Below are 115,343 nucleotides of genomic sequence, written 5' to 3'. Positions count from 1 at the left end.
TGATCTATTTTAATTTCGATAAATTTATTAAATACAAAAACACGCTTTTTATTATCGCTATAGCAACAGTGTGGATTGATTTATTTACAGATATTCAGCTTTTTTCTCCGATGATGATCGGGGTTATCGTTCTGTACATCGCGTATTCTTTTAAATTTTTAAATAATTTCGGAAAGTACGGCGATTTTACCTACGGAATTTATATCTTCCACTTCCCGATCATCAGAACTTTTACCACATTGGGATTGTTTAAAGATTATAATCCTTATGTGATGGCTTTTGTATGTATGATGGTTGTTATTGCTGTTGGGGTAAGCTCATGGCATTTTTACGAGAAAAAATTTTTATAAAAACACAAGATGAAAGATTTAGTTTCAATAATTACTCCCTCCTACAATTCGGCGGAATTTATAGAGGAAACCATACAGTCTGTACTCAATCAGACGTATGAAAACTGGGAATGGCTGATCTCGGACGACCGTTCTAAAGATGACACCGTTGATCTGATCCGAAAGTACAATGATCCCAGAATAAAATTACACGTTCTTGAAAAAAACGGCGGCGCAGGAAATGCACGAAATAAAAGCCTCGAAAGAGCGGAAGGACGCTATATCGCATTTCTGGATTCCGATGATTTCTGGTATCCCGAATATCTTGAGGAGATGATCGGGTTTATGGATAAAAACAATGCAGAATTGGTATACTGCAATTATTCCAGATGTGATGAACATACGATGGAACCGATTTTAAAAGATTTTGAAGCCGACAAAATCGTTACCTTTTCCAACCTGCTTAAAACCTGCAGACTGGCTCCGGTTTCTACCATGTACGACACGAAAAGAGTGGGTAAATTTTTCTTTCCTGTAAAAAGCAAACGCGAAGATCATGTAATGTGGCTGAATCTTCTGAAAAAAATCCCGAAAGGCTATCCGCTGAATAAAACACTCGCTAAATACAGGATGCGCGAAAACAGCGTTTCCAGAAAGAAGAAAAACATCATCAGAGATCAATATCTGGTGTATAAAGATTTCATGGGATTTTCTGTTACAAAGTCTTTATATTATACGGCAAACTGGGCATTCAACGGATTTTTAAAATATTCGAAAATTTTTAATTAAATTTATTGAATGGAATATTCAAAAGAGTTCAAGGCTGCCCTGAGCAATTTTTCTTCTGTAGAAAAAGACCGCCTGATTTTCAGATTATTAAAAAAAGACAAACTTTTATCTAAAAAACTATACTTCGAACTTATTGATCCTGAAACTACAGATAACAAAAGGGATGCAATGGAAGAAATTGTTTCTGAAAAAGTTTTACTGGCATCAAAATACATCAGCAATCAGAAATATTTCCTTGGAATTATCCGAAAAATAAGTGCCGAAATTACGGAACATGTAAAAATAACAACCGATAAGTTTGGGGAAGTTTCTCTTAATTTATTGTTGATTAATAAGATTTTAGAATATAACGAAGATCTGAGCCGCCAGAGATTTGATAATGTTTACAAATTATATCTCTACATCATTAATAAAGTGGTGAAAGCCTTACTTTTAACAAAAAAACTGGATGTAGATTACTGGATGGAAATTGATGAGCATCTGGATAATTTAAAAGATAAAATTCTTGAGAATACATATTTATCCAAACTTTTCATTAACAACGGGATTGATTTTAACTGGCTGACAAGCGATAAGATTCCGGAAAATTTTGACCAGATCATCAAAGACATTAAAAATCAGGGATTTTTACGATAAAATTTTCTGTAGAATCAGTTCTGTAGAATCAGGCTTTTCAGAGACAAATTTTTCAGCATTTTCAGACATTGTCTGAAGGGAATCTTCATTATTAATTAAAAACAGAACAAAATCTGCAGCCAGACCTGCATTTTCAAAAGATCTTCCGCCATCGGCTGAAATGAGACCGTCTGCTTCAGGATTTTTCCTGTAATGATTACCAAAAATTACAGGAACACCGAAAGTTGCCGCCTCCAGAATATTGTGAAGTCCCGCATCATGAAAACCTCCGCCCACGACTGCAATATCCGCGTAAGAATAGAGCTTTGAAAGCAGACCAATGCTGTCGATAATTAAAATATTCGAGTTAAAATTTTCTCCAGAATTAATCTCACTGTATAAAATGGCTTCCGGAAAAAGCTGTTTCAAATGGGAAACTCTCTTCAGATCATGCGGAGCAATAATCAGTTTTGCGTAAGGACTTCCCTGCGAAACTTCCAGCGCAATCTTTTCTTCCGCCTGCCACGAACTTCCGAAAACCACGGTTTTATCTTCGCCAATAAAATCTTTAATAAAAGCGACGTGATTGTTACGATGCCGAAGTTGTTTTACACGGTCAAATCTTGTATCTCCTGTTACAGAAGATTTCGTTAACCCTATGCTTTTAGCCAAAGCAAAAGACATTTGCGTCTGATGAAAAAACCAATCAATATTTCCCTGAAGCTGCTTTACAAACCATTTTCCATACGATGTAAAAAATGATTGGCGATCATAGAACAAAGCTGAAATCACGTACGTTTTTGCTCCTTTATTTTTCAGTTCAGAAAGAAGGTTATACCAGTAATCATACTTCACCGTAAAAAATAGTTGAACATCAAACTGGTCTGTAAATTCTTTTACAGCAGATTTCTTATCAAAAGGAAGATAACAGATCACATCCGCAATAGGTTTCTTTTTCACCACGTTTTCATAACCGGATGGAGAAAAGAAAGTGACTAAAATTTTATGATCCGCAAACCTTTCTTTCAGTTGCTCCAGAACAGGCAGTCCCTGCTCATATTCTCCAAGACTTGAAGCGTGCATCCAGATCACTTTATCGGATTTTTTAAAGCCTGACTTAACCTTTTCTAAAGATTCTTTTCTGCCTTCAACACCTTTTTTAGTTTTGTCATTAAATAAAGAAAAAACCTTCATTCCGAAGATGAGCAGATGGATAAATATGTTGTAAAAGAAAGACATTATTACAAGCTTTTGCTTAAACCTCTAAAAAATTGAATCCCTCCAAAAATTACCGCTCCGTAAGCAATAATCCCTCCATTTCCGTTACTAAGCGAAACAATGGTAACGATTAATCCTCCGGCAAACCAAAGACCGCCGTATAAAACATCATTCTTCGCCTGTTTTTGCTCTTGTTGTTCAATCTGTGCTATTCTCAGTCTCCTTAACTGTTCAAGATATAACTTTTCGTCATCCGTCTTTTCAGGAACCTTTGTATTTTCAGAAACATATTCAGCATAATCTTTCGTTCCATTGGTTTCAAAAAATTCCTTTTCTATTTCTTCATAAGGCTTTCCTGCATTTCGTGAAAAGTCTGAAATAAGAGATTCTATTTGCTCATTAACAGGAACATTTCTTTTTTTCAGTTCCGCCAAAGACAAAATAAAAGTCTTCTGATCATAATTTTTCCAATTGACCAAAACTTCGGACAGACCCATATTTTTCGTCTGTGTAATCTCTAATAGAGTTTTATTCATGAGTTATTTAATGTTTATTCTATCATTATCAGTCGAAGGACTGGAAATAACTAAAAATTCCAGATCTTAATTCGATTCATTAGCAATATAATGTTTAGATTGTGGTGTGATGGTAATGCTTTCGCCACTTTTTATGGATAACTTTTTACCATCAATAAAGAAGACAGCTCTGCCTTTTAAAATGTAAAAAAACTGCTCTGCGAAATGATGAAAATGCAGCTTTTCTGAAGTTCCGGAAGGCATAATTTCCTGTTTTACGAATAAATGGACATCGTTTTTCAGAATCCAGCTATCACAGCTATCTCCCCAGATATAATGCTCGGAATTATTTTTAGATTTTATCATTTGAAAATATCTACAAAAACGAACAAAATAATTAAACTTCCAATCACCGAAAAGATTGCCGAAGACATCGGAACTCTTGGTTTTACGTTTTCATCAACAGAATACCGGAACATATAATCCTGACTGTTTAAAAATAGCAATGTGATCACCATGAACAGCCATCTGATAAAAATTTCCATGATCATGAACTGGGCATCCTGATTTTCTTCAGTAATTTTAACAGGATAATTGGCAGATTCCGGATCTCTCACGATAAAAGCAAATAAGAAGTAAAGTCCGGTTAAAACGAAAGGCATTAGAAAGGCATATTTCTTACTCCCGAAATTATCTGCTTTTCCGTCAAAATCGAAATGAATGGGTATAATCTGAGGCAGTGATTTATAATGTTTTACCGTAAACCACCACAAAAAAATAAGCAGTCCGAAATTAAAAATATCAAAAACCGTGAAGAGAATATTTTCCATTTCAGACAGATTTTTAAATTAAAGTAAACTTTTTATTACTCTCAGTTTATGAGTATGTTTGTTCATTTCTTTATTGAAAATCCCTGTAGAATCCAGGGTATCGATTCTTACTTTTCCGGAAGCATGAATAATTCTCTGGTTATCCAGCATAATCCCGACGTGGATAATCTTTCCCTCCGGATTTTCGAAAAATGCCAGATCTCCCGGCTGACTTTCTTCAACAAAGCTTAATGACTCCCCTGCTTCAACCTGCTGCGAAGCGTCTCTCGGTAATTTTATATCGTGAACCTTGTAAACCAATTGCGTAAAACCGGAACAGTCTACGGCAAAGAAGCTTTTGCCACCCCACAAATACGGAACGTTCAGAAATTCTTTTGCCGTTAAAGCAATACTTTCGCGCACGTCGTGGCTTCTTCTCGATGCTACCGCAGGAAATTCCACTTCCGAACCCATGGAAAGAAGCGTTTTGCCGTCGTTCATTAAAACAGAAGAGAAATCTTCAGTCACAACGGTTACTTTTCTTTTAGCCAGATATTCGTCTGTTACAGGTTTCAGCTGTTTCGTATCCATCCATCCTTCATAGCCGTCATAATGCATTTTTATTCTGGTCCAGTTTTTATTCACTTCCAGAATATCTGCACTTTCCCCAAACAATATTTCCGTAACAATTTCTGCTCTGTCCGAACCTTCTGCACGAACGGGAGCTACTGTAACAACACAAATTCCTTTATCCATTTATTTTTTCAATTAAAAGGTTAAGACTTAGTTCAGGTTGAGAAAATACGCTGTAAAATCTTCACCTTCACTCAACCTCAAATTACTTTCTGCGTAAAAAGTTCAGCCCGTCACGCAAAGGTAAAATAAGATTTTCAAAATCATCATCTTTTGCAATCAAATCATTCAGTTCCTTAATGACCTGCGTAGATTTCTGTTTCGGATTTTCTTCCAGAACTTTTCCGTACCAGAGAACATTATCAAACATCACCACCGATCCCGATTTTGTTCTTGGCTTTATTAATCTGAAATATTCTGCATAGTTTTCTTTATCAGCATCAATAAAAACCAGATCAAAAACCTCATCGGTTTCTCTTAAAAATTCTTTTGCATCCTGAAGCTTAAAATGAATCTGAGAAGCATACTCGCTTTCCGCGAAATACTTTTTTGGAAGGTACGCTAAATCTTCATTCACATCCAAAGTAGTAATTTTTCCGTCTTTCGCCATTCCCGTTGCCAGACAAAGCGTTGCATAGCCGGTAAAAGTCCCTATTTCCAGAATATTTTCAGGGCGCATCATCTGCGAAATAATGGTTAACAGCCTTCCCTGCTGATAACCGGAAATCATGTGTGGCTGTGTGGTTTTCTGATATGTTTCCCTTCTCAGTTTTCTCAGAATTTCAGGTTCCGATGAAGCGTGTGTTTCCAGATACCTGTCCATTTCAGGAAGTTTTTCTTCAAAAAAGCTCATGCTGCAAATTTTAGTTCCGTCAAATTTACTTAAATATAACAAAAAAGCAGGAACAATCCTGAAGATTCTGAAGACATGGGAAAATCCCCATGGCAATTACCGTAAAAATACGGATGGTCTCATCTCGGAATAAGCATAACTTTGCATTGAAGGGTAAAAACACACGGTATAATGCTTGCAGGGAAAAAACAAATTAACCAGAGAAATCAGAAGACTACAGTGCCTAAAAGCACTGTGGATTCTTTTTCTAAAAAAACTAAACCGGAAATATCCAATTCATTTTTTCAAAAAATTATTTCTTTGCTGAAAAAAGAAGAACTAATTTGATTTATCTCAAAAAAACAAATCCCGAATTGCTTCGGGATTTGTTTTTATAACTGAATGTTGATCTTAAATTATTTCTTAGGAGCAATATCCATAAGTTTCATAAATTCATCAAGCTTAGGCATAATGATGATCTCTGTTCTTCTGTTTTCCGCTCTTCCCGAAACACTCATGTTAGTCGCTTTAGGATTGTATTCGGAACGTCCACCAGCAGTAATTCTTGCAGGATCTACTCCAAACTGAGTCTGAAGAACTTTAGCAACTGCAGTTCCTCTTAAAGCAGAAAGATCCCAGTTGTCTTTTGGTAAATTCGGAGAGCTTAAAGGTGCGTTATCTGTATTTCCTTCGATAAGGACAGAATATTTATCGTAATCGTTGATTACTTTAGCTACTTTTCCTAACACTTCCTGAGCGGCAGGTAAAACGTTGTAATCTCCTGTTTTGTACAACATTTTGTCTGAAAGTGATATCATTACCACCCCTTTCAGAACTTTTACCTGAACATCGCTGTCTGCTACGTTATCCAATGATCTTTTCAGCTTGTTGGATAATGCCAAATTTAAACTGTCGTTTTTTGCATTGCTTGAGATCAGCTGTTTGATATAAGAGTTTGACGCATTGATTTCTCCAACCAGCTTGTCGATATTCGCAGAGCTTTTCCCTGAGTTCGAAAGACACGCATCTAATGAAGATTTCAAAGCATCATGCTGACTTTTCAATAAATTATTTTCACTTGCCAAAGCTGAATTCTGAGACTTCAGTTCCTGAATTTCTCTCTGTCTTTCACCTACGTTTTCAATACATTGCTTGTAATTTGAGCTTAACGCATCATACTGCTTTTTGCTGATACAAGATGTCATTCCCAACACCATTGCAGATACTGCTAAAATTTTAAAAATTTTCATAAATAATCATTTTTAGACGAACCAAAGGTAACGAAATTCATTTTAATTATATGAATTATCTTTGCATAAAAGAAATTCCGGAGATCCATGCTGAACCTAGACCACTTTAAAAATCAGCTCAAAAATATTGTTGATTCCCCCGAAAACCGAAGCTATCTTCTTGCGGTGAGCGGCGGCGCAGATTCTATGGTTTTAGCACACTGTTTTAAGGACTTAGGCGTTCGTTTTCAGGTTGCCCACATCAATTATAAACTTCGGGGAAAAGACTCGGATCTTGACCAGAAAACGGTGGAAGATTTTTGTAAGAAAAACGACATTAAATTTCATTTATACAAAGTTTCAGAAAAAGATCAGAAGCCGGAACATTCTATTCAGCTTTGGGCAAGAGAACTGAGGTATCAATTTTTCAGAAAGGTTCAGAAAGAAGAGAATCTGGAATTTCTGGTCACAGCGCATCATCTGAACGATCAACTGGAAACTTTCATCATCAATCTTTCAAAAGCAGCCGGAATTAATGGTCTTAGCGGAATTCCGGCAAACGACAATCATATTTTAAGACCTCTTTTAAATTTTACAAAAGGAGAAATCTACGAATTCGCAGAAAAAAATAATATTGAATACCGTGAAGATCTGTCTAATAAGAAAAGAGATTATTTAAGAAATAAAATCCGAAACGAAATTGTGCCGGAGCTTTTGGAAACGAATGATCATTTTCTGGAAAATTTCAGAAAAAGTATTTCTTATTTAAATCAGACCAAAGATTTTGTTCAGCAACAGATTCAGGACATCGAAAACAGGATTTCGGTTTTTAACAAAGAATATAAAGTTTTATCTAAAAACAAGCTGAATGAAGAAAGTGATTTTGTAAAGTTTGAGATTTTAAAAAAATATGGCTTCAATCAGGAAGAAGAAATTTCGAAAATTTTTAAAGCTGAAAACGGAAGCTCTTTTTTTTCAAAAGATAATCGGCTAATCATCAATTATGACGAACTGGTTATAAGCAAAAAAATGGAAAACGGAGAATGGAAACCTGCAGAGCAAAGTAATGATGAAATTCTTCTGATGGAAAATTTTGATTTTTCTGAAAACCAAATTACCTTTAATCTCGAAAATATAATTGAAATTGAGCAAATCAATAAAAGTTTTGAGTGGGAATTTGATGCTCAGAAAATTCGTTTCCCACTGCGTTTAAGAAAACAGAAAGACGGTGATGAATTTTTTCCCGCGGGATTCTCAGGAAAAAAGAAAGTTTCTAAGTTTTTTAGGGATGAAAAAATATCTATTTTAGCAAGGCAAAAAATCTGGCTTCTTACCGATCGCGAAGATTCCGTACTCGGAATTATTCCTTTCCGGCAGGACAGAAGTTTCATGGCAACCAAAGACACAAAAAAAACACTGAAGATACGATGAATAAAAGAAAAACAAATGCTTTAGCCATCGAAGATTTCCAAGAAGACAACAATGTTGCTTTTGGCGTTCTTTATCAAAAATATTTCGTTTATACCCGGAAATTTGTTTTGGGAAATAAAGGAAATATGGAAGATGCTGAAGATGTTTTTCAGGATGCTTTGATTATTCTGTACGAAAAACTGTACGATGACGATTTCAAAGCGTACACTTGTCTTGCCAATTACGTTACCGGAATTTCTAAAAATCTGTGGCTGAAAAAACTCCGCAACCGAAACTTTTTTGTGGAAATGCATGAAAGCTACTATTTTGAAAACAAGGAAGAGATCAACCAGGCAATAGAAAATGAAAGGAATTATTATGATAAACTTAATGATTACATCAATAAAATTTCTTCGCATTGCCAAAACCTCATCCACGATATTTTTATGAAGAATAAAAATATGGAAGAAATACAGGAAAAATACAAGTATTCTACCAAGCATAATGCGCAAAATCAAAAGCATAAATGTGTGGAACAAATTCGAAAAATAAAAAAAGACGATAATTTTTAAACTGATTATCAATACCTTAAATAAAATAATTAAAAAATCACCTTTTCGCCGGGTGATTTTTTCTGCTTTTGGGAACTTCATAGTAAATACTTTATCTTATGTTCACCAAAATAATTTATACGTTCTTTTTCTTAGTTGCCATTTCGTTCAATGCACAAAGCAAAACCGGAATTCAATTTCAGACTAAAAATTTAGAAGAAGCCAAAAAATTGGCACAACAGGAAAACAAACTCATCTTCATCGATCTGTACACCACTTGGTGTGGTCCCTGTAAACTGATGAAAAAGAATACGTTCCCGAATCCTGAACTGGGAGAATTTTTCAATAAAAATTTCATCAGCCTTTATATTGATGCCGAAAAAGAAGGAACAGAACTTGCCAAAAAATTCAAAATCGTTAATTATCCTTCCTTTCTTTTCTTAGACCAGAACGGCGAATTGGTGCAGTACGAATATGGATATTACAACGCTGCACAATTTTTAAATATCGGAAAGTCGGTTACAGAGAAAAGAAATTCAGACAAAAAAACGCCGACAATCAGCAAAGTGAAGGGCAAAATGGCGGGTGAAACGATTCCCAACTTTACAGCAAAAGATCAGTTTGAAAAAACATTTTCTCTGTCTCAGGAAAAAAAGAAAACCGTGGTGGTTTTCATTCGTGGACAATGGTGTCCGTATTGTAATAAATATGTTGAAAGCCTACAAAATCTTGCTCCCGAATTACAGTCGAAAAACACAAGATTGGTCATTATTTCTCCCGAAAAGCCTGAGTTTATCGCAAAAACTATCAGCAAAACCAAAACCGCATATTCCGTTTTGTATGATGAAAACTACAGAATAGCAGAACTTTTTGATGTTCTGTACACACCCGAGAAAAAAACGCTCGATTTCTACGAAAACCGATTGGGAGACGATTTTAAGAAAAGCCGTTCCGATGATTCCGGAAGACTGCCCGTTTCTGCGACCTATATTTTAGATGAAAATCAAAAAATCATCTGGAGACATTTCAATCCCGATTACAAAGAAAGAGCTTCGATGGAGGATATTGTAAAACAGCTTTAATTTTTTTATGGCAGCAATTTCCGCCTTCCGCTCCCAATCTTTTTGCCAAAGCATTTCCAGCAGCAAAAAGGATTTCCGCTCAAGTCGGGCTGCAAATCGTCAACAAAAACAAACAATAAAAATAAAAACATTTGATATGAAAAATACAATCACGCTCATTCTCGTATTTCTGCTTCCTTTTTTTGCATTTTCACAAAAAGCAGAACACAGAAATTTAAACAACAAATTAGCAATTCAGGGATATGATCCTGTTTCTTACATCGAACAAAACAAAGCCGTAAAAGGTAAAAAAGAATTTGCAGTCAACGTAAACGGAGCTATTTACTACACTTCAACTGCCAAAAACAAAGAACTTCTGCAAAAGAATCCTTCCAAATACGAACCTATTTATGGCGGTTGGTGTGCATTTGCAATGGGAGATTATGGTGAGAAAGTGGAGATTAACCCAACTACCTTCAAAGTTATTGATGGCAAAACCTATCTCTTCTATAATAAGCTATTCAATAATACACTCAATTCCTGGAATAAAAACGAAGACAAACTTAAAAAACAAGCTGATCTCAACTGGAAAAAATTAACTACAAAATAAGACTATGAAAACATTTATTACATTACTATTATCATCCCTGTTTTTAGTTTCCTGCATCAGAGAAAATACTTCTACGGAAGACTTGATGGAAATGGCTCCTGAAAATTCGGTCTTAAAATATTCCGGAGATTTTATGCAGGGACCTTACGGAAATAACGTTAACGGAAAAGCGGAAATCTATGAAAAAAACGGAGTCTTCACATTGGTTTTAAATGAAAACTTCACCATCAGCAACGGTCCGGATCTTTACGTGTATGTAAGCAAAGAACAGCAGCCTTCGCAATTTGTTTCTTTAGGTAAGCTGAAATCTGTGAACGGCGGACAAACCTATACTTTTACGGGTTCAGTAAACTTCGATGAGTACAAATACGCAGTCGTTCATTGTCAACAATACAATCATCTGTTTTCTTACGCTTTACTGGAGAAAAAATAACATTACAAATATGAAATCGCCATTAACGAATTTGGAAGCAAACACAGATGAAGATGTAGCGATAACATATGACCTTTAAAAACAATAAAATATACATATGAAAAACTACATCAATTGGGCATTACGATTAATTCCCGCTCTAATTTTACTGCAGACTTTATTCTTCAAATTTACGGCTCATCCGGATTCTGTCGCCATTTTTTCTAAGCTTCACGCAGAACCTTTCGGAAGGATTTTTTCAGGAGTATTGGAACTCATCACGGCAGTTTTAATTCTGAATCCGAAAACGACTTTTTGGGGAGCAGTTCTGGGACTTGTAACGATGATTGGAGCAATTGCCTCACACATTTTCATCCTAGGAATCGATACCAATAATGATGGCGGAAAATTGTTTTACCTTGCACTTACCGTTTTTGTTTTCTGTGTGATTCTTTTAATTAAATTTAAAAAAGGAAAGTATGAATAAAGACCAATCGGTTTATACGATCTTACACGAGATCCTTACCGAACAACAGAATTTACTGAGAAAAGTTTCGGTAAAAATGTACACTCAGAGTATTCCTTCTCTGGACGGTTCTACCATTGGCGGTCACACAAGACATATTATTGAGTTTCTGGAAATTTTACGGAACTCTTACCATACGAATCAGATTAATTATGACGAAAGACAGAGAAATCCGGAACTGGAACAGAATCCTGAAAAAGCGATAGAAATTATTTCTGAAATACTTTTCAGCATTAATTTGCCCAACAAAAATTTGACAATGCATCAAACCGTGGGAACTATTTCTTTAGAAATTCCGACCAATTTCTTTCGGGAACTTTTGTACAATATTGAGCATTGCATTCATCATCAGGCGTTGATAAAAGTGGCTTTTAACGAAATTAAAATGAGCCATCTTCTCAACAAAAATTTCGGCATTGCCCCTTCAACAATTCAATACAGAGAAACCCAAAATTTAAACTAAATGTGTACTGTAACGTATTTTCCGCTTAAAAATAAAATTGTTCTGACTTCCAACCGGGACGAGAAACCGAATCGTTCTGCACAGGAAATTCATCGTGAAAAAGGTATTTTTTATCCGAAAGATGCCACCAAAAACGGAACGTGGTTTGCGGTTTCAGAAAATGGAAATGTCCTTATTTTATTAAACGGTGCTTTTGAAAATCATCCGGTAAAAACAAATTACCGGAAAAGCCGTGGACTGATTGTTTTGGATCTGATAGCGGAAGAAGATATTTTCAAGTCAATAGAATTAATTGATTTGGAAAACATTGAACCTTTTACACTGGTGATTTTTCAGGAAAAACAATTGGCGGAATTTCGCTGGGACGGAACTGAAAAACATTTTAAAAGATTAGACGCTCATCTTCCGTACATCTGGTCTTCCGCAACTTTGTACGATGCAAAAGCACAGGAAAAAAGAAGAGAAATTTTCAAAGAATTTCTGCAAACCAAGCCGATTTTCGAAGAAGATATTTTAGATTTCCACCATCAGAAAACCGATGATCTGGAAAACGGAATTACCATCAAAAGACAAAATACGATACAAACCATCAGTACGACACAGCTCGTTATTTCCGATGAAATGACACTGAAACATTACAACCGACTGAACCCAGATTCTAAACCCAAAAAAATTTCCCTCAAAAATGAAACTCAAACATCGCATTCATAAAATTGCACACTGGGAATACTGGTCTACTTTTTCCATTTACCTGCCGCTTTTTCCGGTTTGGCTGTACTGTGCATATAAAGCAAGAACGCTTTTGTTCTTCCACGGTGCGAATCCTTCTATAAAATACGGAGGAATGGCAATGGAAAGTAAAAAAGAAATCTACGATCTGATTCCCGAAAACTGGATCCCGAAAACGGTTTTTGCGTCTTCAGAAATTTCATTTAACGAAATTTTATCTGAATTAAAATCACAAACCATCAATTTCCCCGTTATTGTAAAACCCAATATCGGATTGAAAGGTTTGGGCGTTGTTCAGGTGGAAAATGTAAACGAACTGAAAGATTATCAAAAAAATAATGACTGTGATTTTTTAATTCAGGAAAAAATAAATTATCAGCATGAAGTCGGGATTTTTTACCACCGTTTTCCGGACGAAAAAAAAGGAAAGATCACAGGAATGGTGAAAAAAGAATTTCTTTCCGTAAAAGGAGATGGCAGAAAAACGTTAAGAGAACTGGTAATGGAAAATCCCAGAAGTGCGTTCCAGATGAAAGCTATAGAACAGAAAATGGGAAGCGAAATGCAGAAAACAGTTCCTGAAAACGAAGAAATAATTCTGATCCCGTTCGGAAGCCATACGAGAGGTGCAAAATTTATTGATATTTCCTCTGAAGTTACAGAAAAATTAGAACAAAAAATAGATGAAATCTGTACCAAAGTGAATGGTTTTTACTTCGGAAGACTGGATGTGATGTTTGAAAATCTGGAACTTCTAAAAGAGGGAAAGAATTTAAAAATCATCGAAATAAACGGTGCTAAAAGCGAACCAACGCATATGTACGATCCGAAACACTCCTTATTTTTTGCATGGAAAGAAATTGCAAAACACTGGAACATCATGGCAGAAATCAGCAGAAAAAACCACGAAACCGGATTTCCTTATCTGGATATCAAAGAGGGATTTTCTGCGCTGAAAAACAATCTTGCCATAGAAAAAAGGCTGAGGAAGATTTCTTCGGTTGATTAATCTGCAAAAAACAGTTACTTTTGTAGTAAAGTATTTACATAAAATTACAATATGAAATTCTCTTCGATTTATAAAATTCCGTTGCTGCTTTTCTTTTTTATTACGCTTGCAGTTTCGGGGCAAATCAAAAATCCTGTAAAATTTAAATTTACCATCAACGAATTGGGCGACAACCAATACGAAGCCGTCCTGAATGCCACGATGGAAAGCGGTTGGCATATTTACTCCAAAGACATTCCGGAAGATACGGGAATTCCTACTGATTATAAAGTTTCAGGAAAAAACATCGAACTGATCGGGAAATTTACCGAAGTGGGTAAAAAGCATGAAGAATTTTCTGAGGCTTTCGGCGGAAAAATTATTTTCTACTCCAATACCGCAGGTTTCAAGCAGAAATTTAAGCTGAAAGACGGAACAAAACCAGGAGATGTTGTTGCTGAAATTACGTATCAGACCTGTGACGACAGAGTCTGTCTTGCTCCCAATACGCTGGAATTCAACAAACAGGTTACGCCAAAAGGTGCGGCTGAAGAAGTAAAAACCGATGAAAAAACAACGGCAAAAGATTCTTTGCAGCCAGTTGTGGATACATTGGGTAATGTTGTTCAACCTGCTGTTCCAACTGCAGAAACCAAAAAACTTGATCCTAAAAATTTAAAAATAGAATCCATTAATTTCCAGAAACCATTAACGGACTGCGGAACAGGATCATCAAAAATCAGCGAAAACTACTGGACGTATCTTTTGTTAGGATTTATCGGAGGTTTAATTGCCTTGTTAACGCCCTGCGTTTTCCCGATGATTCCTTTAACGGTTTCGTTCTTTACCAAAGGAAATAAAAATCCAGCAAAAGGAAAAAGAGATGCTTTGATCTATGGATTTTTCATTCTTTTGATCTTTGTTTTATTAAGTGTTCCTTTCCATTTAATTGATGGAATTGCAGGAAATATCTTCAACGAAATTTCAACTAATGTCTGGCTGAATATTGCGTTCTTCATCATTTTTATTTTCTTCGCGGGAAGTTTCTTCGGCTATTATGATATTACTTTGCCAAGTTCTATTGCCAATAAATCTTCAAAAGCGGAAGAAGCGGGTGGAATTATCGGAATTTTCTTTATGGCTTTGACTTTAGTTATCGTTTCTTTCTCGTGTACTGGTCCTATTTTGGGAAGTTTATTGGGAAGCGCGATTACTGGTTCCGCAAATGTTCCGATGCTGCTAACTTTTGCTTTGGCAGGATTCGGATTGGCTTGGGCAATCGTTTTCGGTTTGCTGGCTTTATTTCCGCAGGCGCTGCAAAGTCTTCCGAAATCCGGAGGCTGGATGAATACGGTGAAAGTTGTTTTAGGATTCGTGGAACTGGCTCTTGCTTTAAAATTCTTATCCAAAGCAGATCTGGTTTCTAAAACATTCTTCATTAAAAGAGAACTTTTCATCGGAATCTGGATCGTTGTAGCCATTGGTTTAGCCATTTATTTGTTTGGATTAATCAAATTCCCGCATGACGACAAGAAACCGAAAATTTCTGTTACCAGAAAAATTTTATCGTTTTTAGGAATTGGTTTTGTGGTGTATCTCGTTCAGGGATTAATTCCTTCTGACAGACCAAAACTGCAATTATTAAGCGGAATTTTACCTCCGTTAAATGTAAGTTATTTCCATGACGAAAAAGACGGAATTCTGGGAATGCATCCTGAACACGATTTCTTTACCGCTATTGAATTAGCAAAAAAAGAAGACAAACCGATCTTAATTGATTTCACGGGGTACGGATGTGAAAACTGCCGAAAAATGGAAGAATTTGTGTGGAGCGAACCGGATATTTTACCGATCCTTCAAAACGATGTAGTTCTGGCTTCTCTTTATGTGGATGATAAAGAAGAACTTCCAGAAGATCAGAAAACAAAGATTGATCTTGGTGACGGACAGGTGAAAAAAGTAAAAACAATCGGTGACCGATGGAGTCTTTTCCAGCAAGTGAATTTCAATAATAATTCTCAGCCGCATTATGTTTTATTAACGCCGGACGGAAAAGTAATCAACACGCCGGTTTCAGGATATATGGAGAAAGAAAAATTCAAAAAATTCCTTGAATGTGGTGTAAATTACTACAAACAGAATAAATAATTTTAATTTAAAATACACAAAGCCTTATCAATTTTTTGGTAAGGCTTTTTTTATGAATTGATTTTAAACGCTATACACGCAAAGTTTATTGATATATGTTGAAAATATTTTCTGTTCGCAAAGGCACTTCGTTCAGCAAATGATAGCAGAAACTTTTGCTTAATAAATTCTTAGGCTTTAGAAACCGTTATTTTTTTAATATATTGATTTTAAAAGATTTAAATAAAAACACACAGTAAAAATGTTAAATTAATACCATTTTTAAAATTTAGGTATAAACTTTGTATTGATTCCAAAACAAAAATAGAGATACAACACCCTTTATTGAAAATTGTTTAACATTTTAAAAACTATTAATTATGGCTGAAGTTATTGCACAAGAGAAGCAGGGAGGAAGCAAACAAAGAAAAAAACTGATCCGAGTTGACATGACTCCAATGGTAGACTTGGGATTTTTACTCATCACCTTTTTTATGTTTACCACGAATTTTACAAAACCTAATGTAATGGATTTAGGACTGCCTGCGAAAGATCCACATCCAGACCCAACGCACAAACCCGTAATAAAACCTTTAAATCAGGTTACCTTTATTTTAGGAAAAGACAATAGAGTATTTTATCATCAAAGCTTTAAAGAAGGATTAAATACAAGTAATTTGAAAGAAACAAATTTCAGTGGAATTAATATCACTAAAATCATTTCGGAAGCCTACAATAACGCTCCCAATAAGGAAAATTTCACTATTATTGTGGAACCTACAGACGACGCAAACTATAAAAACTTTGTAGATGTTTTGGACAACATCGCTATTTCGAAAAAAGAACGATACGGAGTCACCGACATTAAACCTTGGGAAAAGAAAGTTTACGAAGAATTAACCAAATAAAATAAGAAGGGCATTTTTAAAATGCTCTTTTTTATTTATAAATTTCTTTTAAAAATGATTAAAAAAGTAATATTCATAATTCTCTGCTCTACCGTATTTTTAAATGCTCAAATAAAAGATACTGTAGAACATCATAATCTTTCTTTACACTTTAATAAACACAATGATCTTTATAAAGTTATAAACACACAGAACAATAAAGAGTTTAATGGTTGGGGATGGTACGAAAATGAAGAATCTTATAAAATATTTAATTATTATTTCCATAACAGATTAGTGTACCGCGACATTCGGGATCTTAATAATAAAATTATCCGCAGAGAATATCCTTTAAAAAATCAAAACAAATTGACAGTACATGAATTCTATGAAAACAATACGAGCCTGATTAAAAAGAAATATTCCATTAGTTTTATTTTTAATGATGAAGATATGCTTGAAAAGAAAAATGGAGAATATTGTGAATATTATAAGAATGGAAAAATAAAAACAAAAGGTCAATACAAAAATGATAAAAAGACAGGTAAATGGACTTCTTTTGATGAAAATGGAAAAATGCTTTAATTAGTCAATACACTGAATCGATTTTAAACTTAGTCTTGTATTTTTTATTTACTTTTGAGTATAATTTATTCATTAATGAAAAACTTTTTAACCGCAGTTGTTTTAGCCGCTTTTGCTGTTTCATGCTCCAAAAAGGAAGCAACCTCTACTTCCGATAAGACTGACAGTACAAAAATCATCGATTCGATTAACGCGGCGAGAACAAAAATCAACGACAGCATAAAATCTAAAAATCATTTTAAAGATTTCAGCGGATCTCATAAATTCACCCATAATTCAATTAAAAATTCGGGTTCTGTAAATTTCAAAAAAATTGATGGTGAAAGAGACCATTACGACGTTTCAGGAAATATCAGCTCCGGAAAAAACACCGTCGAAATAAAAGGATTTATGGCGGTTGTTTCAGACAAACACATGAATTTTACAGGAGAAATTACAGAAAGTATCTCAGCAAACGACAACGGAAAACCTTATACCAGAAAAGGAACAAAAACCTTCCTGTCTAAAGACGGCGGAAAAACATACCGACTTCAGGATATGGTTAATGGTTCGGGATTTGTTGAATATATTGACATTCACTTTTAATTACTGAAATATGTTAAACTTCGAGAGAAAAGGAAACGGAAAAGAAACTTTGGTTCTGCTTCACGGCTTTATGGAAAATCTTTCTATTTGGAGCGATATGGAGCCTCATCTTTCCGACAATTTTTCATTGTTAAAAATAGATCTTCCCGGTCATGGACAATCTGAAATCATTGCTGAAGTTCAGACGATGGAACTGATGGCGGAAGAGGTAAAAAAAGTTTTGGATCATGAAAATATAACCAAAATCCACTTACTCGGACATTCGATGGGAGGGTACGTTTCTCTGGCTTTCGCAGAAAAATACCCTGAATACCTGAAAAGTTTAACTTTATTTTTCTCCACATATTTTCCGGATGATGCTGAAAAGAAAGAACAACGCATCAAAAGTTACCGCATCATCAAAGATGCTTTCGCGCATTACGCAAGAGCGGGAGTTCCGAATCTGTTCAATCCCAATGAAAAAGCTATTCTGGAAGGAAAAATAGAAACCGCTCTGGAAGTTGCCCTTTCTACGAATAATCTCGGAGCATTGGCTTCCGTAAAAGGAATGGTGGAACGAACGGACAAAAAGCATATTATGGAAAATCTTGAGACAAAAATTTTGGTTCTTGCCGGAAAGCACGATAATGCAGTGAAAACCGAAACCATGATTAAACACCTTCCCGACCGCACTAACATTAAATCCTACATTCTCGATTGCGGACACAACGGACATTGGGAAAAGCCTAAAATCTGTGCAGAGATCATCAATACAGAGCTTCTTCACAATATGCCGAAACATTTGGTCTTTTAGTATGCTGGATTTTTTCTCTTTCAAAAAAAAGAAACCCGTCATCGGTCTGACTCTTTCAGGCGGAGGAATGCGCGGAATTGCTCACATTGCGGTTTTAAAGGCTTTGGAAGAGTACGATCTGAAACCGGATATTATTTCAGGAACCAGTGCAGGATCTATTGTAGGAGCGTTTTATTCTTTCGGGAAATCTCCGGATGAAATGATGGAAATTGTTAAACAGACTACTTTTTTTTCGAGGTCTTATCTTAAACTCTCCAAAAACGGAATTTTCAGTTCTAAATTTATTCTGAAACTTTTCACCGATCATTTTCCGGAAGATGATTTTAACATTTTAAAAATTCCTCTATATGTTGCCGCCACTGAAATGACGCACGGAATTGTAGATTTTTTCTCGGAAGGTAAACTTTTCATCCCGTTATTGGCTTCTTCGAGCGTTCCTTTTGTTTTGCCTCCGGTGAAAATTGGCGAAAAAATTTATGTAGACGGTGGCGTTTTAGACAATCTTCCGATTGAACCGATTGTAGACAAATGCGATTTTCTGATTGCTTCGCACGTGAATTCTATCAGTTATGACAGCCTTGAACGAATGAGCTTAATGAAAGAATTTGACCGGATTTTACATTTGGCCATCGCAAAATCTGTGTATTCCAAAGCTAAGACCTGTGATATTTTTCTGGATCCGCCGAAAATGACGAAATTCAGTCTTTTCAACAAAAAATTCTTAGATATTATGTTTCAGGAAGTTTATGAATACACTTGTAAAGAACTTGAGGAGAAAGGATATTCGAGGGGTTAGAGTTTAGGGTTTGAGGGTTTTAGAATTTTAGAGTCTTAGAGTTATAGCGTTGAGAGTTTTTAGGATGTGAATGAGTTTTATTGCGAACAGACTGAAGATCTGCGAACGTAGTTCAGAAGCTAAGAAGCCATCTCTTCAAAAGAAGATTTAAATTCTGCGTTGATTATTTTTCAGGAATTTAAAATCAATAAAATCCAGATTATTCACCCGAGTTTATTTCTTTCTGAATGAAAAATATATGCAGCTTTCTCAGCCTAAACCTTAAACTTAACCTCAATCTCAGCCTAAATCAAACTTACAAACTCTCCTCCCCTTCTATTTTCACTTTGAATGTTTCAATGGTTCCCTGCAAAGATTCGTAAGATTTTCCTCCGGCTGCATTGATGTGACCTCCCCCATTGAAATATTTTCTTGAGAATTGATTCACATCCATATCATCCTTACTTCTGAAAGAAATTTTAATAAAATCTTCATATAGATCTTCCATAAAGAATGCTGCCATTTTCACACCTAAAATACTCAGTCCGTAATTAACGAAACCTTCCGTATCGCCTTTCTGGAAGCCATATTCCTTCAGTTCTTCCCTTGTTAAATAAAGAACAGCTACTTTTCCGTCTTTTACCACTTCTATTCTTCCTAAAATCAGGGCTAATAAATGAAGACGGGAAACGGTGTTCGTATCCCATGTATTGGAAGTAATCATTGCAGGATCTGCTCCGTGTTCGATAAGATTGGCAATAATTCTGTGCGTTGTTGCACTTGTAGAACGGAATCTGAAACCTCCTGTATCCGTCATAATCCCGGTATAAAGACATTCTGCGATATCGTTATTCACCAGATTTTCATCATTCATCGCTTCTATGAAATGATACACCATCTGACAGGTAGCAGGAATTACGGTATCGGAATAAACAAAATCAAACTTTTCAGGCTGCTGATGATGATCGATAAGAATCTTTTTCGCTCTGGAATTCGTAAGCCAGTCTCCCAAAATCCCGATTCTGGAAGGCGCATTGAAATCCAGACAGAAAATAACATCTGCTTCATAAATAAGATCAGAAGCTACTTTTCTTTTGTAGTCTGCAATCAGCACTTTTTTTGCTTCCGGCATCCATTTCAGAAACTTCGGAAAATCGTTGGGAACGATAACCTCTGCATGAATTCCTTTTGCTTTCAGATAATGTTTTAAACCAAGGCTGGAACCAATAGCATCGCCATCCGGATTATAATGGGTAAGAATTACAATTTTATGTTCCGGAGTAAGTAATTTGTTGATTTCTAAAAGTTCTGCTGGTGTAAACATCATGATGTTTATTTTTTCTTTAAATTTGAGTTTCCAAAGATAGAGCTTTTAAACAAATCATTGTGCATTATTTTATAATATCGGGAAAGTAGGCATCCCGTCGGCATTTGCAAAGAATGCATGAAAAAACAGTGTAATTTTTTAAAAAAAAGATTTGTAAAGTTTGCAACTTTTAAAAAATTCCATATCTTTGCAACCTGAAAATTAATAGATAATTACGATTTAAACATATAGTAATGAGTAAAAGAACATTCCAGCCATCAGAAAGAAAAAGAAGAAACAAACACGGTTTCAGAGAAAGAATGTCTACGCCAAATGGAAGAAGAGTTTTGGCTGCGAGAAGAGCTAAAGGCAGAAAGAGTTTAACTGTAAGTGCTTCACGCGCTAAGAGATAATCTTTTTATTATCATATACAAATCATGCTTGAAAAGTAGTTTTTCAGGCATTTTTTGTTGTTAAATTTTCCCAAAATTTAGGTTATTTATTCTTCTTTTTCCTATTTTTAAAATCTGAAAAAATTTTAAGAAAAAGTACTTTAAAACTGAATTATGCCACATACAAATATCGCCGGAGACAATATCATCAGCTTACAGCACGCGAAGATTGCCCAAAAAAACTTCACGGTTCTTTCTGATGTGAATCTGAACATCAAAAAAGGAAGATTCTGCTATCTTATCGGGAAAACAGGTTCCGGAAAAAGTTCCCTGCTGAAAACTTTGTACGGGCATATTCCTTTGGCTTCCGGACACGGCGCAGTGGTAGGTTTCGATCTTGCCAAGCTGAGAGCTTCGGACGTTCCGAACCTGAGAAGAAAATTAGGGATTGTTTTTCAGGATTTCCAATTGCTTTCTGACAGAACGGTTGAAAAAAACCTGAAATTCGTACTGGAAGCAACAGGATGGAGCGATAAGACAAAAATGGAAGACCGCATTAACGAAGTTCTTGGCAGCGTAAATATGAAAAGCAAGAAGCACAAAATGCCACACGAACTTTCAGGAGGAGAACAACAGCGTATTGCCATCGCAAGAGCGCTTCTGAATCATCCGGATCTTATTCTTGCGGATGAGCCTACAGGAAACCTTGACCCCGAAACTTCCAATGAAATCATGACTTTATTAAAGCAGGTTGCTCTTGAAAACGGAGCTGCTGTTGTGATGGCAACACACGATTATCATATGATCCAGAATTTTCCGGGTGAAGCGATAAGATGTGAAGATGGAAAAGTTTCCGTGCTTGATACAGCAGAGTTATTTGAGTAAAATTTAACCATTAAGGACATTTAAGAAGTTAAGCTTATTTAAAAAATCGATTAAATTTAAATTATTGATTTCAAAATAAGGATTACTTAATATTCTTAACTCCTTAACAAACAGCTTAATGGTTAAAAATAGGTTTTATTTTCTAAAAACATGAAACTCTTTGGTGAGTTCAAGATATTGGTCCGAGTATTGTCTCGGACTTTTTTCTATGGTAAATTCGAGTTCTTCGTACGATCGCTCGTTTAAAGAAAATTCAAGAATCAGTCTTTTTGTTTTTGAGTTTTCAATCCCTTTAATGTTGATTTTTTTAATTAAAAAAAGCTGATTTTCATTCGCAATCTTAATAAAAGCGTTTCCGGCTTCAACAGGAATAATGACTGAAAGAATTCCCTCTTTTGTTAGCAAAGAAGACGATTTTGAAATGAGCTGTCGGAAATTCAATTCAACGGTCTGCCTTGCGATTTTATCTTTTTCTGAGTCGGAAACTTCAAAGTACGGCGGATTGGAAACAATGAGATCAAATTTTTCTTCGGATTCAAAATATTTAAAGTCCTGATGAATATTTTTTAATCGTGAAGCGAAAGGTGAATTTTCAAAATTAAGTTTGGTGAGATGTGCCGCTTCTTCATTAATATCAATTCCTAAAAATTGTGCATTCTGATTTCTCTGCGACAGCATCATGGAAATCAAACCTGTTCCGGTTCCGACCTCCAACACTTTGGAAGCATTATCAACATCAGCCAAAGCACCCAGCAAAACACCGTCTGTTCCTACGCGAAAGACATTTTTAGACTGCTGAATTTCAAATTGTCTGAATGTAAAAGGTTTCACTATAAATTCGTCGGTAATGTGATGGTAAATGTCGATCCTTTTCCGACTTCGGATTTTACGGTGATTTCTCCTTTATAATCTTCCACCATTTTTCTTACCATGGAAAGACCAAGTCCCATCCCGCTGTTTTTTGAGGTGAAATTAGGCTCAAAAATCCTTTCATAAATATTTTCCGGGATTCCGATTCCGTTGTCCTGAACAGAGATCATTACACGTCTCTGATGTTGTTCCAGATCTACATTGATGATTAATTTTCGCTCTTCACTTTCCGCCTGTCTTGCATTCGTTACAAGATTGGTAATGATTCTGGACAAATAGATTCTGTCCATATTAATCATGATGTTGCTTTTATTGGAATGCATGAAAATACTATCATCATTAAAAACACGGAGAATATCTTCCACCTCAGTGTTCAGATTGATGATTTCATTGTTTTTTTCAGGCAGTTTGGCAAATTCCGAGAATGCAGAAGCTACGGTAGCAATTAAATCGATCTGATCGACCATGGTTTTGCTCATCTGTTTTACTCTTTCTCTGATATTCGGATCTTCGGGATCAAATTTTCTTTCAAAATTCTGGATAGTCAGTTTCATCGGTGTTAAAGAATTTTTTACCTCATGCGCAACCTGTTTTGCCATTTCTCTCCACGCTTCTTCCGAAGCTTTAAAACGAAGCCTCTCCTTCTGATCCTGAATCTGGAGAATCATTCGGTTATATGCTCTCGCCAAAGCATTCAGTTCGTCGTTTTTATAGTAACGGATGGGACGCATTTCGTTTTCAAACAATGTAATGCGGGTAATCATATCCGAGAATTTAGTAATATTTTTTGCCAAACTGTTAGACATCACCCAGCTAAACCATACGCTGAATAAAATCAATAAAACATCTACAAGAACAATATACTTTACATAAACGTTTAAGACATCAAAATAAGCCGCTTCATCATGATAAAGCGGAATGTATACGATCCCTATAGGTTCAAAATCATTATTCCTCAATAATAAATACGAGGAAGTAAGTACTGCATCTTTTTTAGCATCATAGCCTTTGATATCAACTCGTGCTTTTGTGGCTAAAATCTTGTTGATGATGTTAATAGGAACCATTTTTTGTTCAATATGGTTACCTTCCCGATTAGACAAAATGTAATTTCCTTTGAGATCATATATATAGATATCATGATGATTAATATCACCAATCTCATAAATTTTAGTTCCCAGAACTTTCTTCAGATCATCGGTTTTTACACGTACTCTGCTCAGTTCATAATCCAGATAACTCATTACAGTACCTGTCTTGTTCTGCATATCAATCTCACTCTGTTTTTCATAATTTTCTTTCAAAACAAAGTAAGGCACCAGCGAAGAAGCGACAACACTTAAAAGGCAAACCAACAGGAAACCGAAAAAAACCCGGTTCCTTAAGCTATATCCTTTATACACATTAATTGACATCCGCTATTTTTTAATTAACCTAGCAATATACTTACCAATTATATCAAATTCCAGATTAACTTTATCCCCTATTTTCAGATATTTCATATTTGTGAATTCCCATGTATACGGAATGATCGCTACAGAAAACTCCGTATCTTCACTTTTTGCCACGGTTAAACTTATTCCGTTTACTGTAATTGAGCCCTGCGGGACGGTTACAAAACTACCATTATCTTCATACTTCATCGTAATAAAATAACTTCCGTCTTTATTCTCAATATTCACCACTTCTCCGGTTTTATCTACGTGTCCCTGAACAATATGCCCGTCCAGTCTTCCGTCCATTTTCATGCAGCGTTCAAGGTTCACCACGGTTCCTTCCTGCCATTTTCCAAGATTTGTTTTTTCTAAAGTTTCATTGATGGCGGTTACAACATATCGGTCTCCATCGATTTTCACAACCGTAAGACAACATCCGTTATGGGCAAGACTCTGGTCTATTTTCAATTCGTTGGTAAACGGGCATGTTAAGGTAAAATCTATATTGCTTCCGTTTTCTTCGATCTTCTCAATTACTCCAACTGCTTCAATAATTCCTGTGAACATATTATTTTTTGCTAAATTTGTAAAATTATAATGTTCAAAGATAATCAAAATGAGCCCAAAAAACCATAAAGTACGAGTAGGAATTTCAATCGGAGATTTCAACGGCATCGGTCCCGAAATCATCATGAAATCTCTTTCAGACAAAACCATTACGGATTTTTTCACTCCTGTAATTTTTGGTTCGGGAAAATTATTTACCTATCAGAAAAATATTTTTAAGTTAAATTTAAATTTCAACTACATCAACGAAGCTTCACAGGCACATGCAGGAAAACTGAATATGGTAAATCTGGTGAAGGAAAATTCGATGGTAGAACTGGGAACACCTACGGAAGAATCTACCAAAATGGCAATCGATTCTCTGGAAGCGGCTACCGAAGCTTTACTGAAAGGGGAAATCGATGTTTTGGTTACAGCACCCATCAATAAAGATGAAATGGTAAAAATGGGCTTTAAACACGCTGGTCACACAGGATATTTTGAAGAGAAATTCAATAAAAAAGGATTGATGTTTCTGGTAACGGAAGATCTGAAGGTGGCAGTTTCAACGCATCATATTCCGATTGCACAGGTTGCGGAGAATATTTCCAAGGAAAAAATTAAAAAACAGATTAAGGTTTTAAACCAGACTTTAATTGAAGATTTTAATATTACCCGACCGAAAATTGCTGTTCTGGGCTTAAATCCTCACGCTGGAGACGGCGGAGTGATCGGAAAAGAAGAAATTGAAGTTATTGCTCCGGCAATCAAAGAACTTTCCGATAATGGAGTTCTTGCTTTCGGACCTTTTCCGGCAGACAGTTTTTTCCAGCCCGGAAAATATAAAAGTTTCGATGCTGTTTTAGCCATGTATCATGATCAGGGACTGGCTCCGTTCAAAACGCTGGCTTATGAAGAAGGGGTAAATTATACGGCCGGACTTCCGTTCATCAGAACTTCTCCGGATCATGGAACAGCTTATGATATTGCAGGAAAAAATGTTGCTGATGCACAAAGTTTTACGGAAGCTATTTTCACTGCCATTAAAATTTTCAGAAACAGAACGGAATACAATGAGCTGATGAGCAATCGTCTGCAGCCAAGAAAAATTGCAGTAGACAATGGAATAGATGAAGATCTGCCGGAGGAAACTGAAGGATAAATCTTTAATAAAGATTTTAAATTAATTTGTTAGAAATTTTATTTGTTATTATAAAAAAATTGCATATTTTTGCACACTCATTTTATGGACAAGTTAAGAAACTATGACGTAAGCTTTTCCGGGTTAAAAACCGGTAAGCACGAGTTCAGGTTTGAGATAGATAAAGAGTTCTTTCAATTATTTGACACTGAACAGGAATTTACAGATCCTAAAATTACAGTGGATGTTTTATTAGACAAGCATTCTACTTTTTTAGAATTTGAGATCAAGGTAAAGGGAACAGTAGAACTGGTTTGTGATATTTCGAATGAAAATTTCGATCATCCTATCGAAAACCAGATCAAAGTTTTGGTAAAGTTTGGCGAAGAGTATGATGACAGTGAAGAAGATGTAATCACTATTCCGACTTCAGATCATGCATTTAACATCGCACAACTGATTTACGAAAACGTAGCCCTTTCTATTCCGATGAAAAAGATTTCTCCGAATGTAAGTGATGATGATCTTGCCATTCTGGAAAAGTTCAGTCCAAAAGAAAGTCAGGAAGAGGAAGAACATGAAAGCGATCCGAGATGGGACGCACTGAAAAATTTGAAGAATAAAAATTAAATAGTTTAATGATGAGATGATGAATCTCATCGCTCATCAATTAAAAAAGTTATTACAAAATGGCACATCCAAAGAGAAGACAGTCGTCTACAAGAAGAGATAAGAGAAGAACTCACTACAAAGCTGTAGTTCCTCAATTAGCTAAAGATGCAACAACAGGAGAGCTTCACCTATACCACAGAGCTCACTGGCATGAAGGAAAACTTTACTACAGAGGTAAAGTAGTATTGGAAAAAGAAGTAGCATCTACTGAAGAAAACTAAGAGTCGCTTTTCCTCGAAAAACACTCATTTTAATACAAAAACCGCCCAATTTTGATAAAATTTGGCGGTTTTTTGTTGTTTTTTATGTTTTTTTGGTATCTTTGGAACAAAATCAAATATCAATTTTATGGACATTAAAGACATCCAAAATCTTATCAAGTTTGTATCTAAGGCAGAAGTTTCTGAAGTAAAATACAAAACTAAAGATTTCGAAATCACTATTAAAACTCCATTGGCCGGAAGCGAAGTTGCTTATGCTCAACCTGCAGTTTACCACACTGCTCCTCAACAAGTAGCGGCTGCTCCTGCACCGGTTGCAACTCCGGCTGCTGCACCTGCTGCAAGTACAGAAGCTGCATCTGATGACAGCAAATACGTGACCATTAAGTCTCCAATGATCGGAACTTTCTACAGAAAGCCATCTCCGGACAAAGACGTGTTCGTAAATGTTGGTGATGAGGTTTCTAACGGAAAAGTAGTTTGCGTTATCGAGGCAATGAAGTTATTCAACCAGATCGAATCTGAGGTAAGCGGAAAAATCGTTAAAATTTTAGTAGACGATGCAACTCCTGTAGAATACGACCAACCTTTATTCTTAGTAGATCCATCTTAAGGAATTTTAGATTAAAGATTATAAATTTTAGATGAAGCTTTTTCATTTAAAATAATTTAAAATTCAAAATTTATAATTTAAAATTTCGAAGATGTTCAAAAAAATATTAATAGCCAATCGTGGCGAAATTGCAATGCGTATTTTACGTACTTGTAAAGAAATGGGAATCAAGACTGTAGCCGTATATTCAACTGCGGACAAAGACAGTCTTCACGTAAGATTTGCTGATGAAGCGGTTTGTATCGGTCCTGCAATGAGCAAAGATTCCTATCTGAAAATTCCTAACATTATTGCTGCTGCGGAAATTACAAACGCAGACGCTATTCACCCTGGTTACGGTTTCTTATCTGAAAACGCTAACTTCTCCAGAATCTGCCAGAAGAACGGTATTAAATTCATCGGTGCGACTCCTGAACAAATTGAAAAAATGGGAGACAAAGCAAATGCTAAGGCAACCATGAAAGCTGCAGGAGTACCTTGCGTACCGGGTTCAGACGGTTTGATCGAGTCTTATGAAATCGCTGCTAAAACTGCTGAGGAAATTGGTTATCCGGTGATGATCAAAGCAACTGCAGGTGGGGGCGGAAAAGGAATGAGAGCTGTTTGGAAAGCTGAAGACCTTAAAGACCACTGGGAATCTGCAATTCAGGAAGCTGTTGCAGCATTCGGGAACGGAGGAATGTACATGGAAAAACTGATCGAAGAGCCAAGACATATCGAAATTCAGGTTGCAGGAGACCAGTTTGGTAAAGCTTGTCACCTTTCTGAAAGAGACTGTTCAGTTCAGAGAAGAAATCAGAAACTTACGGAAGAAACTCCTTCTCCTTTCATGACGGACGAACTTCGTGAAAAAATGGGAGAAGCTGCTGTAAAAGCTGCAGAATTCATTGGATATGAAGGTGTAGGAACTATCGAATTCCTTGTAGACAAGCACAGAAATTTCTTTTTCATGGAAATGAATACAAGAATTCAGGTAGAGCACCCTATCACTGAACAGGTTATCGATTATGACCTGATCAGAGAACAGATTCTTCTGGCTGCAGGAACTCCGATTTCAGGAATCAATTATTATCCGAAATTGCATTCAATTGAGTGCAGAATTAATGCGGAAGATCCTTACATGGATTTCAGACCTTCTCCGGGGAAAATCACAGGATTAAATATTCCTGGAGGACACGGAGTGAGAGTGGATACACACGTTTATTCAGGATATACAATTCCGTCTAACTACGACTCTATGATTGCAAAACTAATCACAACAGCTCAGACGCGTGAAGAAGCTATTGCAAAAATGAGAAGAGCACTGGAGGAATTTTATATTGAGGGTGTAAAAACAACAATTCCTTTCCACAGACAACTGATGGATAATGAGGATTATCTTTCAGGAAACTATACTACAAAATTCATGGAGGATTTTGTGATGGACAGAAAATATGATAATCACTAAATTGATTATTTAAAATATTTGAACCGCCTCATTTTTGGGGCGGTTTTTTATTAAAATCAAAACAAAAAGATATTTAAACTGTAATTGACAAGTGATTGGAATAATAATTTCCAAAACATTCTGTTCTGTCATTAAATTGTACTTTTCCCACGAAATTTTTCAGTAGAAGATTTCTGTTTATTCATATCAATTATAATGTTTAAATTTGTACAAAACCTAAATTTATGTCAACAGTAGAAACAATAAAAGACTCACAATATTTCATTGATCTTGAAGACCGACACGGAGCCCACAACTACCACCCTCTTCCGGTTGTTTTAGATAAAGGAGAAGGTGTTTTTGTCTGGGATGTGGAAGGAAAGAAATACTACGATTTTCTTTCAGCCTATTCTGCTGTCAACCAAGGTCATTCTCATCCGAAAATTGTAGGAGCATTAGTTGAGCAGGCTCAGAAACTTGCTTTAACGTCAAGAGCTTTTTACAATTCGAAACTGGGAGAATACGAAAAAAAGATCACTACCCTATTTGGTTTTGATAAAGTTTTACCAATGAATTCCGGTGCTGAAGCAGTGGAAACAGCAGTAAAATTAGCAAGAAAATGGAGCTACGAAGTAAAAGGAATTTCTGAAAATGCTGCAAAAATCGTAGTTTGTGAAAATAATTTCCACGGAAGAACCACAACAATTGTCTCGTTCTCCAATGATCCTGATGCGAACCAGAATTACGGTCCGTTTACTCCAGGTTTTATTAAAATTCCTTATAACGACCTTGAAGCTTTAGAAGAAGTTTTGAACAGAGAAGCAGAAAATATTGCTGCATTTTTGGTAGAACCTATTCAGGGTGAAGCCGGAGTATATGTTCCGAATGATGGATTTTTAAAGAATGCTTCTGAATTGTGTAAAAAGCATAATGTTCTTTTTATTGCCGATGAAGTTCAGACAGGAATTGCAAGAACAGGAAGGTTAATCGCCTGTCATCACGAAGATGTACAACCCGATATTCTAATTTTAGGAAAGGCTCTTTCCGGTGGAATGTATCCTGTTTCAGCAGTTTTAGCGGATAATGAGATCATGAATGTGATTAAACCGGGACAGCACGGTTCTACATTCGGAGGAAACCCAATTGCTTGTGCAGTAGCTGTTGCCGCTTTAGATGTTGTTGAAGAAGAAAAGCTTTCTGAAAGAGCGGAAGAACTGGGAAAATTATTCCGTTCTGAAGTTGAAAAAATTATTGAAAAAACAGACCTCATTACAAAGGTTAGAGGAAAAGGTTTGCTGAATGCTATTTTAATTAACGATACTCCGGAAAGTTCCACTGCATGGAATCTTTGTCTGAAGCTAAAAGAAAACGGACTTCTTGCAAAACCGACTCACGGAAATATCATCCGTTTGGCACCGCCTTTGGTGATCACAGAAGAGCAATTGCTGGATTGCGTAAAAATTATTGAAAAAACTATTTTAGAATACCATATCAGTTTGAAATAATCATTTCAAAGATTCACCTTAATTCACTTTAAAGCATTTTACAAATTTTGTTTCAATAATTTTAAGCTATAAAATTATTGAAACAAAATAAATTGTTATCCCTATACTAATGGAATTTCCATAACTATATTTTACTATAATCTTATTTGTAAAATTCGTTCATAGAATTGCAAATAATTATTAGTCATAACATTATAACTATATTGTTTAGTCCATTTTTTTATGTCATCACTCACATTCTCTTTATCAGCATTATAAAGATTCATTTTTTCTTTAAATGTCTGAGACATTGCTTCTGGCGCAAAGTTATCAAAGTAAAAGGCTTTATCTCCACCGATTTCAGGAAGACTTGTATATGTTGAAAGAAATACAGGCTTTCCAAATGCCATTGCTTCAATAGGGGGAATTCCAAAACCTTCAGCTATCGATGGATGGCACATTGCTTCACAATGTTGAATAACAGCATATTTTTCCTCTTCAGAAACATTCTTCAAAAAATGAACTCGGTTTTCAAGATTTAAATCTTTAATTTTTTTTCTTACTTCATCTGCATACGGTTGCTTTTCATCCGAAGCTATAAGAACCAAATCTTCATCAATATAAGGCAGCATCTCAACTAAGGTTAATTGATTTTTTTTATTAAAAAGCACACCAATATTAAGTATATACTTTTTATTTTTTAAAAATACATATTTGCCTAAATCATATTCTTTATTCTCTGGAAGCTCAATTCCATTATGAATAACTACAATATCTTTAAGTTTATTGAATTTAAAAAGCCCTTTATTATGAATTAAATCTTGTTTAGCATATTTGGAAATGCATACTATATAATCCGCATTTTTTAAATTATTTTGTACTTTTTGAAGCATCTTTTTCTTTTTGGAATCAGAAATATTTTCATGCAAAAAGTTTAAATCGTGCAGAGTAACAATTTTAAGTGTATTTTTATAATTTCGGTGAAAATATGATGAAAGCTGATGACTGACATGAATTAAATCAAATTGATTACTAAATAACTCAAAAAACTTATGGGTTTTTCTCCAATAGATATATTTAGACTCGGATTCAAATCTGGAAAGCTGTTCTTTACTCCCAAAATATGTAATTTGAAACTTGGAGTTTGTTTTTAGTAAACCTTTTGTAAGATTTCGGAATACATTTGCAATTCCTGAATTTGGATAGCGAAGACGCTCAAGATCAATTAAAATTTTTGCCATCATTTATATTATATCGAAAATAGTTATGAAAATTTATTTTTAAAAAATATTTTTTCTTTTTCAAGACTATGATTATTTTTAATAAAACTATATGCTTTATTTCTTAAATCCTCATAAAGAACATCATCTTTTAGAAGAAATTCTATATATCTTGCAAATTCCTCATCATTATCTGTCACAAGGCAACCATTGTCACTTTTTTGTGAAAGTCCATCTACCCCACGAGTATTTGTAACCACTGGGAGATTGTTACTAAGCGATTCCAGAACTTTAATTTTTACACCTGTTCCGCTTAGCATAGGACAAATTGTAATTCTTGTATTGTCATAAAACTCTTGTAAATCATCTACCATACCATGAATGATTACATTTGGGTATTCTTTTTTAATCTCATCACCTATCTTACCGATAATATGTATTTGAATATTATTATTTAAATATGGTAAAACTTTTTCTAAAAACCAGTTTATACTTTTTATATTATGAGGGTTATTACTTGCAACATATACCACATCATACTTATAATAATTACTAATTAGATTTAAGTCCTTCTGTTGAAAAGATACCGGAATATGAACTATTTTGCCATCAGTAAATTGTTCAAAAATATATTTCTCTTCAATTGAGAAAGTCCAAACTTCATCAAACTTTCTTAGCGCTTTTACTTCTGACTGAAATAGTTTGCCAATTTTACTTATTTTGTTTCTAGATTGAGCAGTTATAAAATCATGAGAATCCAATATTTTATAAGTATTATAATTCAAATCATCAATCAGACTGCTCCATGAAGCGTAGCTAATAATAATCTTATCATATTTTTTTGCATTAAGGATTTTAGAAACCTTTTTATTTAAAAATGGATTCGAAATATCAATAGTTGTTCCTCTTAATAGTTTAGGAATAAAATTTGGAATTTTATAAAAGAAAAAAGATTTAACAGGATTTTTTTTCTTATCAATTTTTCTATTTGTAAGAATAAGATTAATATTGGGGTATAGGTTGTGAAACATTTGAATAGAAAAAGGAGTCCAGGTTCCCCAATCGCTTATAGATAAGAAATCGACTTCATTATTTTCTGAAGAATTATTCAGAAATTCTAAAACTTGTATACATCTGGTTATATTTCCAGCCTTACCCTCTGTCGGACAATCCGGCATGAAGTATAAAATTTTTTTCTTCAACTTTTATATTGTTTAATCTAAATAATACTCAAAAGATAAAATTAATTTCTGCCACTCTTCAAAAATAAATTTAGGGTTATATTTTTTCATATCCTGATAAGCCTGTTCTCCTAGTTTTTTTCTAATTTCAGTATCATTAAATAATTGCTCAAGATATTTTCCCATCTCATCATTATCCGCAGCTAAAAACCCATTCTGCAGGTTTATAATAAGTTCATTTACCCCAGAGCATGTTTTAAATCCCAAACAAGGAAGTCCTACAGACATAGCCTCAGTTAACGCAAGCGGAAACCCCTCATATTTACTTGGAAAAATGAATGCATCAGCATCTTTTAGTTTATCTATTGGATTATTAGCAAATCCCATAAGAAAAACTCTATTCTCTAAATTATTCTTTTTTATTAACTCTTTTAATAATTCATAATCCTGACCCACTCCCCAAAAGTACAAATCCCAATTCGAAAATTTATTTTTTAGTTTAGCAAAAATATCAATTGCAATATTCTGCTGTTTACAACTAGTAACTAAAGAAGCAATATTTACTATTTTAAACCGAGACTTATTACTATCATATTTGACAGAATTTTCCTCAAATTGAGGAACAGGATTTGGAATTACAAAACATTTTCCATTAAAAGTATCAGGTAAAAAATCTTTGTAGCTTTCAAACAAAATTTGGATTCCCGTAAGCTTATGATAAGATTCTTTTAAAAGTTTCATCTCTGTTGGACTTCTATACCATAATATGTCGGTATAGTCATAATCAGGTCTTCCGTTTGTTGAATTAACAATAGGAATTCTAAAGTCATTTTTGAATGTAATTTCTAAAAGAGAGCTTATTGACATTGTTATAATAATATCAGGATTCAACTTCTCTATATAATTTTTCCAATCTCTTGATCTTTGAAGCAGATTATACTCAAACACTCCTTCTTCACCTCCAAATTCTCTGTATATTTTTTTATTATAAAATTTTGCTTTCTTTTTCTGAACCTTAAATTTTAACCACAAAAAGGGATTTTTACCTTTATAGTTATAAAATGATAAAGGAAGTTTTTGAATAGTTTTTGAATTAAATATATTAGTAACTTTTACATCTTTATGTAAAAAGAAAATTGGTTTTCCAGATATATTTTGATTTGTTGCAATCTCAACACTATGACCTTTTGAAACAAAATTATTTGCTAAAAAGGAACAAATTTTCTCCGTACCTCCTGACCCATTAATAAAATTTATATGTTGAACCAACAAAATTTTCATCTTTCAAAATTCTTTATTATATCGCTTCTTAATTTTTTTCTTATTGATTTAATAGGAATAAATTTAATAAGCTTCAAATATATTTTTTTCTTTTTCTCTCTACGTATTAAATAGTACGGATAATATTTTTCATATTTACGAAAGTCTTCCTCTTTTAGAAAATATAAAAATGCGTCGCTTAGATATTTTTTTTCTTTATTTTTAAGATATGGAAAAACATTTTTATCCATAAATTCTTTAATGATACTTCTTAGGTATATTTTCTGGTCACCGTCTAATGGCATTGCAATATATCTGAACTCAAATGGCTCATGTTCTATAAACAAAGCTAAATGTAGAGCATGAGATTGGAAAAGAGAATATTTTATATAAAATTCTTCTAATATTTCAAACCATTTGGGAATTGTTCCCAAAACTTTTTCAACATTTTCATTAATTCTAACATGATTTTGATTTTCGTGCTTCCGATAATGATAATTACCTTTGCTATTTAGGCTTATATTTTTTGTAAGTGCTAAAAGCTGATGAGAAAATATCCCATCTTCTCCCGGTTGAATATTTTCTGGAAATTTAATATCTGAATATCTTCTTACAAATTCAGTTTTTATAAACTGAGCGCAAGTTGGTAGTGCCATCACATAAGGCATACGTTTGTAAAAATATTCCCCTACTATTACAATATCACTATTCTGATTCTTTGCAGTTTGATAGGATGTTGCTAGAAATTCTGAATCAATTGTATCATCTGAATCTAAAAAAAATATATATTCTCCTCTAGCCTTTATTAATCCCAAATTTCTAGCAATAGAAACTCCTGAGTTTATCTGAGAAAAATAGATTATTCGAGTATCTTTATTTTGATAATCCAAACATATTTCTGGTGATTTGTCAGTACTTCCATCATTGATTAAGATTAACTCAAAATTATGGAGGCTTTGTTGTAAAACACTTTCGATAGCTTCTACCAAAAACTTTTCTACATTATAAACAGGTATAATTACAGATACGAAAATATTATTTTCTTCAGTATTCATTGGATACTATTTTGATAGGCAATCATCAATTTTCTTTTTATTTAATTGAAATTGTCTATATTTAAAAATTCCAGTTTTATAACCAATAATTGCCCCAAAACTAATGTTTTCATCTGTTGTGGACATTGGAAATATACAAGACCTATAAGTATTGTGCTCTACTAATGGGCTAGGAAAAACTTTAAAATTTAATCCGTCTTTAGAAAATGCTAAATAAAGACTGTCTGCTGTATATTTTTTCACATCGCCAGCTGCAATGCATAAGAAGTAATAACCGTCAATGTAAGTAGCTTGAATATGCCAAGGCGCAAAACTAGTGTTTACTTGTGTCCAAGGTTTATTAATGAAGTTTACAACCTTACTTTTTTTAAAAACAGAAAAATTCAAACCATCATTAGATGTTCTTCTAATGATATAAGCACCATCGTTTCCCGGAAAATTTTGACTAATATTATTTTCCACCTCATAACTTATATATCCTTTTCCATTATAAATAAAACTAGGAGATATCATATGATTGTCCTTGGGTGAATAAGGAGGATTACTTGTATAAACTACTTCCATAGGAGTCCAATTTATACCATTAGTAGAGGTTTGTCTTACAATAGTTCTTTGAGCATTTTTTAGTAATTTCTGTATATTATTTGGACTTTTTGACCCTCTTTTCAGTAAGGCTGTTGCCTTTATAAAACTTCCTCTAAAATATAACGAAAATTTTCCATTTTCATAAGTCCAATCAACATCTGACCAAAAACCTTGTTTTTCATCACCTTTTTTTTCAAAAAAACTTTCATCATAAGATGGGGTACTTTGAAGAGGTCCCAACATCCCAGCAGGAGGAGACCAGTTTATTCCATCGTTTGAAACGACTACGGTTGGATTTTCAAATCTTTTAGAATCAGGTGCAATACCTATTGTTCCAAAATAAGGTGTAAAAACCATCCAATATTTATATCCATTGAAGCCATTAGGAAAGTACTGAACATCGGGATGGCAATATCCAAAATTGGGAGCATAAATATTCTTAATAAATGCAAGATTATTTTGCCCGGGATAATTCCCATTTGCTAATACATTTATATTTACAGTTCCTATATCGGTCAAATAATCTGTAAATCCGGCATAATCTATATCATTATTTGGTACAGGAGTTACATTTTCAGCATACAAACTATCATCTTGCCTAGAGCAAGAAATCGTAAAAATTATAAGTGAAAGTAATAATATACTATTTTTACGAATATGGCTTAACATCTTTAATGTATAAATTTATTGTCGATCATATTCATCCTCAAGCCTTACAATATCATCCTCCCCGAAATAAGTTCCCGTTTGTACTTCGATAAAAACGACCGGTTTATCGGAAAGATTCATTATTCTGTGTTTGGCACCAAGAGGTATAAAAATGCTTTCGCCGTAAGATAAACTGACTTCTTTACCATCCAGAACTACGGTCGCATCACCTTCAATGATCGTCCACTGTTCCTGTCTTTTATGATGATACTGGTAAGATAATTTCTGTCCCGGATTTACTTCTATTCTTTTCAGCTTATAATGTGGCTCATCCGCTAAAACATAATATTTTCCCCAAGGTCTTTCTCCGATTTCTAACATATTTGTTTAATAATTTTTAGCGAATGTAGTCAAAATATTTTTTCAATACCAAAAGTGATATTAAATTTTCAACATTTTTATCTTTAAACTGCGCTCTGTATTCTTTGGCATTTCGTATTATTTCCAAAGCTTCATTTTCATGATCGATGTAATACTGAAGTTTTTCCTCAAGATTTTCATAATTCTCATTAATCCCGATAAAATGCTCATCCGGTTTTAAAGTTCCTTCCATATACCATGTTTCCATTTTTAAAGGAGGAGAAACAGCAATGGAATTCGAAGACATGATCCACTTTAAATTTGTGGCAACATCATTTCCTTCAAGACTCAAAATAAATTTATTCTTCAGATGTTCCCCGATCGAAATCTTAGGTTTTATCCATTCCTGATTTCCGTTTTTGTTTACCTGTCCCAGATCACAAAGCGGATTGTGAAAATATTTTTCATAAAATCTTTTTCGGTGTTCCTGATGAACTGCCGCTCTTCCGATCATGATATTTTTCTTTTCAGAAAAATTAAGATTGTCTTTTACAGATACAAAATGTCTTGCTTTGTCCAGATTCAGTAAAATATTGTTCTCATTATTTCCGTGAATAGGACGGCTTTTCGTTATTTTGGGAAAATCCAGAATAGTATTGACATCACCAAATGCAAAATCAATCTTTAAATTTTTCGGAAAATATCTTGCATACTCATAGGTATCAAAATAATAGGCTTTCGGAGTTTTGGGCTTCAAAAGATCTGCAATCGTAGTTCCGGAATGATTTACCAGAGTTTCAACGGAAATTTTATTGTAATAGTCTACTCTTTTTTCAACAGTTTTAAGCTGTTCTTTGGAGACTCTTTTATAGAGATGATCAATCTTTTTTTCAAAAGATTGTACAGGAAATAATCCTCGTGCAAATCCCTGAATATAAAAAGATAATTTATTCTGTTTTTTAACTTGTGCCATGGTGAATTTAAAACTTCACAAAAATACAGCATTATATCTGTTATTTTTCGAAAAGGAAATTATTTTAGATGATTTTTATTATCCTAAAATTAAATCATTCAAATACATGATTAAAATTACTTTATCGCAAATAAATGTACCTTTTTATATTAGTTTAAGTAAATTTGCAAAAATTTTTATTTAAAATGGACAAAGTAAGAGTACGTTTTGCTCCAAGTCCTACGGGACCTTTACATTTAGGAGGCGTAAGAACCGCATTATACGATTATCTTTTTGCTAAAAACCAAGGAGGCGAATTTGTATTAAGAATTGAAGATACAGATACCGCAAGATACGTTGAAGGAGCAGAAGAATACATTGAAGAAGCCCTTGAATGGTGCGGAATTATTGCCGATGAAAGCCCGAAAAAAGGAGGAAAATTCGCTCCGTACAGACAATCTGAAAGAAGAGATATTTACGATAAATATACAGAGCAGATCTTAAAAACAGATTATGCTTACATTGCTTTTGATACCGCTGAAGAACTGGACGCGATCCGTGCAGAATATGAGGCAAGAGGAGACGTTTTTTCTTATGACAATAAATCAAGAAACCGTTTGAGAAACAGTATTGCTCTTTCTGAAGAGGAAGTTCAGAAATTGCTGGATGAAAAAACGCCGTATGTCGTGAGATTCAAAATGCCGATCGACAGAACATTAAATCTTGTAGACATCATCAGAGGAAATTCTTCCGTGAATACCAATACTTTAGACGATAAAGTTCTGGTAAAAAACGATGGAATGCCGACTTATCATTTCGCCAACATCATCGATGACCACGAAATGGAAATTTCTCACGTTATCCGTGGTGAAGAATGGCTGCCTTCTTTAGGACTGCATACCTTATTATATGAAGCAATGGGTTGGGAAGCGCCTCAGTTTGCCCATCTTTCTTTGATTTTAAAACCTGAAGGAAAAGGAAAACTAAGCAAAAGAGATGGCGATAAATTCGGGTTCCCTGTATTTCCTTTGAATTTTAAAGATCCTGCAACAGGAAATGTTTCCAAAGGATACAGAGAAAGCGGATATCTTCCTGAAGCATTCATCAATATGGTTGCGCTTTTAGGCTGGTCTCCTGCAGACGATAAAGAAATTTTATCTCTGGATGAAATGGCAAAAGAATTTGATCTGAATAAAGTTCATAAAGCCGGAGCAAGATTCAGCAAAGAAAAAGCAGAATGGTTCAATCATCAGTACATCCAGAAAACTTCGGATGAAGATTTACTGAATATTCTTAAAAATTCAGATTTAAATTTAACACTTTCAGACGACAAACTGTTAAAAGTGATTAAGCTGATGAAAGAAAGAGCTACCTTCCCGAAAGATATCTATGAAAACGGAAAGTTTTTCTTCGAAGCACCCACTTCTTATGACGAAAAAGCATCTAAAAAAGCCTGGAATGATGAAACTTCGGCAATTTTAGGGGAATTGGCTTCAAATCTTGAAGTGACTGATTTTAATGCTGAAAATCTTAAGCAGAAGGTTCATGATTTCGCGGAAAATAAAGGTCTGGGAATGGGTAAAGTGATGATGCCGTTGCGATTATCTTTAGTAGGAGAACTGAAAGGACCAGATGTTCCGGACATCATGGAACTTCTTGGAAAAGAGGAGACTATCTCCAGAATAAACAATGCAGTAAATAATTTTAAATAGATTTTGATAATTTTTCATAAATTTGAAAGATTTAATTTACTTCAAGAATGGAATATTTAAGTTTCGAACTTCCTATAAAAGAATTAATGGACCAATACCAAACCTGTTCTTTAGTAGGAGAAGAAAGTGGTGTTGATGTAAAATTAGCATGTAGCCAGATCGAGGATAAAATCATAGAAAAGAAAAAAGAAATCTATGGAAATCTTACCCCTTGGCAAAGAGTACAACTTTCCCGTCATCCGGATCGTCCTTATACACTGGACTATATCCACGGGATGGTGGATAAAGGCAGTTTCTTAGAACTTCACGGAGACAGAAATTTCGCAGATGATCCTGCCATGATCGGTGGTTTAGCAACCTTGGACGGTCAGAAAGTAATGATCATCGGAACTCAGAAAGGAAGAACTACAAAAGAAAGACAGCACAGAAGATTCGGAATGCCGAATCCTGAAGGATACAGAAAAGCTTTAAGACTGATGAAGCTTGCAGAAAAATTCAGAATTCCTGTAATTACTTTGGTAGATACACCGGGAGCTTATCCTGGTCTTGAAGCGGAAGAAAGAGGACAGGGAGAAGCAATTGCAAGAAACATTTTTGAAATGACGATGCTTAAGACTCCTATTTTCACCTATATCATTGGTGAAGGAGCGAGTGGCGGAGCTTTAGGAATTGGTGTAGGAAACAAAGTATATATGTTGGAAAACACTTGGTATACGGTAATTGCACCGGAAAGCTGCTCATCCATCCTTTGGAGAAACTGGGATCATAAAGAAGATGCGGCAAACGCTCTGAACCTGACTCCGAAAGATGCTTTAAGAGAAAAATTCATTGACGGAATTGTGGAAGAACCTCTTGGAGGAGCACATTACGATCCGGAAACAACGTATCTGAATCTTAAAAATTCAATATTGCAGAACATCAAAGCCTTTTCAAAATTCACTGGAAAAGAACTTGAAACCCAGAGACAGGAGAAATTCATTGCGATGGGGCAATTTAAAGGATAAAATATAAAACCGGTTAAGAAAAATCTTCTTAGCCGGTTTTTATTTTTATTGTACAAAACAAAGGTTAACTTTCACTATTGCTTGGTAAAGATTAAATCTTTTGTTTCTGGTAGATAAATCGTTGTATCTAAATTAGGAGGGCATTTAGCTGCAGTTGTAACTATATCATTGGGTCTATATTCCCACGAAACTTGTGTTGAACTAATTTTTTTTAGTTTAATTCCTCCAAAACCTATGTTACAATTTGTACCCGTATAAACAAAATTTACTGTATTTTCAATTGAATCAATATCAATACTGTACAAAGCCGCAATATTAAGATTATTATTTTGGGTATCCTGTAAAATAACTCCAGATGGATTTTTCACAATATATTTTATTACTAAGACATCCATATAATAATTCTTTTGACCACTTTCTTCTAATTTATGTTCTTGCTTAGTTATATAAAGAGTAATCTCTTTACTATTAAAACTTGCTTTATAAATTCCTATGTAAGAATTAAGCTCATTATTAATATCTTTTAAATATGCACCATTTGGTATATCAAAAAAAGAAGTATTAAGAGGTAAAGTTTGAGCTTGACAAGAAACTAAGCTAGTAATTAAAGCTAACGTTAAAAATTTAATTAAGTTCATATTTTATATTTAAAATTTTTTAATTAAGGACAAGGTGTCCCTACAGGAATTCCATTTATGTCTAAATTTACATTATAAACGTTACCATTAGGTTCTATTCGCTGCAAATTCACTTTTCCACTTAAATTCATAATTTTAAGCGTTTCAAAGAACAATTTTTCCAATCCTTTTTCGTTAAGGTCTCCAGAATTTTTTATGTAAGTCGTTCCACTTTTAGATTTATTAGTTAGATTACTTACAACTTTTTGATAATCTATAATAAATTGATTCATTTGTGCCGTTGTGTAAGTATAACCTCCCAACTCTGCACCTGTTCCTGTATAAGTTATTACATAGTTTATAAATTGCTGATTGCTTGGTGGACAATTACACCATTCCGCTGCAATCATCCCTAAATAAGCATTTCCAACACCATCTTGTATACTTTGTGCAGCTGCAAACCCAAATAGAGCATCTATATCTGGTGGGGAAAACATATGTGTTCCTAATGCTGTGTGATTATGGTATCCCCCATAAGAATCAGTCACGTCATTAAATATCACATGGTGAGCAGCACTAACATTAGCAGGAACTATTGTTCCGTCTTTCTTCTCTTTAAAACCTATTTCTCCTGCGTTTATGTTACTCAGAGTGCTTAATGCCTGTGTTTTTACATTATTTATTCCCGCTTGTACATTTGGTTTATTAAGGACAGATTTAGTTTTCTCGCAGGGCGTCTGGTTGTTCTGCGGCGTTTGCGGTGCCCATCCTCCGCCACCGTGTAGAATAGGACCGCCGCTCATGTCTCCGGTATACGGCGGCGAATATCCGCCGGTATTTATTATAATATCCGGTATAGGGGCCTCCTCTGTTGTATGAACGGTAATTATCACTTCCTCGATATCTTTTATCGGAGGATCAGATTCTCCCCGCGCTGTTTGCTGATGCTGCGCATAATGCTGCTGAAATTCGAAAATAATAGATTGTGCTAAAGCCGACTGGTTATTCACAAGATAAAAATCTACCCAACTTCTGTCTTCATTAATCTTTCCGTACCACAGCGCCGTTACCACGCCTTCTTTAAGAATAGGATAAAGAATATATTTATTAGTGGTTCCAAAGGTTTGGGAAGAAACATTATAATCGATAGATCCGAAATCATCATATAATTGCTTGTAAAAATCCGGATGTTTTACGATAAAATTGTAGATAATACTGCTAAAAGGATCTGCATAGCTGAATTCTGTATTTTCTTCACCTTTAGCATAGCGGTTTTTAAAATCTGTTAATTCTCTGGAGTGCTCTTTCTCAAATCTTTCAAAAGCAGCAATTTTTTCTTTTTGCTGATGTTCTTGCTCCTGGATAGCTTCATCCGTTCTGCAGGAATAAAGCAGTACACTAAAGACCGACATAAATGCCAGCCACGAAATCATTTTTTTCGTCATAGTTATTTGTTGTTTTTTTAATAGGTTAAATATACTGTTTTTTTTAAATTACTCTACAAATATGTGAAAAATAATACTTCCCCAAAAACCTATATTTGCATAAAATTACCCGATTATCGGGTAAAGCCAGTGATTTGAAATAATTTTCTATATTTGTTTTAAATATTTATACCGATGACAAATACCGTAGCTGAGAAAATAAAAAGATTAAGAAAATCCAAAGGGTTTTCTCAGGATGATATGGCAGATAAACTACACATCTCCCAGTCTGCCTATGCACGCATAGAAAGCGGGGAAAGCAATTCATGGGTACATCATATTGAAAAATTAAGTGAAATTTTTGAAATAAAACCTGAGAACTTTCTTACGGATGAAGCTAATAATCTTGAACAAGAAAATACAGATCAAAAAGGGGGAATGGCATTTCAATTTGTAGGTACTATTAATACTATAAATTCCTTATCAGAAAAGGTAATTGAACTCTACGAAGAACGTATAAAAGAATTAAAGGAGCAGGTAGAATTCTGGAAAGACCAGGCTGGAAACTCCAGCAATCCTGTAAATTAAAAAAAACCGGTTAAGAAAATTTCTTAACCGGTTTTTTTAGTTCTTTTGTCTATTTAATTATTCACTCAGATTCAATTCGATCTCAATATCTTTGTTGATCTTTTTCAGGGACGAATATTTGGCATCACAAACCATTGTGGTTAAAATATATTCTCCTTTTTCTACCAATAGAAAATTCTGTCCGTTTGCCGGAACATCCAGATTATAATATTTTTTTCCGTTGATCTTTACAATCAGATTACATTTAGACCTGTTTTTAATATTGATATACGCTTCCTTATCCATCGGATCATTATTAAAAAGATGGGTTAACATGGCTGCTGTCTTTTTGTTCTGTTCGCTTGCTCCGGTAGATTTTTTATTCGATCCGGAAACACTCGCGTAGTTTACGGTTCTTTCCGCTTTGGAAGCATTGGCTGCAATGGTTTTAGAATTGTTCAGGCTGTTGTTATCCAAAACCATCTGTTTTATTTTATCTTCACTTAAGGGTTTAATGGTTGGCTTGGCTTCAGGAGAATTTCCTGTTGTGATAATGGCAATCAGTTTTCTTTTGAAATAGTCTGTTTTGGCATGTCCGGGATTTTGTTTCAGAAATCCTGCAATCACTCTTGCTTCCGCAGTGGTTTCCGCATCACTTTCTGTATAGATGATGGCAGTTTCCTTTTCTACGATGCCTTTGGATTTCGTTTTTTTCTTTTTTTGCGAAAATCCGAGAGTGAAAATGCATAAAAATATGAGGAGAAATATTTTTTTCATTAAGTAAGCATTTAAAAATTTATTAAATATACAAATAACGCAAAAAGTCATTTTTTAGTTTATCATTAAAATCATTATCTTTGCATCGCTTTAAAATTAAGCTAAAAATTAATACTAATCTTAAATAAAAAAAATAATAGATATTATGTCTTATACACCAGCTGCTGCAGACGTAGCAAAATTGAGAAACCAAACAGGTGCAGGTATGATGGACTGCAAAAAAGCTTTAGTTGAAGCTGAAGGAGATTTCGAAAAAGCGGTAGATATCCTTAGAAAAAAAGGACAGAAAGTTGCTGCTAACAGAGCTGACAGAGAGTCTACTGAAGGTGCAGTAATCGCTAGAGTAAACGAAGATAATACTTTAGGTGCTATTATCTCTTTAAATTGTGAGACTGACTTCGTAGGTAAAAACGAAGCTTTCATCGAACTAGCTTATGAATTGGCTGAAATGGCAATTTTTGCTGCTTCTAAAGAAGAATTATTGGCTACAGATTTCCACGGAATCACTGTTGCTGAAAAATTAATCGAGCAAACAGGTGTTATCGGTGAAAAAATCGAGATCGGTGCATTCGAAAGAATTACAGGTCCTTATTTAGGAGCTTACATCCACGCTGGAAACAAAATCGCTGCCATCACTTCTCTTTCTGCAAAAGTAGACGGAGCAGATGAAGTTGCAAAATCTGTTTCTATGCAGGCTGCTGCGATGAACCCAATCGCTCTTGATGAAACTTCTGTTTCTCAGGAAACCATCGATAAAGAATTAGAAATCGAAAGACACAAACTTGTAGAAGAAGGGAAACCTGCAAACATTATCGATAATATCCTTAAAGGTAAAATGCAGAGATTCTACAAAGACAATACTTTGGTACACCAGGATTTCATCAAAGACAGCTCTATGTCAGTTGCTGACTATGTGAAGTCTGTAAATGCAGATCTTAAAGTAACAGGATTTATCAGAATCAGCTTATAATCTTTTTAAGATTAAAAATATTAATCCCGATGATTTTTTTCATCGGGATTTTTTTATGCCGAAAACAGCGAACCTTCTAAATATTAACATATTATTAAATATTTAAAAATTACATTAAATGGAGTTATTTAGATAAAAATCATCATAAAAAATTGATTATTAATGCTTAGATTTGCAGCCCTTATTATTAGACATGAAAAAATTTCTACTAATCTTTTGCTCTTTTTTTTATTTAATTCTTAATGCCCAACTGGATACGGAACACTGGTTTGCGCCAATGTCGGCAAGTTCACTTCAGGGTACTCCGGAATGCTATCTGTATTTATCCACCAATGAAACGACTCCGTTTTCGGTTCAGATTTACAACAACAATACGGTGTTTTCTACTGTTCAGGTGAGTAAAAACAATCCGGTACAGGTTACCATTCCGAACAATTATATGATTGCCTCTACTCCATCCAATCTTTTTACACAGAGATCAATGGGATTACAGGTGAAAGGTCCTAAAAAATTCTTTGCCAACTTCAGATTTGCAGTTCCCAATCAGGCAGAAATCATCACTTCCAAAGGTCTGGCAGGAATCGGGAAAAACTTTTTCGTAGGCGTTGCCCCGAATACAACCGCAAAACCTTACGTTAATTCAACCATTGGATTTATTGCAACGGAAGACAATACAACCGTAACATTATCCGGTTACAATCCGAACGTCATTTTCTCTGACGGTACTTCATCACCCTCAAGAACGTTTACCATCAATAAAGGGAAATCATATATCATTGAAGCGCAGAGTGATCTATCCTCAAGCAATTTAACAGGATTGGTTGGCGCAAAAATTACGGCGAACAAACCTATTTCGGTAACCAACGGTAATTTCAACAGTATCTATACCACACAGAACAACAGCAATGTGGATATTCTGATGGATCAGGCTGTTCCTGTAGAAAGATTAGGAAAAACATTTGCTTTGGTAAAAGGAAACGGACCTGCCAATTCCGGAATGGAAGCTGCTTTGGTTATTGCCACGGAAAATAACACCAAACTTACCGTAAACGGTACTCTTTTAGGAAATGTCACACTGAATGCAGGACAATATTACATTGTTCAGGGAACCAGCTATATCAATCAGGGGAACGGACATTACAACATGAGTATTTCTGCCAATAATAATGTGTATGTTTATCAGCTTCTTGCAGGAACTTCAGGAAGTACGGTATACGCAACCGGAGGAATGAATTTTATCCCGCCTTTAAGCTGTTTTTTACCAAAAGAAATTAACGAAATCGGTTTTATCAATAAAATAGGAAGCAATTCTTTTGATACCAAACTTAATATCATTACCCAGACAGGAGCCAATGTAACGTTTAACGGAAGTGCCATCGGCGCAATCAGCGGACCTTATCCTGTAACGGGAAATCCGGGCTGGGTAACGTATTCTCTACAGGGCGTTAACGGAAATGTCACGGTAAATTCCACCCTTCCTGTTACGGCAGGAATTGCAGCCGGAAACGGTGCAGTAGGTTACGGGGGGTATTTTGCAGGGTTTTCATCTGTTCCGGCGATTACAAAAACCGGCGACTGCTACGCAGGAATTCTTTTACAGGTTGATAATAATTACGATTCTTATCAGTGGTTTTTAAATGGAAATCCAATTTCGGGAGCAACCTCTTTCTCAATCAATCCAGAATTATACGGAGCCGGAGATTATACCTGTTTAATTACAAAAAACAACTGTGAAACCAGATTAACAGGAGTTTACAGCTATACTTTATGCCCTCCGATTTCCACTACAACTTACAATATCGGGTCTTGTAACACAAAAGTGATTACTCCGGCGTTTACAAACTCTACGCAGACTATCGTTCCATCGCTTACCAGTATTATTTCACCACCAACATCGGGAACTGCTACGGTAAATCCAACAACAGGACAAATTACTTATACTCCCAATCCTTCTGCAACGAACACTACCGATAATTTCATATACTATGTTCAAGGGAATGGAAATCCTTTTGATTTTGAGTATTTTAAAATCATTATTAATACAAATGTTTTACAGGTAAACAACGGTTCTTTAGCATCCTGTGCAGGAACCAACGGAAACGGAACTTACAATCTGACTTCCGTAAATGTTTCTTCTGATCCGGGAACTACGGTAACTTATTTTACCAATTCAAATTTAACCGGACAGATTGCAAACCCTGCGACGTATTCCGGATCGGCAGGAACTATTTATGCCAATGTGACTTCACAGTACGGCTGTTCAAAAACCGCTCAGATTACATTAACTTTAAATGCTTTACCAAATGTTAACAATGCTTCTCTGGCTTCATGTACAGGAACAGGCGGAAACGGAACGTTCAATTTAACAGCAGCCAATGTTTCTTCTGATCCGGGAATTACGGTAACGTATTTTACGAATTCAAATTTGACGGGGCAAATTACCAACCCTGCAACCTATTCAGGTCCTTCAGGAATTATTTATGCGAATGTGACTTCAGCAAACGGATGTTCGAAAACCGCTCAAATCACTTTAACGGTAAATTCTTTACCCAACACGAATAATGCGACTTTAACATCTTGTGCAGGAACCAATGGAAACGGAACTTTCAATTTAACTTCAGCCAGCGTTTCTTCTGATCCGGGAGTTACAGTAACTTATTTTACCAATTCTAATTTAACGGGACAGATTACCAATCCTGCGAACTATTCGGGAGCTTCAGGAATTGTTTATGCCAATGTAACTTCTGCAGCAGGCTGTTCAAAAGCAGCTCAGATTACTTTAACGGTAAATTCTTTGCCTAATGTTACGAATGCCACTTTATCTTCGTGCGCAGGAACCAACGGAAACGGAACTTATAATTTAACCACAGCCAACGTTTCTTCTGATCCGGGAGTGACGGTAACCTATTTTACCAATTCTAATTTAACCGGACAGATTACCAATCCTGCGACGTATTCCGGACCGGCTGGAATTATTTATGCAAATATTACTTCTGCGAATGGATGTTCCAGACAGGCACAGATTACATTAGCTTTAAATGCTTCTCCGAATGTTAACAATGCTTCTCTGACTTCATGTACAGGAACAGGCGGAAACGGAACGTTCAATTTAACTGCAGCCAACGTTTCTTCTGATCCGGGAATTACGGTAACGTATTTTACAAATTCAAATCTGACAGGACAAATAACTAATCCTGCAACCTATTCAGGTCCATCAGGAATTATTTATGCGAATGTGACTTCTGCAAACGGTTGTTCGAAAACCGCTCAGATCACTTTAACAGTAAATTCTTTACCCAATACGAATAACGCGACTTTAACATCTTGTGCAGGAACTAATGGAAACGGAACTTTTAATTTAACTTCAGCTAACGTTTCTTCTGATCCGGGAGTTACAGTAACTTATTTTACCAATTCAAATTTAACAGGACAGATTACAAATCCTGCGAATTATTCGGGAGCTTCAGGAATTGTTTATGCCAATGTAACTTCCGCAGCAGGCTGTTCAAAAGCAGCTCAGATTACTTTAACGGTAAATCCTTTGCCTAATGTTACGAATGCCACTTTATCTTCGTGCGCAGGAACCAACGGAAACGGAACTTATAATTTAACCATAGCCAATGTTTCTTCTGATCCGGGAGTGACGGTAACTTATTTTACCAATTCTAATTTAACCGGACAGATTACCAATCCTGCGAATTATTCAGGACCGGCGGGAATTATTTATGCAAATATTACTTCGGCAAACGGATGTTCCAGACAGGCACAGATTACTTTAACAACCACTCCATCGCCTAATATTAACACCGCAAATTATAATGCGAGTCTTTGTGATGATAATTTTGACGGAATCGTTAACGTGAATTTTTCAACCGTTACTCCTCAGATTGTTACCAACGCTGCGAATTTTACGGTAAGATATTATTTGAGTCAGGCTGATGCAAATGCCGGAAATGGTAACACTCTGCCTGTAAACTGGACGTATACAGCAAATACTACCGTTTATGTAAGAGTAGACGCAGCGGGAGGAAGTTGTCCTCCGGCTTTCGGACAGATTAATTTTAAAATCGGAAATAAAATTACGCTGCTTACCAACGTCGTGAATATGGATATTTGCGATAATGATCTTAACGGTTCTGAAAACGTAAATCTTAATGACTATAAAAATTTATTTACCACTAATCCTGCCATTACTTTAACTTTTCATGCTACTTTAGCGGATGCTCAGAATGGCACTAACACAATTCCTGCAAACCAGACGATTACTTCTCCAAAAACTTTCTACGTGAGATTTGTAAGCGGAACCGAATGTCCGAATACAGGAGTTATTAATGTAACGCTTAAATCGCCTAAAAAATCCAGTCAGCTTACTGACAAAGTGGTTTGTTCCACAGAAAAAGTGGTATTGGATCCGGGTGCGGAATTCAGTTCTTATACTTGGAGTACAGGAGCAACTACTCAGACTATTCTTGCCGGTGCGGGAACGTATTATGTAGATTTAGGTTTTAACGGATGTGTTTATCGTCAGTTTGTTAATGTAACGACTTCACAAGCTCCGACAATTACCAGTATCAACGTAACAGCTTCTAATGCGACTGTAAATGTTACAGGCGGAACACCTCCTTATCAGTACTCGTTAAACGGAATAGACTATCAGATTTCAAATACATTTATCGGTCTTTCAAGAGGAATTCATACCGTTTATGTACTTGGAAAAGATGGCTGTTTACCTGTGGTTAAGGAGTTTTTAATTGTAAATATTATCAATGCAATTACCCCGAACGGAGACGGCATCAATGATGTTCTCAATTATTCTGATCTGAAAATAAAACAAAACGTGTCTATTGAAATTTCAGACCGATATGGAGCTGCTGTCTATAAATCTACAGATAAAAGCTATATCTGGGACGGAAAATCAGGAGGACGACCTCTTCCGACAGGGACTTACTGGTATATTTTAAAATGGATTGAACCCGATACAAAGCTTCCGGTTTCTTACTCCGGATGGATTTTAATAAAAAACAGAGAATAACTTTTTTACTTTACACTATACCACTGATCCTGATGAATTAAAATCATCAGGATTTTTTATTAATATTTAAATATCTTTTCAATTATTAAAAAAATATTAAATATTCAACAATATTCATAATTATAGAAATTACTAATTAAAATTTATATAAAAAATTGACTTTTAATACTTACATTTGCATCCCTTATTGAGAAATATGAAAAAACTTTTACTAACCATTTGTACATTTCTTTGTCTATTATTCAATGCACAGCTTGACACCGATCATTGGTTTGCTCCGATGTCAGCGAGAGAAGTTACAGGAAATCCTAATGGATTTTTGTATTTATCCACGGATGAAACAATTCCTTTTTCGGTTCAAATTTACAATAACAATGTCCTATATTCTACAGTACAGGTTAGTAAAGGAAATCCTACTCAAGTTAGCATTCCATATAATTTTATGCTCGCAACAAATCAGTCAAGCCTTTTTACTCCCAACTCAATGGGGCTTTATCTAAAGGGTACAAAGAAATTCTTTGCAAATTATAGAGTTTCAATTCCAAGTCATGCCGAAATTATTACTTCAAAAGGATTGGCTGGTCTTGGAACAAAATTCTATGTAGGAATGGCTCCTTTAACGGCTCAGACTAATTACTTTAACTCAACAATAGGGGTTATAGCTACAGAAGATAATACCACTGTGACTTTATCTAATTATGATCCAAATGTTGTTTTTTCTGATGGAAGCTCAACAGCTTCTAAAGTTTTTACACTTAATAAAGGACAATCATACATTATTGATGCGATAAGTAGTAACTCATTCTCCAATTTGAGTGGTTTGGTGGGAGCTAAAATTGAATCTACCAAACCCATATCTGTTACAAATGGAAATTTCAATGGATTATACACTTCTTTGAATTTTATAAATAATGATATTTTAATGGATCAAGCTGTACCAGTAAATCGCTTAGGAAAAGATTTTGTATTAATGAAGGGAAATGGTACTATACTATCTGAAATGGAAACAGCACTAATTATCGCGACTGAAAATAATACAAATATTACTATTAATGGGATTGCCACTGGTATTGTAATGAATGAAGGGGATTATTATATGGTTCCGAGTAATAATTATATACAGCACGGAACCGGAGACAATTACAATATGAGCATTTCTGCCAATAATAACATCTATGTTTATCAGTTATTAGCAGGAGTTTCTTCTACAACCGGAGGCAATGAATATGCTACAGGAGGGATGAACTTTATTCCTCCGTTGAGTTGCTTTATGCCCAATAAAGTAGATGAAATAGGATTTATCAATCAAATCGGGAATCAGACATTTAATACCCGCCTCAATATTATCACCCAAACCGGAGCAACCGTAACTTTAAACGGAAATCCGATTGCTACAGCTAACGGACCTTATCCTGTAAACGGAAATCCTAACTGGGTTACCTATACTGTTCCTAATATTACAGGAACTGTTACCGTAAATTCTACCAAATCTGTAACCGCAGGAATTGCAGCAGGAAGCGGCGCAGTAGGTTATGGAGGCTATTTCGCAGGATTTTCTTCTGTTCCTGTGATTTCAAAAACAGGAGATTGCTATCTCGGGATTTTATTACAGGTAGATAACACATACGACAATTACCAATGGTATCTGAATGGAAATCCTATTCCGGGAGCCACTTCATATTCCATCAATCCGGAATTATACGGCGCAGGAAACTATACCTGTATGGTTTCTAAAAATAATTGTGGTTCTCTGCTTACAGATCCGTATTCCTATACATTATGTCCTCCGATCACAACGACGACTTATAATATAGGATCATGCAATACAAAAGTGATTTCGCCTGTTTTTACAAATTCTACACAGACTATTGTTCCGGCAAATACAAGTATTATTTTAGCACCTACTTCCGGAACTGCAACTGTGAATTCTGCAACCGGGCAAATCACCTATACTCCCAATGCAGGACTTACAGCAGATACAACGGACAGTTTCATTTATTACATAGAAGGAAACGGAAGCCCTGCAAGTTTTGAATATTTTAAAATCATCATCAATACGGATGTTTTGCAGACCACAAATGCATCCTTAACTTCATGCGCAGATACCAACGGAAACGGGACTTTCAATTTAAACTCAGTCAGTGTAACACCGGATTCGGGAACTACGGTACAGTATTTCACCAATGCTGCATTAACAGGAACTCCCATTGCGACACCGGGAAATTATTCAGGACCTGCAGGAACCATTTATGCAAATGTAACATCATCATACGGCTGTACAAAAGTCGCACAAATTACATTAACTACGACTCCGTCTCCAAATATTAACACAGGTAATTATAATGCGACACTTTGTGATGATAATTTTGACGGTATCGTTAACGTGAATTTCCCAAGCATCACTCCTGTTATTGTGACCAATTCTGCAAACTTCAATGTAAGATATTATTTACTTCAGGCTGATGCAAATGCGAGTAATAACAATACACTTCCAGCAAACTGGACGTATACAGCTAACACTACTGTTTATGTGAGAGTGGATGCACTTACAGGAAGCTGCCCTCCGGTTTTTGGTCAGATTAACTTTACTATCGGAAACAGAATTACTTTAATTACAGCAAATACAGCAACAGATGTTTGTGACAGTGATCTTAGTGGTTCTGAAGCAGTAAATTTAAATGATTACAAAAACCTTTTTACGGCGAATGCAGGAGTAAGCCTTACGTTCTACTCTACATTGGCCAATGCACAGGCGGGAACCAATGCGATTTCACCAAACCAGAATATTTCTGCAACAAATACCTTTTACATCAGATTTACTTCTGCTACAGAATGTCCGAGTACGGGAGTTTTAACAATCAATTTAAAATCACCAAAAAAATCTACAAGACTTGCTGATAAAGTCATATGTCCTAATGATACAACAACATTAGACGCTGGTGCCGGATTTACTTCTTATTTATGGAGTACCGGAGCAACCACACAATCCATCATTGCCGGAGCGGGAAATTATTATGTGGATCTTGGATTCAACGGATGTGTATACAGACAGTATGTAAAGATTACCACAGCTGAATCTCCTTCTATTTCTAAAATTGAGGTTTCAGGGTATAATGCTACCGTTACCGTTACAGGGGGGACTCCTCCATATAAATATTCATTAAACGGAATTGATTATCAAACCTCTAATATTTTCACCGGTTTATCCAGAGGAATGCATACTGTTTATGTTGTAAGTGCAGACGGATGTTCACCAGTTATTAAAGAATTTTTAGTATTAAATCTTATCAATGCAATTACTCCAAACGGAGACGGGCTAAATGATGTGTTGGATTATTCAGATTTAAGAATTAAGCAAAATGTTTCAATAGAAGTTGTAGACCGTTACGGAGCTCCTGTATACAGATCTTCGGACAAAAATTACAGATGGGACGGCAAGATTAACGGAAGACCTCTGTCTACAGGAACATACTGGTACCTGCTAAAATGGATTGAACCCGATACAAAATTACCTGTTTCATACTCAGGATGGATTTTAATTAAGAATCATTAATAAATTTCAAACTTTCTTTTATTTTTCGTTAACATTTATTAAATATTATTTTAAATTTGTAGAAATCATAATTAATTGTATATGAGAAGATTTCTACTGTCTTTCGTATTAATATTTTGTACGATTAACACGCTTTTTGCCCAAAGAGACACAGATCACTGGATCGCTCCGTTTTACACATCCGTTACCGGGTACACTAATGCAGTGTATCTTTCCACGGATTCTACCACTCCGTTTGATGTAAGAATATACAACAATAATAACCTGATACAGACCGTTTCAGTTGCAAAAGGAGCGCCTGTTTCTTATACTGTTCCCGCCAGTCTTATTAACGGAACAACAAGCACAGATGCTTTTACAGTGGGGACAAAAGGATTATATTTAAAAGGCGACAAGCCTTTTTACTGCACTTTACGATCTGCTCAGACCGCTCATGGTGAAATCATAACCTCGAAAGGCAAAGCAGGGATCGGGAAAAAATTCTATGTAGCGGCAACTCCCAGTACGGCAAACAGCTCCAGTAATAATTTCACTGCAGGAATTCTTGCCACAGAAGATAATACGTCGGTTACCGTATCATGGAATACCGCAGGTTTAGTTTTTATCGGAGGTACCCCCGGAGGAAACTCACAGACATTTACTCTGAATAAAGGGCAGTCTTATATTTTGGCAGGAAATCATTTAACTTCAGCCAATTTAAATGGATTTATCGGCGCCAAAGTGGTTTCAGACAAACCTGTAACCCTTACCAACGGAAATGCGAACGGAAATTTTGCAACAAACACTTCTGATGGTTCCGATTTAATTATGGATCAGTCTGTTCCGGTGGAAAGACTCGGAAATACTTTTGCCATGGTAAAAACCAAAGCAACCAATCCTACTTTGAATATGGAAGGAGGAATCATAATTGCGACAGAAGACAATACTGAAATATATATCAACGGTTCCACTACTGCTGTTGCCACAATTAATGAAGGGCAATGGTACAGAATCAATGAAACCAGCTATGTAGAACAAAATCCGGGAAGCGGACATTTTAATATGTTCATTTCCACTTCTAAAAATGTATATTTATATCAGTTCATAGGCATTCAGGGATTCTCTTACAATGGAGGATACAATTACATTCCGCCGCTAAACTGTTTCCTTCCGAGAAAAATTGATGAGGTGGGAAAAATTAATGAAATGCCCGGAATTGCAACAAGCAATATTACTTTTTTAAAGCTTAATATTCTTACAGAAGCTGGAGCTGCTGTTACATACAGCATTGATGGCGGACCGGCAACCACTCCAACTGCCGCTCAGGGACCTTATCCGTTAACAGGAAATACAAACTGGGTGACCTATGCCATTGAAAATCCGACAGGAAACTTAACCATTAATTCAACAAAAGCTGTAACGGCAGGGATTAACGGAGGATATGGAACAGCGGGTTACGGAGGCTATTTCGCAGGATTCTCTTCTATTCCTATTATTGCGAAAAAAACCGGGGAATGCGTACCCGGGATCATTCTTGAAGTGGATGACAGCTATGAAACTTATCAGTGGTATCTGAACGGAAACCCGATTCCCGGAGCTACACAAAACGTCTACACGCCTACCGTAGCCGGAAATTATACCGTGAAGGTAACCATGGGAACATGCCCGCCGGTAACAACACCGATCTATAAAGTTTTTTCATGCGTAAAAAACACAACTGCCGCTCTTAATGCATGTGCTACGAAGGTCATTACTCCTGCTTTCTCGTTCACCACAACACAGACGCCCGTGGCAAGTACGGTGACTATTCTTACCTATCCTGCAAACGGTACAGCAACCGTAAACTCTTCGGGGCAGATTACCTACATTCCGAATCCCGGATATTTAGGTCCCGATACCATTGTTTACCAGTTCTGCGGAAATGCTCCCGAATTTATAGACTGTGAAAAGGTAACGTTAAATCTTACCGTAGTACCGTTTATTTTAACAGATACTACTATCAAAGCATGCCAGTACAACGGTAAAGGCTTCTTTGATCTTACTTCAGCCAATGTAACAACTTACACTCCGGTTGTGAAGAAGCTCTATCCTACCCTTGCCGATCTGAATGCAGCAACCAATGAAATTACAAACCCTGCCAGTTATCTTTCGGCAGCAGGAAATGTTTATGTAAAAGTAACCACCAACGAAGGATGTACAGGAAATGCTAAAATTACTTTAGCTTATCTTCCGACTCCGGTGGTAATGGAAGCTACCATCAGCGAATGTTACCTTGAAAATAATGAAACAAAAGCTGCATTCAATCTTTCGATTGCCAATGTTTCAGCCGAATCGCCGATTACCAAAAAGTATTATCCTACTTTTGTAGATGCAAGCAACGGAACCAATGAAATATTAAATCCTTTGGCGTATGTTTCAGGGAATGCTTCGGTTTACATCAGGGTTTACAACTCAAACGGATGTTATGCGATTGCCAAAGTGAACCTCGTGGTGATTCCTCCGAAAAGATCAGCTGTTCTTGTAGATAAAATCATTTGTATCGATGGCAGAACAAATCTTGATGCAGGACCGGGTTATCAGTCCTATCTGTGGAGCACGGGAGCAACCACTCAGGTTTTATCGGGAGTTTCTGTTGGAGATTACTGGGTAATTCTTAAAGACAACGGATGCTCTGTAAAACAGTTTGTAAGCGTGAAAAAAGCGGTAGATCCTGTGATTTCGGAAATCGAAATCTCAAACAATACCGCAACGGTGAAGGTAACAGGAGGACAGGCGCCTTACAAATACGCTGTGGATTCTCCGGCAAACTGGCAGGATTCCAATGTATTCACAGGGCTTTCAAGAGGACAGCATACTTTTTATGTGAAAGATGCCTACAACTGTACCCCGATCTTTGTAGAAGTAACCGTACCGAATTTATTAAATGCCATCACGCCGAACGGTGATAATAAAAATGATTTCATCGATTACAGCGAGCTGGCTTACAAAGAAAATTTAAGCTTCGTGGTCTATGACAGATACGGAAATAAAATCTTTACAGGGAATAAATTCAATAATTACAAATGGGACGGTAAACATTTTGACAAGAAAATTGTTACGGGAACCTACTGGTACCACATCAACTGGAATGAGCCCAACAAGGAAAAAACACCAATCAAATATTCAGGATGGATCCTTGTAAAAAATATTGACTAAAAGACAAAAAAAAAGAATTATTAAAGCCACGAATATAAATCGTGGCTTTTTTATGTATTTATAAGTTTTTTTTTGAGAATATTATTAAGAACATATTAAATATTCTATTATTTTTGCAAGAATCCTAATTCTATAATTATGAATAAAATTCTACTGTCTTTTGTATTAATGTTTTTCAGCATTAGTACCATATTTGCACAGAGGGATACAGAGCACTGGATTGCACCTTATTATGCATCCACAACAGGATATACCAATGCTGTATATCTTTCTACTGACTCTACCACCCCGTTTGATGTGAAAATCTACAGCAACAATGCAGTGCTAACTACTGTGACCATCAGCAAAGGAAATCCTCAAACGTATTCGGTTCCTCTTGTAAATATAACAGCTACTGCTACAACAGATGCTTTTACTGTAATCAATAAAGGGCTTTATCTGAAAGGTGATAAGCCATTTTACTGTACTCTAAGATCCGCCCAGACCGCTCATGGTGAAATTATTACTTCAAAAGGAAAGGCCGGAATAGGAAAATTGTTCTTCGCAGCCAATGCGCCTAATACCAGTGCAGGAACAGGTACTTCTAATAATTTCACGGCGGGTATTTTAGCAACAGAAGACAATACTCAGGTTACTGTTACATGGACAACTTCAGGAATTCAGTTCATAGGGGCTCCTTCAACTTTTACTGGAAATTCTCAAACTTTTACTTTAAATAAAGGACAGTCTTATATATTAGCAGGAAACAATGGTACCTCGGCAAACCTTACCGGATTCATCGGGGCAAAAGTTGTTTCGGATAAACCCATTAGTTTAACCAACGGTAGTGCAAACGGAAATTTCGGAGCAGGAACTTCTGGCGGTTCAGATTTAATTATGGACCAGTCTGTTCCTGTGGAAAGACTAGGGAATACCTTTGCCATGGTAAAAACAAAGTCTACTGCTCCGGCAGAAAACATGGAGGGCGGAATTGTAATTGCGACAGAAGACAACACACAGATATTTGTAAATGGCGGAACCACTCCGTTAGCGACAATCAATGCTGGAGAATGGTATCGAATCAATGAAACCAATTATGTTCAGCAGGGAACAAGCGGACATTTCAATATGCTGGTTTCCACTTCTAAAAATGTATATCTTTATCAATTGGTAGGTGTAGGTACAGCAAATAATACCGGAGGATACAATTATATTCCGCCATTGAACTGCTTCCTTCCGAGAAAAATTGATGAGATCGGAAAGATCAACGAAATGCCTGGTATTTCAGGCATCACTTTAAAATTAAATATTTTAACAGAGACAGGAGCCGCAGTTACGTACAGCATAGATGGCGGACCCGCAACCACTCCAACTGCCGCTCAGGGACCTTATCCGTTAACAGGAAACACAAACTGGGTAACCTATGCCATTGATAACCCTACAGGAAATGTGACGGTAACCTCAACAAAAGCTGTAACAGCCGGAGTAAACGGAGGATACAGTACCGCAGGTTACGGTGGGTATTTTGCAGGATTCTCTTCTATTCCTTTAATTGCAAAACAGACAGGAGACTGTATTCCGGGGATTATCCTTGAAGTAGACGACAGCTATGAAACTTATCAGTGGTATCTGAACGGAAACCCGATTCCCGGAGCTACACAAAACGTCTACACGCCTACCGTAGCCGGAAATTATACCGTGAAGGTAACCATGGGAACATGCCCGCCGGTAACAACACCGATCTATAAAGTTTTTTCATGCGTAAAAAACACAACTGCTGCTCTTAATGCCTGTGCTACGAAAGTCATTACTCCTGCTTTCTCCTTCACCACAACACAGACTCCCGTGGCAAGTACGGTAACTATTCTTACCTATCCTGCAAATGGTACAGCAACCGTAAACTCTTCGGGGCAGATTACCTACATTCCGAATCCCGGATATTTAGGTCCCGATACTATTGTTTACCAGTTCTGCGGAAATGCTCCCGAATTTATAGACTGTGAAAAGGTAACGTTAAATCTTACCGTAGTACCGTTCATTTTAACAGATACTACTATTAAAGCATGCCAGTACAACGGTAAAGGGTTCTTTGATCTTACTTCAGCCAATGTAACAACTTACACTCCGGTTGTGAAGAAGTTCTATCCTACCCTTGCCGATCTGAATGCAGCAACCAATGAAATTACAAACCCTGCCAGTTATCTTTCGGCAGCAGGAAATGTTTATGTAAAAGTAACCACCAATGAAGGTTGTACAGGAAATGCTAAAATTACTTTAGCCTATCTTCCGACTCCGGTGGTGATGGAAGCTACAATCAGCGAATGTTACCTTGAAAATAATGAAACAAAGGCTGCATTTAATCTTTCGCTTGCCAATGTTTCAGCCGAATCGCCGATTACCAAAAAGTACTATCCTACTTTTGTAGATGCAAGCAACGGAACCAATGAAATATTAAATCCTTTGGCGTATGTTTCAGGGAATACTTCGGTTTACATCAGGGTTTACAACTCAAACGGATGTTATGCGATTGCCAAAGTGAACCTCGTGGTGATTCCTCCGAAAAGATCAGCTGTTCTTGTGGATAAAATCATCTGTATCGATGGCAGAACAAATCTTGATGCAGGACCGGGTTATCAGTCCTATCTGTGGAGCACGGGAGCAACCACTCAGGTTTTATCGGGAGTTCCTGTTGGAGATTACTGGGTAATTCTTAAAGACAACGGATGCTCTGTAAAACAGTTCGTAAGTGTGAAAAAAGCGGTAGATCCTGTGATTTCAGAAATTGAAATTTCAAACAATACCGCAACGGTAAAGGTGACAGGAGGACAGGCGCCTTACAAATACGCTGTCGATTCTCCAGCAAACTGGCAGGATTCCAACGTATTCACAGGGCTTTCAAGAGGACAGCATACTTTTTATGTGAAAGATGCCTACAACTGTACCCCGATCTTTGTAGAAGTAACCGTACCGAATTTATTAAATGCCATCACGCCGAACGGTGATAATAAAAATGATTTCATCGATTACAGCGAGCTTGCTTACAAAGAAAATTTAAGTTTCGTGGTCTATGACAGATACGGAAATAAAATCTTTACAGGAAATAAATTCAATAATTACAAGTGGGACGGTAAACATTTTGACAAGAAAATTGTGACGGGAACCTACTGGTACCACATCAACTGGAATGAACCCAACAAGGAAAAAACACCAATCAAATATTCAGGATGGATCCTTGTAAAAAATATTGACTAAAAGACTAAAAAAAAGAATTATTAAAGCCACGAATCTAAATCGTGGCTTTTTTATGACATAATGTTATCATTTAACAAATATAATTTGAAGGTATAACAGAAAATTCCGTTATTTTTGCACGAATCCTAATTCTATAATTATGAATAAAATTCTACTGTCTTTTGTATTAATGTTTTTCAGCATTAGTACCATATTTGCACAGAGGGATACTGAGCACTGGATTGCGCCTTATTATGCATCCACAACAGGATATACCAATGCCGTATATCTTTCTACTGACTCTACCACCCCGTTTGATGTGAAAATCTACAGCAACAATGCACTGCTTACTACTGTGACCATCAGCAAAGGAAATCCTCAAACGTATACAGTGACCGCAAATCTTATTTCCGCAACAACTCCATCGGAAGCCCTTCAGGTCATTACAAAAGGATTGTACTTAAAAGGCGACAAACCTTTTTACTGTACTTTAAGATCTGCCCAGACTTCTCACGGAGAAATTATTACTTCTAAAGGGAAGGCCGGAATCGGGAAACTATTCTTTGTAGCTAATCCTCCCAATACAAACGCAGGGACGGGTACTTCTAATAATTTCACGGCAGGTATTTTAGCAACGGAAGACAATACTCAGGTTACTGTTACATGGAATACTTCCGGACTGATATTTTTAGGGGGAACTCCTTCCGGAGCCAACTCACAGTCATTCACACTGAACAAAGGTCAGTCTTACATTATGGCCGGAAACAATGGTACCTCGGCAAACTTTACCGGATTCATCGGGGCAAAAGTAGTTTCGAACAAACCCATCACATTAACCAACGGAAGTGCAAACGGAAATTTCGGAGCATTAAGTTCAAGCGGTTCAGATTTAATTATGGACCAGTCTGTTCCTGTGGAAAGACTCGGGAATACCTTTGCCATGGTAAAGACAAGGTCTACCGCTCCGGCAGAAAACATGGAGGGTGGAATTGTAATTGCGACAGAAGACAATACACAGATTTTCATTAACGGAGCTACCGCTCCTATTGCCACAATCAATGCAGGAGAATGGTACAGAATTAATGAAACAAACTACATCCAGCAAGGAGGTGCAAGCGGACACTTTAATATGTTTATTTCTACTTCCAAAAATGTATATTTATATCAATTGGTGGGTGTAGGAACGGAAAATAATACTGGAGGATACAATTATATCCCGCCGTTAAACTGTTTCCTTCCGAGAAAAATTGATGAGATCGGAAAGATCAACGAAATGCCTAGTGTTTCCGGAGTAACCTTAAAGCTTAATATTCTTACAGAAGCCGGAGCTGCTGTTACGGTGAATGGAGCCACTCCAACTGCTGCTCAGGGACCTTATCCGTTAACAGGAAATACGAACTGGGTAACTTATGCTATTACAGGAATTACAGGAAATGTGACGGTAACCTCAACAAAAGCTGTAACAGCCGGAGTAAACGGAGGATACAGTACGGCAGGTTACGGAGGATATTTCGCCGGATTCTCTTCTATCCCTTTAATTACAAAACAGACGGGAGACTGTATTCCCGGACTTGTTCTTGAAGTGGACGACAGTTATGAAACCTACCAATGGTTCCTAAACGGGAATCCTATTCCCGGAGCCAATTCGAATAGCTATACTCCGACAGTAGCGGGAAATTATACGGTAAGAATTACTGTGGGATCATGCGTTCCTGCCATCACTCCGGTTTATAAAGTGTATACATGTCTTCAGAAATCCACAAAAGCTCTTACAGTTTGCGAAGGCTTCCAGGCAGTGGTTCCGTCTTTTACAAATTCTACTCAGACTTACGTCCCGAGCACCGTAACAATTGTTACTCCTCCAACAAATGGTTCTGCGGTTATTGATCCGAACGGAGTCATCATTTATACACCTAATTTCGGTTTTACGGGTATAGATACTATTGTTTATAAATTCTGTGGAAATGATCCTGATTTTACAGATTGTGAGCAGGTAACTTTAACGTTAACTGTTTCTGCAAGTCCTACAGTAACGGATGCAACACTGAGATCATGTTTTATTCCGTCTAATCCTGCTACGGCATTATTTGACCTTACAACGGCTCTTGTATCTACCACTACAGGAATTACAAAAAAATATTATCCTTCTTTAACGGATGCACAGCTCGGAACCAATGAAATCATTAATCCGGCGAACTATATTGCACCAAACGGAGTCGTTTTCGTAAAAGTAAGCAACGCAAACGGATGTTTCAGAATTGCCAAAGTTACATTAATTGTTCTCCCTCCGGTTTACTCCAGTATTTTGCAGGATAAAATTATCTGTATTGAAAATAAAACAACGCTAGATGCAGGTCCCGGATTTACTGCCTATTTATGGAGTACAGGAGCAACTACACAGTCGATCAGCAATGTCACTACAGGAACTTACTGGGTAGATCTTAAAACCGGAAATTGCGTAACAAGACAGACGGTAAAAGTATACGCCTCAGAACAGCCTGTTATTTCAAACATTGATATTTCAAACAATACCGTTACGGTAAATGTATTGGGAGGAACTGCTCCTTACCAATATTCAATAGATAATATTCACTGGCAGGATTCTAATGTATTTACAAATGTTCCGAGAGGAAATAATACGTTCTACGTAAAGGATTCTTATAACTGTTCTCCAATGCAGGTAGAGGTTACCGTACCTAATCTTATTAACGTAATTACGCCAAACGGAGATGGTGTAAACGATATGATTGATTATTCCGCGTTAGGAAACAAGAAAAACCTTGTGTTCAATATTTACGACAGATACGGAGCAAAAATGCATCAGGGAAATAAAGAAAACGGATATAAATGGGATGGCGCAGTGGGCGGCAAAAAAGTACCTACAGGAAACTATTGGTACGATGTAAGCTGGAACGAGCCAAACGGTAAGCAGACTCCGATTAAATATTCCGGATGGATTCTAGTGAAAAACAGAAATTAATTTTAAATATTCTTTAAAAAATATTCTCCGAAAAAACCATGATTTTGATATCATGGTTTTTTTATTTTTTTTAGTTCAGAAAGCTTTTTATTATTAAATTTGTATTAAAGGCTATACCTGAATGAAGAAAATTCTATCTTTTCTATTTTTAATTCTGTTTTTCACCTCTACACTTGCACAATTGGATAGAGAACACTGGTTTGCGCCCATGGTAGACCGTACAGGAAATTCAAATCCCAATCAGAAATTATATCTTTCTACTAACCGTACTACGCCTTTTCCGGTAGAAATTTATAACAACAATACTTTAATTGCCACGGCAACAATCAGCAAAGGAAATCCTCAAAAAGTTGATATTTTAAGAGATTATATTATTACATCCCAGCAGACAGATCTTTTTACCCCAACAACCAAAGGACTTTATGTAAAAGCAGAATTTCCTTTCTACGCCAACCTAAGATTTTCGGTATTTAATCATGCTGAAATTATTACTTCAAAAGGAATTCCTTCCACCGGAAAAACTTTTTATGCAGCCAATGCACCAATCTCCGTGAGTAATTCAATCCTGAATTTTATGACGAGTGTTCTGGCAACTGAAGACAATACTACGGTTACCATAACAGGGTACAAACCCACCGTACAGTTTTCAAACGGAACCACCGGAGCAACAAACCCTACGATTACTTTCAATTTAAATAAAGGACAATCTTACATCATCGACGGAATCGGAAATATTACAGGAAACTTTGACGGATTTATCGGTGCCAAAATTACAGCCAATAAAAACATCAACGTTACCAATGGAAATTTCAATGGACAATATGCAGGAAATTATCCTCAGAGTTCTGATATTCTCATGGATCAGTCAGTTCCGGTAGACCGCTTAGGAAATGAATTCGCTTTGGTAAAAGGCAACGGAAGTATAGGATCAAACATGGAAGGTGCTTTAGTAATTGCCACCGAAGACAATACGGAAATCCGCGTAAATAACGAAGTTGTTCCTGTTGCTACTTTAAACACGGGACAGTATTTCATGATTCCGGATTCCAAATATCAGCTTCAGGGGAGCGGACATTATAATTTATACATTAAAACAACCAAGAACGTCTATATTTATCAGGTTCTTGCAGGTGCGAGTACCGCAGGAAATGAAGTGGCAACAGGCGGATTCAATTTTATTCCTGCTCTGAACTGTTACTTACCGAAACAGATTAACGAACTTGGATTAATTGATGAAAACTTTGTGTATTCCAACGGTAATCCGAATGGTATTTTAAATGTTCCCACAAAATTAAATCTCATCACAGAAAGAGGTGCAGTAGTTACCGTAAATGGAATTACACCCCCGATTTCAACAGGTCCTTTCAATATGACGGGAACTCTTAACTGGGTAACGTACGGCATTCCGAATACCGCAGGAACAGTAACCGTTGTTTCGTCTAAAGCGATAACAGCTGGAATTAATGCGGGAAGTGATGCAGTAGGATATGGAGGTTTTTTTGCTGGATTTCCTACGCAGCCTGTAATTTTAAAATCCGGTGGGGACTGCGCTCCGGGAATTGTGCTTACGGTAGATCCTGTAATTTATGACACCTATCAATGGTATGTCGGCGGAGTTTTAATTCCGGGAGCTACAGGAGCTTCTTACTCTCCCACTCAGTCCGGTTATTATACCTGCTCGGTAACAATGGGAAGCTGCGCCCCTTTAATCACAGCACAATACAAAGTACAGAACTGTACAAAATTGTCTAACGCTGCTTACGATGTTTGTACAACAAAAACAATTACTCCCGCATTTACCAGTTCTACCCAGACTCCAGTACCTTCCACGGTTGCTGTGCTTACGGCTCCAACCTTAGGAACGGCGACAGTAAATGCAACCACAGGAATCATCACGTATACCGTTACTAATCCAGGAACTGCAGGAACAGATACATTTACTTATACATTTTGTGGAAACAATCCTGACTTTCCAGACTGTGAAACAGTAACTGTTACTATCAACATTCAGGCTTTAACGGTTAATAATGTAACATTAAAAGTCTGTGATAACGGTTCCGGACAGGGAGTATTTAATTTAACAACAGCAAATATTACCAGTAATTCTCCGGTAACGATTACCTATTATACGAATCTGTTGGATGCCCAGAACGAAACCCCGGGAACAGCAATTACCAATACGACTTCTTACACTGCCGCAAACGGAACTATTGTTTATGCTGTGGTAAAAAATAATCTTGGATGTAAAGCAATAGCTCAGATTACACTTAATCTTTATCCTTTCGCAAACGTTGTTAACAATTATACAGGGACTTTTTGTGATGATAATCTGGACGGAACAGTAAACATTATCCTTTCAAATATCACACCTCTTGTTTTAAGCAATACCACTTATTTTACGAATGTAAGATATTATGCCAACCTAACGGACGCCAACGCCGGAAACACGAATACTTTACCCAATAACTGGTCTTATACAACAACCACTACAATTTATATAAGAGTGGATTCTCCGGACGGCTGTCCTCCTGTTGTGAAGCCGCTTGTTTTTGTTATTGGAAATAAAATTCCTTTAATTAAAACCACGCATGCTGTTACGATGTGTGATGACAATCTTGACGGAACTAAAATTATTGACCTGATGCCTTATATCAGTCAGTTTACAACAGATCCGTCTGTTACAGTAACTTTTCATCCTACGCTTCCCGATGCTCAGAATAATACGGCACAGATCGTAAATCCAATGAATTTATCGGGAACTCAGACGATTTTTATAAGATTTGAAAAATCCGGAGTTTGCCCTAATATTGCTTCAATCACTGTAACGGTAAAAACTCCTAAATCTTCACTGATTCTTAAAGATAAAATAATCTGTCCTAAAACATTTACCACTTTAGATGCAGGACCGGGATTCGACAGTTACTTATGGAGCACAGGGGCTACCACATCATCCATAGGCAATGTTGCACCCGGAAATTATTGGGTAGACCTTACTTCAGAAGGCTGTACTTACAGACAAAGCGTAACCGTTGCAGAATCTTCCCTTCCTGTTATCACAATGATTGAAATTAACGGAAGTACAGTTACAATAGGAGCAAGTGGCGGAACTCCGCCTTATGAATATTCTCTGGACGGTGTAAACTGGCAGAGTTCAAATGTTTTCATGAATGTGCCGAGAGGAAATCATATTCTTCACATTCGGGATACAAATCGATGCGAAGAAGTCACAAGACCTTTTGTCATTATAAATCTTATCAATACGATTACGCCCAATCTTGACGGCTACAATGATGCGATAAATTATTCTGACCTGATGAATTATGACAATGTAATTTTCCGAATTTTCGACCGATATGGCGCAGAAGTATTTCGTGGAGCACCGTCCAATAAGTTTACATGGGACGGAAAAATCGGAGGAAGACATGTAAATACAGCTACATATTGGTATTTCATCAGCTGGACAGAATTTGGGGGTACCACAACCGTAAAATATACGAGCTGGCTTTTGGTAAAGAATTATTAAATTAGTTGAAGAATCCGTAAGAGTTTTCACACATTTTAAATTTATAAGTATACTTATAACATTCATTAACAATTCCGAATTAAAGTTTAATATAACTTTAACCTGTTTTCACTACTAAAATAGGTATAGCTTGTTGGTTTTTCTGCGTAATTTTGCGGTATATATGAAGAAGCTATTTACTCTGCTGCTTTTAGTTTTTCTGGCAAAAATTAATGCACAAACATACTCCGGAGAAGTTTTTCTAAGAGATAATTCAGTTTTATATCTAAACCAGATGTATGTTACGAATCTTACCACACTGAAAACTGTTTTAAGTGATTATAATGGTGATTTTTCTATTTTTGCCAATCCGGGCGATGTCATCCGTTTCACTTCCATTATTACAGAGCGAAAAGATATTAAACTTACTCCTGAAATGATGGATCAGAAAAATCTGGTTGAGCTGAAGGTGGCGTATCATGATATTCAGGAGGTTGTAATCAGCCGTTTTAAGCCTACCGGAAATTTACGGTATGATGTTAATTCTATAAGAAAAGAAGATAAGGCTTTAGCCATTAAAAAAGTAATTGGTCTTCCGGAGCCTAAAGGAGACGGAACCCCGCCACAACTTCCTGTTGCAGGTCTGCGGGACGGCGGACTTACCTTCAGCCTGGAAAGTATTTATGATATTTTATCCGGAGAAAGAAAGAAAAAGCAGCGTTATGTAGCCTATGAAAGAATGAATAATTCTGTAACGCAGATTAAAAATTATTTAGGGAAAGATTACTTCACAAAATTCAAAATTCCTGAAAACCTAATAGATAATTTCCTGCAGTTTGTCTATAGTTCAGAAAATATAGAACCTTACGTTCTTGCCGGAAATTTTGATGCAATAAAAATCCCGATAGAAAAATATCTTCCGATTTACCAAAGACGATTAAGAAATTCTCATCTTCAGGATGTCCTGAAATAAAATTTCATATCATACAAACAAAAAAAATGTACATTTTCCAACCGGGATGTACATTTTTTTGTTTTACTTAAAATTATTTTTAAATTTAGAAAAAATTGAATGTTTATTACGATTGAAGTAATTTGCGTTGCAATTTTGAATACTAATACCCTAAAAATAAATCAATTAAACGAGAAAAATATTTACTTTTACACTTTAATACCAGTGAATGAAAAAGCTATTTATTTTTTTTAGTATGACTCTGTGCATCATTCTTTCTGCTCAGTCGAAAGGGAAAGATTACAGTGAAATTTTAAAAAGTAAAAATATTTACGAAATTAATGCTTTCCTGAGGGATGCCCATCCTGATGATCCGCGGAGATCTGTCCTGAAACCCCGCGTGATGGAAATGATGAAAGAATACATAAAAAACGCACAGCCCGGAGACCAGAAAGTAAAGCAGATGCAGGACTGGCTGGCTATGCTGAAACGACGTCCCTCAACCAAAATATCTTTCGATGAGATGAATGCCATCATCAAACAAAAACAGATTGCAAAATATCAGAAAGAATTGCAGGTTGGACAATCTGCTGTAGTTTATACACCAAGCAATCCAAAAAATGTTTATATCGCTCCTGCTCCATCTGCGACACCATCTGTAAACCCGAAACCTGCTGAAGCAATTCCTGATACGGAAGCTTCAGAATTTAATATGCTTATGGCAGAAAATCCGGCAGAGCATAAAAATAAGACCGTAAAGATCCTGAATTCTCTTTTCGATAACGATCCCAATGCGAAAGAATGTATCGTGATGATAGAGAATAAATCCGACTGTAATATTATTGTACGTATGGAAGGAATCGGCACTACAAAATACAGACTTCCTGTGCCTTCACACGGAGACAATTCGATTGTGGTACAGAAAGGCGATTATCTTTTTACAAGTATAGTATGCGGAGCCCAGTATGCATCGCAGAAAACGATTCAGAAACCTTTAATGGTGGCTTTGGGAAGTTCTGCCAGAAAATAATCTTTTTCAGATTTAAAAATGAAGCATTTGTTTAAAATTCGCTATTTTTGCAGGATTTTATAAATTTCTCATGGGTAAAAATAAATTAGCAAGATTCGCAGAAAACAAAATATTACCAAACGTTATTCAGCCAACAAGGGAAGATGCTTTAAACGGGTTCGATCTTAAAGGAAAATGGAGAACAGATTTCTTTAAAAACGACAATCCTATCGTTTTGGAGTTGGGTTGTGGAAAAGGTGAATATTCAGTGGGGCTTGCAAAAACATTTCCGGAGAAAAATTTTATCGGAGTTGATATTAAAGGGGCAAGATTCTGGTTCGGCGCTAAAGAAGCCGTAGAAAACGGCATGAAGAATGTAGCATTCTTAAGAACACAAATTGAACTTGTAGACTATTTTTTTGCAGAAAATGAGGTTGATGAAATCTGGATTACTTTCCCTGATCCGCAGATTAAGTACAAAAGAACCAAACACAGATTAACTCACCCCGATTTTTTAGACAGATATAAAAAGTTTCTGAAACCCGGCGGCATTGTTCATCTGAAAACAGATTCGGAATTTCTTCACGGATATACTTTAGGATTTTTGCAGGGAGCAGGTTATGAAATCATTACTGCTCATCACGATATATACGGAGCCTTGGAATATGATCCGAATACTCCGCATTTGAGAGATATAAAAACCTATTACGAGGAACTTTTCTCAGCAAAAGGAAAAACAATAACATATATTAAATTCAGGATTAATTAAACAAAAAAGATGATGAAAAAAGATATTATTATTTCGAAAAACACTTTATAAAATCTGATTTATCTTTACATTTTTACGTAAATAAATTACTTAAAAATTATTAAGGCTGCAGACTTCTGCATCCTTTTACCACTGTATAAAAACACAAAAATTATTCAAAAAGAATAAGATAAATCATGAAAAAAATTCTGTTGGTTATTTCAACAACACTCCTCGTGTGCTGCAATTCAGCAAGCGTACAAAACCATTCGCAAAATATATTAGAAAGTAAAAATATTGCTGAAATCGAAGACTTCCTGAAAACAGCTCATCCCGATGATCCCAAAAGAAGCGTACTAAAATCTAAACTGATTGCTTTAAAAAACTCGGAATGGACCAAAGGAAAGAAAGATGCCAAACCAATGGTCGCAAGACCTATTATTTCTGAGATTTCCAATAACTTAATGAAGAACTCTAATGCAGCGGAAACAGAAGAATTTAAACGTCTGATTGCCTCGACGCCGGCTGAACATAAAGATAAAACCGTAAAACTGCTTAATGCCATGTTTAATGAAGATATCAGCAGTAAAGAAGTTATTCTTTTGTTTAAAAATAATTCGGACTGCAATATTGTTTTAAGAATTCAGGGAAAGGATTTTTATAATTTGGCAGTTCCGGCGAAAGGCGAAAACTCCATTGTTATCAATAAAGGAAATTATACACTTACAAGTCATGTTTGTGATGTTTTATATTCTTCTCAGAAAGACATCAGGAAAAGTATTTTTTTAACCATTAACAATCCGGTACAAACTGAAAATAAAGCAATGTTGGGAAGCAAGTAATTTTTAAATTTACACTAAGAAAATTTCGTATGAAAAAATTTTTCCCTTCAGTTTTTATTATTCTTGCTTTAAGCAGTTGTGAAGCTACCCATTACAGAACAACAAATAATTCTGTGAAGAGTACGCCGCCTACTTCTGCAGGTGTGAGAAATTCATCTGCTAATCAGACTGAATTAGAATATCAGACTTTAATAAAAACATATAAATCGGAAACAGCAGCCGTTCTAACAGATCTTCTAAATGGTTCGGAAGACAGCCCGAATACTTCGATTACAGTTGAAAATAATTCGCGCTGTAATATGGTTCTTACGATCAGCGGTAACAATTATTTCAAGAAAATTCCTATTGGCGCCAATAAAATAGGTTCTGCAATGGTTCCGAAAAACCAAAACTACAATATTTCTGGAATGGTTTGTAATTCAGTTTACAATAAAACAAAGTTCATCAGTTCATCTTATAATGTGACACTTTCTAATTAGCAAAAAATATTTTATCAAAAAATAGTGACATATTAAATTATTCATTACATTTGAAAAAAGATCATTGCGGAATCCGAAAAGCATACAGAGTAGGAAAATTACAAATTAAGAACTATGAAAAATTTGAAAAAAGTTTCAAGAAAAGAATTGAGAACAATTACAGGAGGTTACAGAAGCTGTGCAGACGGCTGTAATGTAGAAGGAGGAGAAATATGTTGTGGTGCTATATGTAGAGTTGGAGTTCCAAGTCCTTTCGATCCGGATCTTTTGGTTTGTCCAAAGAAATAAATAAACTTTTTAGTTATAAAAAATCCGCTGAATCAAAGATTCAGCGGATTTTAATATTTTAAAGAAAATCTTTAATTATTCAGCATCAAAGTCAGCATCTTTATCAGCAGATACTACTTCTCCTTCTTCTTTAGATTTTTCTTTATCAGCTTTTCTCTGAGACTGACCTTCTTTGATAGATTCAGAAACTACGCTAAGAATCATATCGATAGATTTAGAAGCATCATCGTTTCCTGGGATAACGAAATCAACTTTTCTTGGGTCAGAGTTGGTATCAACAATACCGAAAACCGGAATACCTAATTTCTTAGCTTCAGTTACCGCGATGTGTTCTCTCATGATATCTACTACGAATACAGCAGATGGAAGTCTCACCATGTCAGCGATAGAACCTAAGTTCTTCTCAAGGTTAGCTCTTTGTCTGTCTACCTGTAATCTTTCTTTTTTAGATAAAGTTTCGAACGTTCCATCTTTTTTCATTTTGTCGATAGAGTTCATTTTTTTAACAGCCTTTCTGATAGTAACAAAGTTTGTTAACATACCTCCCGGCCATCTTTCTGTAATATAAGGCATATTAAGTTCAGAAGCGTGTTTTGCAACAACTTCTTTCGCCTGCTTCTTAGTAGCTACGAAAAGAACTTTTTTACCTGCAGAAGTTAATTTTTCTAAAGCGTTACAAGCTTCATCCAATTTAACAGCTGTTTTATGTAAGTCTACAATGTGAATACCATTTTTCTCCATAAAAATGTATGGAGCCATATTTGGATTCCACTTTCTAGTCATGTGACCGAAGTGTACACCAGCCTCTAGAAGGTCTTTTACATTTGCTTTTGCCATGTTTTTTGTTTTTGTTAGTTTACTTTCCGTCTTTTAAACAATCAACAACTTCTTTAGATGGGAGAAGCGTTTGGATGCTAAACGTAACGGGCAATTGGCGTTTTGCTTTTTGCTTGTGGCAATTGGCTTTTCGCCGAGATTAAGTTTAAATAAAAATTAATACATTTCTGTAGCAAATAACCATAAGCCATTCGCCAACAGCAAATCTTAACGTTTTGAGAATTGGAATCTCTTTCTTGCTTTTTTCTGACCTGGCTTCTTTCTTTCCACCATTCTTGCGTCTCTTGTAAGTAAACCAGCAGGCTTCAATGCTAATCTGAACTCAGCGTTGATCTCGCATAAAGCTCTTGAAATACCTAATCTGATAGCTTCTGCCTGACCTGTATTTCCACCACCGAATACGTTTACGGTAACGTCATACTGACCAACAGTTTCAGAAAGGATAAATGGTTGGTTTAATTTGTAAACCATTACATCTGTAGAGAAGTATTCTTTAGCGTCTTTACCGTTTACTGTAATGTTACCAGTTCCTGGCTTTACATAAACTCTTGCTACAGAAGTTTTTCTTCTTCCGATTTTGTGAACTGTAGACATATTAATTATTTAAATTCGTTAACATTAATTGTTTTAGGCTGTTGAGCTTCATGTTTGTGCTCAGTTCCTTCGTATAAGTAAAGATTCTTAAGGATCGCAGCTCCAAGTCTGTTTTTAGGCAACATCCCTTTTACTGATTTTTCCAATACTTTTAAAGAATCTTTCTTTTGAAGTTCAGCCGCAGTCATAGACTTCTGTCCTCCAGGGTAACCTGTATGCCAGATATAAGTCTTGTCGTTCCACTTGTTTCCGGAAAGAGTTACTTTCCCAGCGTTCAAAACGATTACGTTATCACCACAATCTACGTGAGGTGTGTAGTTCGTTTTGTGCTTACCTCTCAAAATCTTTGCAACCGTAGAAGCTAGTCTTCCCAACGGTTGTCCTTCAGCGTCTACCACAACCCATTCTTTATTAGCAGTAGCTTTGTTCGCTGAAACAGTTTTGTAACTTAATGTATTCACACGTTTTAGTTAAAGATTAAACATAATTTTCCCCTAAAAGGGTGTGCAAAGGTACAAATTATTTTTAGAATGCAAAAACATATTTTATTTTAATACGCTGATTATCTGTTCAACGCTAACAAAATGATAAAGTTAACAGCTGTAAATTGACTCTTTCGCTGAAAAACAAAGAATTAATAAATAATATGATAAATTCAGCAATAACCCTAAATTTCAAATTTATTTAAAGATAAATATTAATTAAATTTAATATTTTCCTCAAAAACATATCGATTTGATTATTTAATTTCTTTAAATAATTATATTTGCTGAAATCCATAATTATATCATGAGCCACGGAAAAATTAGAGAAGATAAAACGTGTCTTAACTGCGGACACCATGTTGAAAAAAGATTCTGCCCTCATTGCGGACAGGAAAACACGGAGCCCAAACAACCGTTCCATTATCTTTTCACTCATTTCATTGAGGATTTCACCCATTATGACGGGCAGTTTTGGAAAACCATAAAATATCTGCTCACGCGTCCCGGGAGATTAACAAAAGAATATCTTGCAGGAAAGCGACAACTGTATGTGGCTCCCGTAAAACTGTATATCTTTATCAGTTTCATTACTTTTTTCCTTCCTACTCTATTTTCTGGTTCAGAAGAAGAACTTTCAGAACAGGACAAAAAGGAACAGATTTTAAAAGAAAAAGAACTGGACGATAAGATTACAAAATTTACGGACAGTCTGAAATATTCAATCCAAAAAAATCAGCTGAAAGAAGAGAAACCTTTTGAACAAAATAAAGATATAAAAATCACTCAAATCAATGGAAACAGCATTGAAACAGATGCATTAGGAATGACAGAAGACGGCAAAATGAGCATTTTGGGAGCGACAACGATGAAGCAGTATGACTCTCTAAGCATCAGAAATCAGGATAAAAAGCCTGTATATGCGTTTATGAAACCTTTTGCGAAAAAAATATTTCATTTTCAGGAACGAGGATTAAAGAAAGATGAGATTTTCGACAAATTCAAGGAAACCATGGTACATACACTTCCAAAAGCATTATTTGTCTATCTTCCTATTTTTGCCTTTTTTCTTTGGGTGTTTCACAATAAAAAGAAATGGTGGTATTTTGATCATGGTATTTTTACACTTCATTATTTTTCCTTTTTATTATTGGGAATCCTGATTATGATATTCATTTCACATCTCGCATCATTTCTGCCGGATAATAATTTCTTCAGTATTCTGGGATTTTTATTCTATTCAGCAGCAATTATTTATATGCTGGTATATTTTTTTGCAGCACATCACAGAGTTTATGAAAACGCCCGAAGCATAAGTGTTGTAAAAGGAATACTTTTATTTATTGTAAATTTATTCGGACTTTTCTGTATGTTCCTAATATTGATGTATGTAAGTTTTATAACAATGCATTAATGGCGCAGTGTTTTACTGGCTCTGAAACTTGCAATTAAATAATACGCCACAAAAACCGTTGAAAATTTCAGGACGGAAGGAATAGCCAGTTCCAGATTAAAAATTAAAGCTCCCACAAAAACTAAAATTCCCATGGCAACAAAAGATAATCCTAATTTTTGAGGCAGAGTAAAATCCGGGGTATCTAAATAATAGGCAACTCCCCATGCAAAACCAAAGGCAACGGCATAATAAATGTCGAGTCCGATATTTTCTGAACTGTAAAAGAAATAATTGATTAAAAAACTCAGAATCGTTCCGAGAGCGAAATACAGCAATGCCTTTTTCATACCTTATTTAATATGATGCAAAATTATAGAAATTAATGATATCATTCTGTGAAAGATTTTCTGAGAAATCAGCGGCGTAACTTCTAAGCAGTTATCATTTCTAACAAATGTTAGTTTAAATGAAGTTCAAATAAATAATCAAACCAAATTAACTTAATAATTTACAATATATTAACATTAAACATCGGGTTTCTATTTTATTATTATATTTGGAAATTCAGAAATTTTCTAAATCTTTTATGGAAACCCAAAAATATACTCCAAAAAATAAAGTCAGAATCGTGACGGCTGCGTCGCTATTCGACGGTCATGATGCTGCTATTAATATTATGCGCCGTGTGATTCAGGGAACAGGATGCGAAGTTATCCACCTTGGACACGATAAATCGGCTGAAGAAGTAGTAAATACTGCGATTCAGGAAGATGCAAACGCTATTGCCTTAACTTCTTATCAGGGCGGTCACAACGAATATTTCAAATACATCTACGATCTTTTAAGAGAAAAAAATTCGCCACAGATCAAAATTTTTGGTGGAGGCGGCGGTGTAATTCTGCCGGAAGAAATCGAAGATATCATGTCTTACGGAATCGACCGAATTTATTCTCCGGATGATGGCCGTGAACTTGGTTTGCAGGGAATGATTGATGATTTGGTTCAAAAATCAGATTTCGCAACAGGAAAAGATGTTGATGTAAAAGATCTGGATTCCATCAGTTTTGAAAATTCTACAAGTATTGCGAAAATCATTTCAGCAGTTGAAAATTTTTCAGAAGAAAAACCTGAGCTGGTAAAAGCAATTGACGAAAAATCAAAAGACTTACATATTCCGATTATCGGGATCACAGGAACCGGAGGAGCCGGAAAATCTTCTTTGACAGACGAATTGGTAAGACGTTTCCTGCGTTCAAACACCGATAAAAAAATTGCGATTATCTCAATTGACCCTTCGAAAAAGAAAACCGGAGGTGCACTTTTGGGTGATAGAATCCGTATGAACGCAATCAATGATCCAAGAGTTTATATGCGTTCGATGGCAACGAGAGAAAACAACGTTTCTGTTTCTCCGTTCATTCATTCTGCATTAAATGTTTTGAAACTGGCTCATCCTGATGTTATTATCCTTGAAACTTCGGGTATCGGACAATCCGGCTCGGAAGTGTCTGATTTTGCAGATGTTTCTATGTATGTAATGACGCCTGAATACGGAGCTTCCACACAGTTGGAAAAAATCGACATGCTGGATTATGCAGATTTGGTAGCTTTAAATAAATCTGATAAAAGAGGTGCTCTTGATGCGCTTCAAGCCGTAAGAAAACAGTTCCAGAGAAACCATTTGCTGTGGGAACAGCCATTGGATGAAATGCCCGTGTATGCCACAAAAGCATCTCAGTTCAACGATCACGGAACGACAGAATTATACAACAGACTGGTTTCTAAAGTCAATGATAAATTTGCTGATTTAAATTTAAAAACATTTGTTGAACAGGAAGTTACCGACGAAGTAACGATTATTCCGCCAAAGAGAGTCCGTTATCTTTCCGAAATCGTTGAAAACAACAGACAATACGATGCGAATGTTGAAAAACAGGCTGAGTTAGCAAGAAAAATGTATCATATTGAAGGCATTAAAAATTTCCTTTCCAATGAAACCTTAGATGCTGAATATCAGAAAGCTGAAAAGGAACTTCAACAGGAAAACATCGACTTCCTTAAAACATGGGATGATACGAAAGAGGCTTTCAAAGCTGAATTTTATTCCTATTTCGTAAGAGGAAAAGAAATTAAGGTTGAAACCTCAACAGAATCTTTATCTCACCTAAGAATTCCGAAAATCGCATTACCAAAATACAACGATTGGGGCGATCTGATTAAATGGAAAGGTCAGGAAAATCTTCCGGGAAGTTTCCCTTACACTGCGGGAATCTATCCTTTCAAAAGAACCGGAGAAGATCCAACGAGAATGTTTGCCGGAGAAGGAGGGCCTGAAAGAACCAACAGAAGATTCCACTACGTTTCCGCAGAAATGCCTGCAAAACGTTTATCTACGGCTTTCGACTCAGTAACATTGTATGGGCAAGATCCTGCTTTACCGCCGGATATTTACGGTAAAATCGGAAATGCGGGCGTTTCTATCGCTACTTTGGATGATGCTAAAAAACTATATTCAGGATTTGATCTGGTGAATGCATTAACTTCGGTTTCAATGACGATCAACGGTCCGGCTCCGATGTTATTGGCTTTCTTTATGAATGCAGCCATCGATCAGAATGTGGAGAAATATATTGTTGAGAATAAGCTTGAGGCTAAGGTTGAGGAAGTTTTGAAAGCGAAATTCGACGACAAAGGTTTAGCAAGACCAAAATACAACGGAGAATTGCCGCCTTCCAATAATGGTTTAGGATTAAAACTATTGGGAATTACAGGAGACGAGGTCATTCCTGCCGATGTATATGCAGAAATTAAAGCAAAAACCATTGCTACTGTTCGTGGAACGGTTCAGGCAGATATTTTAAAGGAGGATCAGGCGCAGAACACCTGTATTTTCTCTACTGAATTTGCTTTGAGATTAATGGGCGATGTTCAGGAATATTTTATCAAAGAAAAAGTAAGAAACTTCTACTCTGTTTCTATTTCAGGGTATCACATTGCGGAAGCGGGAGCCAATCCGGTTTCTCAGCTGGCATTTACTTTGGCGAATGGTTTCACGTATGTTGAATATTATCTGTCAAGAGGAATGGATATCAATGATTTTGCACCAAATTTATCGTTCTTCTTCTCCAACGGAATCGATCCTGAATATTCAGTAATCGGACGTGTGGCAAGAAGAATCTGGGCAAAAGCAATGAAACTGAAATACGGAGCTGACGAGAGAAGCCAGATGCTGAAATACCACATCCAGACTTCGGGACGTTCGCTTCACGCGCAGGAAATTGACTTCAACGATATCAGAACAACTTTACAGGCGTTGTATGCAATTTATGACAACTGTAATTCATTGCACACCAATGCTTATGATGAGGCAATTACAACTCCGACTGAGCAATCCGTAAGAAGAGCGATGGCAATTCAGTTGATTATCAATAAAGAGTTAGGATTGGCGAAAAATGAAAATCCCCTACAAGGTTCATTTATTATTGAAGAATTAACGGATTTGGTGGAAGAAGCTGTTTACGCGGAATTCGACAGAATCACTGAAAGAGGCGGTGTTCTGGGCGCAATGGAAACGATGTACCAACGTTCAAAAATTCAGGAAGAATCGATGCATTACGAATGGCTGAAACACACCGGAGAATATCCGATCATCGGAGTGAACACGTTCTTAGGAAAAGACGGTTCGCCAACGGTTCGTCCGGGAGAAGTCATCCGTTCAACAGAGGAAGAAAAGCAGTTCCAGATTGAAATGCTTCACAACTTCCAGAAATCCAATGAAGATAAATCGGAAGCCGCTTTGAAAACCCTGCAACACGCCGCAATCAATCAGCAAAACTTATTCGAAGTGATGATGGATGCTGTTAAATACTGCTCTCTTGGGCAAATTACCAATGCTTTGTTTGAAGTGGGTGGAAAGTACAGAAGAAATATGTAATACGCAAATAAATATAAAAAAGGCTGTTCAATGAACAGCCTTTATAATTTTATGAAATTTCTAAAATTAGCTTGATAGATATTTCTACAAATTTATCAATAGGAATTTCACCTTTCATACTTTCATCGTCTAACATTGATGTAATATCAATTTCCGACCTAATTTTTGTTTTATCCTTTACAAAAAATGTTTTCGTAATCTTATCTAGCTGAAATGTAAATGAAACTTCATCATAAAAATTTCCTTCAATCTCAACTTGCTCATCACCTGTATAACTTTTACTATGAATATTAAATAATACTTGTTTAAAGTTATCCTTTACAGCAAATTTTTGGAAGACCAATTTAGTCGTAGTTGTCCCTTTATTAGAATCACTTACACCTTCGAACAATTCTGAAAAACTATTTGGAATAATATTTTTTTCAAGATTAATTTCTTTCAGCTCTCCAAACTCCATCATTCTTTGCATCAATTTTGAATTTGGTGCATGTGAAAGTTTAATTCTGATTCTATTTTCGCCTTCAAAACCTTTCCTCACTAAAAAATCATTAAAACAATCCTCTAAGCTTTTTTGAATACTATGAGTAGACTTTCTTTGTAATACAATGAAGCCTTCTTGTTTATTTTTAGGAATTTGAGCATAGAAATTCAAAATTCTAGCTTGAAGTTCATCAGGACCCACAGAATAGTTTGTTTCATTAGTTTCTGGGTCGTTAATATTCACTGGGTCACCTGTAGTTCCTGCATCAAATTTACCAAAGATTTGTCTTTTTTCTTTGTCAACTTTATGAGGCTCTCTTAGGGTAAGACTTTTATCTTTCCCATTTTCATTAAACTTTTTAGTATTTGAAAAAATATCCACACAAAATTCATCGAATAAATCTTGAAAATCAATATTTCCAGGCAAGTTTGCTAAATAGTGCTTTTCTCCTCTATTATTTGAAAGAGAAAATTTGAAAGTTGATACTTTATAATTCATAATTTTTAATTCTTTTTTAATTCAAAATTCTTAATAATTAATATTCTCATTTTTTTGATATTATTATTTACTCTAACGTTCGTGAGTGTTAAAACCGAATTTTGTTTTGGAAAAAAGAAACATTTGAAGTATCTTTGTACAACAAAAGTAGATGAGGTAATCTCACTTCTTCTTAAATAATTTTGTTAAAAAATTAGGGGTCGCAATCCAAATTAAAAACAAAATTTGATAAATTTTCCTCGGCTGTTTATTCAGCCTTTTTTTATATTTTTCTTTCCCTCGATATTACTTTTTTCTTTTAGTTAAAATAAAGAACTCTGTTCCCTCAGAATTCTCTTTCTTTATATCATATATATAACTTTTATTTTTATAGTCAATCCCTCTTTTATCAAAAACATTTTTCAGATTTATATAATAATACATACCTGCTTTTGAAATTTTAAAAGCATTATTCTCGACATCAGATTTAACCATATATATACTATCATCAGAAGTATCATTATTATTAAATCCAACCTTAAAAAAACAATCTTCTTTAATTCCCATAAAATCTTCAGCTCCAGATGAAAACCCAAGTTTGCCGGTCTTGTGTATGGTTGCCTTTATAGAACCTCCAACTTTGTTTGGATCTTCAAATGAAATAAAATCTAAAACACCCATGTTAATATTTTTGACAAAATTAATAAAAATATTCTACAAATCAAAATACATAAAATTTATTTTTAGATTGACATCTCACTATTTATGGTTTTCCGTAATTTAAATAACAATTACTTACATGTTTATTTGTATAATTACTTAATAATTATCCTTAACTATTTATCATAATTATTTTGAAATTTTATAGTTGATAATAAAAATATCTCGTAACAAATTACCAATGCTTTGTTTGAAGTGGGTGGAAAGTACAGAAGAAATATGTAGCTTCAACTTCGCTCAGCTACCTTTTTTAAGATTTATAAATCAAACCTCAGGGAATTTTCTTTGAGGTTTTTGTACTTTTATAGACTAATCATCCATTTAAACCGTTAGTAAAATAAAAATAAACAACCATCATGAAAATATTTTTAAGAAAAAATGTACTATTTGTATTCCTATGTTTATCTGCCATTTTATTCGCCCAGAAGCGAACGGAAGATTTTACGATTACCCCGCCTTTTCAAAAAGCAGAGAAAAGCTATTATAAAACCATTACAATTATTGATGCCAGAATTGATACAACAGCCGTTGGAATTGTTCAGCAGGGCGCATTGAACGCAAAAGCCAGAGTAGTTCCTACATCTCCCCTTTCTGATCAGTTTCAAAATGTTCTAAACAGCATAAACGGAGAAAATGCAGAAAACGGAAGTCTGGTTTTATATCTTAAACAATTGTATTTTGCTGAAGTCTCAAAAGCATTTACAGAATTTGGGTATTGTTATTTCCAGGGCTTTCTTTTCGCTAAAAATGATGACGAAACCTACTCTTTGCTCGAAAAAACAGATACCGTAACAGAGCATAAATCAGCCGATGTAACGAAAGAAATTTTAAGAAAAGGCAGTGAAATGCTGGGAGAATTTATTGCTAAAAATGCATCCAGAAAACCTAATACAACAGAGCGTTACACATGGGAACAGCTTAAAAATTTTGATGATGCCTATAAACAATCATTCAGTCTCTTTAATTCTTCTGAATTGAAAGACGGACTGTACAAGGATTATACTTCCCTGAAAAACCAGCAGCCTCAACAGGAAATCAGTAGTGTTAAATTTTACGGAAACCAACCCAAAATCCACAGAATATTTGAAACAGCAGACGGAAAAGAAAAAGAAATAAAGAAAGATGATGTGTATGCCCTTATATACAAAGGAGAATTGTATGTTTATCTTCCTATCGAAAATCTTTTCACGAAGGCAGAAAAAAGAGACAACGATTATTATTTCGTCGGAAAATTAAGATCCGGAAGTCCCAATATCGGAAATTTGAGCATCGGAATGTTTTTCGGTGTTGTGGGAGTCTTAATGACATCAAATCCTGCTTATCCTTTTGAACAGAAAATAGATTATCTTAACGGAGCATTTATTCCCGTTAAAGAAATTCAGTCGAAAAAATATTAACAGTAAAGAAATTCAGGTAAAATTCTAATCTTGAATCTATCTGAAACATTATCCTTCAAAATCTTGGAGGATTTTTTATATTTGATGCCAATTAAATAAAAACATTCCATGAAAAAAATTCTTTTGCTGTTCGTTTTTTGGCAATCCTTTATTTTTGCTCAAAAGAACAATGAGTTATTGGTTTTAAGTGCAGTCGTTAAAGACAAGGTTATTCCCAATGCACAAATTATCTTCCAGAAAAACGGAGAAACTTCAGAAACGGTCAATACGGACGCTTCAGGAAAAGCCGTTATTCCTCCACAGTTTGTTGATGCCAACAATGAGATCACTTTAATCATCAAAAAAGAAGGCTATTCCACATTGGTTACAAAAGGTCCTTTTGGCGGTCTGACGTACGCTTTAAGTCCTGTTATGGAAAATCTGGACGGAATGAGAATTGTTTTAAGCTGGGGAAAATCTCCTTCTGATCTGGATTCGCATCTTTCTTATCCGAACAATCATATTTGCTATTATCACAAAGAAGGAACCAACGCCAATCTTGATGTAGACGATACAGATAGTTTTGGTCCTGAAACTATTACGATTGAAAAAAGAGCTCAGAATCAAAAATATATTTATGCGGTTCATGATTACTCCGATAAAAACAGAATGGATAATGATAACCTTTCCAATATAAGCAATGCAAAAGTTTATGTTTATATAGGAAATACCCTGATTAAAAGTTATGATGTGCCAAAATATAAAAAAGGGACAGTTTGGGTGGTTTTTATGATTGATGAATCCGGAAACATTATTGATATCAATAATTTTGAAAATTCTGCTTCATGGGAAGGCGTGAGAAGCTTATTAAGCAACTACCGGTCTTCTTCAACACCAAGTAATTCTATCACCGAAAGCTACAGACAGACAGCGTTCGACATCAATAAACAGGGCGAAAATTTTTATCATTCCGGCAGAATAGAACAGGCGGTTAATTCTTATCAACAAGCGTTGGAATATAATCCTTTTGACGGGCAGATCTACAGTAATCTCGGACTTGCATTCAGCAAAATCGGAAGAAACGCAGAAGCGATATGGGCAAATCGTGAAGCCATTAAATTTGCAACCGACAATACGATTAAAGCAAATTCTTATTATAATATTGCGAAAATTTACGAAAACAGCGGACAATTTTCTGAAGCCCTTTATTATTATGGCTTAGCGAAAGAAAATAAGGAAAATCCGGTCTACGATAAAGCTATTCTGAGAGTAAAATCAAAAATGAGATAATGAAAAAATTACTTTTATTGTTCATTCTGATTTCAGATTTTATCTTCTCACAAGGTCCATCCAGCATTGCGACAGCCAATCGTGATCTTTGGAATTTACCCATGAAAAGCAGTAAAGATTTTGATGTTGCTTCCAAAATGGAAATGTTGGTGTTTCTGGAAACATTCGCTGAAATTAATGCTTCCAACGAAACGGAATTATTCAAAACTTTAGCCGTAAAAGACGGAACTTCCGAAGGAGTAAAAATCTGGAAAAAACAGACTCAGGATCGTCTGGTTCAAAATTTTAAAAGCTTAGACGCAAATGCGCTTTCAGAGGTAGTTTCTGTAAAGACAAATCCCACTTATCAGGAACTGGTTTTGGTAACAAAAAAGCTTTCAGGCGGATTACCTGAAAATCTAAAAAACTGGTATCAGAATTCTAAAAGTTTTTATAAAACATATATTTTAGAGTGCCTGCGGCTGGCTGCAAAATCCAATAAAAGGACAAGCGAAATCAACACATTAGATCCAACCGAGAAAAATGGTTTTGAATTAAATGACAAAAATTATCTTCTCACGTTCGATGATGGTCCGACTCCAAAAAACGGTCATACAGATCAGTTGATTCACGTTTTAAAAGAGCAAAACTTAACAGGTATTTTCTTTTTATCGGGAGATAAGTTACAACAGAGAATTGCCGCAAACGGCAAAAACAGTGTTTCATCTATGTACGGAGAAAACTGGATCGGCTCTCACAGTATGGTTCATAAATCGCATCAGTATCTTCCCGACTGGAAATTACAGATTGACGAAAGCAACGGTATGATTAAAGATGTTTTTGATTTTAATCATAAGACGTTTTATTTTCGTCCCCCTTATGGACAAAGAAGCAAAGAGATGATACAATATTTATTAAAAAACAAGCAGCCTGTTCTTTTGTGGAATATCGATTCGCAGGACTGGAGTGAAAAAATATCTTCACAAGAGGTCTCTTCAAGAGTTATTACGCTGATGCTTTTATGGAGAAAGGGAATTATCTTGTTTCACGATGTTCATCCTAAAGCTGAAATTGCAGTTCCTGCGATTAATGAATATTTTAAGGATTGTCCCGTTAAATGGCTAACACCTGAAGAAATAAAGTAACAACAAACCCCTCACAGAAATTTTATGAGGGGTTTTACTATATTTCAAAAGAACCTTAGTTCTGGCTTAGCAAAACAATATTTAACGAAGCGTCAGAAATATTAGCTACTGCTCCGTCAGAATACATATAAAGTCTTAACTGATCGTTTTTGTTAAAATAGGCAATTCTTGTATAAAGCATTGTCCAGCGGTTTCCCGAGTTGGTATTCCAGATTCCCTCCGGAATATCTGAATTATCAGTATGCACCGCCTGAAACACATTTCTAATTGGGCTTCCATCTACAAGTCTGATACTCGATTTGATGAGATATGTTCCCGAACTTGGAACAGTATATGTGCTGGTTGCAGGACTCCAGATTCCACCGCCTACATTTTTAGTTACGGTTGAAAGAGGAACCGTCGTAAAACCACCGGAATTGATACTAGCCGCTGTTGCAGAACCATTTCCGCTTCCCAGTGAAGCAATAAAAACCGCTGTTCCTGTTTTAGCAACTACAGATTGCCATGCGGTACCATCAAAATAGTAATATCCAACCGTCGCGATCTGTGCTGTTGCAGATACTGTGGAACCTCCTGTAATATCTGTAACATAAAGTAAAGCGCCTACATGATTGGAGTTATACCCTGTCTTTGCATTTAGCTGAGCCAACGTTATTCTGGGCGCTCTCATTCCGTCTGCTTTGGTAACGGTAGAAGCCACACCATTTACATCCAGAGTCATTTGCGGTGTAAGCGAATTGATTCCCACATTCTGAGCATTCGCCCGACTCAGAAATACAATCGATAGAAATAAAAAAAACTTTTTCACGGCACAAAAATTAGCAGCTGCAAATATATAACATTATTAAACACCATAAATTCTTATAACTGACTAAAATAAAATTATATATGAATTTTTATTAATATTTAATTAAAATAAAACAATAATTAATGAAAAATAACAAATCCAATAAATATAAAAATGAAAAGTGAATTTTGAATCAATCTGATTATTTTTGAAAAATATTACCTCAACAATGAAACCGAAAGCCATTGGAAAAATGTAAAAATATCGCGAAATCATGAGCAAAATGTAAATAATTTGGAATTTAGCATAAAAAATCCGCCACGATAAAGGAGGTCACTGAAAAAGTCATATCTAAAAAATGTGGCTGAAATTAATGCTTAAAATAGTCAAAATAAGTCTGTGAGAATCGTTTAAATGAATTTCCAAAATTTTAAATTCAAAATATAATAAACAGAAAGGCTTAAACGTAAAATTCGTTTAAGCCTTTTGATTTTTGATTAGTTTTTCAGTGACTTCCGATAAAAAAGCGGATTTCTTTAAAAAATAATTGAAACAATCTTTTTTTCTGAAACGTATTATAATTTAAATCTGAAAGTCTCAGAACCTGTTTTTGTCTCGTAAACCAAAAAGTACACACCGTTTGTTTTTACGCTGAAAGATATCTCATTCGATTTTTCTTTTGCCGACTGAACTAATTTTCCAGACATATCAAAGATTTTATATTCTCCAAAAGCTGCAGACTGATCATTCGAAATCATCTTAATTTTTGAATCATCTCTGCTGAAGAAAACGATATTTTTTGCTGATTTTACATCCTTCGTTCCAAGCGTCGCACTTGTAATTTTCAAACCTGTTATAAGCACGCTGAAATTTCTTACCATAGAAGGCGAAGCTGAAGACTTTCTTACGTAAAGAAACAAAGTACTGTTGGCTGTTGTGCTGCTAATATTTGCCTGTTTGTAATTGTCTACATTGTTTCCAAACCATGATGAAGCTACGGCTGCAACTGTGTTTGGACTTGATACACTAAGCGGCGCAAAAGGTCTTGCATTAATAGTAGGTGATAATTGCCTGAAAAGGATGTCAAAATTATAAACAAGTCTGCTAGTAGTAGGATTTACACCGTCTGCGGACACTTGTTCGGGTCCATCATCGTCTGTCCAGCAAATGGAAGCTCTTGCAGAAGAACCCGCTGCAACACCGTTTGTAGAAATTTCGCTACTAGAATCATTCGTTGGATTAGTTGTGAATTCTACCAATTTCGCGCTTCCACCGCTTTGCAACTGCTTAATAGTTTGTGCAGCTTTTTCAACATTTAAAATTCCCCATCCGAATTTCGCATCAGGACCTGCATTTCCCGCGTCGTCGGCAGTATGAAGCATTAAAGCTTTTAATGAAGCAGCCTTCATATAGTTTCCGAAAATCGATTTGTAGTATTGCTGAAGCAAAAGACCCGCTGCCGCCGCTGCAGGAGCTGCATATGATGTACCTGAAGAAGTGGCTACAACACCTGTATACGTATTGTTTCCGGTGTACAAAGGAGCGTTGATTTCACTACCAAGCGTTACCAAATCCGGTTTTACTCTGCCATCGTCCGTCGGTCCCCAATTGCTGTAATCTGACATTGAATTGTCTAAATTTATCGCACCTACCGTTACAACATTTTTAGAAGCTGAAGATCCTGTCATAATATCAAATCCTCCTGCTGACATATTACCATTTGAGGTCTGCTCGTTTCCACAGGCTACAAAAGGTAAGTAGTTTGGTGTATTTTTAAGAAGCATATCCCAGCTTTTCGCTGTAAAATCGTACGCACCAAATTGCCAAACAGGAATTGTATTATCATTAGCTGCACCGTACGAATGATTTGAAATTAAAAACCCGTCAGCTGCAAAAGTTGCCATTTCGGTCAAATCATTATCCCAATCGTAGTTTTTTGCCGTAGCGTTTGGTGCAAGACCGCGTGCAGTTGAAGCTAAGGAATTTGTACTGCTGGTGACAATTTTTCCGACCATAATCCCCGCAACTGCCTGCATGTGGTTGTTTCCACCGACTGTATTTACAGTCTGATTTGCCTGCATCGCAACCTGACCGGAAAGAAGTTCGTGAGAAGCATTCACCTGTCCTCCATCCCAAATACCAGCAATCATATTGGTTCCCGTAATGTTTACACCCAAGCTTCCTCCCTGATACAGTGAATTTACCTTTGCATTGGTAACCTGATTTGCATCTTTTGTATTGATGTAAATCGGATGTCCGTCTGCATCTATTCTCTGTAATCTGTAAAAGTTCTTACCAATGGTAAACTCTTTTTTTGCTGAAGGATTTGCCAACAAATACGCCTGAATCTTAATCTGCTGTTCCTGATATTCTTTCTCAAATTGGTTTTTCAGATTGGTAATTTCGGTACTGTTGATATCTCTTTTAATGACCGCGCGCTCCTCGTAAGTCTGAGCAAAAGTTCTGATGCTTATCAGAAACCCTATAAGAATTAGATTTTTTTTCATCGTTTTACAACATTATTTATGCTGCAAAATTCTGTAAATGTTTGATATTTTGCACTCACCGCAAGGATAATTTTTTTGTAAAAAAAAAATTTAAGCTAAGATTAAAAAATAATTAAACCGCTGGAATTCAGTACAATTTAATTGTAAAATAAAATTAACTCTATTTTTTACGTAAATGTGGACAGAAACAATTCTACTTATTTGAAAATTTCTTCAGCATATCTTTTCTGTTTTTAATATCCAATGCCACATAAATATTTCTGATATGATATTTAATTGTAGCTTCTGTCAGCGAGAGTTTATCGGCTATTTCTTTGTTGGTAAAACCACCTGCAATCAGATCAAGAATTTCTTTTTGTTTCCGATTGAGGTTTGCAGTATTTAAAATTTCTTCCTTTTCGGGGTTTTTCGAGATTTGAGCCTGAGAAAATATTCTTAATTCTTCCTTCAAGACTTCAAGCTCCTTCTGCATCTTCAGTTTTTCATCTTGTTCGATTTTAGATATTTGCCAAAAGTAAAAACCAAGACAAATGAGAATCACAACAACAATTGACGAAATGATAATTGTAAACAAACTGATTTCCTCCTGTTTTTCGGTTTTATTTTCCAGAAATTCTTCATTTTGAATATGCATATCCGCAAGTTTTTTCTCCCGGTTAAATAAAAGATTCAAAGAATCAAGCGTTTTTGTATGCTGAAAGACCTTTTCTTTATTGTTTGCATGCTGGTAAATCTCGCGTATTTCCTCTGTCGCGTATACTTCATATTTTAAAATTTTACAAGAATCCGCAATTTTAATACATTGAGAATACAGATGATCAACTAAATTGAAATTCTTTTTGGCACCCTGAAGTTGCATCATTTTTACTAAAACTGCCGGCTGATTACATTGGGATATTTTTTTCAGAATGGATAATGCAACGTAATAATTTTTCTCTGCAGCATCAAATTTTTTAGCCAGAAAATCGATGTAGCCTTGCTGCATAATAATATATGCCTTACTGTTCTCATCAAGATTCTGATATTTTTTTGCCCTGATTTCGATCATGAGCTTTTCAGATTCTCCATATTTATTATCATCGAAATACGCAAAAGCCATTTCTGCCTGTATATTTATTTTTAACGAATCAGGATTCTGAATCTGATCTGCGAGCTGCATGGCGCGTTTTAAATACTTTATCGAAGAACCGTAATCATTGATGCTGCGGAAAGTCGCAGCCATGAGATAATTAAGTTTTACCTCATCTCTTTTTGAAAGCTTTTTTTCATCGAGCAAATTCAGAAGCTTTGCCTGCGAAAGCTGATGTTTTCCGGATCGGTTATTGTAATAAATTTCGTTTTCCAAAGCCGATATATTGGTTTTCTGTCCGAAGACCCAGCAACTCATTAAAACGAAAATTAAAATAACTTTTTTCATACCACAGTGATGCACAAAAATAAATCATTCTGTGGTTAGAATGCAAGAAGAATTTGCTAATTTCACATCAGAAAAATATGAAGAAAAAAGCGATATTCAACTGGAGCAGCGGAAAAGACTCTGCCATAGCTCTGTATAAAACTTTAAAAGAAGAAAAATTTGATGTTATTTCTTTGCTTACAAGCATTAATAAAGAATATCAGAGAATTTCCATGCACGGCGTTCATGTTTCATTACTGGAAAAACAGGCAGAAAGTTTAGGCTTTCCTTTAATTAAAATGGAACTTCCTAAAGAACCTTCTATGGAAGAATATCGAGAGATCATGGGAAAAACCATGACGGAAATACAATCTCAAGGCGTTACGCATTCTATTTTCGGAGATATTTTTCTGGAAGATTTAAAAAAATACCGCGAAGAGCAACTGCAATCGATCGGTATGGAAGCTGTTTTTCCATTGTGGAAAATCAATACCACTAACCTCATCCACGAATTTTTAGATCTGGGTTTCAAAACAATTGTTACCTGTGTGAATGAGACTTACCTCGACAAAAGTTTTGCAGGAAGGATGATTGATGAATCTTTCATTAAAGATTTACCGAAAAATGTAGATCCTTGCGGAGAAAACGGAGAATTTCACACTTTTACTTTTGACGGACCTCTTTTTAAAAGTCCTGTTGAATTCGAGATCGGAGAAATTGTTAAAAAAACATATCCGAAACCGAAATCTGAAGAAACAGAGACTGGAGAATACGTTTTCTGGTTTTGTGATTTGATTTTAAAATAATTCCAGTGTTTTTCCGTTTTTGTTTAAACTAAACAATGAGACCTTATCTTAAAATTGAAAAGCCCTGTGAAGAATCTTTAAAGAATATGCACACGATTCCGGAAGGAAAATTCTGCGATTTGTGTTCGAAAAAAGTATACGATCTTACCAAGCTTACTCATTCTGAAATTTCAGATATCGCAGAACAAAATCATGGGAAAAAGTTCTGCGGAATACTCATTAACAAAGAGCCTGAGCAAAAACGGGAAGAAACTTTTTCAATTCCTGAACATATTTCACACAGAAAAAATACTTTTACAAAAGTTGCAGCAGGAATCGCTTTAACAGCAAGCGTAATGAATACGCTTCCCGCACAGACAAAAGATGTTGCAAAAACTCAGGTTATTCTTACCGAAAAAAATTTATCCTCAGAAAAAATTCAAAGAAAAAACACAGAAGGCGGCGAAAAATTAACAGCCTCCGGAAGAATTGTAACCAGCGAAGAAGGCAAACCCGTAAAAGCATATGTAAATTTAATCACCATTAATAAAGTATATTCCACCGAAACTAACGAAGACGGTTTTTACTCACTGGAAATTCCTCAGGAGTTAGCTCAGGAAGAGAATTATCTTTTGGAATTCAGCCCTTTTTCTTATAATTTCGATCAAAAGCTGAAAGTTTTCAGCAGAAATGAAATCACACAAAAGTCCGTCATAAAACTTCCTGATAACGGAATTTATAAAGAATTAGGTGAAGTAAGCTTCGGACCTCCTTATGCAGAAGAAAATTCTGTCATTTTTCTGCACGGAAAGCGATTGGATTATAAACTTTTCAACAAAAGCTATTCTTTATACAGCAGCAAATACTCCATTTATTACATTCCAAAACCTTTTACTAAATTTTTCACAGAAAGTGATCTGGTAAAAGATATTTTTATTGTTTTTGTAAAATAATTATTTCTGTAATTTTTCTTCACAAGGCATAAAAATTGCTTCCCAAAAGAAAAACAATAAATGATTAAAAATTTTCTCTTTTCTACTCTTTCTGCTTTTCTTTTTATCGGTCTAATTTCATGTGAAAAGGAAATGAAATTCATCCCCTCTGCAAAAATAACTGATCGACAGGCAATTGCAGACAGCACCATGATTGCTTTCGAAAAAAGTCTTCTGAAAAACCAGATCGATTCTGTTTTCAAAAAACATCAGTTTAACGGGAGTGTCGCTGTTTTTAAAGATTCTGTTGAGTTGTACCGAAAAAATCAGGGCTTTGCAGATTTTAAGGATCAGTTAAAGATTAATGACAGTACTGTTTTTGCCATCGGTTCTGTAAGCAAGCAATTTACCGCTGCTTTAATTCTGCTTCAGATGGAACAGGGAAAACTGAATGTAGACGATAAAGTTTCAGCTTATTTAAAGGAGTTTCAAAACAAAAATTACGAAAACATTACCATTCATCAGCTTCTGAATCATACTTCGGGACTGAATACTTTAGGCGGAAAGCTCCAGTTTAAAAGCGGAACAGATTTTTTTTATTCCAATGACGGTTTTAATACATTGGGAAAAATTGTGGAGAAAGTTTCGGGTAAATCGTATGACGAAAATGTTTTGGATTTATTCAAAAAAGCCGGAATGAATCACTCTTCAACTGCAACCTCTTTTGAAGGCGAAAACTTTGCAGGAGCTTATTTAGGCAACAAAAAAAACTTCGAAAAAATCCAGAATATGCCGAAAACACTTGCCGGTAAAGACATTGGAGTTCCTGCGGGCGGAATTTTATCCACCATTAATGATCTTCATGTCTGGAACACTGCTTTATACAACGGAAAAATCCTCCGTCCTGAAACACTGAAAAAGTTTGAATCTAAAAGCGCGGAAAGACATCATGCGATTTTCGGGAAAATGGGTTACGGCTACGGAATTATGAGCAACATCGGGAAACCGTTGGCATTTTTTCACAGCGGTTACGTTAAAGGTTCTCCTTCATTAAATATTTTTTATCCGGAAACAAAAACTTCGGTTATTATTCTTTCCAATATCGCCGATGAGGAACAGGGAAAAGGATTTACCTTTAAACCTCACGTTGAGATCAAAAAAATTACGGATGCTTTGGAAAGTACTATTTCGGAGATGAATTCTTCAAAAGGAAATGCAATGAAAATGTAGATTATTCAGCAGAAAGATTCAGAAAGTCTTTCATTTTTTCTAATGATTTTTTATGTTCGAAAAAATTAATCAGCACGAAGATCACAGTGGTGTGCAGTATATAAGGCATGATTAGAGCAATCAGCAATGAAAATACCGATACAGGATCATCTGTTCTGAAAAAACGGAAAACATATTTATCCTCCCGGAGAATAAGCTGAAAAGAGATATTAAGCGTCAAAATAAAAAGTCCTAAATTCTGCTGATAGATTGTGAAGAAGGATTTTCCCTGATATTTAAAATCTTTCTTAACGTATTTTCTCATATTTTTATTAAACAGCCATAATAAAAAAGGAACCATCACAAAGAGTGAATTATACAGTCTGAAAAGATCATTATAGGTTTCCTGATCGGTTGAAAAATAGATCAAAAGGAGATTTATTGTAAAAGAAGTCAGCCCGAAAATCAACGATTTTTTAAAAATGCTGCGATACTTTACCTTCGCAATTCTCTTTACAATAACCGGAATCTGTTCTTGGTAAAAAATAGAGTAACGCGTCATTTTAAATTCACTTCCCCATAACTTTTTCGTTTTAAGGAAAGCTTCATCGAAACCCACATTTTCCTCTATCTGAATATCAATAACCTGTGAAATCATGTGATCTTTCACTTCCACTAAAATATCAAGAGGAAGTCTGTGAAAAATAAGATAATCTGTAATCTCCTGTTCGTGTTTTTCAGTTATCATGTTATCTAAGTGTAAAGTTTTTTATAATTTAATTTTTTAATATTTTCCTTTAATGAAAAATAGGAGAACAAATAAAGTGTGAGAAATAAAACTCCGGCAATCATGCTTTTTGCAAAAACATATCCCGTAATTTCTGTATGAGAATGATTATTTACAAAATCATAAATCATGTTGTTTGAATTCTTTGGTAAATCAATCAGATTATCAGCAACAACCGTAAGAAAAAATACAAAAAGCGGATGTACAAAATTGTTTAACACTATATTTTTCTGAAAGTTTATTTTTTCCAGACGCTTCTGACTGATATACATTCCTACAATAATAAATGGCGAAATAAAAAATACGGCTTTTACAATTTTATGAATTCCCAGATATACATCTCTGTTTGTAAAAAATGCCAAAATGATCTCAGAACCAATAAAAGCCAGAGCAAATAAAAGAGATTTCAGAAACAGGTTTTTATTAGATGCCTTATCAATTTCATAAGCGAGCCTGGTAATTTTCTGACGCGAGAATATATTCTTTCTCACCATCACCATATCTTTACTCCAGCTCATTTTCATTCTTTCAAAAGCTTCTTCAAAAACTAAATTTTCATCGTTCTGGATATCAAGAATTCCTGAAATCATGTGATCCTTGATCTCATTTAAAAGTTTTCCAGAAATCTTCTTTTTCAACAAATATTTTTCGATTTCTCTTTCCTGAAAGAAGGTTATCATATATTAAAAATCGTATTGAGGTTAAATAAATAATTTTTCATTTCTGCTTCCAGTTCTGTCTGCTGTTTTTTCCCTTTTTCGGTCAGAAGATAATATTTCCGGTCTCTTCCGTTGATCTTCTGGATTTCAGACAAAATCATTCCTTCCGCTTCCAGCTTATGCAAAAGCGGATACAGCGCACCTTCCGTCATTTCCAGTTCGCCCTGCGTAAGTTCTTTGGCGCGCTGCGTGATCTGGTATCCATACATCTTTACTTCCTTGGCAAGAAGTTTCAGGATGATGTTTTGGAGGGTTCCTTTATACAGACTGTTCTTTTTCAATATCTCATCTTTTATACCTAGCAAATCTATACATAATTTTCTTATGCATCATAATTAATTTTAAAATTCTTAATTTCAATCAATGAAAAAGATGTATTTCATCGCCATTTATCCGCCACAAAAAATTATTGAAGAAATAAAAATATTCAAACAGGACTTTGCATTAAATTTTGACAATTCCAAAGCTCTGAAAAATGAAGCGCACATTACTTTGTTTCCTCCGTTTTCCAGAGAGGTTACTTTAGAAAATGACATTCTGGAAGCTTTCCAGAAGATTGATACTGCTGTTTCTCCTTTTGAAATTGAACTGAATGGTTTCGGAAGTTTTGCCCATCCTAAAAATCCCGTAGTCTTTGTGAAACCTGAAACCAACGAACAACTCAATGATCTTTATCTTCGGGTGAAAGAGATATTCAACTTTATGAATTATTCTTTCCACCCTCATGTAACGGTGGGTTTTCGAAATTTGACGTGGGAAAACTATCTGAAAGCATGGGAGAAATATCAAGATAAAGAATACAAAACTAAATTCTTAGTTGACAAAATCACTTTGCTTCGACATGATGAAAACTGGATTCCTATTGCAGAAAAGAAACTGGAACTGCTGTAAAATATGATTCAAAAAAATTCATTCTTAAAAGTCTGAAAGTTCATATCTTTGAAGCAATGATTGCAGAGAAGATTATTTTAGGAATCGACCCGGGAACAACCGTAATGGGTTTTGGAATTATTTCCATAAAGAAAGGCAAAATGGAAATGATCTCCATCCATGAATTATTGCTGAAAAAGTATCCGAACCACGAAACCAAACTCAAATATATTTTTGATAAAACTTTAGCGCTGATTGACGAATTTCATCCTGATGAAGTTGCTCTGGAAGCTCCTTTCTACGGAAAAAATGTTCAGAGTATGCTGAAACTAGGTCGCGCGCAAGGCGTTGCGATGGCAGCAAGTCTTCACAGAAATATCCCGATTACAGAATATTCTCCGAAAAAAATAAAAATGGCGATCACCGGAAACGGAAATGCCAGCAAAGAGCAGGTTGCAGGAATGCTGCAAAGTCTTTTAAATCTGAAGGAATTTCCCACAAAATATCTTGATGCTTCCGATGGATTGGCAGTTGCCGTATGTCATCATTTCAATTCCGGAACAATAGCCGATACAAAATCTTACACTGGTTGGGAAAGTTTTTTAAAACAGAATCCGGATCGGCTGAAATAAAAATCACTCACAAAAAAATATTTATTTGTGAGTGACTGTTTTGTTTATTTTGATTTATATTCTTCAGGAGTAATTTTGAAATCTGCGGTTGGTTTTCCGTTCTTATCGTAATACATATATACCATCGTTACATTATTATCCCTGAATTCTTTAATGTCCGGTGATGTTTTTATGACTTTCAGGGCACCTTCTTTCGCATTGACTTTGAAACTTTCGATCTCTTGAGGAGTTACACTCTCTTTTACATCATCGGTAAGTGTGTAATTGTACTTAAAAATTTTTCCGGGCTGTACAGAAACGCTGTCGAGACGAACTCCATCAGCAAGATTCTGAGGTGCTGTTTTATTAATATTTGCCGCGACTTCTTTCAGATCATCATCTATTGATTTTTCTTTTGTACAGGAAACAAGCGTAAAAGAAGCCAATGCCAGAGAAAGGCAGATTACATTTTTCATATTAAGATATTTAGTGATTTTACATAAAGATAAGAAATTTATATTTAATGATTTTAAACAATTGATTTACATATAATTAAATCAAAAACTAAATATACTTGGTAAAACATAATACTATCTTTTACATTGGTATGATTTTTAGTAGTACATTTGTATAAATTTTCTATCATGAAAAATAACCAACAAACTATAAATCAGGTGAATCATAAGATCAATTGGTTCCAAAAGTTTCTGATGGTCTGCTCCGGAGGAAACATTCATATTCTGAGAAAAACACCGAGCGAATGGAACAAGTTCGCAGGAATCGGAGGAATTGTACTTTTTACCGCTGTATTTGCAACGCTTTCCGCAGGTTACGCTATGTATACGGTGTTTGATGACATTTGGACAGCGATTGGCTTCGGTGTTTTATGGGGATTGATGATCTTTAATCTGGATCGATACATTGTTTCTTCCATCAAAAAAACAGGAACATGGTGGAATCAGATGTTAATGGCAATTCCAAGATTAATTCTGGCGACTTTTTTAGGAATTATCATCTCAAAACCTCTGGAACTTAAAATTTTTGAAAAGGAGGTAAACAAACAACTGAATACGATTATTCAGAGAAACAAAAAACAGCTTCAGGGCGAAATGAACGGAAGAATCCTTCAACAAAGCGGACCTTTCGAAACTGAAAAGAAACAGATTTCTGAAAAAATTGCCAGCTATCAAAAATCGTATGATTCCGCATCTGTAGAGCTCGAAAAAGAAATTTTAGGGAAACAGTCCGGATTAACCAGCGGAAAAGAAGGCTTCGGTCCTAATGCAAAACGCAAACAGGAACTGAAAGAACAGAGAAGACAGGATCTGGAAAATTACCAGAAACAGGCTGCTCCAAGACTGGAATATTTAGATAAAGAGATTTCTAAAGTGTACACCAATCTGGAAACCGAAAGAAAATCCACAGAAACCTTTGAAGATAAATTCAATGGTTTTGCAGCAAGATTACAGGCTTTGGATGAACTGGGAAAAAATTCAGCCATTATTGGTTTAGCTGCCGCTTTTATTATGGGACTTTTCATCTGTCTTGAAATTTCTCCGGTTTTGGTTAAATTAATTTCCCATGTCGGACCTTACGATTATCTTTTAGAAAAAACAGAAAACGATTTCAGGCTGTACGCTAAAGAAAAAGTGGAAAAAGGCAATGCGTTAACAGATTTCAGGATTGACGACTTTAAAGACAATCTTCAAAAATAACCCGTTACTATTATTAAAAACGAAACCTTTCAGCAAGTTCTGAAAGGTTTTTTATTAATATAATAAAAATATGTAGAATAATATCTACCTTTACAGGACCTAATTAAAACTAATCTATTCATCATGAAGAAACTTGTATTCGGATGCACCCTGCTATTGAGCATTGCATCTACTTCTATTCTAAAAGCACAGGCTACAGAACCTTTCTTAGGACAAATCGCATTCGTACCTTACAATTTCGTTCCGAAAAACTGGGCTGCCTGTAACGGACAACTTTTATCGATTTCGCAAAATCAGGCTCTGTTTGCTCTTTTGGGAACCACTTACGGAGGTAACGGGACCACAACATTCGCATTACCTGATATGAGAGGAAGAGTTTTGGTACACGAAGGACAAGCTCCGGGCGGACCTACAAACTATACGATGGGACAAAGCGGAGGAACAGAATCTGTAACACTTCAGGTAACACAAATGCCGCCTCACTCACACACAGTAAATGCTGTAACCGCCGAAGGAAATCAGAATTCTCCTACGAATAATCTTCCTGCAGATACAAAAGGATTAGATAAAGAATATTCTGATGCTGCTGCAAATACAACCATGAAATCTACGATGGTAAACCAGACAGGAGGAGGACAGCCACACGAAAACAGACCACCTTTCGTTACTCTGAAGTGTATTATTGCTTTACAAGGTATTTTCCCGTCACAATTTTAAAATATCAGCATGAAAGCTCTTTATCTTTTATGTCTTGCTTTGGGCGGTTCTGCCTTTGCACAGACGATCACCTTTAACGGTTGTCATAATATATTTGATAATCAGAATTTTGTTTTTACAAAAACGGGAGTAGACGCCTTTAATAAAGGGATATATATTACAACACCTTTAGACGGACAACCTTGTGGCGGCTTAGGAACCTGCGAATTTAAAATTCAGTGGAATAATACATTAAGCAGATGGGAATTCCTTGCTGATGAAGGATACGGAACTTTCTCAAGCCCAAACTTAATCTACTATAATTCTACGGGTAACAATAATTTCGTACAAAATCCACCATCAATTACTTTTGGAACCTGGGTTGAGAATACATCATTTACATCACAAGCCGGAGGTTGCGGAGGAAATCTTACGACTTCTAATGCGACCATGACGGGAGATTTGCACAGTACATCACTTGCGGCTTCAGATGTCAGAAACAATGATTCTAAAATTCAGATCTTCCCCAATCCTGTTGCTGAGATTATTAAAATTTCAGGGATAAAAGACGGAAAATCTGTTCAGATCTATAATATGGCCGGACAAATTGTAAAATCTGAAGAATTTAATGAAAAAGTAAACGTTTCTGAACTAAGCGCAGGAATCTATCTTTTGAAGATTAATACTAAAAATTTCCAGACTCACGAATTTAAGTTTGTGAAGAAATAAAAATTTTATTGTATATGATAAACCTTCGCCAAAAGCGGAGGTTTTTTCATAATTTATGTGAAAATCAAATAAAAAAGCTACCTCAACATTGAGATAGCCTTTAAGTATATTTAATCTATTATTACAAAGAATAATTTGGGGCTTCCTGCGTAATAATTACATCGTGTGGATGAGATTCTTTTAATCCGCTTCCTGTAATCATCACCATTTTTGTATCATTCTGTAAAGCTTCAATATCTTTAGCACCACAATATCCCATTCCGGCTCTCAGACCTCCTGTTAACTGGAAAATCACTTCTTCCAAAGATCCTTTGCTTGGAACTCTTCCTTCGATTCCTTCCGGAACGAATTTCTTAGCCTCACTCTGGAAATATCTCTCTTTTCCTCCTCTCTTCATCGCAGAAAGACTTCCCATTCCCTGATAAGTCTTGAATTTTCTACCCTGGAAAATGATTTCTTCACCCGGAGCTTCATCCGTTCCTGCCAAAAGCGAACCTAGCATTACTGCTCCTGCTCCACTTGCAATCGCTTTTACGATATCTCCTGAAAGTTTGATTCCGCCGTCTGCAATTACAGCTACATTTTTCGTTTTTGCGTATTCGTAAACATTGTAAATTGCGGATAACTGAGGAACTCCAACTCCTGCAACCACTCTCGTTGTACAGATTGAACCGGGACCAACTCCTACTTTCAGAACATTTGCTCCGGCTTCAATGAGATCTTTAGCTGCTTCAGCCGTTACAATATTTCCTCCAACGATATCCAGATCAGGATATGCCTGTCTTATTTCTTTAATTTTATTTAAGACTCCGATGGAATGTCCGTGAGCAGAATCGATACCGATGATATCAACGCCTGCTTTTACAAGCGCTTCAATTCTCTCCAGTGTATCTTCTCCTACTCCAACTCCTGCTCCAACTATTAATCTTCCGCTCTGATCTTTGTTAGCATTTGGATATTCTAACTGATTATCGATATCTTTAATGGTAATTAATCCTACCAGTTTATTTTCAGCATCTACGATCGGAAGCTTTTCCACTCTGTTTTTAAGAAGAATTTCTTTCGCTTTCTCCAGATTGGTATTTTTATCAGAAGTAATCAGCTTTTCTTTCGTCATGATCTCTTCCACCTTCATCTCAAGATTTTCCTGATATTTTACATCTCTGTTGGTAATGATCCCGATTAAAGTATTTTCGGCATCTACAACAGGAAGTCCGGAGATTTTATATTTCGCCATTGTTTCTTTAGCCTGAGCCAAAGTATGATCTTTTGAAAGGGTAACAGGATCTGAAATCATTCCGTTTTCCGAACGCTTTACACGATTAACCTGTGCAGCCTGTTCAGCGATCGTCATGTTTTTATGAATAAATCCTAAACCTCCGACTCTTGCCAGTGCAATTGCCAGTTCAGCTTCTGTAACAGTATCCATTGCAGCGGAAACAATCGGAACATTAAGCGTAATTTTGTCGGTAAGTCTTGATTTTAATGAAACCTGATTAGGTAAAACTTCTGAATAAGAAGGGACTAGAAGAACGTCATCGAAAGTGATGGCTGTCTCTACAATTTTGTTATGAATAGACATCTTTACTTTCTTGCAAAATTAAGGTATTTTACCGAAATACGAAAATCGATTTTAATAGTTTAAATAAAACTTAATAATCAATACATTAAATCAAAAAAAACGTTCCTTTTTATGAAACGTTTTTTTGTACAAAGACAATTTGGGTATATAATATGAATATGAAATGCTATTTATCGGATGCTGAAGCAATCATTTTTGAAATATCTTTGGCTGTAAAATTTCCGCGAACATCTAAAAAAACAAGCTCTTTGTCTGAATTTACAGTAATCAGCATATTTTTAATAACATCATCTTTCTGTTTCACGCGGATATTTACATTTTCTCCATTATGTTTTATGGTTGCCCATTCTTCATAATTATTGTTGTTTAAATACTTTGCAAAATCATTCAGCATCGATTTGTCTCCGTTTTCAACAGTCAAAACTTTAATTTTTGAAACTTTTCGGATCAGACGGATTACCTCTTCGTTATCTTCACCATCTTCTCTTAAAGCTTTTTTAATAACAGGTTTTGCTAAAAACATCGGAACATTAATGGTAGTAAATTTTGCTCCTTTAAAATCGTTTCCGGAATCTGAAAAGTAAGCCATCTTACCGGTTCCCGAAGAAACTATACAGGATTGTAACATAAACATCGCACAGGCAACAAGAAAAAGATTTTTTACTATTTTCATGGCAGTTTGGATTTAAATTAAATTTTTAGTTGATGGGTTTTAAACTTCCGCCCGACATTTTGCTGATGTCTGAAGTAATTTCCGGGTTTCCTCTGTATCGGATGGTTCCGCCTGATGAAGCCTTCGCTTTTAATTTATCGGTAACATTTACAGAAAGGCTGGATCCTGAAGTAGATTCTGCTTCCACCTGCTTTGCCTTAAAATCTTCACCTTTACACACTGCACCGCTGCTGACATCGAAAGTTGCTGTTCCGGCTTCTCCCTCAAGACTTGTATCTGAACCGCTTGATCCTTTAAAAACCAAGCTTCTGGAATTCACCTCAACTTTAACGCTTGTTCCTGAAGACGCTTCCACTAGAGCATTATTCGAAATATTGAATTTCCCTTTCACTACAGAACCAGAGGACGCATCAATGGTAAGATTATTTTCTTTTACAGAATTAATCGTGGTAAAAGTTGCTCCCGAAGACGCTTTAATATTATCCATTCTTGGCGAAGAAACGTTGACACTGATGTTTTTAAATTTTAAATTTTTCTGTCCTTTGTTATCAACATACACTTTCAGAACCCCGTTGTCAACTTTTGTAACAATGTACTGAAGCTTATCGGCATCGGCAATTACCTTTACATTGGTAGGACTTTCCTGTTTGAATACCAGATTAACACCTGTACTCACCTGAATTCCTGAGAATTCGCCTACATTTCTGGATTCGCCATTCAGATAAGAAGAAGTATTTTCCGAAGTGAGGTTATTTCTGGTATTGGTAACCGGATTTGTTTTTGTTTCTGTAGAATTGATGATTTTATTGATATCATTCATCGAAAGTTTTCCGTCCAGTTTTACCAGAATGTTTTCTTCTCCTCCGCTATCGATGCTCAGCAAAAGATCATCCAAAATTCCGTTTTTCTCTTCCGCCGAAAGAAATTTAATCTTAGCACCGTTACTGTTCATTGTCATAATTTCACTGTACTTCAGATTGCTTAAATAAGAAGAAATGTCTTTATTGATCTGTGACAGCTTCTGTCCTTTGGAAGAGCTTCCGTCCTGTGGCTTTTCGGCAATGAAAACTTTCAGTCCGTTAATTTTGGATAATAATGGTTTGATCTGATCCAGTTCAGCATCTCCAAGATCCAGACTGCTTAACATCCCGAACATCGGTTTCGCAATTTTAATGGAGGTTACTCCTTCCACTTCCTGATATTTATCAAAAAGCTGATCTAACTTATCTTTTTCCTGCCCGTAAATATTAAAGAAATGGGAAAAAGCGAGTGCGAATATTATGAATACTTTTTTCATGAGTCAATTTTTTATTTTGGATTATTAGTGCCTGATCAGGTGCATAATCTTTAAGGTTAATTAATAATTGTCGTCTACGACGGCTGGTTTTGCTAATTTTTCACTAACGTTATTTGCAAATATTTGAAATGAATACTTAGTCACGTTGATTGCTTCTTCTACATTTTCGATTCTTTTTCCGTTAACGATAACATAAGAATCTTTATATCCTGTAGAATCTGAAGCTTTAGAGGAATTATAGACATACTTCGGTTTTCTTTCTTTCTTCAGTCTTCCTCTTTTAGGTAAAATTTCATCCAGATAATCTTTGTCGGCAACCGGATTTTCCTGAAGTACAGAATCTTTTTTCGCTCCGGAAACAGTATCATTCGGCAGATTTACCGCGACCTGTTCCGTATGTTCACTATTTTCCTTAATGAAATTATCTTTTTGCTTCTTTATCTGATTTTCAACTATCTGAGCCTGATTTTCTACATCTGAATTTTGATTATATTTAAATATCAAACCAACACTCAAAAGCAAAACTACACTTGCAGCCATCCAGAACCATTTCGGGAACGATGGTTTTGTTTTCGTATCAATCGGGATAACCGGTGTTTCATTTTCTTGATCATCCTCTTCTTTTCCTTGTGCTTTTTTCAGAAAGTCATCAAAATCCCAGTTCATTTTTTCTTCCTTTAAATTCTGGAAGATTTCTTCGTATTTATCTTGAAATTTGTCGTTGCTCATAGCTCATCAATTGTGAAATTTGTTCTTTTACTTTTTGTCTTGCCCGCATAAGATTCACTCTTACTGCATTTTCCTCCATTTCCAGCATTTCGCCGATTTCCGAGACTTCATATTCTTCCACATCTTTCAAATGGATTACCATTTTCTGTTTCTCCGGAAGCTGATTAATGAAACCAATAATGTGTTCCTTTAAATTATTGACTTCCATACTGTAAAGTTCGGAACGGTGTAGCTGCATATCTGCAAATCCTAACTTTACATCGTGGTGCTTCAGTCTGTTAAGGCATTCATTCCGGACCGATTTCAGGGCATATGATTTTAAATTTCCAAACTGCTCCAGCTCATCTTTCTTCTGCCAGAATTTAATCATAAGATCCTGCACCACGTCTTCTGCTTCATCACTGCTCATGACAAACCTTTTCGCAAAGCGATACATCTCATCTTTGAGAATGAATACCGTACTTCTGAAAGTTTCTTGGGTCATAAGTTTTGTTTCTATAAGTAAGACAACCGGATTTTACATTTTATTACATTAGAAATAAAAAAACTTCAAAAAAATTTGAAGTTTCCTTTATTGATCGCATTAATACGCGTCAAAAATATGTTTAAAAATAGCCTTATCTTCATCTGTTAAAGGCACTTTTCTTCTTGCCATTGCCCGTTCTGCAACTTCGTAGGCTTTGTCTAATTTAAATTTCTCATCGCCTTTAAAACCGCCCCAAGAAAAACTTTCAACCAAATTCGGAGGAAAACCTTCTTTGAAAATATTAGAAGCAACCCCTACAACGGTTCCTGTATTTAGTTGCGTGTTGATGGCTGTTTTAGAATGATCTCCCATAATTAAACCGGCAAACTGCAATCCTGTATCTTCAAAAGATTTGGTTCTGTAGTTCCACAATTTTACAGGAGCATAATTATTTTTAAGATTAGAAGAATTAGTATCTGCTCCCAGATTACACCATTCTCCGATCACTGAATTTCCGACAAAACCATCATGACCTTTATTGGAATATCCAAAAATGATAATATTGCTGACTTCTCCGCCAACTTTACAATGAGGACCAATTGTTGTTGCTCCGTAAATCTTCGCGCCTAAATTAAACTTAGACTCTTCACAAAGCGCAATCGGACCCCGAAGATTACAGCCTTCCATCACCTCAGCATTTTTCCCGATATAGATTTTGCCTGTTTTTGTATTGATGGTCGAAAATTCAATTTGTGCTCCTTCTTCTATAAACAAATCTTCTTTGTTCCCTAAAAATCCATTGGTTGAAGAAAGTTCCTGAGAAACTCTGCCTTTCGTAAGCAATGCAAAATCGAAATCTATAGCTTCTTTATTATAGGTAAAAAGATCCGTTGGCTTTTTAAAGAAAATAAGTTCTTCTTTAATATCCGTCATTTTCTCGATCTGGTGCAGAGAAAAACCATCCATATTGATTTTTGCTGCGACCAATTCGTCTTCATAAACCAATGCTTCTCCCTGTTTCAGATCCTTGATCTGCTGAATCACATTTTCTGTCGGTAAAAAATTCGTTACTAGAAAAAGACTCTCTTTTTTTGCAGGTTCAGGAAATTTTCCCTGCAGATACATTTCCGTGAAGAAAGAAATTTCGGTGTTTTCTAAAATTTTCTGCCATCTTTCAGAGAAAGTAATGATTCCGCATCGCATTTCTGCAACGGGACGTGTAAAAGTAAGCGGAAGAAAATCTTCCCAATATTGTGCATCTGAAAATACTAATTGCATCGTTCAGTTTTTAGTTTAAAATGAATGTTTAACGTCTAAACAAAAATACAATAAAAAAGTCCTCCGGAAACCGAAAGACTTTTAAATATTATGATCACAAAAAATTACTTAGCGAATTTTTTGTATTTGTTCATGAACTTATCAACTCTACCTGCAGTGTCAACTAACTTCACTTTACCAGTGTAGAAAGGGTGAGAAGTTGAAGAGATTTCCATTTTAATCAATGGGTATTCTTGTCCTTCGTACTCGATAGTATCTTTTGTTTCTGCAGTAGACTTGCAAAGAAACACCTCGTCGTTACTCATATCTTTGAAAACAACAAGTCTATAATTTTCTGGGTGGATTCCGTTTTTCATAATACAATTTTTAAAAAATTAAAGTTTGCTTTCGAAATAGTAATGGATATTTCTCTGCTAATTTTAGGGTGCAAAAATACAATAATTTTTTAAAATTACAAATAGACAATCAATATTTTTTTCTTCATAAGAAATTCAAAGTATTTTCGTTAAATTTGAAATCTATTTAAACTTTAATTTCGATGAAATTCAAATTATTACTGGCTTTTTCTTTCTGGATGCTTGTTATGACTGTATCTTGTAATAAGGACGACATCAGTTTCGATGCTCCTTCGCAGGAACTAAGCTTTTCCAAAGACACGGTTTTCTGCGATACGGTTTATCATCAGGTTCGTTCAGAAACATATGCGGTAAAAGTATATAATAATGAAGACAAAGATATTCTGATCCCTAGAATTCACCTGCAAAAAGGGGCAACTTCTCTATATAAAATTAATGTGGACGGAAAACCGGGATATGATTTTAAGGATGTCCCGTTAAGAAAAAAAGACAGTCTGTATATTTTCGTTGAAATTGCACCGGAAGCGAGCGGTCCTGAAGCAATTGCCGAAGATAAAATATTATTCCAGAGTCCTGTAGGACAACAACAGGTTGTATTGTTCTCTGTGGTTCAGGATGCGGAATTTTTTATAAAAACCCCTACGAATCCAAATATTATTACTTCCGATGCAACATGGAATAACAATAAAGCTAAAATTATCTACGGAGATTTGACGATTGACCAGAATGTTATTCTGAATATTCAGCAGGGAACAAAAGTCTATTTTCACAAAAACAGCGGAATGAAAGTGCTTTCGGGAGCCACACTGAATATTAACGGTACTTTAGCCAACAATGTTACGCTTCGCGGAGACAGAAATGATCCTGCCTACGATACAATTCCTAAAAACTGGAACTCCATTAAAATGGAAGCAGGTTCCACCCTCAATATGAACTATACAAGACTTTTCGGAGGAACAAAAGGTCTTGATATGAAGCAGACCAATGCCAATATCAGCAATTCTTTTATCCACACCTTTCAGGAATATGGAATTTATGCCGTTGCTTCTACCATTACTGCAAAAAATCTTGTGATGAATAATTGCGGAGAATCTGCGGTAGGAATCTTCAAAGGAGGAACGCATAACTTTACCCACTGTACGATTGCCAATTATTCAGATCTTCTGCATTCTTACAACCGAAACGGAATTTTAGCCGCTAATGAATGGACGAATGCATCCGGAGTGAAAGAATACGGAGCACTGATCTTTAATTTAAGAAACAGCATTGTGTATTCCGACCGTGACAATTCTGTTAATTTTGAACAGACTCCGCCGAATTTATTTAATTTTACCATTCAGAACTGTCTCATTAAATATTCCGGAACTTCGGAAGCCGGTTTTGATTTTAATACAAGTCCGGGAGTTATTCAGTCTCTTAAAAATTTGGATCCGCTGTTTGTTAATTATTTCGCAGCCAAAATGAACCTGAGGGTAAAACAGAATTCTCCGGCAATCGGAAAAGGAAGTACAGCTGTTGCGGCAACTGTTCCGACAGATATAGCCAATGTTTCAAGAACTTCAAATCCTACAGTGGGAGCTTATCAATACTTTTAAAAAATGGATTTTGATATTGTAAAAATCGGGGCTTTTGCCGTTTTGATTATTGTGTATGTCACGGTAAGAAAGCTTCTGAAAAGATTTGCAGATTTTACTGCGAACATCGGAGATTCTGCCTATCATGAAGAAGAAATAAAAACACTGGAAGCGAAAATAGTTATATTAGAAGAAAAGATCAATAACAAACCATAAATGGAAATTACACATCTGCAGCAGCAAGTTGACGAATGGATTAAGACCATTGGCGTTCGTTATTTCAATGAACTGACCAATATGGCAATGTTGACGGAAGAAGTAGGCGAAGTGGCGAGAATCATCGCCAGAAGATATGGAGAACAAAGCGAGAAGGAAAGCGACAAAAGCAAAGATTTGGGCGAGGAACTGGCAGATGTATTGTTTGTAACGTTATGTCTGGCCAATCAGACCGGAGTTAATCTGCAGGAAGCTTTTGACAGAAAAATGAAGATCAAGACGGATCGCGACAAGGACCGCCATCAGAATAATGAAAAATTAAAATAGCCGGATGCCGGAAGTTGGAAGCCGGAAGTTTTTAAACTAAACTTTTCACCTCCACCTTCCAGCTTCGGGCTTCCAACTTAGAAGAACAATGAAGAAGCTAGAAAAATCAAAATTACAGGAAAACAAAACCATACAGATCAGCGGTTCGAAAAGTATTTCGAATCGTTTGTTGATTTTAGAAAGTCTGTTTAAAAATATAGAAATCGGGAATTTATCGAATTCTCAGGACACACAACTTCTGAAAAAAGCCCTATCTGAAGATTCGGAAATTGTGGATATTCATCACGCGGGAACAGCGATGCGTTTTCTTACGTCCTATTATTCTATTCAGGAAGGAAAGACAACAATTCTTACGGGTTCCAAGAGAATGAAAGAAAGACCGATCAAAAATCTGGTTACTGCTCTTCAAAATCTGGGTGTCGAAATTGAGTATCTGGAAAATGAGGGATTTCCGCCTCTTAAAATTCACGGAAAAAAAATTACGGAGACCAAAGTGGATGTTCCGGCGGATATTTCCAGCCAGTTCATCACCTCTCTCCTTCTAATTGCCGGAAAACTGGAAAACGGACTGGAAATAAATCTGGTTGGCAAAGTGACTTCACGGTCTTATATTGAAATGACGCTCAACATTTTAACCCGATTCGGAATTAAAAGCAGCTTCATCGGAAATACCATAAAAGTTGAATCGTTCATCAATCATAATTCATCGATCATGAATTATGAAGTGGAAAGCGACTGGAGTTCGGCATCTTACTTCTATTCTTTCGCCGCGTTGGGAAGAAAAACCATTCATTTAAAAAGTTTTTATCAGGAATCTACACAGGGAGATTCGGCGATTGTAAAGATTTATGAAGAATTTTTCGGAATTAAAACGACTTTCACGGAACAGGAGCATAAACTCACGCTTGAGCCGATTGAAGGATTTGAGTTTCCCGAAAAGATCGTTCTGGATATGAATAATTGTCCGGACATCGCCCAAACACTTTGTGTAACTGCAGCAGCTTTGAAAATTCCTTTTGAAATTTCAGGATTGGAAACTTTGCGTGTAAAAGAAACCGATCGTCTTTTAGCTTTACATAATGAACTGAAAAAGCTGGGTACGGAAACAGAATTTACAGATTTGACGATTAAATCCACTAGTTTCAACGAACCTCAGGAAAATATTTCCATTGCAACGTATCAGGATCACAGAATGGCAATGAGCTTTGCACCGTTTTGCATGATCAAAGAATTGAATATTGAAGAAGAAGATGTGGTGGAGAAATCGTATCCGATGTTTTGGGAGGATTTGGAAAATTTATTAATTAAAGAATAATATTTACACATAATATCAATTTATAGTTGTCATTTTGACGAAGGAGAAATCTAAAAACAGATTCTTCATTCCACTGAGTTTCATTCAGAATGACAACAGAGTTTAAATTTACATACAATCAGATGTCACAACATAAAACCATCATCATCACCGGAACTTCCTCAGGAATTGGTTTCGTGTTAGCAGAATATTTCGGAAAAAAAGGTCATAAAGTTTATGGCTTAAGCAGAAAACACACCGAAAGTCAGTATTTTAAATCAATTCCCACCGATGTTACAGATAATGAAGCCGTACAAAATGCGATTGCTGAAATCTTGAAAACAGAAAACAGAATTGACGTTCTCATCAACAATGCCGGAATGGGAATGGTAGGAGCTGTGGAAGATTCTTCCAAAGAAGATATTCTGAAACTGTTTAATCTGAATCTTGTCGGAGCTGTACAAATGATGAGCGCTGTAATGCCGAAAATGCGTGAAAACAAATTCGGGCAGATCATCAATGTTTCCAGCATCGGAAGTGAAATGGGACTGCCTTTCCGCGGATTTTATTCGGCTTCAAAATCGGCTTTGGATAAAGTAACGGAAGCGATGAGATACGAAGTTTATCCTTGGAATGTGAATGTTTGCTCGCTTCATTTAGGAGATATTAAAACCAATATCGCAGAAAACAGAGTGAGAACAAAGGTTTCAGAACCTTACAAAAATGTTTTCGATAAAGTGTATGCTTTAATGAATTCTCACGTGGGCGACGGAACAGAACCTCTGGAAGTTGCAGAATACGTAGATCAGCTTTTAAGCAAAAATAAATGGAAAGCGCATTATTATTTTGGTAAATTCGGACAGAAAATCGGGGTTCCGTTAAAATGGATTCTTCCGCAGGGAACTTATGAAAATCTTATGAAGAAATACAATAAACTGGCTTAGTTTCAGTTATTTTAAAAAAAATTAATCTAATGAATATTTAAAAAGTTGTTTGATTATCCGTCATTGATCATAATGCTTAATTTTAACGTAAAGATCGCTAAGATTCTTTTTATATACCAACTGTTTTAAGTTTGCAAAGGTGCTTCGACAAGCTCAGCATAAACTATTCACTCAGCAAACAACTCAAAGGTTTTTCAATGATGACAAATTACGGACAATCATTAAAAGTTAAGATCATTCCTAAGAAAACTTATTCTGTTATCCTAAATGTATAAAACTTAAGTTTAGCTTACTATTCTTAACTTCTTAAATAAAATCTTAATGGTTTAAAAATGTAACATTGAAATTAATTCTAAAAATATTTTTTGTACTGTTTTGCGTTTTTGTACAGGCGCAGAAGAAGCATTATTTCCTGATCGATTCTGAAACCAAGGTGAAGAAAAAGGTAAAAGATTCCGCTTCGGCAGTAAAATTTCTGGATTCTCTGGCTCAGACCAATTACTTTTTTACTCAGCTTAAAGAAGTCAGGAAAAAAGGTGACAGCACAGAAATATTTTACGATAAAGGGAAAAATTTTAATCAGACTTACGTTAATATTTCAGATTCTATTTCAGATAAAACGAAGCTTCAGAAAGAGTTTTTTACCAAAAATTTAGATTCAACCAAAAAAAGCATCAATAAAAAATATATTGATGAAGGCTTCGCATTCAGCAGAATAAAATCCAAGTATAAAGGACAAAAAAATGGTTATCCTGTTGTTGAAATCGATATTAATAAAAACAATAAAAGAACCATCGATAATTTTGTGGTAAAAGGCTACACCAGTGTTCCCAAAAGATTCATTAAAAACCTTGAGAAAGAATTTAAAGGGAAAACCTACGACGATAAAAACCTGATTGCCATTAATAAATCATTTCAGAGTCATCAGTTTGTTGCTCTGGAGCGTCCTCCGCAAACGTTATTCACTAAAGATTCCACGAGCATCTACCTTTTCATGGAAAAGAAAAAGACCAACAGTTTTGACGGGGTCATTGGTTTCGGAAACGATAAAACAGACAAATTTACGCTGAACGGAACCCTGAATGTAAATTTCAGAAATATTTTCAATAGCTTCGAACTTATCAATCTTTACTGGCAGAGAAATCCGGATAAAGGACAGACTTTTGATTTACAGACTGATATCCCCTATCTTTTCAAATCCAACGTGGGTCTGAATATGAAGGTGAATATTTTCCGTCAGGATTCTACATTTGCCAACGTAAAAGCTCTTCCTGCATTTTATTACCATCTGAACTCCCGAAATAAACTTGGACTGAGAGGAACTTTCGAAAGCTCCAGCATCATCGATACGTTGTATGTTCAGGGTAAAGATTACAGCAAAAAGGGAATCGGGATCTGGTTTGAAATGGTAGAGCCTACCGATATTGATCTTTTCCTTTATAAAACAAAAATTAACGCCGGATACGATTATTTAACGACCACTTATACCAAAGAAAATATACAATCTCCACAGAATCAGTTTTACTTCTTTGGAGAGCATAATTATCATATTAACGGAAATCATTTCCTAAACCTCAAAGCAGAAGGAGCCATGATGGATTCTAAAATTGACTTTTCTGCCAACGAATTGTACCGCTTCGGAGGCTGGAATTCCATGCGGGGTTTCAATGAAAATTCTCTTGCCGCAGATTTCTTTTATTACGGCAGTTTAGAGTACCGTTATCTCATCGGAAGTCAGGCATTTTTTGATGTTTTCGGACAGTACGGACAGCTCAATAATAAATCTCTGAATGTAAAGCCTAAACTCTACAGTGTGGGGCTGGGTTTTAATTTCTTTATTCCTATCGGGTTGATGAGTTTTCAGCTTTCCAATGGTAACGAGTTCGGAAATCCTTTTAAATTCAATGATATTAAAATCCATTGGGGAATCCTGAGCAGATTTTAATTTCAATTTTTTTCACCATTTCTTTCCCAATCTTTCTGCAATAAAAACAGTTAAAGTTTTATATAAAATTTTATAAGAATTTCCTTTTGTATAAGGCAAAAATTATAAAATTTCACTACCCTTGTCATTAATTTGAATAAACAATTAAAATTATAAGTTATTGATAAATAAATGATAACAGTAAAAATTTATTGTTAAAAATATTGCATATTAATTTAAAACTTATTAACTTCATTGCACTAAATATTTCACCATGAAAAGATTTAAATTCACTTTAGCTTTGTCTTTAGCTGCCATTGCTGTATCCGGTAATTTAAGCGCACAGGACACCAACACAGACAATCACACTTTAACGATTTCCGTTCCGGAAGTAGCATTGGTAGACATTGAACCTGCTGCCAGTAAAAACATTACTTTAGGATTTACAGCTCCAGCTGAAGCCGGAAACCCAATCGTAGCAAACGCAGCCAATACCACCCTATGGCTTAATTATTCTTCCATAAAATCTGTAGCAGATCCTACCCGTAATGTTTCTGTGAAATTAAATGCCGTAATTCCCGGCGTCGATATTAATGTAACCGCAGCAGCTGCAACAGGATCCGGAGCAGGAACTTTAGGAACTCCTTCTGCACAGCTTACATTAAGTACTGCAGACCAAACCATCATTTCAGGAATCGGAAGTGCATATACCGGTAACGGAGCCAATAACGGGCATAATCTTACTTACGCTTTAGCTCCCGGAAGTACTCCGGGTGGTGTTGCCGCCTATGCAGATTTAACGGCAGCCGCCAATACTGTTGCCACCGTTACATATACGATTTCGGACAACTAACTATTACATTTCCCATATATACAGGCTGGAAGAAGTTGCGCCAATTTCTTCTCTGTTTTGTATAGTCGTTTTTCAAACTTAAAACTTTACATAGATTATGATAAAGAGTATCCTTCTGTTTTCTGTTTTCCTGATTCAGTTTACTTTCCTGAAAGCGGGTATTGTAGTACTGAACGGACTTTCCCATACCTATAAAGTTGAAAACGGAAAAATCTATAAAGGCAAAATAGCTATTGAAAACACAAGCAACCTGCCGCAAAGTGTAAAATTATTTCTTCAGGATTTCAGTTATCAGTCGGATGGGTCTATTCAATATTCTGCTCCTCATACAAATCTAAAAACCAATGCAGACTGGATTAAGATGAACACCAATATGATTGTTCTGAAAGCAAAGGAAAAGACAGAGATTTATTATGAAATTACGGTTCCGGATAAAATTACTGAACCCGGAAGTTATTGGAGCGTTATTATTGTGGAACCTATAGAAGAAATAACCCCAAACGATAATAAACAGGGAGTAAATATAACTTCTGTTATCCGGTATGCCATTCAGGTGATTACTGATCTGAATACGGAAAAGGCAAGACCTGATCTTAAATTCGAAGGGGTAAAAATTGAAAAAGAAAATGGCAGACAGCTTCTGAAAGTTGCCATTGCCAATAAAGGAAATCTTTACTGCAAACCTATCGTGGTAATTGAAATGTATGATAAAAAGAGCAGACAAAAGGCAGGGACTTTCTCCAGTCAGGCAATGGGTCTGCTGCCCCAAACATCAAAATCTTTTTACATTGATCTGGAAAAAACTCCTCCGGCTCAGTATAAAGCCGTTCTCATCGCTACAGATGAAGATGAAAATTCTTTTGCTCTCAATGTAGAACTCGACGTAAAAAATGATTAAAATACGTGCATTATATATTTTTACGCTATTTCCGGCATTCCTTTTTTCTCAGACAAAAAATTTTATTGAAAAAAAGGACAGTCTGCTGCCGGGAACCATTACTTCTATTCCTTTTACTGTAGAAAATAAATTTTCTGTTCGTACATCATATAATCTTACCGTCGAAACATCCGATCCGAATATTATTCCTATCCTTACGAAAGGAGAAATTGAAATTTCACCAGCAGAGAAAACTATCTATCTTGTTCCTGTAAAAATAGCATCTGAAACTCCTCACGGAAAATACGCAATCACTTTGTACGGCTCCGAAAAAAGCACCGGCGAAAAATTTTCAAAGCATTTTGAATTTATAATTTCAGAAAGCCGAAAACTTTCACTCACTTCATTAAATGCTCCGGAATTTGTGAAGGCGGGAGAAACTATTACTTCTACTTTTCTTTTAAAAAACAATGGAAACTTTACAGAAAGCCTGATTCTTGAGAGCAAAAATGCAATAATTGATCAAAATACAGCACTGATTTTATCAGCCGGTGAACAAAAAATAATTACAGTTTTAAAAAAAACAAACCCGGAATTAGGTAAAAACGAAATGCAGAACATTATGCTCTCTGTTTATTCTGCAGATAACCCTAAAGAAAATCAGTCTGCTTATACAAGCGTAAAGATTATTTCCGTAAAACCATCAGAAGAAGATATATTCCACAGACTTCCTGCAGCATTTTCTCTGGCATTTACAGGAATGCAGAACCGAGGCGAATTTCAAAACGGATTTCAGGGTGAAATTTACGGTAAAGGCAGTCTGGATAAAGAAAACAGAAATATTATTGAATTTCATGTGGTGACAAAAAATCCTGTGGCATTTAATTCTTTCACGAAGTATGAGGAATATTTTGTGAATTACAAAAGAGAAAATTTCTTTATTCATCTCGGAGATAAAAATTATTTCTCTTCATTTTTAACGGAATATGCAAGGTACGGTCGTGGCGCAGAAGTTCGTTATGATACAGAAAAATTAAGTTTCGGAGGCTTTTACAATCATCCCAGATTTTTCCGGGATATTCAGGATGAATTTAATGTATACTCAAAAATTAAAATTGCTAAAGAGTCGGAAATTACAGCCGGCTATTTATACAAAATTCCCCGTAAAGATAATTCTTTATTAAGCTTCTCCGGCTTCAGATTTCATTCGGATGCGCAGCTGCCTTATTTAGCGGAAAATTCAAATTAAATAAAAGCATTGAAATCTCCGGTGAAACGTCTTACAGCAAAACCGGAAAAACTGAAGGAAGTGCATTTATGCTGCAAACAGTCGCCAATTTTAATAAAATCAGCGGAAATCTTATGTATATGCATTCCTCTCCAGAATATGCAGGGTACTTTAACAATACAAATACATTTAACGGAAATATTCAATTTCAGATTTTTAATAAAGTGAATATACTTGCCAATTATGTTCAGGATGCAAAAAACTTTCAGCGCGACACGCTGCTTCTCGCCGCGCCATACCGAAAATATCTACAATATGGAATTCAGTACAGATACGCCAAAAAAGGTTCTATAACGATCTTCAATGGATTTCAGAGATACGAAGACCGTCTGATTCCAAAGGAATTTGATTATAAGGAACAGTTTTTCAGGATCAGCATGGAACAGCAGCTGGGAATTTTTCAACTTAATTTTGAAAGTCAGTTTGGCAAAACCAACAACTATCTTCTGAACTTTTCCGGCAATTCAAGTTTTTACACCGCCAATGTAGGCTTTGAAAAATTCAGAACCTCCTTTAATATTTATGGAAGTTATGCCGTTACTTCAAGATATCAGATGCAAAATCAGAAGCAGATGTATTACGGAGTTAGAATTCTGAGCCGTTTCTCACAAAAAACAAACTTCAGTTTATCTTATCAGAACAATTATATGCCCGAAGAATATTTTGCAGACAGAAATCTTTTTGAATTAATATTTCATCAGCAGATCTTTCCGGGACATGAATTTGATCTTTCCGGAAGATATACTTTACAGCGAGGAGAACTGGGCAATAAAGATTTTATCTTCTCTCTTCGTTATACCGCAAGACTGGATATTCCTACTCAAAAAACAGCAGATTACGCTGCGCTTTACGGAACAATTAACAATTTGGGAGTAAAAAAAGTAGACGGAATTAGAATTTTACTTGGGCATTATTTATCGGTAACTGATAAAAGCGGAAATTTTGTATTTAAAAATGTAATTCCGGGAAACTATGTTTTAGAGATCGACCGTTCCACAGGCGATATCAATGACATTCCGGATATTGATCTTCCCGCCTCAGTAACAATATCCAACAGTGAAAATATCTTTAATTTTGGCTTAACAAGTGCTTCAAAGATTCAGGGAAAAATCGAATATTCTGAAAGTCCAAAACCAGATTTTGTTCATCTGTCTAATAAGAAAAGAGAAAGCATTATGCTTGAAATATCAAACGGAAATCAGATTTACCGCAAAATAATTGATGTCGGAGAAAATTTTGATTTCACCTATTTGCGGCCGGGAGAATGGAAAGTAAAAGTTTACAGAAACGGACTGGACAAAAAGTATAAAATTCCGGTAGATCATTTTGATTTTGTCCTGAAACCTTCAGAAATAAAAACATTAATCATCAATGTTATAAAACAGCAATCGGAAATAAAATTTCAGCAGGAGCCAATTAAAGTAACTTATAACGAATTAAGAAAAAAGAAATGAAGCATTCAGGATCTATATTTTTAATTTTTCTTACATTATCCTGCAAGATATTTTCTCAAACATCTGGAAGCCGAAGTGTTGCCATTAGTCTGCCTGTAGTAACACTTATGGATATTGAACCTTCCGGAGCAATTAGTTTAAACTACACCGCACCTTCCGAAGCCGGAAATGCTGTAACAGCACCTGCAAGTAATTCTTCAAAATGGATCAATTATACATCTGCAATTGCTTCTTCTGGATTAGCACGCAGAATTACGGCATCTGTTAACCAAACTATTCCCGGTATCGACATTAAAATTATGGCAGCCGTTGCAACAGGATCAGGCGGAGGAACGCTGGGAGTACCTTCTCCTCAGATTACACTTACAACATCAGCTCAAACCATAATAAGCGGAATCGGCGGTGCATTTACAGGAAACGGAGCAAATAACGGGCATCAGCTGACCATAGCACTTGGAATTAACAACTATTCTAACTTAAATGCCAGATCAAATACACCGGTCATCATTACTTATACGATAACAGAATAAAGAAAAAATGATGTATTTACAGAAATTTATTACTAAAAATATTTTTATTGTCATTCTGATTGTATTTTCTCAGTTACAATCACAACGTACATTAACTGTAGGCGGAACAAATTGGACGGTTACAATTCCATCTATAACTGAAGCAGGAAATAATTATGCCGGAACTTACGAAAGTTCTACAAGCCAAATTATTTTGGCTGCAAGCGTTCCCTTATTATTAACCAATGGTAAAGTAAGCATGCATTATACTGCCAATCCTGTATGGAATTCTAATCTTATTTTAAGCGCAAAACGAACCGGAGACGGAACTACAACCTGCGTTGCATGCTCAATTTCCGGAGGTACAACCTATACCATCATTCCACCAACGGCGGATATAGAACTATTTAGAATTACAGCTGTACTGTCGTTAGCCTCCTATTCCAATATTCCAGTACAATTACAACTTTCCGGAGTATCCGTTACCCTTCCTGCTACAAGCTACAACAGCCTGATTGTCTTTACAATAAGTGACTTATAATTTCAATAAAATAATTTTATCTTCATGAACTTTTCCCGCTATCCACTGTATCTTTTGGGTTACGGGCTCCGCTTCACTCCGCCCGCAACCCAAAAGGATGCCGTTTCTATCGCGGCTAAGTAATGAGTAATAAGTAATGAGCA

109 protein-coding genes (1 of these 109 running past the window's edge) are annotated in these 115,343 nt (G+C 35.7%); 68 read left to right on the top strand and 41 right to left on the bottom strand.

Annotated features, from left to right (window positions below):
• The 3 genes in view from WFH39_RS00545 to WFH39_RS00535 are tightly spaced (at most 9 nt apart) and all read left to right on the top strand, a layout consistent with a single transcriptional unit that may run on beyond the window.
• Nucleotides 1-350 carry the 3' end of an acyltransferase family protein gene (locus WFH39_RS00545; protein WP_336688401.1) on the top strand. It extends 628 nt beyond the left edge of the window, so only the last 350 of its 978 coding nucleotides appear in the window; the start codon falls outside the window, past its left edge; its stop codon occupies nt 348-350.
• Between the two features lie 9 nt (nt 351-359).
• Entirely contained in the window at nt 360-1,118 is a 759-nt protein-coding gene (locus WFH39_RS00540; protein WP_214587388.1) for a glycosyltransferase family 2 protein, read from the top strand.
• Between the two features lie 9 nt (nt 1,119-1,127).
• The gene (locus WFH39_RS00535; protein ID WP_336688400.1) at nt 1,128-1,754 is read left to right on the top strand and encodes a deoxyuridine 5'-triphosphate nucleotidohydrolase; all 627 of its coding nucleotides are present in this window, start codon (nt 1,128-1,130) and stop codon (nt 1,752-1,754) included.
• Here WFH39_RS00535 and WFH39_RS00530 read toward each other — a convergent pair.
• The 6 genes from WFH39_RS00530 to WFH39_RS00505 form a co-directional block, all read right to left on the bottom strand.
• Entirely contained in the window at nt 1,746-2,972 is a 1,227-nt protein-coding gene (locus WFH39_RS00530) for a 3-deoxy-D-manno-octulosonic acid transferase (RefSeq protein ID WP_336688399.1), read from the bottom strand. The two genes, WFH39_RS00535 and WFH39_RS00530, sit on opposite strands and share 9 nt — an antisense overlap.
• Before the next feature lie 2 nt (nt 2,973-2,974).
• Nucleotides 2,975-3,487 carry a hypothetical protein gene (locus WFH39_RS00525; protein WP_336688398.1) on the bottom strand — a complete coding sequence of 171 codons (513 nt, stop codon included), beginning with the start codon at nt 3,485-3,487 and terminating at the stop codon, nt 2,975-2,977.
• A gap of 66 nt (nt 3,488-3,553) precedes the next feature.
• On the bottom strand, nt 3,554-3,832 hold the full coding sequence (locus tag WFH39_RS00520; protein WP_336688397.1) for a cupin domain-containing protein: 279 nt from the start codon (nt 3,830-3,832) through the stop codon (nt 3,554-3,556).
• Nucleotides 3,829-4,296 carry a DUF1648 domain-containing protein gene (locus tag WFH39_RS00515; protein ID WP_336688396.1) on the bottom strand — a complete coding sequence of 156 codons (468 nt, stop codon included), beginning with the start codon at nt 4,294-4,296 and terminating at the stop codon, nt 3,829-3,831. The genes WFH39_RS00520 and WFH39_RS00515 overlap by 4 nt, the downstream gene beginning before the upstream one ends.
• 18 nt (nt 4,297-4,314) lie before the next feature.
• Entirely contained in the window at nt 4,315-5,031 is a 717-nt protein-coding gene (locus WFH39_RS00510) for a C40 family peptidase (protein ID WP_336688395.1), read from the bottom strand.
• 82 nt (nt 5,032-5,113) lie between these two features.
• Entirely contained in the window at nt 5,114-5,761 is a 648-nt protein-coding gene (locus WFH39_RS00505; protein ID WP_235131747.1) for an O-methyltransferase, read from the bottom strand.
• Here WFH39_RS00505 and WFH39_RS00500 point away from each other — a divergent pair.
• Nucleotides 5,760-5,894, top strand: coding sequence for a hypothetical protein (locus tag WFH39_RS00500; RefSeq protein ID WP_336688394.1), 135 nt, complete (start codon nt 5,760-5,762; stop codon nt 5,892-5,894). The genes WFH39_RS00505 and WFH39_RS00500 overlap by 2 nt on opposite strands.
• Nucleotides 5,895-6,156: 262 nt before the next feature.
• On the opposite strand, the gene WFH39_RS00495 is transcribed toward WFH39_RS00500, so the two are convergent.
• Nucleotides 6,157-6,990, bottom strand: coding sequence for an OmpA family protein (locus WFH39_RS00495; RefSeq protein ID WP_214587396.1), 834 nt, complete (start codon nt 6,988-6,990; stop codon nt 6,157-6,159).
• Nucleotides 6,991-7,077: 87 nt separating this feature from the next.
• Here WFH39_RS00495 and tilS point away from each other — a divergent pair, with 87 nt between their 5' ends.
• The 15 genes from tilS (at nt 7,078) to WFH39_RS00420 (ending at nt 19,492) form a co-directional block, all read left to right on the top strand.
• Nucleotides 7,078-8,400, top strand: a complete 1,323-nt coding sequence (tilS, locus tag WFH39_RS00490) for a tRNA lysidine(34) synthetase TilS (protein WP_336688393.1) — start codon at nt 7,078-7,080, stop codon at nt 8,398-8,400.
• Nucleotides 8,397-8,951: an RNA polymerase sigma factor gene (locus WFH39_RS00485; RefSeq protein WP_214587398.1), complete on the top strand. Its 555-nt coding sequence runs from the start codon at nt 8,397-8,399 to the stop codon at nt 8,949-8,951. The genes tilS and WFH39_RS00485 overlap by 4 nt, the downstream gene beginning before the upstream one ends.
• Nucleotides 8,952-9,049: 98 nt before the next feature.
• The gene (locus WFH39_RS00480; protein ID WP_336688392.1) at nt 9,050-10,012 is read left to right on the top strand and encodes a redoxin domain-containing protein; all 963 of its coding nucleotides are present in this window, start codon (nt 9,050-9,052) and stop codon (nt 10,010-10,012) included.
• A 136-nt stretch (nt 10,013-10,148) separates the two neighbouring features.
• Nucleotides 10,149-10,601, top strand: a complete 453-nt coding sequence (locus tag WFH39_RS00475) for a YHS domain-containing (seleno)protein (protein WP_336688391.1) — start codon at nt 10,149-10,151, stop codon at nt 10,599-10,601.
• A 4-nt stretch (nt 10,602-10,605) separates the two neighbouring features.
• Nucleotides 10,606-11,034, top strand: a complete 429-nt coding sequence (locus WFH39_RS00470; RefSeq protein WP_336688390.1) for a DM13 domain-containing protein — start codon at nt 10,606-10,608, stop codon at nt 11,032-11,034.
• A 97-nt stretch (nt 11,035-11,131) separates the two neighbouring features.
• Complete coding sequence (locus WFH39_RS00465; protein ID WP_268055289.1) at nt 11,132-11,500, top strand: DoxX family protein; 369 nt, start codon at nt 11,132-11,134, stop codon at nt 11,498-11,500.
• Nucleotides 11,493-12,002 (top strand): DinB family protein, encoded by a 510-nt coding sequence (locus tag WFH39_RS00460; protein WP_336688389.1) that lies wholly within the window; start codon nt 11,493-11,495, stop codon nt 12,000-12,002. Before WFH39_RS00465 ends, WFH39_RS00460 begins: the two co-directional genes overlap by 8 nt.
• The gene (locus WFH39_RS00455) at nt 12,003-12,713 is read left to right on the top strand and encodes an NRDE family protein (protein WP_336688388.1); all 711 of its coding nucleotides are present in this window, start codon (nt 12,003-12,005) and stop codon (nt 12,711-12,713) included.
• Nucleotides 12,688-13,740 carry a D-alanine--D-alanine ligase gene (locus WFH39_RS00450; protein WP_336688387.1) on the top strand — a complete coding sequence of 351 codons (1,053 nt, stop codon included), beginning with the start codon at nt 12,688-12,690 and terminating at the stop codon, nt 13,738-13,740. Before WFH39_RS00455 ends, WFH39_RS00450 begins: the two co-directional genes overlap by 26 nt.
• Before the next feature lie 51 nt (nt 13,741-13,791).
• On the top strand, nt 13,792-15,867 hold the full coding sequence (locus tag WFH39_RS00445; RefSeq protein ID WP_336688386.1) for a protein-disulfide reductase DsbD family protein: 2,076 nt from the start codon (nt 13,792-13,794) through the stop codon (nt 15,865-15,867).
• A 359-nt stretch (nt 15,868-16,226) separates the two neighbouring features.
• Entirely contained in the window at nt 16,227-16,754 is a 528-nt protein-coding gene (locus WFH39_RS00440; RefSeq protein WP_336688385.1) for a biopolymer transporter ExbD, read from the top strand.
• A gap of 54 nt (nt 16,755-16,808) precedes the next feature.
• Nucleotides 16,809-17,318 (top strand): hypothetical protein, encoded by a 510-nt coding sequence (locus WFH39_RS00435; RefSeq protein WP_336688384.1) that lies wholly within the window; start codon nt 16,809-16,811, stop codon nt 17,316-17,318.
• Nucleotides 17,319-17,393: 75 nt separating this feature from the next.
• Nucleotides 17,394-17,903: a hypothetical protein gene (locus WFH39_RS00430; RefSeq protein ID WP_268055294.1), complete on the top strand. Its 510-nt coding sequence runs from the start codon at nt 17,394-17,396 to the stop codon at nt 17,901-17,903.
• Nucleotides 17,904-17,913: 10 nt separating this feature from the next.
• Entirely contained in the window at nt 17,914-18,696 is a 783-nt protein-coding gene (locus WFH39_RS00425; RefSeq protein ID WP_336688383.1) for an alpha/beta fold hydrolase, read from the top strand.
• A 1-nt stretch (nt 18,697) separates the two neighbouring features.
• The gene (locus WFH39_RS00420; protein WP_235131730.1) at nt 18,698-19,492 is read left to right on the top strand and encodes a patatin-like phospholipase family protein; all 795 of its coding nucleotides are present in this window, start codon (nt 18,698-18,700) and stop codon (nt 19,490-19,492) included.
• A 295-nt stretch (nt 19,493-19,787) separates the two neighbouring features.
• Here WFH39_RS00420 and WFH39_RS00415 read toward each other — a convergent pair whose 3' ends face one another.
• Entirely contained in the window at nt 19,788-20,795 is a 1,008-nt protein-coding gene (locus tag WFH39_RS00415; protein WP_214591148.1) for a DHH family phosphoesterase, read from the bottom strand.
• A gap of 236 nt (nt 20,796-21,031) precedes the next feature.
• Here WFH39_RS00415 and rpmH point away from each other — a divergent pair, with 236 nt between their 5' ends.
• Nucleotides 21,032-21,190: a 50S ribosomal protein L34 gene (rpmH, locus tag WFH39_RS00410; protein ID WP_007843334.1), complete on the top strand. Its 159-nt coding sequence runs from the start codon at nt 21,032-21,034 to the stop codon at nt 21,188-21,190.
• Between the two features lie 153 nt (nt 21,191-21,343).
• Complete coding sequence (locus WFH39_RS00405; protein WP_214587411.1) at nt 21,344-22,054, top strand: cell division ATP-binding protein FtsE; 711 nt, start codon at nt 21,344-21,346, stop codon at nt 22,052-22,054.
• 135 nt (nt 22,055-22,189) lie between these two features.
• Here the strand turns inward: WFH39_RS00405 and WFH39_RS00400 are convergent, their stop codons facing one another.
• Genes WFH39_RS00400 through WFH39_RS00390 form a run of 3 tightly spaced genes read right to left on the bottom strand, consistent with a single transcriptional unit; the run spans nt 22,190 to nt 24,927 of the window.
• A complete protein-coding gene (locus WFH39_RS00400) occupies nt 22,190-22,885 on the bottom strand; it encodes a tRNA1(Val) (adenine(37)-N6)-methyltransferase (protein WP_336688382.1) in 696 nt (231 codons plus the stop codon).
• Nucleotides 22,885-24,339: a sensor histidine kinase gene (locus tag WFH39_RS00395; protein ID WP_336688381.1), complete on the bottom strand. Its 1,455-nt coding sequence runs from the start codon at nt 24,337-24,339 to the stop codon at nt 22,885-22,887. Before WFH39_RS00395 ends, WFH39_RS00400 begins: the two co-directional genes overlap by 1 nt.
• A gap of 3 nt (nt 24,340-24,342) precedes the next feature.
• Nucleotides 24,343-24,927 carry a riboflavin synthase gene (locus WFH39_RS00390; RefSeq protein ID WP_235131728.1) on the bottom strand — a complete coding sequence of 195 codons (585 nt, stop codon included), beginning with the start codon at nt 24,925-24,927 and terminating at the stop codon, nt 24,343-24,345.
• Between the two features lie 49 nt (nt 24,928-24,976).
• On the opposite strand from WFH39_RS00390, the gene pdxA reads away from it, so the two are divergent.
• The 6 genes from pdxA (at nt 24,977) to rocD (ending at nt 30,484) form a co-directional block, all read left to right on the top strand.
• Nucleotides 24,977-26,068: a 4-hydroxythreonine-4-phosphate dehydrogenase PdxA gene (gene pdxA, locus WFH39_RS00385; RefSeq protein ID WP_336688380.1), complete on the top strand. Its 1,092-nt coding sequence runs from the start codon at nt 24,977-24,979 to the stop codon at nt 26,066-26,068.
• Nucleotides 26,069-26,152: 84 nt separating this feature from the next.
• Nucleotides 26,153-26,677: a YceD family protein gene (locus tag WFH39_RS00380; RefSeq protein WP_214587416.1), complete on the top strand. Its 525-nt coding sequence runs from the start codon at nt 26,153-26,155 to the stop codon at nt 26,675-26,677.
• Nucleotides 26,678-26,736: 59 nt separating this feature from the next.
• Nucleotides 26,737-26,940: a 50S ribosomal protein L32 gene (rpmF, locus tag WFH39_RS00375; RefSeq protein WP_076390581.1), complete on the top strand. Its 204-nt coding sequence runs from the start codon at nt 26,737-26,739 to the stop codon at nt 26,938-26,940.
• 127 nt (nt 26,941-27,067) lie between these two features.
• Nucleotides 27,068-27,553 (top strand): acetyl-CoA carboxylase biotin carboxyl carrier protein, encoded by a 486-nt coding sequence (gene accB / locus WFH39_RS00370; protein WP_336688379.1) that lies wholly within the window; start codon nt 27,068-27,070, stop codon nt 27,551-27,553.
• A gap of 91 nt (nt 27,554-27,644) precedes the next feature.
• Nucleotides 27,645-29,000, top strand: coding sequence for an acetyl-CoA carboxylase biotin carboxylase subunit (gene accC, locus WFH39_RS00365; protein ID WP_336688378.1), 1,356 nt, complete (start codon nt 27,645-27,647; stop codon nt 28,998-29,000).
• Nucleotides 29,001-29,224: 224 nt separating this feature from the next.
• Nucleotides 29,225-30,484, top strand: coding sequence for an ornithine--oxo-acid transaminase (gene rocD, locus WFH39_RS00360; RefSeq protein WP_336688377.1), 1,260 nt, complete (start codon nt 29,225-29,227; stop codon nt 30,482-30,484).
• Nucleotides 30,485-30,618: 134 nt separating this feature from the next.
• Here the strand turns inward: rocD and WFH39_RS00355 are convergent, their stop codons facing one another.
• Genes WFH39_RS00355 through WFH39_RS00325 form a run of 7 tightly spaced genes read right to left on the bottom strand, consistent with a single transcriptional unit; the run spans nt 30,619 to nt 37,745 of the window.
• Nucleotides 30,619-31,704, bottom strand: coding sequence for a glycosyltransferase family 4 protein (locus WFH39_RS00355; RefSeq protein WP_336688376.1), 1,086 nt, complete (start codon nt 31,702-31,704; stop codon nt 30,619-30,621).
• 23 nt (nt 31,705-31,727) lie between these two features.
• A complete protein-coding gene (locus WFH39_RS00350; protein ID WP_336688375.1) occupies nt 31,728-32,885 on the bottom strand; it encodes a glycosyltransferase in 1,158 nt (385 codons plus the stop codon).
• Nucleotides 32,886-32,897: 12 nt separating this feature from the next.
• The gene (locus WFH39_RS00345) at nt 32,898-34,145 is read right to left on the bottom strand and encodes a glycosyltransferase (protein WP_336688374.1); all 1,248 of its coding nucleotides are present in this window, start codon (nt 34,143-34,145) and stop codon (nt 32,898-32,900) included.
• Nucleotides 34,142-35,179, bottom strand: coding sequence for a glycosyltransferase family 2 protein (locus WFH39_RS00340; RefSeq protein ID WP_336688373.1), 1,038 nt, complete (start codon nt 35,177-35,179; stop codon nt 34,142-34,144). Before WFH39_RS00340 ends, WFH39_RS00345 begins: the two co-directional genes overlap by 4 nt.
• A 6-nt stretch (nt 35,180-35,185) precedes the next feature.
• Nucleotides 35,186-36,433: a hypothetical protein gene (locus tag WFH39_RS00335; protein WP_336688372.1), complete on the bottom strand. Its 1,248-nt coding sequence runs from the start codon at nt 36,431-36,433 to the stop codon at nt 35,186-35,188.
• A gap of 15 nt (nt 36,434-36,448) precedes the next feature.
• On the bottom strand, nt 36,449-36,793 hold the full coding sequence (locus tag WFH39_RS00330; protein WP_336688371.1) for a phosphomannose isomerase type II C-terminal cupin domain: 345 nt from the start codon (nt 36,791-36,793) through the stop codon (nt 36,449-36,451).
• 16 nt (nt 36,794-36,809) lie between these two features.
• Entirely contained in the window at nt 36,810-37,745 is a 936-nt protein-coding gene (locus WFH39_RS00325) for a glycosyltransferase (protein ID WP_336688370.1), read from the bottom strand.
• A 185-nt stretch (nt 37,746-37,930) separates the two neighbouring features.
• On the opposite strand from WFH39_RS00325, the gene gltX reads away from it, so the two are divergent.
• Together gltX and WFH39_RS00315 are read left to right on the top strand one after the other, a co-directional pair.
• On the top strand, nt 37,931-39,436 hold the full coding sequence (gltX, locus tag WFH39_RS00320; RefSeq protein WP_336688369.1) for a glutamate--tRNA ligase: 1,506 nt from the start codon (nt 37,931-37,933) through the stop codon (nt 39,434-39,436).
• A gap of 47 nt (nt 39,437-39,483) precedes the next feature.
• Entirely contained in the window at nt 39,484-40,440 is a 957-nt protein-coding gene (locus tag WFH39_RS00315) for an acetyl-CoA carboxylase carboxyltransferase subunit alpha (RefSeq protein ID WP_076390571.1), read from the top strand.
• 74 nt (nt 40,441-40,514) lie between these two features.
• Here the strand turns inward: WFH39_RS00315 and WFH39_RS00310 are convergent, their stop codons facing one another.
• Both WFH39_RS00310 and WFH39_RS00305 read right to left on the bottom strand, forming a co-directional pair.
• Nucleotides 40,515-41,078: a DUF6705 family protein gene (locus WFH39_RS00310; protein ID WP_336688368.1), complete on the bottom strand. Its 564-nt coding sequence runs from the start codon at nt 41,076-41,078 to the stop codon at nt 40,515-40,517.
• 23 nt (nt 41,079-41,101) lie between these two features.
• Complete coding sequence (locus tag WFH39_RS00305; protein ID WP_336688367.1) at nt 41,102-42,502, bottom strand: hypothetical protein; 1,401 nt, start codon at nt 42,500-42,502, stop codon at nt 41,102-41,104.
• Between the two features lie 174 nt (nt 42,503-42,676).
• Between WFH39_RS00305 and WFH39_RS00300 the strand changes: the two genes are divergently transcribed.
• The gene (locus WFH39_RS00300) at nt 42,677-43,069 is read left to right on the top strand and encodes a helix-turn-helix domain-containing protein (protein ID WP_336688366.1); all 393 of its coding nucleotides are present in this window, start codon (nt 42,677-42,679) and stop codon (nt 43,067-43,069) included.
• A gap of 57 nt (nt 43,070-43,126) precedes the next feature.
• Here WFH39_RS00300 and WFH39_RS00295 read toward each other — a convergent pair whose 3' ends face one another.
• Nucleotides 43,127-43,825, bottom strand: a complete 699-nt coding sequence (locus WFH39_RS00295; RefSeq protein ID WP_336688365.1) for a DUF6759 domain-containing protein — start codon at nt 43,823-43,825, stop codon at nt 43,127-43,129.
• A 145-nt stretch (nt 43,826-43,970) separates the two neighbouring features.
• On the opposite strand from WFH39_RS00295, the gene tsf reads away from it, so the two are divergent.
• The 13 genes from tsf to WFH39_RS00230 all read left to right on the top strand — a co-directional run bounded on the left by tsf (nt 43,971) and on the right by WFH39_RS00230 (nt 70,564).
• Nucleotides 43,971-44,795: a translation elongation factor Ts gene (gene tsf, locus WFH39_RS00290; protein WP_116100114.1), complete on the top strand. Its 825-nt coding sequence runs from the start codon at nt 43,971-43,973 to the stop codon at nt 44,793-44,795.
• A gap of 193 nt (nt 44,796-44,988) precedes the next feature.
• Complete coding sequence (locus WFH39_RS00285) at nt 44,989-49,827, top strand: gliding motility-associated C-terminal domain-containing protein (RefSeq protein ID WP_336688364.1); 4,839 nt, start codon at nt 44,989-44,991, stop codon at nt 49,825-49,827.
• A gap of 196 nt (nt 49,828-50,023) precedes the next feature.
• Nucleotides 50,024-53,380: a T9SS type B sorting domain-containing protein gene (locus WFH39_RS00280; protein ID WP_336688363.1), complete on the top strand. Its 3,357-nt coding sequence runs from the start codon at nt 50,024-50,026 to the stop codon at nt 53,378-53,380.
• A gap of 81 nt (nt 53,381-53,461) precedes the next feature.
• Entirely contained in the window at nt 53,462-56,554 is a 3,093-nt protein-coding gene (locus WFH39_RS00275; protein ID WP_336688362.1) for a gliding motility-associated C-terminal domain-containing protein, read from the top strand.
• A 138-nt stretch (nt 56,555-56,692) separates the two neighbouring features.
• On the top strand, nt 56,693-59,785 hold the full coding sequence (locus WFH39_RS00270) for a gliding motility-associated C-terminal domain-containing protein (RefSeq protein ID WP_336688361.1): 3,093 nt from the start codon (nt 56,693-56,695) through the stop codon (nt 59,783-59,785).
• Nucleotides 59,786-59,924: 139 nt separating this feature from the next.
• Complete coding sequence (locus tag WFH39_RS00265) at nt 59,925-62,744, top strand: T9SS type B sorting domain-containing protein (protein WP_336688360.1); 2,820 nt, start codon at nt 59,925-59,927, stop codon at nt 62,742-62,744.
• Nucleotides 62,745-62,865: 121 nt separating this feature from the next.
• On the top strand, nt 62,866-66,267 hold the full coding sequence (locus WFH39_RS00260) for a T9SS type B sorting domain-containing protein (RefSeq protein WP_336688359.1): 3,402 nt from the start codon (nt 62,866-62,868) through the stop codon (nt 66,265-66,267).
• A 163-nt stretch (nt 66,268-66,430) separates the two neighbouring features.
• Nucleotides 66,431-67,219 (top strand): hypothetical protein, encoded by a 789-nt coding sequence (locus WFH39_RS00255; protein WP_336688358.1) that lies wholly within the window; start codon nt 66,431-66,433, stop codon nt 67,217-67,219.
• Nucleotides 67,220-67,427: 208 nt separating this feature from the next.
• Nucleotides 67,428-68,228, top strand: a complete 801-nt coding sequence (locus WFH39_RS00250; protein ID WP_336688357.1) for a DUF6759 domain-containing protein — start codon at nt 67,428-67,430, stop codon at nt 68,226-68,228.
• A 70-nt stretch (nt 68,229-68,298) separates the two neighbouring features.
• On the top strand, nt 68,299-68,976 hold the full coding sequence (gene trmB / locus WFH39_RS00245) for a tRNA (guanosine(46)-N7)-methyltransferase TrmB (protein ID WP_214587440.1): 678 nt from the start codon (nt 68,299-68,301) through the stop codon (nt 68,974-68,976).
• 176 nt (nt 68,977-69,152) lie between these two features.
• Nucleotides 69,153-69,797: a DUF6759 domain-containing protein gene (locus tag WFH39_RS00240; protein ID WP_336688356.1), complete on the top strand. Its 645-nt coding sequence runs from the start codon at nt 69,153-69,155 to the stop codon at nt 69,795-69,797.
• A 29-nt stretch (nt 69,798-69,826) separates the two neighbouring features.
• Nucleotides 69,827-70,276 carry a DUF6759 domain-containing protein gene (locus WFH39_RS00235; protein WP_336688355.1) on the top strand — a complete coding sequence of 150 codons (450 nt, stop codon included), beginning with the start codon at nt 69,827-69,829 and terminating at the stop codon, nt 70,274-70,276.
• A 114-nt stretch (nt 70,277-70,390) separates the two neighbouring features.
• Nucleotides 70,391-70,564 (top strand): bacteriocin-like protein, encoded by a 174-nt coding sequence (locus tag WFH39_RS00230; RefSeq protein ID WP_336688354.1) that lies wholly within the window; start codon nt 70,391-70,393, stop codon nt 70,562-70,564.
• Between the two features lie 75 nt (nt 70,565-70,639).
• Here WFH39_RS00230 and rpsB read toward each other — a convergent pair whose 3' ends face one another.
• The 3 genes from rpsB to rplM form a co-directional block, all read right to left on the bottom strand.
• Nucleotides 70,640-71,401: a 30S ribosomal protein S2 gene (gene rpsB, locus WFH39_RS00225; protein WP_076396348.1), complete on the bottom strand. Its 762-nt coding sequence runs from the start codon at nt 71,399-71,401 to the stop codon at nt 70,640-70,642.
• 207 nt (nt 71,402-71,608) lie between these two features.
• Nucleotides 71,609-71,995 (bottom strand): 30S ribosomal protein S9, encoded by a 387-nt coding sequence (gene rpsI / locus WFH39_RS00220; RefSeq protein ID WP_072883409.1) that lies wholly within the window; start codon nt 71,993-71,995, stop codon nt 71,609-71,611.
• 5 nt (nt 71,996-72,000) lie between these two features.
• Complete coding sequence (rplM, locus tag WFH39_RS00215; RefSeq protein ID WP_027381190.1) at nt 72,001-72,456, bottom strand: 50S ribosomal protein L13; 456 nt, start codon at nt 72,454-72,456, stop codon at nt 72,001-72,003.
• 328 nt (nt 72,457-72,784) lie between these two features.
• Between rplM and WFH39_RS00210 the strand changes: the two genes are divergently transcribed.
• Nucleotides 72,785-73,891 carry a DUF3667 domain-containing protein gene (locus WFH39_RS00210; protein WP_336688353.1) on the top strand — a complete coding sequence of 369 codons (1,107 nt, stop codon included), beginning with the start codon at nt 72,785-72,787 and terminating at the stop codon, nt 73,889-73,891.
• Here the strand turns inward: WFH39_RS00210 and WFH39_RS00205 are convergent.
• Complete coding sequence (locus WFH39_RS00205; protein WP_336688352.1) at nt 73,888-74,220, bottom strand: hypothetical protein; 333 nt, start codon at nt 74,218-74,220, stop codon at nt 73,888-73,890. The genes WFH39_RS00210 and WFH39_RS00205 overlap by 4 nt on opposite strands.
• 239 nt (nt 74,221-74,459) lie before the next feature.
• Between WFH39_RS00205 and WFH39_RS00200 the strand changes: the two genes are divergently transcribed.
• A complete protein-coding gene (locus tag WFH39_RS00200) occupies nt 74,460-77,807 on the top strand; it encodes a methylmalonyl-CoA mutase family protein (protein WP_336688351.1) in 3,348 nt (1,115 codons plus the stop codon).
• Nucleotides 77,808-77,856: 49 nt separating this feature from the next.
• Here WFH39_RS00200 and WFH39_RS00195 read toward each other — a convergent pair whose 3' ends face one another.
• Both WFH39_RS00195 and WFH39_RS00190 read right to left on the bottom strand, forming a co-directional pair.
• A complete protein-coding gene (locus WFH39_RS00195; RefSeq protein WP_336688350.1) occupies nt 77,857-78,786 on the bottom strand; it encodes a hypothetical protein in 930 nt (309 codons plus the stop codon).
• Between the two features lie 285 nt (nt 78,787-79,071).
• On the bottom strand, nt 79,072-79,446 hold the full coding sequence (locus WFH39_RS00190; RefSeq protein ID WP_336688349.1) for a hypothetical protein: 375 nt from the start codon (nt 79,444-79,446) through the stop codon (nt 79,072-79,074).
• 395 nt (nt 79,447-79,841) lie between these two features.
• Between WFH39_RS00190 and WFH39_RS00185 the strand changes: the two genes are divergently transcribed.
• The 3 genes from WFH39_RS00185 to WFH39_RS00175 all read left to right on the top strand — a co-directional run bounded on the left by WFH39_RS00185 (nt 79,842) and on the right by WFH39_RS00175 (nt 83,275).
• Nucleotides 79,842-80,882: a hypothetical protein gene (locus tag WFH39_RS00185; protein ID WP_336688348.1), complete on the top strand. Its 1,041-nt coding sequence runs from the start codon at nt 79,842-79,844 to the stop codon at nt 80,880-80,882.
• A 108-nt stretch (nt 80,883-80,990) separates the two neighbouring features.
• Nucleotides 80,991-82,151 carry a tetratricopeptide repeat protein gene (locus WFH39_RS00180; protein ID WP_336688347.1) on the top strand — a complete coding sequence of 387 codons (1,161 nt, stop codon included), beginning with the start codon at nt 80,991-80,993 and terminating at the stop codon, nt 82,149-82,151.
• Nucleotides 82,151-83,275: a polysaccharide deacetylase family protein gene (locus WFH39_RS00175; RefSeq protein ID WP_336688346.1), complete on the top strand. Its 1,125-nt coding sequence runs from the start codon at nt 82,151-82,153 to the stop codon at nt 83,273-83,275. The genes WFH39_RS00180 and WFH39_RS00175 overlap by 1 nt, the downstream gene beginning before the upstream one ends.
• Before the next feature lie 55 nt (nt 83,276-83,330).
• Here the strand turns inward: WFH39_RS00175 and WFH39_RS00170 are convergent, their stop codons facing one another.
• The 3 genes from WFH39_RS00170 to WFH39_RS00160 all read right to left on the bottom strand — a co-directional run bounded on the left by WFH39_RS00170 (nt 83,331) and on the right by WFH39_RS00160 (nt 87,956).
• Nucleotides 83,331-84,083, bottom strand: a complete 753-nt coding sequence (locus WFH39_RS00170; RefSeq protein WP_336688345.1) for a hypothetical protein — start codon at nt 84,081-84,083, stop codon at nt 83,331-83,333.
• A 554-nt stretch (nt 84,084-84,637) separates the two neighbouring features.
• A complete protein-coding gene (locus tag WFH39_RS00165; RefSeq protein ID WP_336688344.1) occupies nt 84,638-86,569 on the bottom strand; it encodes a S8 family peptidase in 1,932 nt (643 codons plus the stop codon).
• Nucleotides 86,570-86,762: 193 nt separating this feature from the next.
• Nucleotides 86,763-87,956 (bottom strand): response regulator transcription factor, encoded by a 1,194-nt coding sequence (locus tag WFH39_RS00160; protein WP_336688343.1) that lies wholly within the window; start codon nt 87,954-87,956, stop codon nt 86,763-86,765.
• A 107-nt stretch (nt 87,957-88,063) separates the two neighbouring features.
• Here WFH39_RS00160 and WFH39_RS00155 point away from each other — a divergent pair, with 107 nt between their 5' ends.
• The 3 genes from WFH39_RS00155 (at nt 88,064) to WFH39_RS00145 (ending at nt 90,912) form a co-directional block, all read left to right on the top strand.
• Nucleotides 88,064-88,771, top strand: coding sequence for a diphthine--ammonia ligase (locus WFH39_RS00155; RefSeq protein ID WP_336688342.1), 708 nt, complete (start codon nt 88,064-88,066; stop codon nt 88,769-88,771).
• 35 nt (nt 88,772-88,806) lie between these two features.
• A complete protein-coding gene (locus tag WFH39_RS00150) occupies nt 88,807-89,703 on the top strand; it encodes a hypothetical protein (RefSeq protein WP_336688341.1) in 897 nt (298 codons plus the stop codon).
• 132 nt (nt 89,704-89,835) lie between these two features.
• A complete protein-coding gene (locus WFH39_RS00145; protein ID WP_336688340.1) occupies nt 89,836-90,912 on the top strand; it encodes a serine hydrolase domain-containing protein in 1,077 nt (358 codons plus the stop codon).
• Nucleotide 90,913: 1 nt separating this feature from the next.
• Here WFH39_RS00145 and WFH39_RS00140 read toward each other — a convergent pair whose 3' ends face one another.
• Genes WFH39_RS00140 through WFH39_RS00130 form a run of 3 tightly spaced genes read right to left on the bottom strand, consistent with a single transcriptional unit; the run spans nt 90,914 to nt 92,678 of the window.
• On the bottom strand, nt 90,914-91,639 hold the full coding sequence (locus tag WFH39_RS00140) for a hypothetical protein (RefSeq protein ID WP_336688339.1): 726 nt from the start codon (nt 91,637-91,639) through the stop codon (nt 90,914-90,916).
• Between the two features lie 5 nt (nt 91,640-91,644).
• Complete coding sequence (locus tag WFH39_RS00135) at nt 91,645-92,358, bottom strand: hypothetical protein (protein WP_336688338.1); 714 nt, start codon at nt 92,356-92,358, stop codon at nt 91,645-91,647.
• Nucleotides 92,355-92,678: a PadR family transcriptional regulator gene (locus WFH39_RS00130; protein ID WP_336688337.1), complete on the bottom strand. Its 324-nt coding sequence runs from the start codon at nt 92,676-92,678 to the stop codon at nt 92,355-92,357. The genes WFH39_RS00135 and WFH39_RS00130 overlap by 4 nt, the downstream gene beginning before the upstream one ends.
• Before the next feature lie 82 nt (nt 92,679-92,760).
• Here WFH39_RS00130 and WFH39_RS00125 point away from each other — a divergent pair, with 82 nt between their 5' ends.
• Together WFH39_RS00125 and ruvC are read left to right on the top strand one after the other, a co-directional pair.
• Nucleotides 92,761-93,288 (top strand): 2'-5' RNA ligase family protein, encoded by a 528-nt coding sequence (locus WFH39_RS00125; protein ID WP_336688336.1) that lies wholly within the window; start codon nt 92,761-92,763, stop codon nt 93,286-93,288.
• Between the two features lie 56 nt (nt 93,289-93,344).
• Nucleotides 93,345-93,899: a crossover junction endodeoxyribonuclease RuvC gene (ruvC, locus tag WFH39_RS00120; RefSeq protein ID WP_076396396.1), complete on the top strand. Its 555-nt coding sequence runs from the start codon at nt 93,345-93,347 to the stop codon at nt 93,897-93,899.
• 44 nt (nt 93,900-93,943) lie between these two features.
• On the opposite strand, the gene WFH39_RS00115 is transcribed toward ruvC, so the two are convergent.
• Nucleotides 93,944-94,354 carry a hypothetical protein gene (locus WFH39_RS00115; protein ID WP_336688335.1) on the bottom strand — a complete coding sequence of 137 codons (411 nt, stop codon included), beginning with the start codon at nt 94,352-94,354 and terminating at the stop codon, nt 93,944-93,946.
• A gap of 168 nt (nt 94,355-94,522) precedes the next feature.
• Here WFH39_RS00115 and WFH39_RS00110 point away from each other — a divergent pair, with 168 nt between their 5' ends.
• The 3 genes from WFH39_RS00110 (at nt 94,523) to WFH39_RS00100 (ending at nt 97,018) form a co-directional block, all read left to right on the top strand.
• On the top strand, nt 94,523-95,593 hold the full coding sequence (locus WFH39_RS00110; protein ID WP_336688334.1) for a DUF4407 domain-containing protein: 1,071 nt from the start codon (nt 94,523-94,525) through the stop codon (nt 95,591-95,593).
• Nucleotides 95,594-95,716: 123 nt separating this feature from the next.
• Nucleotides 95,717-96,310 carry a phage tail protein gene (locus tag WFH39_RS00105; RefSeq protein WP_336688333.1) on the top strand — a complete coding sequence of 198 codons (594 nt, stop codon included), beginning with the start codon at nt 95,717-95,719 and terminating at the stop codon, nt 96,308-96,310.
• A gap of 9 nt (nt 96,311-96,319) precedes the next feature.
• Nucleotides 96,320-97,018, top strand: coding sequence for a T9SS type A sorting domain-containing protein (locus tag WFH39_RS00100; protein WP_336688332.1), 699 nt, complete (start codon nt 96,320-96,322; stop codon nt 97,016-97,018).
• 121 nt (nt 97,019-97,139) lie between these two features.
• On the opposite strand, the gene guaB is transcribed toward WFH39_RS00100, so the two are convergent.
• The 7 genes from guaB to WFH39_RS00065 all read right to left on the bottom strand — a co-directional run bounded on the left by guaB (nt 97,140) and on the right by WFH39_RS00065 (nt 103,399).
• Nucleotides 97,140-98,600: an IMP dehydrogenase gene (gene guaB, locus WFH39_RS00095; RefSeq protein WP_076396406.1), complete on the bottom strand. Its 1,461-nt coding sequence runs from the start codon at nt 98,598-98,600 to the stop codon at nt 97,140-97,142.
• A gap of 166 nt (nt 98,601-98,766) precedes the next feature.
• Complete coding sequence (locus WFH39_RS00090) at nt 98,767-99,273, bottom strand: DUF4252 domain-containing protein (protein WP_336688331.1); 507 nt, start codon at nt 99,271-99,273, stop codon at nt 98,767-98,769.
• A gap of 25 nt (nt 99,274-99,298) precedes the next feature.
• Complete coding sequence (locus WFH39_RS00085; protein WP_336688330.1) at nt 99,299-100,570, bottom strand: DUF4252 domain-containing protein; 1,272 nt, start codon at nt 100,568-100,570, stop codon at nt 99,299-99,301.
• Nucleotides 100,571-100,630: 60 nt separating this feature from the next.
• A complete protein-coding gene (locus tag WFH39_RS00080; RefSeq protein ID WP_336688329.1) occupies nt 100,631-101,299 on the bottom strand; it encodes a hypothetical protein in 669 nt (222 codons plus the stop codon).
• Nucleotides 101,274-101,783 carry an RNA polymerase sigma factor gene (locus tag WFH39_RS00075; protein ID WP_336688328.1) on the bottom strand — a complete coding sequence of 170 codons (510 nt, stop codon included), beginning with the start codon at nt 101,781-101,783 and terminating at the stop codon, nt 101,274-101,276. Before WFH39_RS00075 ends, WFH39_RS00080 begins: the two co-directional genes overlap by 26 nt.
• A gap of 99 nt (nt 101,784-101,882) precedes the next feature.
• Nucleotides 101,883-103,043 carry a GlmU family protein gene (locus WFH39_RS00070; RefSeq protein WP_336688327.1) on the bottom strand — a complete coding sequence of 387 codons (1,161 nt, stop codon included), beginning with the start codon at nt 103,041-103,043 and terminating at the stop codon, nt 101,883-101,885.
• Between the two features lie 104 nt (nt 103,044-103,147).
• The gene (locus tag WFH39_RS00065) at nt 103,148-103,399 is read right to left on the bottom strand and encodes a type B 50S ribosomal protein L31 (RefSeq protein WP_002976190.1); all 252 of its coding nucleotides are present in this window, start codon (nt 103,397-103,399) and stop codon (nt 103,148-103,150) included.
• Nucleotides 103,400-103,581: 182 nt separating this feature from the next.
• Between WFH39_RS00065 and WFH39_RS00060 the strand changes: the two genes are divergently transcribed.
• The 12 genes from WFH39_RS00060 to WFH39_RS00005 all read left to right on the top strand — a co-directional run bounded on the left by WFH39_RS00060 (nt 103,582) and on the right by WFH39_RS00005 (nt 115,200).
• A complete protein-coding gene (locus WFH39_RS00060; RefSeq protein WP_336688326.1) occupies nt 103,582-104,994 on the top strand; it encodes a hypothetical protein in 1,413 nt (470 codons plus the stop codon).
• 3 nt (nt 104,995-104,997) lie between these two features.
• Nucleotides 104,998-105,189: a hypothetical protein gene (locus WFH39_RS00055; protein WP_336688325.1), complete on the top strand. Its 192-nt coding sequence runs from the start codon at nt 104,998-105,000 to the stop codon at nt 105,187-105,189.
• Nucleotides 105,190-105,516, top strand: a complete 327-nt coding sequence (locus WFH39_RS00050; protein ID WP_076396420.1) for a nucleotide pyrophosphohydrolase — start codon at nt 105,190-105,192, stop codon at nt 105,514-105,516.
• Between the two features lie 88 nt (nt 105,517-105,604).
• Nucleotides 105,605-106,831 (top strand): 3-phosphoshikimate 1-carboxyvinyltransferase, encoded by a 1,227-nt coding sequence (locus WFH39_RS00045; RefSeq protein ID WP_336688324.1) that lies wholly within the window; start codon nt 105,605-105,607, stop codon nt 106,829-106,831.
• Nucleotides 106,832-106,953: 122 nt separating this feature from the next.
• Nucleotides 106,954-107,754 (top strand): SDR family oxidoreductase, encoded by an 801-nt coding sequence (locus tag WFH39_RS00040; protein WP_336688323.1) that lies wholly within the window; start codon nt 106,954-106,956, stop codon nt 107,752-107,754.
• Nucleotides 107,755-108,094: 340 nt separating this feature from the next.
• Nucleotides 108,095-109,699 carry a hypothetical protein gene (locus WFH39_RS00035; protein ID WP_214587474.1) on the top strand — a complete coding sequence of 535 codons (1,605 nt, stop codon included), beginning with the start codon at nt 108,095-108,097 and terminating at the stop codon, nt 109,697-109,699.
• A gap of 253 nt (nt 109,700-109,952) precedes the next feature.
• Nucleotides 109,953-110,531: a hypothetical protein gene (locus WFH39_RS00030; RefSeq protein WP_336688322.1), complete on the top strand. Its 579-nt coding sequence runs from the start codon at nt 109,953-109,955 to the stop codon at nt 110,529-110,531.
• A 97-nt stretch (nt 110,532-110,628) separates the two neighbouring features.
• Nucleotides 110,629-111,429 carry a WxL protein host-binding domain-containing protein gene (locus WFH39_RS00025; protein ID WP_336688321.1) on the top strand — a complete coding sequence of 267 codons (801 nt, stop codon included), beginning with the start codon at nt 110,629-110,631 and terminating at the stop codon, nt 111,427-111,429.
• On the top strand, nt 111,422-112,657 hold the full coding sequence (locus tag WFH39_RS00020; protein WP_336688320.1) for a COG1470 family protein: 1,236 nt from the start codon (nt 111,422-111,424) through the stop codon (nt 112,655-112,657). The genes WFH39_RS00025 and WFH39_RS00020 overlap by 8 nt, the downstream gene beginning before the upstream one ends.
• A gap of 68 nt (nt 112,658-112,725) precedes the next feature.
• A complete protein-coding gene (locus WFH39_RS00015; protein WP_336688319.1) occupies nt 112,726-114,150 on the top strand; it encodes a hypothetical protein in 1,425 nt (474 codons plus the stop codon).
• Nucleotides 114,147-114,680, top strand: coding sequence for a hypothetical protein (locus WFH39_RS00010; protein WP_336688318.1), 534 nt, complete (start codon nt 114,147-114,149; stop codon nt 114,678-114,680). Before WFH39_RS00015 ends, WFH39_RS00010 begins: the two co-directional genes overlap by 4 nt.
• A 7-nt stretch (nt 114,681-114,687) precedes the next feature.
• Nucleotides 114,688-115,200, top strand: a complete 513-nt coding sequence (locus tag WFH39_RS00005; protein WP_336688317.1) for a hypothetical protein — start codon at nt 114,688-114,690, stop codon at nt 115,198-115,200.
• Nucleotides 115,201-115,343: the final 143 nt, after the last annotated feature.

This window comes from Chryseobacterium sp. MMO-72 (genome assembly GCF_037146035.1).
Lineage (GTDB): Bacteria > Bacteroidota > Bacteroidia > Flavobacteriales > Weeksellaceae > Chryseobacterium > Chryseobacterium indicum.
The sequence above is the reverse complement of the archived record's forward strand: the minus strand, read 5'-3'. Positions and strand labels throughout refer to the sequence as shown.

Bases quoted from the DNA above. Each gene is read 5' to 3' on its own strand.
- WFH39_RS00540 (WP_214587388.1), top strand. From the start codon at position 360: ATGAAAGATTTAGTTTCAATAATTACTCCCTCCTACAATTCGGCGGAA.
- WFH39_RS00535 (WP_336688400.1), top strand. From the start codon at position 1,128: ATGGAATATTCAAAAGAGTTCAAGGCTGCCCTGAGCAATTTTTCTTCT.
- WFH39_RS00530 (WP_336688399.1), bottom strand. From the start codon at position 2,972: ATGTCTTTCTTTTACAACATATTTATCCATCTGCTCATCTTCGGAATG.
- WFH39_RS00525 (WP_336688398.1), bottom strand. From the start codon at position 3,487: ATGAATAAAACTCTATTAGAGATTACACAGACGAAAAATATGGGTCTG.
- WFH39_RS00520 (WP_336688397.1), bottom strand. From the start codon at position 3,832: ATGATAAAATCTAAAAATAATTCCGAGCATTATATCTGGGGAGATAGC.
- WFH39_RS00515 (WP_336688396.1), bottom strand. From the start codon at position 4,296: ATGGAAAATATTCTCTTCACGGTTTTTGATATTTTTAATTTCGGACTG.
- WFH39_RS00510 (WP_336688395.1), bottom strand. From the start codon at position 5,031: ATGGATAAAGGAATTTGTGTTGTTACAGTAGCTCCCGTTCGTGCAGAA.
- WFH39_RS00500 (WP_336688394.1), top strand. From the start codon at position 5,760: ATGCTGCAAATTTTAGTTCCGTCAAATTTACTTAAATATAACAAAAAA.
- WFH39_RS00505 (WP_235131747.1), bottom strand. From the start codon at position 5,761: ATGAGCTTTTTTGAAGAAAAACTTCCTGAAATGGACAGGTATCTGGAA.
- WFH39_RS00495 (WP_214587396.1), bottom strand. From the start codon at position 6,990: ATGAAAATTTTTAAAATTTTAGCAGTATCTGCAATGGTGTTGGGAATG.
- tilS (WP_336688393.1), top strand. From the start codon at position 7,078: ATGCTGAACCTAGACCACTTTAAAAATCAGCTCAAAAATATTGTTGAT.
- WFH39_RS00485 (WP_214587398.1), top strand. From the start codon at position 8,397: ATGAATAAAAGAAAAACAAATGCTTTAGCCATCGAAGATTTCCAAGAA.
- WFH39_RS00480 (WP_336688392.1), top strand. From the start codon at position 9,050: ATGTTCACCAAAATAATTTATACGTTCTTTTTCTTAGTTGCCATTTCG.
- WFH39_RS00475 (WP_336688391.1), top strand. From the start codon at position 10,149: ATGAAAAATACAATCACGCTCATTCTCGTATTTCTGCTTCCTTTTTTT.
- WFH39_RS00470 (WP_336688390.1), top strand. From the start codon at position 10,606: ATGAAAACATTTATTACATTACTATTATCATCCCTGTTTTTAGTTTCC.
- WFH39_RS00465 (WP_268055289.1), top strand. From the start codon at position 11,132: ATGAAAAACTACATCAATTGGGCATTACGATTAATTCCCGCTCTAATT.
- WFH39_RS00460 (WP_336688389.1), top strand. From the start codon at position 11,493: ATGAATAAAGACCAATCGGTTTATACGATCTTACACGAGATCCTTACC.
- WFH39_RS00455 (WP_336688388.1), top strand. From the start codon at position 12,003: ATGTGTACTGTAACGTATTTTCCGCTTAAAAATAAAATTGTTCTGACT.
- WFH39_RS00450 (WP_336688387.1), top strand. From the start codon at position 12,688: ATGAAACTCAAACATCGCATTCATAAAATTGCACACTGGGAATACTGG.
- WFH39_RS00445 (WP_336688386.1), top strand. From the start codon at position 13,792: ATGAAATTCTCTTCGATTTATAAAATTCCGTTGCTGCTTTTCTTTTTT.
- WFH39_RS00440 (WP_336688385.1), top strand. From the start codon at position 16,227: ATGGCTGAAGTTATTGCACAAGAGAAGCAGGGAGGAAGCAAACAAAGA.
- WFH39_RS00435 (WP_336688384.1), top strand. From the start codon at position 16,809: ATGATTAAAAAAGTAATATTCATAATTCTCTGCTCTACCGTATTTTTA.
- WFH39_RS00430 (WP_268055294.1), top strand. From the start codon at position 17,394: ATGAAAAACTTTTTAACCGCAGTTGTTTTAGCCGCTTTTGCTGTTTCA.
- WFH39_RS00425 (WP_336688383.1), top strand. From the start codon at position 17,914: ATGTTAAACTTCGAGAGAAAAGGAAACGGAAAAGAAACTTTGGTTCTG.
- WFH39_RS00420 (WP_235131730.1), top strand. From the start codon at position 18,698: ATGCTGGATTTTTTCTCTTTCAAAAAAAAGAAACCCGTCATCGGTCTG.
- WFH39_RS00415 (WP_214591148.1), bottom strand. From the start codon at position 20,795: ATGTTTACACCAGCAGAACTTTTAGAAATCAACAAATTACTTACTCCG.
- rpmH (WP_007843334.1), top strand. From the start codon at position 21,032: ATGAGTAAAAGAACATTCCAGCCATCAGAAAGAAAAAGAAGAAACAAA.
- WFH39_RS00405 (WP_214587411.1), top strand. From the start codon at position 21,344: ATGCCACATACAAATATCGCCGGAGACAATATCATCAGCTTACAGCAC.
- WFH39_RS00395 (WP_336688381.1), bottom strand. From the start codon at position 24,339: ATGTCAATTAATGTGTATAAAGGATATAGCTTAAGGAACCGGGTTTTT.
- WFH39_RS00390 (WP_235131728.1), bottom strand. From the start codon at position 24,927: ATGTTCACAGGAATTATTGAAGCAGTTGGAGTAATTGAGAAGATCGAA.
- pdxA (WP_336688380.1), top strand. From the start codon at position 24,977: ATGAGCCCAAAAAACCATAAAGTACGAGTAGGAATTTCAATCGGAGAT.
- WFH39_RS00380 (WP_214587416.1), top strand. From the start codon at position 26,153: ATGGACAAGTTAAGAAACTATGACGTAAGCTTTTCCGGGTTAAAAACC.
- rpmF (WP_076390581.1), top strand. From the start codon at position 26,737: ATGGCACATCCAAAGAGAAGACAGTCGTCTACAAGAAGAGATAAGAGA.
- accB (WP_336688379.1), top strand. From the start codon at position 27,068: ATGGACATTAAAGACATCCAAAATCTTATCAAGTTTGTATCTAAGGCA.
- accC (WP_336688378.1), top strand. From the start codon at position 27,645: ATGTTCAAAAAAATATTAATAGCCAATCGTGGCGAAATTGCAATGCGT.
- rocD (WP_336688377.1), top strand. From the start codon at position 29,225: ATGTCAACAGTAGAAACAATAAAAGACTCACAATATTTCATTGATCTT.
- WFH39_RS00355 (WP_336688376.1), bottom strand. From the start codon at position 31,704: ATGGCAAAAATTTTAATTGATCTTGAGCGTCTTCGCTATCCAAATTCA.
- WFH39_RS00345 (WP_336688374.1), bottom strand. From the start codon at position 34,145: ATGAAAATTTTGTTGGTTCAACATATAAATTTTATTAATGGGTCAGGA.
- WFH39_RS00340 (WP_336688373.1), bottom strand. From the start codon at position 35,179: ATGAATACTGAAGAAAATAATATTTTCGTATCTGTAATTATACCTGTT.
- WFH39_RS00335 (WP_336688372.1), bottom strand. From the start codon at position 36,433: ATGTTAAGCCATATTCGTAAAAATAGTATATTATTACTTTCACTTATA.
- WFH39_RS00330 (WP_336688371.1), bottom strand. From the start codon at position 36,793: ATGTTAGAAATCGGAGAAAGACCTTGGGGAAAATATTATGTTTTAGCG.
- WFH39_RS00325 (WP_336688370.1), bottom strand. From the start codon at position 37,745: ATGGCACAAGTTAAAAAACAGAATAAATTATCTTTTTATATTCAGGGA.
- gltX (WP_336688369.1), top strand. From the start codon at position 37,931: ATGGACAAAGTAAGAGTACGTTTTGCTCCAAGTCCTACGGGACCTTTA.
- WFH39_RS00315 (WP_076390571.1), top strand. From the start codon at position 39,484: ATGGAATATTTAAGTTTCGAACTTCCTATAAAAGAATTAATGGACCAA.
- WFH39_RS00310 (WP_336688368.1), bottom strand. From the start codon at position 41,078: ATGAACTTAATTAAATTTTTAACGTTAGCTTTAATTACTAGCTTAGTT.
- WFH39_RS00305 (WP_336688367.1), bottom strand. From the start codon at position 42,502: ATGACGAAAAAAATGATTTCGTGGCTGGCATTTATGTCGGTCTTTAGT.
- WFH39_RS00300 (WP_336688366.1), top strand. From the start codon at position 42,677: ATGACAAATACCGTAGCTGAGAAAATAAAAAGATTAAGAAAATCCAAA.
- WFH39_RS00295 (WP_336688365.1), bottom strand. From the start codon at position 43,825: ATGAAAAAAATATTTCTCCTCATATTTTTATGCATTTTCACTCTCGGA.
- tsf (WP_116100114.1), top strand. From the start codon at position 43,971: ATGTCTTATACACCAGCTGCTGCAGACGTAGCAAAATTGAGAAACCAA.
- WFH39_RS00285 (WP_336688364.1), top strand. From the start codon at position 44,989: ATGAAAAAATTTCTACTAATCTTTTGCTCTTTTTTTTATTTAATTCTT.
- WFH39_RS00280 (WP_336688363.1), top strand. From the start codon at position 50,024: ATGAAAAAACTTTTACTAACCATTTGTACATTTCTTTGTCTATTATTC.
- WFH39_RS00275 (WP_336688362.1), top strand. From the start codon at position 53,462: ATGAGAAGATTTCTACTGTCTTTCGTATTAATATTTTGTACGATTAAC.
- WFH39_RS00270 (WP_336688361.1), top strand. From the start codon at position 56,693: ATGAATAAAATTCTACTGTCTTTTGTATTAATGTTTTTCAGCATTAGT.
- WFH39_RS00265 (WP_336688360.1), top strand. From the start codon at position 59,925: ATGAATAAAATTCTACTGTCTTTTGTATTAATGTTTTTCAGCATTAGT.
- WFH39_RS00260 (WP_336688359.1), top strand. From the start codon at position 62,866: ATGAAGAAAATTCTATCTTTTCTATTTTTAATTCTGTTTTTCACCTCT.
- WFH39_RS00255 (WP_336688358.1), top strand. From the start codon at position 66,431: ATGAAGAAGCTATTTACTCTGCTGCTTTTAGTTTTTCTGGCAAAAATT.
- WFH39_RS00250 (WP_336688357.1), top strand. From the start codon at position 67,428: ATGAAAAAGCTATTTATTTTTTTTAGTATGACTCTGTGCATCATTCTT.
- trmB (WP_214587440.1), top strand. From the start codon at position 68,299: ATGGGTAAAAATAAATTAGCAAGATTCGCAGAAAACAAAATATTACCA.
- WFH39_RS00240 (WP_336688356.1), top strand. From the start codon at position 69,153: ATGAAAAAAATTCTGTTGGTTATTTCAACAACACTCCTCGTGTGCTGC.
- WFH39_RS00235 (WP_336688355.1), top strand. From the start codon at position 69,827: ATGAAAAAATTTTTCCCTTCAGTTTTTATTATTCTTGCTTTAAGCAGT.
- WFH39_RS00230 (WP_336688354.1), top strand. From the start codon at position 70,391: ATGAAAAATTTGAAAAAAGTTTCAAGAAAAGAATTGAGAACAATTACA.
- rpsB (WP_076396348.1), bottom strand. From the start codon at position 71,401: ATGGCAAAAGCAAATGTAAAAGACCTTCTAGAGGCTGGTGTACACTTC.
- rpsI (WP_072883409.1), bottom strand. From the start codon at position 71,995: ATGTCTACAGTTCACAAAATCGGAAGAAGAAAAACTTCTGTAGCAAGA.
- WFH39_RS00210 (WP_336688353.1), top strand. From the start codon at position 72,785: ATGAGCCACGGAAAAATTAGAGAAGATAAAACGTGTCTTAACTGCGGA.
- WFH39_RS00205 (WP_336688352.1), bottom strand. From the start codon at position 74,220: ATGAAAAAGGCATTGCTGTATTTCGCTCTCGGAACGATTCTGAGTTTT.
- WFH39_RS00200 (WP_336688351.1), top strand. From the start codon at position 74,460: ATGGAAACCCAAAAATATACTCCAAAAAATAAAGTCAGAATCGTGACG.
- WFH39_RS00195 (WP_336688350.1), bottom strand. From the start codon at position 78,786: ATGAATTATAAAGTATCAACTTTCAAATTTTCTCTTTCAAATAATAGA.
- WFH39_RS00190 (WP_336688349.1), bottom strand. From the start codon at position 79,446: ATGGGTGTTTTAGATTTTATTTCATTTGAAGATCCAAACAAAGTTGGA.
- WFH39_RS00185 (WP_336688348.1), top strand. From the start codon at position 79,842: ATGAAAATATTTTTAAGAAAAAATGTACTATTTGTATTCCTATGTTTA.
- WFH39_RS00180 (WP_336688347.1), top strand. From the start codon at position 80,991: ATGAAAAAAATTCTTTTGCTGTTCGTTTTTTGGCAATCCTTTATTTTT.
- WFH39_RS00175 (WP_336688346.1), top strand. From the start codon at position 82,151: ATGAAAAAATTACTTTTATTGTTCATTCTGATTTCAGATTTTATCTTC.
- WFH39_RS00165 (WP_336688344.1), bottom strand. From the start codon at position 86,569: ATGAAAAAAAATCTAATTCTTATAGGGTTTCTGATAAGCATCAGAACT.
- WFH39_RS00160 (WP_336688343.1), bottom strand. From the start codon at position 87,956: ATGAGTTGCTGGGTCTTCGGACAGAAAACCAATATATCGGCTTTGGAA.
- WFH39_RS00155 (WP_336688342.1), top strand. From the start codon at position 88,064: ATGAAGAAAAAAGCGATATTCAACTGGAGCAGCGGAAAAGACTCTGCC.
- WFH39_RS00150 (WP_336688341.1), top strand. From the start codon at position 88,807: ATGAGACCTTATCTTAAAATTGAAAAGCCCTGTGAAGAATCTTTAAAG.
- WFH39_RS00145 (WP_336688340.1), top strand. From the start codon at position 89,836: ATGAAATTCATCCCCTCTGCAAAAATAACTGATCGACAGGCAATTGCA.
- WFH39_RS00140 (WP_336688339.1), bottom strand. From the start codon at position 91,639: ATGATAACTGAAAAACACGAACAGGAGATTACAGATTATCTTATTTTT.
- WFH39_RS00135 (WP_336688338.1), bottom strand. From the start codon at position 92,358: ATGATAACCTTCTTTCAGGAAAGAGAAATCGAAAAATATTTGTTGAAA.
- WFH39_RS00125 (WP_336688336.1), top strand. From the start codon at position 92,761: ATGAAAAAGATGTATTTCATCGCCATTTATCCGCCACAAAAAATTATT.
- ruvC (WP_076396396.1), top strand. From the start codon at position 93,345: ATGATTGCAGAGAAGATTATTTTAGGAATCGACCCGGGAACAACCGTA.
- WFH39_RS00115 (WP_336688335.1), bottom strand. From the start codon at position 94,354: ATGAAAAATGTAATCTGCCTTTCTCTGGCATTGGCTTCTTTTACGCTT.
- WFH39_RS00110 (WP_336688334.1), top strand. From the start codon at position 94,523: ATGAAAAATAACCAACAAACTATAAATCAGGTGAATCATAAGATCAAT.
- WFH39_RS00105 (WP_336688333.1), top strand. From the start codon at position 95,717: ATGAAGAAACTTGTATTCGGATGCACCCTGCTATTGAGCATTGCATCT.
- WFH39_RS00100 (WP_336688332.1), top strand. From the start codon at position 96,320: ATGAAAGCTCTTTATCTTTTATGTCTTGCTTTGGGCGGTTCTGCCTTT.
- guaB (WP_076396406.1), bottom strand. From the start codon at position 98,600: ATGTCTATTCATAACAAAATTGTAGAGACAGCCATCACTTTCGATGAC.
- WFH39_RS00090 (WP_336688331.1), bottom strand. From the start codon at position 99,273: ATGAAAATAGTAAAAAATCTTTTTCTTGTTGCCTGTGCGATGTTTATG.
- WFH39_RS00085 (WP_336688330.1), bottom strand. From the start codon at position 100,570: ATGAAAAAAGTATTCATAATATTCGCACTCGCTTTTTCCCATTTCTTT.
- WFH39_RS00080 (WP_336688329.1), bottom strand. From the start codon at position 101,299: ATGAGCAACGACAAATTTCAAGATAAATACGAAGAAATCTTCCAGAAT.
- WFH39_RS00075 (WP_336688328.1), bottom strand. From the start codon at position 101,783: ATGACCCAAGAAACTTTCAGAAGTACGGTATTCATTCTCAAAGATGAG.
- WFH39_RS00070 (WP_336688327.1), bottom strand. From the start codon at position 103,043: ATGCAATTAGTATTTTCAGATGCACAATATTGGGAAGATTTTCTTCCG.
- WFH39_RS00065 (WP_002976190.1), bottom strand. From the start codon at position 103,399: ATGAAAAACGGAATCCACCCAGAAAATTATAGACTTGTTGTTTTCAAA.
- WFH39_RS00060 (WP_336688326.1), top strand. From the start codon at position 103,582: ATGAAATTCAAATTATTACTGGCTTTTTCTTTCTGGATGCTTGTTATG.
- WFH39_RS00055 (WP_336688325.1), top strand. From the start codon at position 104,998: ATGGATTTTGATATTGTAAAAATCGGGGCTTTTGCCGTTTTGATTATT.
- WFH39_RS00050 (WP_076396420.1), top strand. From the start codon at position 105,190: ATGGAAATTACACATCTGCAGCAGCAAGTTGACGAATGGATTAAGACC.
- WFH39_RS00045 (WP_336688324.1), top strand. From the start codon at position 105,605: ATGAAGAAGCTAGAAAAATCAAAATTACAGGAAAACAAAACCATACAG.
- WFH39_RS00040 (WP_336688323.1), top strand. From the start codon at position 106,954: ATGTCACAACATAAAACCATCATCATCACCGGAACTTCCTCAGGAATT.
- WFH39_RS00030 (WP_336688322.1), top strand. From the start codon at position 109,953: ATGAAAAGATTTAAATTCACTTTAGCTTTGTCTTTAGCTGCCATTGCT.
- WFH39_RS00025 (WP_336688321.1), top strand. From the start codon at position 110,629: ATGATAAAGAGTATCCTTCTGTTTTCTGTTTTCCTGATTCAGTTTACT.
- WFH39_RS00020 (WP_336688320.1), top strand. From the start codon at position 111,422: ATGATTAAAATACGTGCATTATATATTTTTACGCTATTTCCGGCATTC.
- WFH39_RS00015 (WP_336688319.1), top strand. From the start codon at position 112,726: ATGCTGCAAACAGTCGCCAATTTTAATAAAATCAGCGGAAATCTTATG.
- WFH39_RS00010 (WP_336688318.1), top strand. From the start codon at position 114,147: ATGAAGCATTCAGGATCTATATTTTTAATTTTTCTTACATTATCCTGC.
- WFH39_RS00005 (WP_336688317.1), top strand. From the start codon at position 114,688: ATGATGTATTTACAGAAATTTATTACTAAAAATATTTTTATTGTCATT.